The organism is Stenotrophomonas sp. ISL-67, from assembly GCF_018612915.1.
Lineage (GTDB): Bacteria > Pseudomonadota > Gammaproteobacteria > Xanthomonadales > Xanthomonadaceae > Stenotrophomonas.
The window spans coordinates 1-114,010 of sequence record NZ_JAGGRL010000007.1; the positions used below are offsets into that span (position 1 = coordinate 1).

Genomic DNA, 114,010 nt, shown 5'->3' on the forward strand with positions numbered 1-114,010 from the left:
CGGAACCCTGGGCGATTCAACTTGGTAGTTGGGCGCCACTACAGCTATGACTGATCTTTGGGGTGCCATTTCGGCAACCGATTGGCATGCCACACCCTGCATGGTCGGCCGCGCAGCGGCCGAGGCTGATGTTGCGGCCGGCTCGGCCATCTTCTATGTACAGGGTGGGTCCACTCCAGCTCCAATGTGCCTTCCATGCTACGCAGTTCAGATACTGGACGATGGCTCTGAGCAGCCTATCGTCATTGTCCAGGCAGAGCTCGCGCAGCAGGGCACCATCTTGGGTGTACGGCCACTATCAGGGGGTAATGGCATCTGCATGCCTACGGACGTTCGGTTGCTTTCTGCCGGCTTCGGATCGCAGGCTGGCGCCTAACAGTTCAGTCAAGCCGAGCTTGCTTCTTGAGTTGGACTAATTCCAGAGTTGAACGTCCGCTTTTGGCCGAAAGCGGACTTTGAGCGCTGATCGCGCAACGAAGGTTGCCTTACGTGCCTCCCCGCTGGACTCGATCTTAGGCCGAAAGGGGATACCAAGCCGATGGGGTGCGCGCGTATGCGATCAAGCGTCATTAGGTGCAGCACACTTGGACCTGGCGATAAGCTGACCAATAGGCACCACCATCACTTGGAACCCTTCGGGCGCAGTTGTCGCCTAGCCGATACTCAGAGACTTCAGCACAAGTTGGCCGCAGCCGGCAAAATTGACTTTTACGGTCCATAAGTCGTTGAATCGTCTAGGGCCGCCAGCTTCGAGAGGCCTCAAACCGGCCAACTTGTGCTTTACGCTTTAGTATAAGTTGGCCGAAACGGCCAACTTATGCTTCCGCCCACACAGAGGCCTAAGCACCTGTTTTTTATGGTGGGCCCACCAGGATTCGAACCTGGAACCAAAGGATTATGAGTCCTCTGCTCTAACCGTTGAGCTATAGGCCCTGCGCGGTTGCACAGTGTAGTGGAGGCGAAGCGCGGCTTGCTACTGGGGCTGAGCGGAACACCGACCTTTCAACAACATGTGCGCTGCAGCAGCGCACCCCCCGAGGGCGATGGAGGCGCCAAGTACGGTTGTCAACGCTCCCTCAGCGACCCAGATCATGGCGGCTGATCTGGACGCAACCTCGAGCATGCAACACGCTGGGGCCATCAAACAAGGATTGTTACGAGGAAGCTGAACGCCCCTATCGCCCTGGTCCTGTGACTTCCGAAGAAGCCGCGAGGCAGAATTCTGTAGGCCTTCCGCGAGTCACCGCCCGCCTTAGCGTACTTTCATCGGCACTTGGGACAGGACCAGCTCTCCACCTCCCGATGTAGGGGTGGCGGCGTTCCAAGCTAGGGCATGTGGATTCCATCCCAGTAGACGCAGATCCCCTTGCATCTACAAAACCATTGATTCGTAGATGAAAAGATTCTTGCCTATAGATCTTGGACACATGCAGAAGGACGCCAAATGTTCGTGGAATAGTGCTGACGCAGCCGGCTTGGCAGCTTGAGAAGAGCGGCTGCGAAACGCGACACTCCAAGTAATCTTCGGTTGAGGTCATGCGTTACCGTGCCGTTGGGCGACGTCGGCGGTCGTTTGGGAATCGACCCTACCCCGTGTTCGGTTCCCGAGTCATGTTCCATGCCACGGCGCGCGGCCGTATCGAGGCAAAAGCGCCATAAAAAAACCCCGCCGAAGCGGGGTTTTTCAATCAACGCACCAGCGCTGGAATCAATCGATATCCAGGAAGCTGCGCAGCTGCTCCGAGCGGCTCGGGTGACGCAGCTTGCGCAGCGCCTTGGCTTCGATCTGGCGGATGCGCTCGCGGGTGACGTCGAACTGCTTGCCCACTTCCTCGAGGGTGTGGTCGGTGTTCATGTCGATGCCGAAGCGCATGCGCAGCACCTTGGCTTCCCTCGGGGTGAGGCCGGCCAGCACGTCGCGCACGGTTTCAGACAGGTTGATGTTGGTGGTGTTCTCGATCGGCGACTCCACGTTGGTGTCCTCGATGAAGTCGCCCAGATGGGAATCCTCGTCGTCGCCGATCGGGGTTTCCATCGAGATCGGCTCCTTGGCGATCTTCATCACCTTGCGGATCTTGTCTTCCGGCATGTCCATTTCCTTGGCCAGCTCCTCCGGCGTGGCCTCGCGACCGTACTGCTGGAGCATCTGGCGGGAAATGCGGTTCAACTTGTTGATCGTTTCGATCATGTGCACCGGAATACGGATGGTGCGCGCCTGGTCGGCGATCGAACGGGTGATGGCCTGGCGGATCCACCAGGTCGCATACGTGGAGAACTTGTAACCACGGCGGTATTCGAACTTGTCCACGGCCTTCATCAGGCCGATGTTGCCTTCCTGGATCAGGTCGAGGAACTGCAGGCCGCGGTTGGTGTACTTCTTGGCAATGGAGATCACCAGGCGCAGGTTGGCTTCGACCATTTCCTTCTTGGCCTTGCGCGCCTTGGCTTCGCCGTAAGCCATGGCCCGGCTGATTTCCTTCAGCTCATCCAGCTCCAGCGAGGTGGTCTTCTCGATGTCGATGGTGGACTGCTGTTCGGCAATGATCTGGTCCTTGACGTCACGCAGCGCCGACGACCACTTCTGCTTGCGCTTGAGTGCGTCTTCCACCCATTCCAGGTTGGTCTGGTTGCCTTCCCACGAACGGATGAAATCCTTGCGCGGCATGCGGGCGGTGACGGTGGCCAGGTTCAGCACGCGGCGCTCGTGGCCCTTGATGTCGGCCATCACGTCGCGCAGCTGCTTGACCAGCACGTCGGTCAGCGGCAACGGCAGCTTCAGGGTGACGAACACGGCAGCCATGTCGTCGCGCAGCTTGGTCAGCGGCTTGCGGTCGGCCTTGGTGGCCGCCTTCTTGAAGGCAGCGTAGGCAGCCGCCAGCTCGCCCATGCGGCGCGCGACCTCTTCCGGGTCCGGACCGGTCGGGCCGGCTTCTTCTTCGTCGCCGTCGTCTTCGTCTTCGTCGGCGTCGTCGGCGTCGTCGGCATCGTCGCTGGTGTCTTCAGCCACGACCGGGGCCGGGACTTCTTCCACCAGGTCGTTGAAACCGACGATCACTTCGGCCAGGCGCTTCTTGCCTTCCTTGTGCGCTTCGTAATCGGACAGCAGCGATTCGACCGACACCGGGAAGGTGCCGAGTGCGGCTTGGACCTGGCCCAGGCCTTCTTCGATACGCTTGGCGATGGCGATTTCGCCTTCGCGGGTCAACAGCTCGACGGTACCCATTTCGCGCATGTACATGCGCACCGGGTCGGTGGTTCGACCACCTTCGGTGTCGAGCGCGCTCAGCGCGGCGGCAGCTTCTTCGGCCGCGGTGTCATCGACTTCGCGGTTACCGGTGTTGCCGTCGTTGAGCAGCAGGGTTTCGGCATCGGGCGCCACTTCATGGACATCAATGCCCATGCCGTTGATCATGCCGATGATGTCTTCGATCTGCTCCGGGTCGACAATGTCGTCGGGCAGGTGGTCATTGACTTCGGCGTAGGTCAGGTAGCCCTGTTCCAGGCCCTTGCTGATCAGAAGCTTGATGTCGTTTTGCTGGGCAGGACGTTCGTTGGCCATGTAGTGCTCGCGCCACCGGCAGGGATGAGGAATAGAACCTAGCATTATACCAGCCCAGCGACCTTCGGGCCCGGGCGGTGGTCCCGGGGTCAGGGTCTGAGCAGGAAGGTCACCGGACCATCGTTGATCAGGTTGACAACCATATGGGCGCCAAACCGCCCGGTTTCCACCCCTGAAACGTGTTTTTGACGACAGATCTCCACCAATCTGTTGAATCCACGTTCAGCCTCGTGAGGCGGCGCTGCGGTACTGAAACCCGGGCGCATCCCGCTGGCCGTGTCTGCCGCGAGGGTGAACTGGCTCACCAGCAGCAGACCGCCCCCCGTCTCCCCCAGGGATCGGTTCATTTTTCCGCTCTCATCTGCAAACACACGGTAACCCAGCAGGCGATCGGCCATCCGCCGGATGTGGGCTTCGGTATCGCCCGGCTCCATGCCCACCAGGGCCAGCAGGCCCGGGCCGATCTGGCCGACCACGACCTCGTCCACGCTGACGCTGGCCTGGGTGACGCGCTGGATGAGAACGAGCATGGCGGGGCATTCCGGGATGAACAAGCGCCTACCTTAGGGGTTGGGTGCGCGCACCGGCTAGACTTTGCCCCGATGAAACCGCAAACCACCGCCCGCCTGGCCTACCGCGCCGCTGCCTTGTTCACCCGCCTGCCGTGGTCCTGGCTGCGCGCCTTCGCCCATGCCCTGGCCTGGCTGTGGGTGGCCGTGAACGCCCGCGAGAGCCGGGTCACCCGGCGCAACCTGGAGCTGGCCTACCCGGCGCTGTCGGCCGAGGCCCGCGCCCGCCTGCACCGGGAGGTGCTGCGCTCGACCGCCCTGCAGGCGGTGGAAACCCTGCGCTTGTGGACACGCCCGCGCGACCAGAACCTTGCCCTGCTCATCGATCGCCATGGTGAGGCGCTGTACGACGCGGCACTGGCCAACGGCAAGGGCGTGATCGTGGCCGCCCCGCATTACGGCAACTGGGAACTGCTCAACCAATGGCTGGCCTCGCGCGGGCCGATCGCCATTGTCTACAAGGCACCCGACGAAGCGGTGGGCGACGAATTCCTGCAGCTGGTCCGCGGCGGCGACAACGTACAACAGGTCCGGGCCGAAGGGCCGGCGGTGCGCCAGCTGTTCAAGGTGCTCAAGGACGGGGGTGCCACCGGCATCCTGCCGGACCAGCAGCCCAAGGCCGGCGATGGTGTGTTCGCCCCGTTCTTCGGGGTGGAAGCGCTGACCATGACCCTGGTCAACCGGCTGGCCGAGCGCACCGGGGCCACGGTGCTGTACGGTTGGTGCGAACGCACCGGGCCGGGCATGCGGTTCGCCCTGCACATCACGCCGGCCGACGCCGCCGTGGCCGATCCTGACCCGCGCACGGCCGCCAGTGCGCTCAACGCCGGAATCGAGGCGATCGCCCGCCGCGATCCGGCCCAGTACCAGTGGACCTACAAGCGCTACACGCTGCGCCCGCCGCACAGCGACGAAGTGGATCCATACGCCACCAAGGAACATCCTCACTAAGCGCCGCCGCACCGAGTGCGACGCTGCGTCGCACCGGCCACGATTGAATCGGCGCCTTCCGACCCCACTGTGAAACCACGATGTCCCCCACGGCCCCAGCCATGTCCCCAGTTGCTTCTTCCCCGTTCGGCGATCCGGCCGCGATCCGCTGCGAGCGCGCGGTAGCCGAGCTGCGCGCCGGCCGCCCGGTGGTGATAGATGACGGCCACGGCCAGCGCCTGGCCTTCATCGCCCTGGACAGCAGCACGCGCAGCAGCTACACCGCCTTTGCCGAGGCGGCCGCCGGGCAGCATTACCTGTTCCTGACCGCCACCCGCGCGCGGGTGCTGGGCGTGGCCGCCGAAGACGGTGCGCGCCTACCGCTGGCCGGCGTCGATTTCGATGCCCTGCCCTCGCTGAGCTACCTGCGCGATGCCGAGCCGATGCCGGCCGGCTGGACCGCCGGGCAGGCGCTGGATGAGGGCGCAGTGGAAATCGCGCGACTGGGCCTGCTGCTGCCGGCCATGGTCGGCGTGCTGCTGGTGCCGGGCGATGCCCGCTTCGACAGCTGCGCGCAGGTGTCGCTGTGCGACCTGGCCCAGGGCGCCGAGCAGGCCGCCCATGCCTACGAGCTGGTGGCCCGTTCGCCGGTGCCGCTGCGCGAGGTGGGCATGACCGAATTTGCCGTGTTCCGCGGCGGCGTGGCCCAGCGCGACCAGGTGGCGATCATCGTGGGCAACCCGGATCTTGCCGGGGTGGTGCCGGTACGCGTGCACTCCTCGTGCCTGACCGGTGACCTGTTCGGCTCGCTCAAGTGCGACTGCGGCGACCAGCTGCGGCGTGGCCTGCGCAAGCTCAAGGAACTGGGCGGCGGCGTGCTGCTGTACCTCGACCAGGAAGGCCGCGGCACCGGCATTGCAGCGAAGATGCGCGCCTACGGCTACCAGCACGATGGACTGGACACGATCGATGCCGATGCGCAGCTGGGCTTCGGCGCCGACGAGCGCCGCTATGGCAGCGCAGCGGCAATGCTGCAAGGCCTGGGCGTGCAGCGGGTGCAGCTGCTGAGCAACAACCCGACCAAGGCACAGCGCCTGCGCCATGCCGGGATCGAGGTGGTGGACTGCGTGCCGGTGACCGGTGACATCACGGCCGAGAACGAGTACTACCTGCGCACCAAGGCCGAACGCGCCGGCCACCTGCTGGACGTGGATGCCCTGATCCAGGCCGCGCAATAGCGCGTGCCAACCTGCTACCGTCTTCGCGACGGGCGCAGCCGACCTGATGCGGACGCCCTGCACGTTTCCTCCTGCCGAGCGCCTGCCTTGTCCGACCCGTCTCCTACCCCCTTGCCGACCCCGCCACCCCTGCCCGACCAGGGCCAGTGGCAGCCGCTGCCGCTGCGCGCGGCCACCATTGCCGGCGTGGCCGGTGCCATCACCGGCGCGATCCTGATCGGTGGCGTACTGGGCACGTTGTGGGTGGTGTTGGAGATGCCGATGCGCTGGCTCGGCGCGGTGGCGATGCTGCTGCCCGGGGCGCTGATCGGCGGCTTCTTCGGGTTCCGCCGGCAGCGCCGTACCTGGTGGCGGCTGGATGCACAGGGACTGGGCGTACGTCGCGACCTCATGTGGCAGCTGGAAACCCGGGTGCCGCTCTCGCGCGTGCAGCACCTGGACCTGCGCCGTGGCCCGATCGAGCGCACCGCACACTTGTCCACGCTGGTGGTGCACACCGCCGGCAGCCGCTTCAGTGCGGTGTCACTGGCTGGGCTGGACCAGGCCGATGCCGAGCGTCTGCGCGATACGCTGGGCCGCCAGCTGGACCAGGACGACGACGCCCTGTGAGCACGCCCCTGGCCGATGACGCGACCGACCAGCGCCTGCATCCCTGGTCGTGGCTGTTCGTGCTGCTGGCACAGCTGCGCCAGTTCCTGCTGCCGCTGGTGGCACTGGTGGTGTTCGGCGGTCGTGGCGACAGCGACAGCGAGGAGATGTGGTCCAACCTGGCCGCGCTGGTGGTGATCGTGGTGCTGGTGGCCGTGTCGATCCTGCAGTACCTCACCTTCCACTATCAGATCGGCCGCGATGCGATCAGCGTTCGCAGCGGGGTGATTTCGCGCAACCGCCGCGAGATCCCGTTCGCACGCATCCACAACGTGGTGGTCCACCAGAACCCGTTGCACCGGCTGTTCGGCGTGGCCGAGCTGCGCCTGGAATCGGCCGGGGGCAATCGGCCCGAGGCGGAAATGCGCGTGCTGCGGCTGGACCAGGCATTGGCGTTGGAGCAACTGGTGCGCCAGCGCGGGCAACAGACCGCGGCAGGGGGAGCGACCGACGCTCACGCCACGCCGGCCAATGCCGCTGTCAGCACCGGGGCCGCCATACCGACCGATGAAGTACTCCTGCAACTGGGCACCGCCGATGTGGTGCGCATCGGGCTGCTGTCCAATCGCGGCTGGGTGGTGGTACTGGCCGCGATCGGTGCGGCATACCAGCTGTTCCCGCGCGGTGCGGTCGACGACGCCATTGAACACGGCGGCCGCCAGGCCTTCGGCTACGCCAGCAACCTGCACCCGGCCACCTGGGTCTGGGTGCTGGCCGCGCTGGTGATGGTGGCGGGCTTCTGGGTGCTGCTGCGGGTGTTGTCGGTGATGATGGCGCTGCTGCGTTACCACGACTTCCGGCTGACCGAACACGAGCGCCGCCTCACCGTGGCCAGCGGGCTGCTCACGCGCATGCGCACCAGCGTGGCGCGGCGGCGGATCCAGGCCTGGACGTTGCGCGAAACCGCGGTGCAGCGCTGGTTCCGGCGCCGTCATCTGCGCATCGATATCGCCGCCGGGGTTTCAACCGATGGCGAGCGTCGCGACCTGCGGGAGCTGGCGCCGCTGGCAACGCCCGACGCGTGCGACGCATTGGTGCAGCACCTGCTGCCGCAGCTGCAGTGGCCCCCGGCCCAGTGGCGCGCGGTGCCGCAGCGCGGCTGGTGGCGGCTGTGCCTGTGGGGGTTGGTGGTCGTGCCGCTGCTCGCCGTGGGTGCGGTCTGGGAGGTGGGGCCGTGGGGCGCGCTGGTGCTGGCGTGGTTGCCGTGGTCGGCATTCCACGCGTACCGCACGATGGCGCGCATGGGTTACCACCTGGATGCGCGGTACGTGGCCGTGCGCGGCGGCTGGTGGCAGCGCTGGTGGCGGTTTGCCGAGCTGGACAAGCTGCAGGCCCTGCGCCTGGGCCGCTCGCCGCTGGACCGGTGGCTGGGAACCGCCAGCGTGTGGCTGGATACGGCCGGGGCCAGCGGCAGCATTGCGTTGTGCCTTCGGTACCTGCCGGAGGCCGAGGCACGGGCGGTGTTTGAGCGGTTGAATGGTGCATTGGCGGTGCGCGGGCTTCGGTGAGGTTCCGTGGGACACGCATGGCTCGTTTACGTGCACAGGATCATGGCTTTGACACGCATGGCGGTTTACGTACGCAGGATCATGGCTTTGACACGCATGGCGGTTTACGTGCACAGGATCATGGCTTTGACACGCATGGCGTGTCACTACGATCCTTGGTCGCTCGGTTCTGTAGCGACACGCCGTGCGTGTCCCACGCGGTGCCGGTAACCCATCAGCGCCGCGACGGGCCCCAATACCCCAGGTCCCTGCGGATCTGCACGCCGCGCGTCCACGCGCCGAATGGCTTGCGCTTCAGCGTGCCCATCTCCCCGGCCAGGAAATCCTCGGTCGCGGTGATCACCCGCTCGCTGGAACGCCCATCGCGCCACGGGTGGATGTCATCGGCATAGCGGCAGATCCCGGCCATCAACGCCGCCTCGGGATGCAGCGCGCGCGCCAGCATCGCCGGCAGCTGGGCCGCATCGTCGAAGTCGATCATGTGCGGCTGCGGCACGCGGTTGCGGAAGGTCACCACCGGTTTGTGCTGCACCACGAACTCGGACACGATCGAAGACGTATCGGACACCAGCACATCGGCGGCACGCTGCGCCGCCATCACCTGCTCCGGCTCGATGAAGGCGGCATTCGCCCCGGCCAGCGCGCGGTACCGCGCGAACAGCTCCGGCGGGCACTTGGGGTGCAGGGTCAGCAGCCAGTAGTGCCCGCCCCGGGCGATGTCGGCGGCGATCTGCTCGACCAGGTGCGGGGCCGCGCTCAGGCGCTCGGTGAAGGTGGAACCGAACAGGATCACCGGCCGCCCCCGTGCCGGCGCGCGCAGCGCCGCGCTGGCGCCGCCGTCGTCGAGGAACAGCGGGTCCAGCTTGGGCCAGCCGGTTTCGGCCACGGCGAAATGGCCCTCGCGCGCGGCCAGCTCACGGAACGGGGTGGTGGTGGCCGGACCCTGCGTGCAGTACAGGTCGAACAGCCCACGCACGCGGAAATGGCCGCGGGCGCTGTCGCGCTTCTGCACGTTGAAGCCATGGAAGACCTGCACCTTGGCCCCGGCGATGAACGGCGGCACCCAGTTGGCCGCGCTGAACACCGCGCGCGGACGCAGCGCCAGCGCCTGCTGCAGGCCTACGTTGGGCACGCCTGGCAGGCTGGCCCCAGCCGCTCCGTCGGCGAACCACGCCGACACCGTTTGACCGGACGCGTGCAACGCCTGGGCCAAGGGGGCGAGAATAGGCAGCGCATAACGCTCCGTCGCAAACAGCAGGTACTCGGCCATCATGTCCTCCACGACCGCTCCCGTTGAACGGCCTCGCATCTCGGCCTGCATTATCGCGTTCAATGAAGCCGACCGCATCGGCGACTGCCTGGCCTCCCTGGCCTTCTGCGATGACGTGATCGTCGTGGACTCGTACTCCACCGATGCCACGGTAGCGATCGCCACGGCGGCCGGGGCGCGGGTACTGCAGCGGTCGTTCGATGGCTTCCGCAGCCAGAAGGCGTTCTGCGTGGAGCAGGCCGCGCACCACTGGGTCCTGTGCCTGGATGCCGATGAGCGGATCAGTGATGACCTGCGCGCGGCAATCCTGGCGGCCCAGGCCGGCGGCTTCGCCGATCACCACGGCTACCGCTTCGCCAGGCTGTCGGAATACTTCGGCAAGTTCCTGCGCCATGGCAATGCGTATCCGGACCGGGTGCTGCGGCTGTTCGACCGCCGCCACGGCGGCTGGCGGGGCCAACGCGAGATCCACGAGGCGGCCAGCGTCGAGGGCAGCGTGGGCACCCTGCGCGGCGATCTCATCCATTACCCCTACCGCTCGCTCGAGCAGCAGCTGGCCAAGACCCAGCGCTATGCGCGGATGATGGCCGAGCACGAGTTCGCGCGCGGCAAGCGCGCCACGCTGGCCAAGCTGGTGCTGGCCCCGGCGTGGCGGTTCTGGCGGGGGCTGCTGCTGCGCGGTGGCTTCCGCGACGGCTGGCACGGGCTGGTGTATGCCTACGTGCGCGCCAACTACGTGCGCCAGAAGACCATCATGCTGTGGATGCTGCAGCACGGGCAGCCGGTCAGCGACCCGCCACGGCGCGGCGACGCCCCCTGACTTTCACCGAAGGCCACCATGAAGATCCTCTACACCAACTTCCACGCCGGTGACGGCGGCGGTCACACCACTTACCTGGCCTCGCTGGCCCGTGCGCTGAGCCCGCGCCACCAGCTGTTCATGGCCGCCCCGGCCGGCAGCCGGGTGCTGCGGGTGATGCGCCAGGAGCGCATCGCCGAACCAGTGGAGATCGCCTTCAGCAGCAGCCTGGCCACGCTCGGGCGGCAATGGGCGGACCTGCGCACCCTGCGCGGCCTGATCCGCGAGCACGCCATCGACATCGTGCACGCCAACGGCGCGCGCGATCACCGCGTGGCGATGGAGGCCGTGGCCGGACTGCCGAAGCGGCCCAAGCTGGTGTTCACCAAGCACAACAGCAAGTCCAGCAACACGTTCGGCAATACAGTACGCGCGCGCTGGGGCACCGACCGGGTGATCGCCGTGTCCGAGCACACCCGGCAGATGTTGCTGGACAGCCCCTACCGGCGATGCCCGATCGATGTGGTGCGCAACGGCGTGGACCTGCAGCGGTTCGCGCCGGTTGCGGCAGCCGAAGGCGCGGCGCTGCGCGCGCGCTGGACACTCGATCCGGAGGCACTGGTGCTGGTGAGCAACGCCGGCACCGATGGCCACAAGGGCTGGATCGACCTGGCCCGCGCCATCGCCACCCTGCCCGAGCCGCTGCGCGGCAAGGTGCACATGGCCGTGGCCGGGCGCGAGCCGGACCCGCGCCTGGTGGCCGAAGTGAGTCAGCTTGGGATGGCCGGGCAGGTGCATTTTGCCGGGCTGCTGGAAGACATCCGCCCGTTGGTGGCCAGTGGCGATGCGGGTTTCGTGTTGTCCTACGATGTGGAAACCATTTCGTTTGCCTGCCGCGAAATGATGGCAATGGGCAAGCCAGTGATGGTGAGTGATTACGCTGGTTTGCCTGAGAACATCACGCACGGGCGCAACGGGTGGATCGTGCCGGTGCGGGATGTGGCGGCCATTGCGGCGCAAGTGGTGGCGCTGTATGAACAACGCGGCGATCTGGCGCGGATCGGGCTGGCTGCGCGTGAGCACGCCGTTGAGGCGTTTGGGTTGGAGACCTTCAGTGGGTTGACTGAGGCTTCCTATGAAGCGGTGTTGCGTGGAACTGAAGGTTCCCTGCGAAAGGCAGCGGACTGACCGTCCGCTCTACCGTCCGTTCTACCGTGCACGGTACCGCCTGCCCTAGCGTTCTTCGGTGCGCAGGCGCAGGGGGTCGGAGAGGGCCAGGAAGAAGGCGATCCAGGTGGCGTAGAACGAGGCGGTGCGCATGTCGCGGAACATCATTTCGGTCAGGCCGAATACCGCGAAGCCCACGCAGATCATCAGGCCCGCGCCGGCGAACAGGCGCATGGGCCGGTCGGTCACGCCCAGCCGCAGGCGCTTTGCGAATACCCAGCCCGGCGCGATGTACAGCAGTACCAGGCCCAGGCCGCCCAGCACTCCGTAGGTAGCCAGGAAGTACAACAGGTCGTTGTGGGTTTCACCGAAATCGCGCGCCACGGTCGGGGTGACCTGCTTGGCCTCGGCCAGTTGCGCCAGCTCCTCGCGGAAACGGTCGCCACCGCCCACGCCGAACATCGGCTCGCTGCGGATCATGTGGCCGGCGGCGCTCCACAGCTGCAGGCGGATGCACACCGAGGTATCGGACAGATGCGCCACCTGGCACTGGTCGAACTCGCTCACCCCCAGGTGGATGCGCTGGCGCATCGAGGCGTCGCTGGCCACGATGATGCCGGCCACGCCCAGCAGCAGGGCAGCGGCCAGCACCTTGAAACGGTTCATGCGCCGCCCCTGGACCAGCAGGGCGATGAACAGGAAGAAGGGAATGGCCAGCAACCCGCCGCGGGTCTGGGTGGCCAGGAAGGCACCAATACCGGCGATGCCGGTGACCAGCTTTAGCGCGAACTCGGTGCGGCGGAAACGGGTGATCCGCAGGCCCAGCAGCAGGAAGGCAATGACCGAGAACAGCAGGGTCAGGTCGCCATAGGTGACGGCATTGAACTGCCGGGTCTGCGGCCGCGCGCCGGTGCTCAGTACCAGCCAGGCCACGTTGATCACCGCATACCAGATGCCGCCCAGCAGGCCGAACGCGGCATGGGCCAGGATACGGCGCGGCATGCGCAGCGCGGCGGCCAGGATCAGGCCCACGGTCAGCAGGCGCACGGCCTTCTCGACCTCGGATCCTTTCCAGATGCCGTGCACGACCAGGCTGGTCAGCACCCCCACCAGCATCACCGCCATCCCCAGCACCAGCCACAGGTACTCGCGGCGGTTGTCGCACCAGGTCGTACCGACCGGCGGGCGCCGCACCCAGGCCAGCGTGATGAAGCTGAGCAGTACCAATCCGTAATAGCCCGCGCTGCCGCCATCCATCGTCGACATCAACAGCACCGGCGAAAGACCAAGCGCCACCGTGAACATCCACGCCAGGACAGGGTTGACGCCGGCAGGACGGGAAAGCGTGTTGTTCACATTCAATGCGGTTCGGGCGGAGCGGTCGGCATTGTCGCTGATCGGCCAGGAATGATCCATGAGCGTACGGCTAGTCCTCGCCGTCTTCCTTGCCCTGCTCCCGGCGGATCCGGGCCAGGTCCACCGCGCTGGGCTGGCAGGGTCCGATGAAGGCGCGCGCGGGCACCAGCCACCAGCCGCGCCGGTTGGCCACGCCTACCCGTTCGGCCTGTGAGCGGTCCACGCAGGCCAGCAGCGCATCCTGCTGCACCAGCAGCCAGCGCCGCTCCGGCGCGTGCGCCTGCCATGCCCTGCCATCCTGCAGTTGCAGGTACCAGCGACGCTTGAAGCCAAAGGTGCGCACCGGCCGGTCGGACATGAGCAGGTTCTGCTCTTTCCAGCCCACCAGGCCCAGCTCGGCATCGGCGCCGATACGCTCACCCGCCTGGTGCATCAGCCCGCGCGCGGAACTGGAATCATTGAACAGCCGATAGCCGACCAACCCGTAGGCCACCCACGCCATGGCCAGGATCGACACCACCGCCAGGTGGAAACGGCGCCGCCCGCTGAAGGCCAGGCTGACCACGCCCCAGCCGCCCAGCGCGATGCCGATCCAGCCCAGCGCGGCGGTCACCGAGGAATCGATCCCGCGTTCGAGGATCAGCCTGCGTTCGAATCCGGGCTCGCCCCCCAGCATCGCCACGCCTGCCCCCAGCAGCGCCACGGTCAGCAGCGCGGCGAATCCGCCCAGCACCCATTGCACGTCACGCCGGCGCAGCAGGCCCGGCAGCAGCGGTGCCAGCGCCAGGCAGAACATCGGCAGCGCCGGCAGGATGTAGACGTCGCGTTTGCCATGCGGAATGGAGAAGAACAGCACGATCAGCAGCCACCAGCCGAGCAGCAGCAGGTAGCGCGGGTCGCGTCGGCGCAGGCGCCGCCACCAGGCCGGAATGGCCCAGGGCACCAGCAGGAAGGCCGGGATCCACATCGAGGGCATGGTGGCCAGGAAGTACCACCACGGTTGGTGGTGATCCCAGGACTGCGCGTAACGCTTGGCGGTCTGCCGGAACAGGATGTCGTTCATGTAGGCGCGGTACTCGGCCGAGCCGCTGCCGGTGGCGGCCAGCACCATCGGCACCAGCCACATGGCAATGGCCAGCACGAAGGCCAACGGGCCGGCCCAGAGCCGCCAGTCGCGCAGGTCAAGGCGCACGCGCGGCCAGCCCATGGCCACGGCAGCCAGCGCAGGCAGCAGCATCAGCAGCGCCAGTACGCCCACGCCTTTGGTGATCACCCCCAGGCCAGCGGCAAACCAGCCCAACCACCACCAGCGCCAGGCCGGCCCGCACAGCAGGTGGCGCAGCAGGCCGTAGTTGGCCAAGGTGATGAAAAACACGACCAACGGGTCGATCTGGGCCTTCTTGGCCTGGAAGGTGAAGTGCACGGCGAACAGCAGCGCCCAGGCGGCATACAGGCCCACCTTGCGCGTCCACAGCCGGCGGCCCAGGTCGTACACGCAGGCCAGCGTGCCCAGCGCCGCCAGCAGGGTGGGCAGCAGGAACGCCACCCGCCAATCGCGCAGCAGCGTGTACAGCGCGGCCTGCAGCCACATCAGCATCGGTGGCTTGTCCGAGTAGAGCTCGGTGCCCCGGTGCGGGAACAACCAGTCACCGCTCAGCACCATCTGCTTGGCCACCAGCGCAAAGCGCGGCTCATCCGACGGCCACGGGTCGCGCATGCCCAACCCGGCCCCCAATACCAGCAGGGCCATCAGCGCAAGCAACCAGAATTCCCGGGATTCGCGTGTTTTCAGCATGGGCGCGATTCTAGCGGTGCCGTGTTACCCCTTCTTTAGCAGACGCGCATAGAAGAAACCGTCAGCACCGTGTTCGCCGGGCAGGCGCTGGCGGCCGGCCCAGGAATCATGACCGTATGCGTCACCCAGTGGCAGGAACCCCGCGCGTGGCGTGCGTTGCAGGAAGGCTTCGACCTGGAACTGGTTTTCTTCGCGAAGGATCGAGCATGTCGCATACAGCAGCGTGCCGCCGGGGGCGAGCATGCCGAAGCAGGCATCCAGCAGGCGCGCCTGCAGGGCCACCAACGCCGTGATGTCGGTGCTGCGGCGGTGCAGCAGCACGTCCGGCTGGCGGCGGATGATGCCGGTGGCAGAACACGGGGCGTCGAGCAGGATCACATCGAACGGCTGCCCGTCCCACCAGCTGGCCGGCTCGGTGGCATCGGCCGCACGCACCTGGGCGTGTTCGCCCACGCCGGTGCGCGCGAAGGTTTCACTGATGCGCTTGAGCCGGCGCGCATCGATGTCCAGCGCCAGCAGGCGCAGGCTGGGGTCGCGTTCGAGCAGGTGCGCGGACTTTCCCCCCGGGGCGGCGCAGGCATCCAATACCCGCGCGCCCGTGGGCACGGCCAGCGCATCGGCAACCTGCTGCGCCGACAGGTCCTGCACCGACAACGCGCCGTCGGCGAAACCGGGCAGCGTGGACACCGCCACCGGTACCGACAGGCAGATCGCGTCGCTGCCCAGCGCGGACGCCTCGGCGGCGATGCCGGCCGCGTCCAGCTTTTCCAGCATGGCCTCGCGGCTGCCGTGCTGGCGGTTGACCCGCAGCCACAACGGCGCCGGCTGCAGGCTGGCGCTGAAGATGGCGTCGGCCTGGTCGGGCCAGTCCTGTTCGATCTGTTCGGCCATCCACTGCGGGAACGCGTCACGCGCCGGCAGCGGCGGAATGCCGTCACGCTGGGCGCGGCGCAGCAGCGCGTTGACCATGCCGGCCTGGCGCTCGCGACCCATTGCGCGTGCGGCTTCGACCGTGGCCGAGAGTGCGGCATGCGCCGGCAGGTCCAGCGCGTCGAGCTGGGCGAAGCCCACCAGCAGCAGCGCGCGCAGTTCGTCCTCGCGCACACTCAGCGGGCGCTGCATCCACTGGGCCAGCGCGGCGTCGTAGGCGGTACGCCGGCGCAGCACGGCAAAGCACAGGGCTTCAAGCAGGGCGCGGTCACGGCTGTCGTCCAGGCTGGGCAACGCGGTGGCCAGTTCGGCCTTGAGCGAGCGGCCACGACCGATCACCTGGGCCAGTACCCGCGCGGCGAGCACGCGGGTGGGTACGCCCGGCGCCATGGCGGAAAGGGAGTGGGACGGCTTGGTCTGGCGGGGCTGGGCCATCTCAGTTGCCCACGACCAGGTCGCGGCGGGCATTGAGATAGTCCGCCGCGGTGATCGCCTTGCCGCCCTCGCGCTGCAGCACGCGCAGGCGCAGGGCGCCCTGGCCGCAGGCAATGTCGATGCCGTCGCGGCCAGCGGCCAGCAGGGTGCCCGGGGACCTGCCCTGGTTGTCGGCAAGCGCCACGGCCCCGTGGATGCGCACGCGCTCCCCGGCCAGCTGGGCTTCGGCGATCGGCCACGGGTTGAAGGCGCGCACGGTGCGCTCCAGCACCTGCGCATCCTGCGACCAGTCCAGCCGGGCTTCGGCCTTGTCCAGCTTGTGTGCGTAGGTCACGCCCTGCTCCGGCTGCGGCTGGGCGATCGGCTTGAGACCGGCGCGCAGCAGGCCCAGGCCATCGGACAGCACCTGCGCGCCCAGCTCGGCCAGGCGGTCGTGCAGCGAGCCGCCCAGCTCACCCGCCTGGATCGGGGTGTGCTGGCGCAGCAGCACCGGGCCGGTGTCCAGCCCGGCTTCCATCTGCATCAGGCACACGCCGGTTTCGCCATCGCCCGCCTGGATGGCGCGCTGGATCGGCGCGGCACCCCGCCAGCGCGGCAGCAGCGAGGCATGCACGTTCCAGCAGCCGTGGGTGGGGATGGCCAGCACCGCCTTGGGCAGGATCAGCCCGTAAGCCACCACCACCATCAGGTCCGGCTGCAGGTCGCGCAGCTGCTGCTGGGCCTCGGCAGTCTTCAGCGACTCGGGCTGGAACACCGGAATGCCACGGGCGATCGCCTCCAGCTTCACCGGCGAGGGCATCAGCCCACGGCCACGGCCGGCCGGGCGGTCCGGCTGGGTGTACACGCCCACCACCTCATGGTGGCGCGCGGCGGCGCGCAGCGAGGCGACGGCGAACTCAGGCGTACCGGCAAAGACAATCTTCATGGCGCTCCCACTTGCAGAAAGAAAAACGGCGCCGGGGCACGGCGCCGAACAACCGGTCGCGGGGCGCGGGCTGGCCGCGCGCCACGTCCGTGGCCAGGTCAGGCAACGTGCTTGCGCTGCTTGGCCAGTTTCTTGCGGACCATCTCGCGCTTGAGCGGGGAGAGGTAATCGATGAACAGCTTGCCGTCCAGGTGGTCCATCTCATGCTGCACGCAGACCGCCAGCAGGCCGTCGGTGGTCAGTTCCTGGGCCGCGCCCTGGCGGTCCAGGAAGCGCACGGTGATGGTGTCGGCACGGGTGACGTCGGCAAAGATGCCCGGCACCGACAGGCAGCCTTCCTGGTAGACCTGGCCACCTTCGCTGGTGACGATCTCCGGGTTGATGAACACCTGCGGGGTGTCCTTGGCTTCGCTGACGTCGATGACCATGAAGCGCTTGTGGACGTCGACCTGGGACGCGGCCAGCCCGATCCCGGGGGCCTCGTACATCGTCTGGAACATGTTGTCGATCAGTTCCTGGAAAGCCGGGGTGGTCACTTCGGCGGCCTCGACCAGCGCCGCCTTGGTGCGCAGGCGCGGGTCCGGGAACTCGAGAATGGGCAGGATAGCCATGGCAAATACCGTTTGGGGGCGCCCTTATAGCGGCGTACGTCGCAATTCTATCGCCAACGCTTGCCTTGCGCCCCGGTTTCTGGACTATAGTGATCGAACCTGTTGGGGAATCAGGCACCACACCTATGTTTGAAAGAACTCGTACGGTCGTCGCCGTCGCGATGCTGACCGTCGCTACCTATGCTACTGCCGTTGAAGTGAATGGCGGGCACCCGGAAACCTACGTCGTCCAGAAGGGCGATACCTTGTGGGATATTTCCGCGCGCTTCCTTGAAAAGCCATGGCTGTGGCCGGAAATCTGGCAGGCCAATCCACAGGTCAAGAACCCGCACCTGATCTACCCGGGTGATGTGTTGAGCCTGGCCTACCTGGACCGCGTCGTGGCCCAGCCCGGCCCGCGCCAGGAAGCGCCGATCAACGCGATCCCGCTCAGCCAGGTCGAACCCTTCCTGAAGCAGCTCAGCGTGGTGGACGAGATCGACTCGCTGCCCTACGTGGTTGCCCTGGAAGACAACCGCCTGCGCGCCACCACCGGCCAGACCGCCTACGTGCGCGGGCTGGAGGGGGCTGCGGTAGGCCAGCGCTGGGCCGTGGTCCGACCGACCGTGCGCTACTCGCTGCCCAAGCCGACCGAGGATCTGACCGCCAACGGGGATGTCACCCCGGGCAGCGGCAACCTCTGGAAGAACTTCGTGGCCGCGCCGAGCAAGCGCAACGAGATGCTGGGCTACGAGCTGGCCCAGCTGAACGTGGGCACGGTGGTGAAGGTGCAGGACGGCACGTCCGAGGTCACGTCCATCGCGCTGCAGGGCCGTACCGACGGGCGTGAAGTCCGTGCCGGCGACCGTCTGGTGCCGGTGGAAGCCACCCCGTACGACCTGCAGTTCTTCCCGCACGCACCCGCTGCCCAGACCGAAGGCCTGGACATCCGCGTGCTGGCCGTGACGGACATGTACCTGGCCGGCGGCCCGCGCGATGTCATCGCGATCTCGGCCGGCAGCGCCAACGGCATCGACAACGGGACCGTGGTCTCGCTGTGGCGCCAGGGGCGGCATGTGGCGCATCGCATGAAGTACCCGAACTCCTCGCGCATGGACGACTCGCTCACCCCCGGTGCCGGCCGCGTCTCCCTGCCCGATGAGTACGCTGCCCACGCGATGGTGTTCCGCACCTTTGACAAGGTCAGCTATGCGCTGGTGATGCAGGGCGTGAAGCCGGTTCTGGTCGGCTATTCGGCCAAGCACCCCGACGCGCAATAAGCGCACGGGGCGGCAACGCCGGCCCCGCACGCGGTTTGTACCGACCGTTGGCCGGTACAAACCCCGACCCAACACCACGACGGCGCCCTAGGGCGCCGTCGTTGCATGCGGGCTAGCCTGACCCGATGCCCGATGACCTGCCCTGCTCCACCGAGGCGCTGTTGCGCCTGGTCCTGGCCGGTGGCGCGGCCGGTCCGCGCCGCACCCTGCTGGCGCGTTTCAGCGACCCGGCCCAGGCCCTGCGCGCCGGCCCGGCCGCATGGCGCGCAGCCGGCTGCAGTCCGGAACAACGGGCCCTACTGGCGCTGCCTGACCGCGATGCGCTCGGTCGCGGGCTGCAGTGGTTGTCGCAGCCCGACCGGCACCTGCTGTCGGTCGAAGCCGATGATTACCCCACCCTGCTGCACCCGCTGGACCCGGCGCCGCTGGCGCTGTTCGTGCACGGCGACCCGGCCGCGCTCTGGCACCCCGGGGTGGCCGTGGTCGGCAGCCGCACCCCTTCACCCACGGGTGCCGAGCTGGCCGCCGAGTTTGCAGGCGCCCTGGCCCGCAGTGGCCTGGGCGTGGTCAGCGGGCTGGCCGCCGGGGTCGATGCGCGGGCCCACCAGGCTGCACTGGCGGTACCCGGCGGGCGCACCGTGGCGGTGGTGGCCACCGGCCTGGACCTCACCTACCCGCCCCGGCACGAGGCGCTGCAGGCGCGCATCGCCGAGCAGGGCGCAGTGGTCAGCGAGTACCCGCCCGGCACTGCGGCGCGCCCGGGCCAGTTCCCGGCCCGCAACCGGATCGTGGCCGGCCTGACCCTGGGCACGCTGGTGATCGAGGCGGCGGCCCGCTCCGGGGCCTTGATCACGGCCCGGTTGGCAGCGGAAATCGGGCGTGAGGTGTTCGCGCTGCCGGGCTCGGTGCGCAATCCGCGCGCACGCGGCTGCCACCGGCTGATCCGCGACGGCGCCCAGCTGGTGGAAACGCCGGCCGAAGTTGTCGCCGGGCTGACCGGGGCGGCGGCCAGCCTGGGCCAGGCCTTGCGTTGGCGCCTGGACGCCCCCACTGAACAGGCACGGTCAGCGCCCGGCGGCGCCCCACCCTTCCCCCTTCCCGACTACCAGCGCTTGTGGAACGTGCTGGACGAAAACCCAACGGGTATGGATTCCTTGATCCAGCGCAGCGGATTGACGGCGGACCAGCTGTCGGCCATGCTGCTGATCATGGAACTGGATGGAAAGGTGGTCGCCAACCATGGCCGCTACTGTCGAAAACCCTAGTTTCTTCACCTCCACAGCGTCGTTGACGCAGGCCGAGGGGCAATGAAAGAGAGCATTCTGGATGTCCTGCTGTACCTGTTCGAACACTATTTCAGCGAAGACGCGGATATCGTCCGCGACCGCGACTCACTCCAGAACGGCCTGATACAGGCTGGCTTCAGCCCCACCGAAATCAATAAAGCCTTCGATTGGCTGGACGCCCTGGCCGAACAGCGCCCGGCCGTGACCCTGGCCCGCGTCGATGGCCCCGTCCGCATTTTCCATGGCCCGGAGCTGGACAAGCTTGATGTGGAAGGGCGTGGCTTCCTGATGTTCCTGGAACAGCACGGCATTCTGGATGCCAACCAACGCGAGCTGGTGCTGGACCGTGCCATGGCGCTGGACCAGGACGAACTGGACCTGGACGACCTCAAGTGGGTAGTGCTGATGGTGCTGTTCAACCAGCCCGGCGCCGAGGCTGCCTACGCCTGGATGGAAACCCAGATGTTCGTGGACGAACCGGAACCCCTTCACTGACCGTACACTGGGTGTCGTGCGCATTCAGGGGGAATGGAAGTGAACCAGTGGTTCTATGCAGAAGGAAACCGTCAGCAGCGCGGGCCGCTGGCGTCTGAGGAGTTGATCGCGCTGTACCAGTCCAGCCGCATTGCGCTGGATACACTGGTCTGGCGCGACGGCCTGGCGCAGTGGCAACCGCTGCACAGCCTGGCCGATGAGATCGGGTTGGTGGTCGCACCGCCGCCGGCATCCGATGCGGGCCAGGCGGCAGCCCAGGTCACCGGGCCGGTCGCCCCCACCCCGCCGCGCATCCCGGGATTCGACACCCCCGCGCCGCGCCCGTCGGCCGCGCCACCGTCCTACAGCCCCTCCGTCCCGCAGCCGAAGAAGACCTCCGGCTGCCTGGTGATCGGCCTGGTCGTGGGGGTGGTCATGCTGGGTATCGTGGCCATCCTGGCGGCGATTGCGATCCCCGCCTACCAGGACTACGTCACGCGAGCCAAGCTCGCCAACGCAGTGGGCATCCTGTCGCCGTTGAAATCAAACGTGGCCGCGTTTGCCCAGGACAACCATCGTTGCCCGGTCAACGGTGACGACGGCTTCCCTGCCCCCGGTGCCTACGCCACCGAAGGCGTGGGTGCGGTGCGCATCGGCCGCTTCGGCGAGGGCAAATGCGGCGTGGAAATCGAATTCTCGATGCCCGGCAAGCGTGCCGTGGACGGCAGGATGCTGTGGTACGAGTACGACACTGCGAACCAGGAATGGAGCTGCAGCAGCGATGCCGACAGCAAGTACGTGCCGGCACAGTGCCGCAGTTGAGCAGCACTTCAATTTACGGATGAAAAGAGGAAGCAAGCAATGACCGAGTGGTATTACGCCGACGGCCAGGACCGCCAGGGTCCGTTTCTGGTCGAAGAGCTGCGCCAGCGTTTCCAGCGCGGGGAAATCAGCCTGACCACCCTGGTCTGGCGCGAAGGCTACCCGCAGTGGAAGCCGGTCTCCGAAGCGGTGGAGGAACTGCAGCTGCAGAAGCTGACCAGCGCCACGGAAAACCTGGGCAGCGGCTTCGACCTGCGCGGGGATTACACGGCCATCGACAACGGCACCGCGCCGCTGCCCGGTACCGGTGGCGGCACCTATTCGCCGTACACCGCGTCCACGGCCGCCGGCAGCTACGGCTCGGCGGTGGTCGGCGGTGGCGAGGTCGTCTACGCCGGGTTCTGGAAGCGCTATGCGGCGTACTTCCTCGACTCGATCGTGGTGGCCATCATCAACGTCCCGGTCAGCCTGGTGTTCAACCTGATCGGCGCGGCCAGCGGCAACGAAAGCCTGGCCGTGGCGTTGAGCCTGGTGGCGATGCTGGGCAGCCTCATCATCGGCATCGGCTACTACGCCGGCTTCCATGCCTCGCGCGGCGGCGCCACGCTGGGCAAGATGGCCGTGGGCATCAAGGTGGTGCGTAGCAATGGCGAGCGGATCACCTTCCTGCGTGGCGTTGGCCGCTACTTCGGCTTCATCCTGAGCAGCCTGACCCTGCTGATCGGCTTCATCATGGCCGCCTTCACCGAGCGCAAGCAGGCGTTGCACGACATGCTGTGCGACACCCTGGTGGTGGACAAGTGGGCCTTCACCGAGAATGCGCAGTTCCAGGAGCATGGACTGGGCACGGTCACCATCGTGATCCTGGTCATCAGCGGCATCCTGACCGTGGCCATGATCGGCCTGGCAATCGCCATGTTCGGGGTCATCGCCGCGTCCATGTCCTGACCGGCCCTCACACCGGGCCGCTTGACACAGGCGGCTCCGGCGTGATTCCTCTAGCAGGCGCGAAACCTGAACGCCCGGCGCATACCCGGGCGTTCAGCATATGGAAATCGACGGCTGCCCTTCACTAATGCGGCCATTTGCTCCACCCTAGCGCCCTCCCCCGGGCTGCTGCCCACAGAAATCAACGACATGCCCAAGCACCTGCTCATCGTCGAATCGCCCGCCAAGGCCAAGACGATCAACAAATACCTCGGCAAGGACTACACCGTCCTGGCCTCGTATGGGCATGTGCGCGACCTGGTTCCCAAGGAAGGTGCGGTCGACCCCGACAACAACTTCGCGATGCGCTACGACCTGATCGAGAAGAACGAGAAGCACGTCGATGCCATCGCCAAGGCTGCCAAGGGCGCCGACGACATCTTCCTGGCGACCGATCCGGATCGCGAGGGTGAAGCGATCAGCTGGCACATCGCCGAAATCCTGAAGGAGCGTGGGCTGGTCAAGGACAAGCCGATGCAGCGGGTGGTCTTCACCGAGATCACCCCGCGCGCGATCAAGGAGGCCATGAGCCAGCCGCGCGCCATCGCCAGCGACCTGGTCGACGCCCAGCAGGCGCGCCGTGCGCTGGATTACCTGGTCGGCTTCAACCTGTCCCCGGTGCTGTGGCGCAAGGTCCAGCGTGGCCTGTCCGCCGGCCGCGTGCAGAGCCCGGCGCTGCGCATGATCGTCGAGCGCGAGGAGGAGATCGAAGCCTTCATCGCCCGCGAATACTGGAGCATCGATGCCGCCTGCGCGCATCCCTCGCAGCCGTTCAATGCCCGCCTGATCAAGCTGGACGGGCAGAAGTTCGAACAGTTCACCGTGACCGACGGCGACACCGCCGAGGCTGCGCGCCTGCGCATCCAGCAGGCCGCGCAGGGCAACCTGCATGTCACCGACGTGGCCAGCAAGGAGCGCAAGCGCCGCCCGGCCGCGCCGTTCACCACCTCCACGCTGCAGCAGGAGGCCTCGCGCAAGCTCGGTTTCACCACGCGCAAGACCATGCAGGTGGCGCAGAAGCTGTATGAAGGCGTGGCGATCGGCGACGAAGGCACGGTCGGCCTGATCTCGTACATGCGTACCGACTCGGTGAACCTGTCCCAGGACGCGCTGGCCGAGATCCGCGACGTGATCGCCCGCGATTACGGCATTGCCGCGCTGCCGGACAAGCCCAACACCTACCAGACCAAGTCCAAGAACGCCCAGGAAGCGCATGAAGCGGTGCGCCCCACTGCAGCGCTGCGCACCCCGGCGTCGGTTGCGCGCTACCTCACCGATGACGAGCGCAAGCTGTACGAGCTGATCTGGAAGCGTGCCGTGGCCAGCCAGATGATTCCGGCCACGCTCAACACCGTCAGCGTGGACCTGTCGGCCGGCAGCGAGCACGTGTTCCGCGCCAGCGGCACCACCGTGGTGGTGCCCGGCTTCCTGGCCGTGTACGAGGAAGGCAAGGACAACAAGAGCGCCGAGGATGACGACGAAGGCCGCAAGCTGCCGGCGATGAAGCCGGGCGACCGCGTGCCGCTGGACCGCATCGTGGCCGAACAGCACTTCACCCAGCCGCCGCCGCGCTTCACTGAAGCGGCGCTGGTGAAGGCGCTGGAAGAATATGGCATCGGCCGTCCGTCGACCTATTCGTCGATCATCCAGACCCTGCTGTTCCGCAAGTACGTGGAAATGGAAGGCCGCAGCTTCCGCCCCTCCGACGTGGGCCGTGCGGTGTCCAAGTTCCTGTCCAGCCACTTCACCCAGTACGTGGACTACGACTTCACCGCCAAGCTCGAAGACGAGCTTGATGCGGTGTCGCGTGGCGAAGAAGACTGGATTCCGTTGATGGCCCGTTTCTGGGAACCGTTCAACAAGCTGGTGGAAGAAAAGAAGGAATCGGTCGACCGCGCCGAGGCCAGTGGCGCGCGCGAGCTCGGCACCGACCCCAAGACCGGCAAGCCGGTCAGCGTGCGGCTGGGCCGCTTCGGGCCGTATGCCGCCATCGGCAGCACCGCCGAGGACGCCGAGGACAAGCCGAAGTTCGCCTCGCTGCGCCCCGGCCAGTCGATGCACACCATCCGCCTGGAAGACGCGCTGGAGCTGTTCCTGATGCCGCGCGCGCTGGGTGAGGACAAGGGTGAGGATGTCAGCGTGGGCATCGGCCGTTTCGGTCCGTTCGCCAAGCGCGGCAGCACTTATGCCTCGCTGAAGAAGGAAGACGACCCCTACACCATCGATCTGGCCCGTGCGGTGTTCCTGATCGAGGAAAAGGAAGAGATCGCCCGCAACCGCATCATCAAGGAATTCGACGGCAGCGAGATCCAGGTACTGAACGGCCGCTTCGGCCCGTACCTGAGCGACGGCAAGATGAACGGCAAGATCCCGAAGGACCGTGAGCCGGCCTCGCTGACCCTGGCCGAAGTGCAGCAGTTGATGGAAGAAACCGGCAAGCCGGTGCGCAAGGGCTTCGGCAAGAAGGCCGCCAAGAAGGTCGTGGCCAAAAAGGCCCCGGCAAAAAAGGCGGCGGTGAAGAAGGAGCCGGCGGTCAAAAAGGCGGCCGTCAAAAAGGCGGCTGCGAAAAAGGCACCCGCAAAAAAGGCGGCGGCAAAAAAAGCCGCCACCAAAAAGACAGCCGCAAAGAAAGCCGTCAAGAAGGCCTGAGGCCGGTAGCGCCCGACCGTTGGTCGGGCGGGAACACGACGCAATGGAACGTTCGTCACCATGAATGAACTCACCGTCGACTCCGCCTCCCCTGCGCTTCGCTCCGGCGGCGTGATCGCCTATCCCACCGAAGCGGTCTGGGGCCTGGGCTGCGATCCTGCGAACGAGTCGGCGGTGTTGAAGCTGCTGCGGCTCAAGCAGCGTCCGGTCGAGAAGGGCATGATCCTGGTCGCTGCCGACCTGGCCCAGCTGGAAGGCTGGGTGTGTGTGGACGCGCTGCCCCCGGCGCGCAAGGCCGAGGTGTTGGCCAGCTGGCCGGGCGCGCATACCTGGATCCTGCCGGCCGGCCCCCGTGCGCCGCGCTGGATCACCGGGGAACACACCGGCATTGCCGTGCGGATCAGCGCCCACCCGCTGGTGGCGGCGCTGTGCCGCGCCTGGGGTGGGCCGCTGGTGTCCACCAGCGCCAACCTGGCGGGGCAGCCGCCGGCGCGCAGCCGCGCCGAACTGGACCCGGACCTGCTGCGCCACCTGGATGGGCTGGTCGAGGGCGCCACCGGCGGCCTGGAGCAGCCCACCCCGATCCGCGATGCCCTTACCGGCAAGGTCCTGCGTACCTGACGCGCCTTCGTGCTTTTGCGTGCGTGCCGGCAAAGCCGCACACTGCTCCCATGCGCCGACCCCCTGCCCCGTGGCTGTTCCTGTTGCTGCTGAGTGGCAGCGCCCCGCTCGCCGCCCAGGACACCGGCAGCGTGCGTGTCTATCGCTGCGTGGGCAGCAATGGTGCGGTTTCCCTGCAGGATGCGCCGTGCCGCGACGGTCGCCAGGAAGTGCGAGAGATGCAGCGTCCGCGCGATCCGGCACCGCGCGTGGTACGCAGCGACCGCGACCCGGTAACGCCCGTGCCGACAGCCCCAGACCGCGAGGTGCGCTACGTACACGTGCAGCCGCCGCAACCGATGTACGAATGCATCCGCGACGACGGCAGCCGCTACACCAGCGAAACCAGCGAGGGCAATCCGCGCTGGGTGCCGGTGTGGAGCAGCGCCTGGTTCCCCGGCCGCAGGCCCGGCGGCGTCCATCCGGGGCCGGGGCCACACCCACTGCCCCCCATCGCGCCGATGGGCAGCGGTTCGGTCACGTCCAGTGGCGGTTCGCTGGCCGTCTCCGGCGGGGGTTCGCGGGTCGGCGGCAGCCTCTCCGTCGGTAGCGGCAGTACCCGGTGGCACAGCGAAGGGACGGCGTATCCGGGCACCTATCGCGATGTGGTTGTTCCGGCCGGCAACGTGCTGGTGCGCGACCAGTGCCACCCGCTGCCGGCCGGCGAGGTGTGTTCGATCCTGCGCGACCGCCGCTGGGAGCTGGTGCGGCGCTACAACAGTGCGCTGCAGGGCGAGCGCGATGCGATCAGCCGCGAGCAGCGCGGGGTGGACGCGCGCCTTGACCGGGATTGCAGGTAGGGCACGGCTACCGACGCGTTGTATCCTGCGCCGATGAAACGGTATTGGCTCCTGTTGCTGTGCGTGGCCTCGTCGGCGATGGCCGATGAGCCGATCGTGTTCCGCTGTACCGACGCGGACGACAACGTGACCGTACAGGGCAAGCCCTGCCCGGCCGGCAGCCACCAGGTGATCCAGCGCATGAATGCCGCACCCTCGCGGGCGGAGGTGTCTGTGTCGACGCAGGCCACGCCTGCATCGCCGGCCGCGCCGGTGCCTGACCAGCCGGCGCCACCCGCTGCGATGCCGCCGCAGGTACCCGGCCAGGCGCAGCCAATGGAGCGCATGATTTCCGAGGCGTATGAGGTGCCAAGGGGCACGGCGATCCTCGACAGCGCCAACCTGCCCAAGCCCGGCGACGAAGTGCCAGGGGATGGCCCGGCAAAACCACCGCTGCCACCGATCTACCAGTGCCAGGGCCAGGACGGTGGCCGCTACCTGCACGAGCTTGAACCAGCGCCACCCACGTGCGTGCTGCTGTCGGTGACCGCGCTGGGCGGCATGACGCCGGTCAACGCCGCCAGTTGCGAGGTGATCCGCGACACCTGCGAGCTGTTGCCGGAGGAACAGCGCTGCAATGCCTGGCAGCAACGCTTCCGCAATGCACGAGGGCGGGAGCGTTTCGCTTCGCCCGACACCCTTGCCGAAGCCGCCGCCGAGCGCACCCGTCTGCAGGGCGTGCTGGCCGAAAGCAGTTGCGCAGTGCCCCGGTAGGTACTTGCCTTTTCCTGGCGGGCCTCAGAACCCGTAGCGCAGGAAGCCCCCATCCACGGCGATGCATTCGCCGGTGACGTAGCTGGCGGCGGGCAGGCACAGGAAGCCGACGGCGGCCGCTACTTCTTCGGGCTCGCCAATCCGGCGCATCGGTGTGCGGTCGATCACCTGCTCGTAGTAGTCCGGATCCGCCAGTGGACCTGACGTGCGGCGGGTACGGATGTACCACGGGGCGACCGCATTGACGCGGATGCCATCTTCGGCCCACTCCACCGCCAGGTTGCGGGTCATCTGGTGCATGGCCGCCTTGGTCATGCCGTAGACCGCACCGCTGCGCACGTGGGTGAGGCCCGAGACGCTGCCGACGTTGACGATGGCAGAAGCGGCATGGCGTGCCAGCAACGGGTGCGCATAACGCGACAGTTCGAACGCCGAAAACAGGTTCGTCTCGAAGATGCCGCGCCACTCGTCTTCGGTGTACTCGGTGGCCGGCTTGGTGATGTTGCCGCCGGCATTGTTGATCAGCAGGTGCAGCCCATCGCTGTGGTCTTCCACCCAGTCCAGGATCTCACGGCGATCTTCGTCATCGGAGACGTCAGCGGACAGGCCGTGGATCTCACGGTCGGGATAGGCATCGGCCAGCTCATCGCGGGCCACCTCCAGCGCGTCGGCATCACGCCCGACCAACAGCAGGTCGGCGCCGAATCCCAGCAGTTCGCGTGCGATCGCCAGGCCGATACCGGCACTGGCACCGGTGATCAATGCGGTCTGTCCGTCCAGTCGCCAACGATGCGCGCTCACCTGCTTCTCCTGCCTTGGGGCACTGCAGGATAGCCCGCATGCCGGTGCAGCGCACCCCATCACACACGGGCTGGCGAAGCGGTGCCACACTGCGCTTCCCTGGGTTTGCGCGCGAGGTTGCCATGTTGATCCGTATCGCCCTTCCGCTGGCCGGCCTGCTCGCCCTGAGCGGCTGCAACCGCCCGGTGGCACCGGACCCGGACAAGCGACCGGAGCCCCAGGCCACCGCCCTGCGCGACGCCATGCAGCAACCGCTGGACAAGGCCAAGGCCGCACGTGAAACGCTGGAAAAGGCGCCGGATACCAGCGCTGCGGACGAGGCCGAAACCGGCCGGTAAAGAACAAGAAACCCGGCCATGGCCGGGTTTTTCATTGAAGCGCGTCACCACCAACGGTGGTGACCTACCAAGGCCGGTAGATCACGACCGTTGGTCGTGATGCCACCATCAGAAACCGCAGAAGCAGTACGCCAGCGCCTTCACCGGGGCGCTGCCGCGCGGGTCGCGGGCGGCGTCTTCGACGAAGCGCAGCTGCGTATCCACTTCCGGCATCGCACGGGCCAGCATCATCCGCGCCATACCCGATTCGCCCAGCATCCAGGCACCGGCATGGCTGTCGGCGAAGCCGCTGAGGAACTGTGCGAACGGGGTGGCGGGCTTTTCGATGTAACGCACGCGCACCTTGTCCGGACCGCCGAGCTTGGCGCGGTTGGAGGCATCGGCGATGGCGGCCTTCAGGCCACCAAAGGCGTCGACCAGGCCGCGTTCCTTGGCCTGTGCACCGCTCCACACGCGGCCGCGGGCGACTTCATCCACCGCTTCTACCGGCTTGTTGCGTGCATCGGCCACCTTGCCGGTGAAATCGGCATACCCCTTGTTGATCACCGACTGGATCACCTGGCCCACGGCCGGGTCCATCGGGCGGGTGATGTCGAACGCACCGGCGAAGCGGGTGGTGCCCACGCCATCGGTGTGCACGCCGATCTTGTCCAGCGAACGCGACAGGTTCGGGATCATGCCGAAGATGCCGATCGAACCGGTGATCGTCGACGGGTCGGCGTAGATGCGGTCGGCGTTCATGCTGATCCAATAGCCACCCGATGCCGCCAGGTCACCCATCGACACCACCACCGGCTTGCCGGCAGCCTTCAGCGCCACCACTTCGCGGCGGATCTGCTCGGAGGCAAACACTTCACCGCCGGGCGAATCCACGCGCAGCACCACCGCCTTGACGTTATCGTCGTCGCGCGCCTCACGCAGCAGCGCCGAGGTCGACTCGCCGCCAACGCGACCGGCCGGCAGATCGCCGCCGGCAATTTCACCCGACGCCACCACCACCGCTACCTGCGGACGCGAATCCACCGGCGAACGACGGGTATCCAGCTGGGCCAGGTAATCATCGAGGTTGATGCTGCGGAAGCCGCCGTCTGCATCTTCATCGGCCACGCCACGGTCGGCGAGCAGGTCCTGGACTTCTTCGCGGGTCTTCAGGCCGTCCACCAGCTTCTGCTGCAGGGCAAACTTGGCCAGGTCGCCGCCGGCGGCAGCAATGCCCTCGGGCATGGTGTCGATGCCGGCGGCCAGCTGCGCGGCGTCGAGCTTGCGCGCCGTGGCGATATCGCCCAGGTAGCGCTGCCACACGTCGTTCATCCAGAACAGGTCGGCTTCCTTGGCCTGCGGCGAGGCGGCGTCGAGCACGTACGGTTCGGCGGCGGACTTGTATTCGCCCACCTTGAACAGGTGCACGTCCACGCCCAGCTTGTCCTGCAGGCCGGTGCGGAAGTACTGGCGGTAACGACCAAGGCCTTCCAGCACAACGCCACCCATCGGGTCGAGGTAGATCTCCTTGGCCTGCGCGGCCAGCAGGTACTGCCACTGGCTCATGTTGTCGCTGTAAGCCACGATGTCCTTGCCCGACGCGCGCAGCTCCTGCAGCGCGGCAGCCACTTCACGCATGGAAGCGAAACCGCTCGGCTGCAGCTTGTCCAGCTGCAGCACCACGCGTTCGATCTTCTTGTCTTCACGCGCGGCGTCCAGCGCGCGGACCAGATCGCGCAGCTGCACTTCCTCGGCGCTGTTGTCGCCAATGGCCTTCGCGAGCGCACGGCTGACCGGATCGGCGCTGAACTGTTCGACCAGACGGCCTTCCGGCGCGATCACCAGCGTGGTGCGGTCCTGAAGGACCCGACTGCTGCTGGCGCCCTTGCCCATCGCGAAGACGAACAGGACCAGGACCAGCAACAACATGCCGAAGAACAGCAGGTTGAGGATCAGCCTGCGGGTAAAGTTCATCACATCCCACAGCCCGATGAAGAAGCTGGCCACGGGATTGCGACGCACGGGTTGGTTCATGGGGGAAACTCCAGTTGGCTTCTTGCCGTGGTATCAGCATAGCCCGTGCCGGACAGGCCGGCATCGGACACAAGTAAGGGGCCCCATCAGGCCGACAGGTTCAGGTCATTCCCGACACGCCGGCTGCTCACTCGCAGCCGCCACGCCATCAGGATCGCTGCGGCGGTCAGGCCCAGGATCAGGCCCAGCCACATGCCCTGCGGGCCCATGCCCAGGCCCAGGCCAAGCCCGGCGCCGAGCGGCATGCCCAGCCCCCAGTAGGAGAACATGGCGATGAACATCGGCACGCGGGTGTCCTTCAGGCCGCGCAGCGCGCCGGCCGACAGCACCTGGATGCCGTCGGGGAACTGGAACGCGGCCGCATACAGCAGCAGGGTGGAGGCCAGCGCGGCCACGCCCATGTCGGCGGTGTAGACCCCGACGATGGCGTCGTGGCCGAGCAGCAGCACCAGCGCCGACATCGTCTGCGTGCCCAGGATGATGAGCAGGCCGGCAATGGCCGCGCGGCGCACGCCCGGCCCGTTGCCGCGGCCCACCGCGTGGCCTACGCGCACGGTGGTGGCTTCGGCCACGCCCATCGGGATCATGAAGCAGAGCTGGGCCACATTGATGGCGATCTGGTGCGAGGCCGCCTCCGTCGCGCCCAGGCGGCCGATCAACAGCGCGGTCACGATGAACAGGCCTCCTTCCATCAACACCGTGATGCCGATCGGCAGGCCAGTGCGGAGCAGGTCCCAGATCGCCGACCAGCGCGGCAGCTCCAGGTGCGAAAACAGTTCCAGGTGGGCGAACCGCTGGGTCTTCCAGAGGTAACCGGCGAAGCACAGTGCCTGGATCCACATCATGATGGCCGAGGCGATGCCCAGCCCTTCGGCGCCCATTTCAGGGAAACCGAGCTTGCCGTAGCACAGCACGTAGCCCAGTGGCGCCAGCACCAGCAGGCCGCCGAACCCGAGCAGCATGGTCGGCAGCGTCCAGTGCATGCCCTCGCTGAGATAGCGCATGCAGAAGTACAGCGTCAGCGCCGGGCCACCCCAACGCACCGCATGCAGGAATGCGGTTGCGCCGGGCACGATGTCCGGCGCGATGCCGAACGCCGGCAGCAGCGGCGGCACCACCGTGAGGAAGGTGAACATGATCAGGCCCAGGCCGAGCGCCAGCCACAGTGCCTGGCGGAACAACGGGCCGATCTCGCGCTCGCGGCCGGCGCCATGCAGCTGCGACACCGAGGCGGTCAGCGAGATCAGCGTGCCGATCGGAATCAGCATCGGCAGCCACAGCAATGCCGTGCCGATGGTGACGGCCGCCAGGGTCTGGGTACCGTGGTGCCCGGCAATGACGTTGTCGACGAAGGAAATCAGGCCAGTGGAGACGTGGCCAAGGACCAGCGGCAGCGCAAGCAGGCCGGTGGCGCGCACTTCCCGGGAAAGGCGCGGCGTGGAGGTAGCGATGGACATGGGATCACAGACGGCAACTACGGCAGCGCGCGAAGGGCACAGGCACCGGGTTGCGGTCGGCCATCTTACGCTCAACGCACCAGGTTTTCCTTCAACCAGGAATCACGCGCGGCCGGGGCAAGCCCAATGAACTGGTCGCGCACCCGGTCACGCTCCTGCGGCGGGGTGCGTTGGGCGATCAGCGTGAGTTGCGCCAGCTGGCCCTCGTTGAGCTGCCGTAGCGCGGCCAGGGCAGGTTCCCGCTGGTCGGCCGGCAGGTAGCCGAACAGGCCCTGCAGCTTGGGAAACTGCTGGCCCAGCTGCGGGCCCAGCAGCCAGCCTTCGCGGAACCGCTGGTCCTGCTCGCCGAAGCGCACACGCAGCGTCTGTTGTTGTGCGGCCGGAAGCGCGGCGACACGGCGGGCGGCGTCGCGGATGCGGGCGCGCTCGGATTCCGGCAAGGCCTGCCATTGCGCATAGCGGCTGCGCAGCTCGCGCAGCTGGGCCGGATCGAGCGCGGCCGGCGTGCTGGGAATGGCCGGCGTGGTGGTCGGCACCGGTGTCGCCGCCGGCGAGGGCAATGGCAGCGGCTGCGGTGCGGCATGTGCCCCGACCGCCAGGCACAGGGCGAGCATCACAATCGTCTTATTCATCGGCGGCGGCCGTCTCCAGTCCGGCGGTGGCAGGTTCAGGGCGGCTGGGCTGTGGCTGCGACTCATCCACCGGCACCGGGCCGCCGGCAGCGACCCAGGCGTAAAGGTCGGCGTCGCGGGCAAGCATCAGGTCCGGGTCGGCCAGCATCGCCGTGTCGCTGGCAGCGTGGGCCGGGTCGGCCGGAGCCGTCACCGGCAGGTCCTCGGACGGCAACGGCTCGACCCGGACCGGGTCGGTGGTCGACACGGCGCCGTCGGGCACGCTGGCCTCCGGGGCCAGCGCCGGGCTGCGGTGCTTCCACCACGCCGCGCCACCCAGCACTACACCCGCCGTGACCAGCAGGATCAGCAGGCCACGCCACAGCGGCTGGCGGTTGTGGCGGCGGGTGGCCGTGCGTCGGGGCGCCGCATCGGTCGGCACCGGCGCCCGCCAGGAGGCAGGCCCCTTCCCCGGCGCCGGTGCCGCCGCGGGCTGGTGCAGCTGTTGCAGGCGGCTGGCGGGCAGCTCGCGCAGGCGCTGCTGCACCGCTTCGGCCAGGGCGCGCCAGCCCGCCGCATCGGGATGGCCCTGCGCATCGCGCGGGCAGGCTTCGGCCAACGCCTGCTGGTAATCGGCGACCGGCATGTCCAGTATCTGCGCGGCGGCCGCTTCGTCCAGCCCGCCGCCCACGCGCAGCAGCAGCGCCAGCCGCGCCGGCGGAGCCAGCTGGGGCAGGTGGGCCAGCTCCGGCGCCCACTGCCCGCCCGCAGCCGGCACGCGGATCGGGGTACGGTGGGCCAGCAGGACCCAGAACCGGTCTGGCCACTGCGCCATCGGCACATCGCTGGCAATGCCGGCGAAGGCACGCATCACCGCCACCAGGGCCTGCTCGGCCACGGTGGGGTCACCGCACTGCAGTTCGGCAACCACCAGGGCACGGCGTTCAACGCCTCGCAGGAATGCGGACAGCGCACCCGCTGCAGTAGAGGAAACAGGGGCGTTCACAGCCGTCATAGCAACTCCATCAAGTGCCGAAATGATAGCGAGTGCGCCCGCGCAGGGGGATGCCGATGCAGGCCCTCTGTGACGACCCCGACAGTGCAGGACGCTTGACAGCGGTGCAGGTTGTGCACAGCACCAACAAATTCGGCATAAAACCAGTACGTGAAGCCGAGGTCACCCGTGTGTCAGCTTTGTTTCACAGGTATCCAATTGATTTATATTGATTTTATTATGTGGCTATTTTTTGACCAACCTGAGCCTCACTGCGGAACTCCCTGACAAACAGCTCGGAGTTCTACACTCGCACACAGACTTATCCACAGAAGATGTGGATAAGAACCGAATCTCCCACCGCCACGGATATTTAGCTCCTATTTAGGTTCCACGGCGCCAACCACCGACGGACTTCCTGCGCTGAACAGGGCGGGCCGTGGCCGCTACACTGGCGCGATGCTGCCCCCCGATCCAGCCCCCCTGCTCACCCTGGAAAGTGCCCCCGCGCCACAACCGGATGCCCCCTCCCTGCAGGTGGCCCTGCCGCTGCCGTTGCCGCAGTGGTTCGACTACGCGCCACCCCCGGGCGAGACGCCCCATCCCGGCATGGTCGGGCGCCGCCTGCGGGTGCCGTTCGGCTCGCGCGAGCTGGTCGGTGTCGTGGCCGGGATCGGCAGGGTCGCCGATGGCAACACGTTGCGGGCCGCCGTGGAATGGCTGGACCCGGCGCCGCTGCTGGGCGGCGAGCTGTGGACGTCGCTGCAGTGGTTGGCGCGCTACACCCACGCGCCGCTGGGCGAGGTGGTCAGTACTGCCCTGCCCGCGCCGCTGCGCCGCGGCGAACCGGTACCCGACACCCACCGCTGGGGCTGGCAGCTCACGCCGGCCGGGCATGAACACCGGGCGCGCCTGCGCGCCGGCACCCGCCCGCACGGCCTGGCCGGGCAGCTGGCCGGCGGCAGCCTGGACGAGGAAAAGCTGGACGAGGAGATGGGCGACTGGCGCAGCGCGGCGCGATCGCTGGCCAAGCGTGGCCTGGTCGAGCGCATCGCGCTGGAGCACGGCCTGGGGGTGCCGGTCATTCGACCGGGGCCCACCCCCAATGCGGAGCAGAGCAACGCCATCGCCGCGATCACCGCCCACGCGCGGTTCGGCGCGTTCCTGCTCGATGGCGTGACCGGCAGCGGCAAGACCGAGGTATACCTGCAGGCAATCGTGGCCTGCCTGGCCCGTGGTCGCCAGGCCCTGGTACTGGTGCCTGAGATCGGGCTGACCCCGCAGACGCTGGCACGCTTCCGCAGCCGCCTCGGCATTGCGGTGCATGTCCTGCATTCGGGCTTGAACGACAACGAACGCGCGCGGGTCTGGGCGGCCGCCACCCGCGGCGAGGCGCAGGTCATCGTGGGCACGCGTTCGGCCGTGTTCACCCCGTTGCCCAACGCCGGGCTGATCGTGGTCGATGAAGAGCACGACGGCAGCTACAAGCAGCAGGATGGCATCCGCTACCACGCGCGCGATTTCGCGCTGGTGCGGGCCAAGGCGCTGGATGTGCCGGTGGTGCTGGGCAGCGCCACCCCCTCGCTGGAATCGCTGCACAACGCACATGCCGGTCGCTACACCCACCTGCGCCTGAAGCAGCGCGCCGGCGAGGCGCGTCCACCGCGGGTGCGGGTGCTGGATGTGCGCAAGCGCCCCCTCAAGGACGGTTTGTCGGCCGAGGTCATGGAGGGCATCGGCCAGCACCTGGCCGCCGGCCACCAGGTGCTGGTGTTCAAGAACCGCCGCGGCTACGCGCCGGTGCTGCTCTGCCACGACTGCGGCTGGACCGCGCCGTGCAAGCGCTGCGACGCGCCGATGACCGTGCACGCCGGCGGGCGCCGCCTGCAATGCCACCACTGTGGCGCACGCCAGCCTGCACCGCTGGCCTGCCCCGACTGCGCCAGCCTCGCGCTGCAACCGCAGGGCATCGGCACCGAACGCCTGGAAGAACACCTGGTGGAAGCATTCGCCGATGTCCCGGTGATCCGCATCGACCGTGGCACCACCCACCGCCGCGACGCGCTGGAAACCCAGCTGGCCACGCTGGGCGACCGCGCCGGCATCCTGGTCGGCACCCAGATCCTGGCCAAGGGCCACGATCTTCCCAAGCTGACCCTGGTGGTGGTGGTGGGCATTGACGAGGGTCTGTTCTCAGCCGATTTCCGCGCCAGCGAAAAGCTGGCCCAGCAGCTGATCCAGGTGGCCGGCCGGGCCGGCCGCGCGACCGACGCCGGCGAGGTCTGGCTGCAGACCCATCATCCCGGCCACCCGTTGCTGGAGACGCTGGTCAATGGAGGCTACCACGCGTTCGCCGATGCAGAACTGCAACAACGCGAAGCCGCTGGTTTCCCGCCGTTCGCGCACCTGGCGCTGATGCGCGCCGAAGCGCAGCAGGTGGAACATGCCAACGCGATGCTGATGGCGGTGCGCGAGCTGATCGCGCACGAGTGCCCGGTGGAGCGTTTCGGCCCGATGCCGGCGCCGATGCCGCGCCGCGCCGGTTACCAGCGCGCCCAGCTGCTGCTGTCCGCACCATCGCGGCGGCCGCTGCATGCGCTGCTGGACCAGATCATGCCGCAGGTATACGGACTGCCGCAGGCGCGCAAGGTGCGCTGGTCATTGGATGTCGATCCGACCGACCTGTATTGAGATCGGGAGGGCCGGCCAACGGCCGGCGCTACCGATGACGATTACGCACACCGGACATGCGCCGCCGATCACGATCACGATCACGCACATCCGGTAGCGCCGGCCGTTGGCCGGCCCACCGGATCGCACATCAACCGGTCAGGTCAACGGGGTCATGACGGCTTCAACGTAGGCCGGGCGCTGCTGCAGGCGCTGGTACCACGCCTCCAGGTGCGGCAGCGACGGGCGCTGGATCGGCAGCTCGAACCATGCGTACACCAGCGCACCCAGCGGGATGTCGCCCATCGCGAACTGCCCGCCGGACAACCAGGGCTGCTGCGCCAGAGTGCGGTCGGCCATGCCCAGCAGTTCACCGGCACGGGTGATCGCGGCATTGATGCGGGCCTCGTCGCGGTCGGCGGGGGCGGTGCGCATGATGCCCCAGATCAGATCGGTGTACAGCGGCGCCATGCGCGAGGTGCTCCAGTCCATCCACTTCTCGGCCTGGGCGCGTGCCATCGCATCTTCCGGGTACAGCGTGCCCAGTGCGTAGCGTGCGCTCAGATAACGCACGATGGTGTTGGATTCCCATAGCGGCAGGCCGTGATCCTCGATCACCGGGACCAGGCCGTTGGGATTCATTCCCACGTATTCCGGTGACTGGGTGCCACCGAACGGGCCGCCCACTTCGATGGACTGGTACGGCAGGCCGATTTCCTCCGCGCACCACAGCACCTTGCGCACGTTGCTGGAATTCTTCCGGCCCCAGATCTTCAGCATGTTGGTCGTTCCTGATGGTTGATTCGCGCCGATACGATACGCCGATCAACCTGTTGGTGTTACCGCGCCTTCCTGGGAAGCGCGCGCACGTAGGTGGACTTGCCGTCCTTCTTCATCTCGAACAGGCCGGTGGCGGCCAGCAACTCACTCAGCTTGTTGTAGCCGTAATTGCGTGAATCGAAGGATGCCTGGTTGCCGATCTGGCTGCCGACCGGGCCCAGGTGCGACCAGCCGTCTTCGGCTTCGGCCGAGGTGACCGCGCGGCGCAGCATCTGCACGAGCCGGGTATCGCTGCGCAGCTCGGGGCCGGTCTTGCGCGGGCGGCTTTCTTCCGCACCCTGCTCGATTTCCGCATCCACCGCGTGGCTCTGCCCCAGCGCTTCCAGGTAGGTGAACTTGGAGCACGCATTGACGAAGGGCTCCGGCGTTTTCTTTTCGCCGAATCCATACACCTTGACCCCGTCGGTGAGCAGGCGCATCACCAGGGGCGTGAAGTCGGCATCGCTGGAGACGATGGCGAAGCCGTCCAGGTTGCGTGCGTACAGCATGTCCATCGCGTCGATCACCATCGCCATGTCCGAGGCGTTCTTGCCACGGCTGTAGGCAAACTGCTGGATGGGCCGGATCGCGTATTCGTGCAGCACGCCTTCCCAGCCTTTCAGCCGCGGGCTCTTCCAGTTGCCGTAGGCGCGGCGCACGTTGGCCACGCCATAGCGCGCCACCTCGGCCAGCACCACATCGATCTTCGAAGAGGGCGCGTTGTCGGCATCGATCAACAGGGCGATGCGCTTTTCCGGTTCGGTCATCACAACCTCCAGGGCAGGAACGGATCGGCCGCCAGGCAGACGCGACGGCTGCTGAACCCAGTATCTGTCATCCACGTGAAGATCGCGCGTTACGTGCGAGCATGGGTAGATCCGCTTCGACCCCCGCCAAGGAGTCCTTGCATGACCCGCGATACCCTGCCCCACCTGGCCATCATCGGTGGTGGCTTCGCCGGCCTCTGGGCCACCCGTGCGCTGGCCAGCGCGCGCATCCGCATCACCCTGGTGGACCGTCGCAACCACCATCTGTTCCAGCCGCTGCTGTACCAGGTCGCCACGGCCGGGCTGTCCGCGCCCGACATCGCCGCGCCCCTGCGTCATATCCTCGGCGACCAGCGCAACGTCGAAGTACGCCTGGGCGAAGTCACCACGATCGACAAGCATGCCCGCCAGATCACCCTGGCCGACGGCAGCCAGCTCGGTTACGACACCCTGATGCTGTGCACCGGTGCCACCCACGCCTATTTCGGGCACGACGAATGGGCAGCCGATGCGCCTGGCCTCAAGACCCTGGACGATGCCATCGCGCTGCGTCGCAAGCTGCTGCTGGCGTTCGAGCGCGCTGAAGCGGAGCCTGATCCTGCGCGTAAAGCGGCGTGGCTGAGCTTCGCGGTGGTTGGCGGCGGTCCCACCGGGGTGGAGTTGGCCGGCACCTTGGCCGAAATCGCCCGCCACACGCTGCGCAATGAGTTCCGCCACATCGACCCGGCCAGCGCCAAGGTGCGGCTGGTCGAGGCCGGCCCACGCGTGCTGTCCAGTTTTCCCGAGGTGCTGTCGCTGAAAGCGCGCCGCCAGTTGGAGAAGCTGGGCGTTGAAGTGCTGACCGGCACTGCGGTGAGCGATATCAATGGCGACGGCTTCCAGCTGGGCGAGCAGTTCATCGCTGCGCGTACCGTGGTGTGGGCCGCCGGTGTGGCCGCCTCGCCGTTGGCGCGCACGCTGGAGGTGCCACTGGACCGCGCTGGCCGCGTGCCGGTGCAACCCGATCTCACCCTGGCCGAGCACCCCGAGATCTTCGTGGCCGGCGACCTGGCCGCCCTCAACCAGGCCGACGGCAAGCCGGTACCCGGGGTTGCCCCGGCCGCCAAGCAGATGGGCAAGCACGTGGCCGCGATCATCCGCGCGCGGCTGGACGGCAAGCCCGCACCCGGGCCGTTCAAGTACCAGGACTTCGGCAACCTGGCCACGATCGGGCGCATGGCCGCCATCGTCCACCTGGGCAGGCTGCAGCTGTCAGGCGTGTTGGCCTGGTGGTTCTGGCTGGCCGCGCACGTGTTCTTCCTGATCGGCTTCCGCAACCGGATCGTGGTGCTGCTCAATTGGGCCGTGGCCTATTGGAGCTACCAGCGCAGCGCGCGGATCATCTTTGGTGATGACCAGGAGGATCAGCGCCCAAGGTCTCCTGGGCGCTGACGGAGGCAGCGACGCAGGGCGTCGCTCTACCGGGTCAGGGGTCGTTGCCGCGGGCCAGGTGCACGTCCCAGGTGCACAGGTAGTCCGGGTCGCTGATGGTCAACCCCATCGAGCGCAGCGTGTAGTCGCCGGGCGCCGCAGGCGTGTAGTGGTCCAGCGTGGGCGGCAGGAATACATCCTGGCCGTCCAGCGCGCTGGCCAGCACCACGCCCTCCTCGGCATTGATGCGCAGCACCTCACCGGCCAGCTGCCGGTGTTCCAGCGCATTGCCGTCGGCGTCGAGATAGGTGATGCCAGCGAGCACGGTCTTGCCGATCATCGCGTGTGCCTTGGCAGGGTCGATATCGGTCATGGGATGGGCCGCAGAAGGAACCCACACGATACCGGTTGCCGGGCAGAGCCCGGCACTACGGTTGCTGCAGCCAGGCCAGCTTGCGTGCACGCGGCTGGCGTTTGAGCTCGCATTCGGCCCTGGATGCCGCCGAACGGTCGGGATACGCGCGCATGGCCAGCAGCTTCACCGGCGGATTGGCGCGGGTGTAGCGCGCGCCCTTGCCGCACAGATGGGCCTGGAAGCGGGCGTCCACGTCGTTGCTGATGCCGGCGTAGTAACTGCCGTTGCGGCATTCCAGCAGGTATACGTACCAAGGGGTGGGTTCAGCGGGCATACCGGGATTATCCACCGGTACGGTGGCGCTGGCTGCTAGAATTGGCCCCGGATGCAGGAGAGAGGCGCCGCGCTGGCGCCCGCCGAAGGCGCAGGCTCCCATAATCGCTCAGGCCGGTGGCTCGACACGCCACCAACCATGCATCCAACACGCCGATCTGGAGAGAGGTCTTCAATGACCCGCCGAAGGGGCACGTGGCCTGGCCACTGAACTCTCAGGCAAAAGGACAGCGGGAGCGGCAACGGAACCCACCCCACGACAGTGCTGCGGCGCTGCCGCGGTGCGTGTGCGTTTCCGCCCCTGCCTGCCCCACCCGGAGCCGCCGCATGCTGCTGTCCCTGATCTACCTCATCGCCATTTCCGCCGAAGCCATGACCGGCGCGCTGTCCGCAGGACGGCGGCGGATGGACCTGTTCGGCGTGGTCATCATTGCGTGTGTCACCGCCCTTGGCGGCGGGTCGCTGCGCGATATCGTGCTGGGCCATTACCCGCTGGGCTGGGTGAAGCACCCCGAGTACCTTGGCTTCACCATCTGCGCGGCGCTGATCGCTACCTGGGTGGCGCGCTGGATGCACCACTTCCGGCGCACGTTCCTGGTCCTGGATGGACTGGGGCTGATCTGCTTCACCCTGATCGGCTGCGCGGTGGCGCGCGACGGTGGCCATGCGGTGCCGATCGTGCTGATCGCCGGCATGCTGACCGGCGCGTTCGGTGGCGTGCTGCGTGATGTGCTGTGCAACGAGGTGCCGCTGATCTTCCAGAAGGAGCTGTACGCGGTGATCACCCTGCTCACCGGCGCGGCATGGCTGGGGCTGCTGGAACTGGGCGTGTCGCTCAATGCGGCCACGTTGTGGTGCCTGGGGGGTGGCTTCGCGCTCCGCCTGCTGGCGATCCACTTCAAGTGGGAAATGCCCAAGTTCGTGTACCGCGACGAGGTGCATTGAGCAGCAATGCGCCTCGGCGCGGTGCACGGGTTGGCACGCCACACCACGCCCGCGATCTAACTGGCATTGTCACGGCTGAGCGGCAGCATCACTGTGAGCGGATGGATGGGGGACGACATGAAACCGTGCTTGAGATAGAACGCCTTGGCGGGCTCATCGATGGCATGGCAGAGCAAGGCGCGGGCCCCCAGCTGGGTGCAGGCCTGCAGGGCGCGCAGCACGGCATCCTTCAACAAGCCCTGCCCGATGCCTTGCCCGGCCCAGTCGACATGCACCGCCAGCCTGCCCAGCACGATGACCGGGATCGGATCAGGCATGTTGCGGCGAATTCGGCCGGGAACCGCTTCATGCGCTATCGCCCCGGCAGAGAGTGCGTAATAGCCGGCGACGCGCTGCTGCTCATCGCAGGTGACGAAGCATCGTGAAGCGCCGGAAGCCTGGTTCCGATGAGCACGCTCATGCAGCCATTTTCCGAGCGCAGGGGCGCTGCAGCGGAAGCCATCAATCACGTGCTCCGCGTGCAGCGGCACGGGAGCGGAGAGCCGCAAGGGCTCACCGTTCCCAGGGCGCTGGCGTGCTCAACAGGCGACGCAGTGCCGGGTTGTCTTGCAGCGGCGCATCCAGCAGCGCATTGAAGCGCTGAAGCTGCGCACCGCTCAAGGCGAACTGTGTCTGGTCGGCGAGCACTTCGCGAGCCCGGTCACAGGCCGCATCCAAAATGAACTCCGTGCGATTCATGCCGCTTATCTCGACGGCACGATCAATCAGATCCTGCTTGTCGGCGGGTGCGCGGAAATTGATGACTTTGCTGGCAGTCCCCATGGGAAGCACTCGCACATTGGTGGTTTGTGCATACATTGTACATACACCCCGTCGACGGCTCAAGTGAGGATCGCAGTCTGCTCCTGGTGCCCGGGGGTATCCAATTGATTGTCTTGAACAAAACCACCATGTCGGTAGACGAGGATAATTCGTAGGGCCGACCAGCGGCCGGCCCTGCCGGGGCTCAGGCCGCTTCGGCCAGGCGGCGCGCACGCCGTGCACGCACGGCCTCAGCCAGCGACTCCAGGACCTCCAACGAGGTGTCCCATCCGATGCAGCCGTCGGTAATGCTCTGGCCGTAGACCAGCGGCTGGCCGTCGACCAACTCCTGCCGACCTGCCACCAGGTGGCTTTCCACCATGACGCCCACGATGCGCTCTTCGCCAGCGGCCAGCTGCGCGTTGATGTCGGCGATCACCTTGGGCTGGTTTTCGGGATTCTTGCTGCTGTTGGCATGGCTGGCATCGATCATCAGCCGCGCCGGCAGGTGGGCCTTGGCCAGGGTCTGGCTGGCCGCATCCACGCTCGCGGCATCGAAGTTGGGCACCTTGCCGCCGCGCAGGATCACATGGCAATCCGGGTTGCCGGCGGTGGCTACGATGGCGGTGTCGCCCTGCTTGGTCACCGACAGGAAGTGGTGCGGGTTGGACGCCGCCCCCACTGCATCGGCGGCGATCCTGATGTTGCCGTCGGTGCCGTTCTTGAACCCGACCGGGCACGACAACCCGGAGGCCAGCTCGCGGTGCACCTGGCTTTCGGTGGTGCGTGCACCAATCGCGCCCCAGGCCACCAGGTCGGCGATGTACTGCGGCGAGATGACGTCGAGGAATTCAACGCCCGCCGGCAGGCCCAGCTTGTTGATGTCGCGCAGCAGGCCGCGTGCAATGCGCAGGCCCTTGTTGATCTGGAAGCTGCCATCCAGGTCCGGGTCGTTGATCAGGCCCTTCCAGCCCACGGTGGTGCGCGGCTTTTCGAAGTACACGCGCATGACGATTTCCAGCTCGCCGGCATGGGCATCGCGCAGCGGCTTGAGGCGCTGGGCGTATTCGATGGCGGCGACCGGGTCGTGAATCGAGCACGGGCCGATCACCACGGCGAGGCGGTCGTCACGGCCATGCAGTATCTCGTGCAGGGCGGCGCGCGACGCACTGACCGTGTCGGAAGCTTCGTCGTCGCAGGGCAGCATGGCGATCAGCTGCGCCGGCGGGGTCAACGGTTCGAGTTTTCGGATGCGCAGGTCGTCGGTATGCGGGGGCATGGGGTATCTCCTGGAAGGTAGGGGTCCCCAGCGCGGCGGCAACAAAAAAGCCGCCAGGTGCGCTGGCGGCTTTCGGGTATGCGTCTGAAGGTTTCTTCAGGGTGAGCGCATGCCTTCCTCCGCCGGTGGCTTCGGAAAGTAATACCAAAAGTAGGAATTGGCGTGGCGTGCGTTCATTGGGGCTATTGATATCACAGGGGTTTGCGGCTGCCAACTGTTTCATTCGCAACTGCGGTGACGCGGTCAGGCCACCTCGAAGAACATCAGGTACACCAGCCGCCCGTTTTCCATGCGATCACCAAAGGCCGGGCCCGCGGTATGCCACAGCCACGGCCGCAGCAACACCAGGCGGTTGAAACGCATCGGAACCCGCATGGTCATTTCCCACTGCGCCTCGTCGGCGCTGTCGCGTTCGATGATGTCACGGTGCATCGACGCGCGGTCGGCGTAGCCATGGCGGGCAAGCTCGGCACCATCGAGCGCCAGACGTTCGGTGCCGGTGCGGCGGTGGCGGAAGAACTCCGTGCCGCCCTGGCAGTCTTCATCCGCGCTCAGGTAAAGGATGCCCGACCAGTGGGAGCGGTCGACGTGCACCCCGGCGCGCCCCACGTCACTGGCCAGGGTGATGCGGAACTTGCCATGCGAATGCAGCGGCGATATCGGGCGCAGAGGTTCGTTGACCAGCCGCGAGGCTGCCTCGGAAAGCCCGTCGATCTCCAGGCGTTCGACCGAGTTGCGCCCGGGAAATGCGCCCTCCTGTTCCGGGTACGTCAACCGCAACGCGGCATTGCGCAGGCCGAGCGCATCGGCAGGTGCAAGGAAGTCGTCTACGACGATCAGGGAGGTAGGCATGCGCTGAGCCTAGCGGCAGGCAGTCCACCGGGCAACAAAAAACCCCGCCTCGCGGCGGGGTTCTTTGGAAGCGTACCGACCAACGGTCGGCACCTACCGGGTAGCGTCGGTAGGTATCGACCGTTGGTCGATACCTACCAGAGTCGCCACGGACCTTAGAAGTCCATGCCGCCCATGCCACCCATGCCGCCCATGCCACCGCCGCCGCCCATCGCCGGCTCGTCCTTCTTCGGCGCTTCAGCCACCATTGCTTCGGTGGTGATCATCAGGCCGGCGATCGACGCTGCGTTCTGCAGGGCCGAACGGGTCACCTTGGTCGGGTCCAGGATGCCGAAGGCCAGCATGTCGCCGAACTCGCCATTGGCGGCGTTGTAGCCGTAGCTGCCGGTGCCTTCCTTGACCTTGTTGACGATCACGGACGGCTCTTCGCCGGCATTGGCCACGATTTCACGCAGCGGGGCTTCCATCGCGCGCAGGGCGATCTGGATGCCGTGGTTCTGGTCTTCGTTGGCACCCTTCAGGCCAGCCAGCGCGGTGACCGCACGGACCAGGGCAACACCGCCGCCCGGCACCACGCCTTCTTCAACCGCTGCACGGGTAGCGTGCAGGGCGTCGTCGACGCGGTCCTTCTTTTCCTTCATTTCGATTTCGGTCGAAGCGCCGACCTTGATCACGGCAACGCCGCCGGCCAGCTTTGCCACGCGTTCCTGCAGCTTCTCACGGTCGTAATCCGACGAGGTGTCTTCGATCTGGGTCTTGATGCGGGCCACGCGCGATTCCACGGCAGCCTTGTCACCCTGGCCGTCGATGATCGTGGTGTTTTCCTTGGAAACCTGCACCTTCTTGGCGCGGCCCAGGTCGGCGATGGTCGCCTTCTCCAGCGACAGACCGATCTCTTCGGAGATCACGGTGCCGCCGGTCAGCACGGCCATGTCTTCCAGCATCGCCTTGCGGCGGTCGCCGAAGCCCGGTGCCTTGACGGCCACGACCTTGACGATGCCACGGATGGTGTTGACCACCAGGGTGGCCAGCGCTTCGCCTTCGACTTCTTCGGCCACGATCAGCAGCGGCTTGCCGGCCTTGGCGACGCCTTCCAGCACCGGCAGCAGGTCACGCACGTTGGAGATCTTCTTGTCGTGCAGCAGGATGAAGGGGTCGTCCAGATCGGCGGTCTGCGCCTGCTGGTTGTTGATGAAGTACGGGGACAGGTAGCCGCGGTCGAACTGCATGCCCTTGACCACGTCCAGCTCGTTTTCCAGGCCCGAGCCTTCTTCAACGGTGATCACGCCTTCCTTGCCGACTTCACGCATCGCTTCGGCGATGATGTTGCCGATCGACTCGTCCGAGTTGGCCGAGATCGTACCGACCTGGGCAATGGCCTTGTCGTCAGCGGTGGGCTTGGAGATGTTCTTCAGCTCGGCGACAGCGGCCACGACGGCCTTGTCGATACCGCGCTTGAGGTCCATCGGGTTCATGCCGGCAGCCACGGCCTTGGCGCCTTCGCGGATCAGGGCCTGGGCCAGCACGGTGGCGGTGGTGGTGCCGTCGCCGGCATCGTCGTTGGTACGCGAAGCGACTTCCTTCACCATCTGCGCGCCCATGTTCTCGAACTTGTCAGCCAGTTCGATTTCCTTGGCGACGGACACGCCGTCCTTGGTGATGGTCGGGGCGCCGAAGCTCTTCTCGAGCACGACGTTGCGGCCCTTCGGGCCCAGGGTGGCCTTGACGGCATTGGCGAGAATGTTGACGCCGCGCACCATGCGCGAACGTGCGTCTTCACCGAAACGAATTTCCTTGGCAGCCATTGCGATTACCTTTTTGTGTGATGGCCGGGGCTTGCCCGGCGACATTGATCTGGGCAGCGGGGCAGAGCCCCGCTCTACGGGTCAGCAGCGGGGCAACGCCCCGCGAGGCGGAATCAGCCGATGACGGCGAGGATGTCGTCTTCGCGCAGGACCTTGTATTCCACGCCTTCGGCCTTGTAGCTGCTGCCGGCGTACTGGCCGTAGATGACCTTGTCGCCGACCTTGACCGACGGCGCGCGCACGCTGCCGTTGTCCAGCGGCTTGCCCTGGCCCACGGCCACGACTTCACCCTTGGTCGACTTTTCCTTGGCCGAGTCCGGGATCACGATGCCGCCGGCGGAAATTTCGTCGGCTTCGATCGGCTTGACCACAACGCGGTCGTGAAGCGGCTTGATGCTCATGTTGGACCTCTTAAGTTATTGATTGGTCTGAAAAAGTCCGGCGATGTTAGCACTCACCCAAGGTGACTGCCAGCGCCGCTCGTGAAAAAACCCGCCAGTGCGGGACAGGGCAGAGATGGTGCTGTCCGGGGCCCTTTCAAGGGGGCGCCCGTGAATTTCCCCAGGTCGCCATTTTCTTGATCCACGTCCCAATGCGGAGTGCCGATCACGACATATCGATAGATGTGTCATATGGATTGGATAGATTCGGTCGGCGAAACCCAATCACAAGGAGCCGTAGATGAGGTTGCTCACACCGCTGTCCCTGGGGTGCCTGTTGGCGCTGGCCGCCGGTTCCGCCCAGGCGGACGTATTCATCAACGAACTGCACTACGACGACAGCACCCTGGCCGGGGATGTCGGCGAAGCCATCGAGGTGGTTGCCACCGGCGGCGAGGACCTCGGCAGCTACCGGCTCTACCTGTACAACGGCAGCACCCCGTCGGCGGCTACGGTCTATGCCGACAACCCGGTGCCAGCCGGCACGGCCGCCGGCTGCGGCAACGCCAGCATCGCCACCGTCACCTACCCCACCAACGGCCTGCAGAACGGCGCCAACGACGGCATCGCGCTGGTGGATGGCAGCGGCAAGGTGGTCCAGTTCATCAGTTACGAAGGCACCATCACCGCTTCGGGCGGCCCGGCCGCCGGGCTGACCAGCCAGAACATCCCGGTCAGCGAGAGCAACGGCACCGCCCCGGGTACCTCCCTGCAGCTCACCGGCAGCGGCAGTCAGTACGCCCACTTCACCTGGGCCGGATCGGCCGCGCAGACCTTCGGTGCCTGCAACACCGGCCAGACCTTCAGCGGCGGCGGCGGCACCGGCCCCAACACCCCGCCGTCGGTCAGCACCACCACCCCGGAACAGGGCGCCACCCGCTTCCCGGCCGCCGCCGACCTGGCGGTGACCTTCAGTGAAAGCGTCACCGTTACCGCCGGTGCGTTCACCCTCAACTGCGGTCAGTCCGGCACGGTGCCGCTCACCCACACCAGCAGCGGGACGCGCTTCACCCTGTCCACCAACACCGCGCTGGTGGCCGGCGAGGCCTGCCGCTTCGACATCCGCGCCGCCCGCATCAAGGATGCGCAGGGCGCTCGCCCGGCCGCCGACACCCGCATCGCCTTCACCGTGGCCAGCAGCGGCACCGATCCGGGCCCGGATCCGGACCCGGGCAGCTACTACTCGAAGGTCAATACCTCCAGCCCCAGCCAGCTGCGCTGCTCGCTGCACGCCACCATCAAGGGCCACACCTCCTACCCGTACAGCGGCTCGGGCACCAGCACCTGGACCGTCCTGGAAATCGCCGATGAGGACCCCAACAACAGTGGCCGGATCCTGGACGCGTACCGCAACCGCAGCTACGCCAAGGTCAGCGACCGGGCCGGCACCGGCAGCGGCCTGACCTACAACCGCGAGCACACCTGGCCCAATTCGCTGGGCTTTGCCAGCACCACCGGCGACAAGGGCCTGCCGTACGCGCCCTACACCGATACCCACATGCTGTACCTGACCGACGCGCAGTGGAACGCGGACCGCGGCAACAAGCCATTCGCCACATGCGACAGCAACTGCGGCGAGCGCGCCACCGAAGCCAACAACGGCACCGGTGGTGGCAGCGGCGGCTACCCGGGCAACTCCAACTGGGTGCGCACCCCGGACGGCAACGCCGGCACCTTCGAGGTATGGGGCCACCGCAAGGGCGACATGGCGCGAGCGGTGATGTACATGGCCATCCGTTATGAGGGCGGCAAGGACGCGGCCACCGGGCAGTCCGAACCGGACCTGGAGCTGACCGACGACCGCAGCAGGATCGTCAAGACGTCCGCCTCGCCGGCCTACATGGGCCTGCTCTCGACCCTGATCGACTGGCACCTGTCCGACCCGCCGGATGCCGCCGAACGCGCCCGCAATGAAGTGATCTACAGCTTCCAGGGCAACCGGAACCCGTTCATCGACCACCCGGAATGGGGCACCCCAGCCCTGTTCACGTCGGCCAAGCCGGCGACCTGCGAGCTGGCGAACTAAGGTAGACCGGGGTACCGGCCAGCGCCGGCGCCCCGGGTTCCCGGAGGTCCGGCCAACGGCCGGGGCTACCGGGATGGTGCGATGCCGGTCGGCATCGGCATTACAATCGGGGGTCATGTCGACCCCCGATTCCGTATTCATTCTTCTGACCACCTGCCCCGATGCGGCCACTGCCGCGCGGCTGGCACATGCGCTGGTGGAAGAACGCCTGGCCGCCTGCGTCACCCGGCTGGACGGGGCGCACTCGACCTACCGCTGGCACGGCGAGGTCACCGAGGACCATGAGGTCCAACTGCTGATCAAGACCACCGGCAGCCGCCTGGATGCGGCCATCGCGCGCGTGCAGGTGCTGCACCCGTATGAACTCCCCGAGTGCATCGCGGTCGAAACCCGCGCTGGCCTGCCGGCGTACCTGGATTGGATTCGGGCACAGACCCGAGAGGAAACTGATTGATGATGCTGTTTCGTCGTATTGCCGCGCTGTGTGCGCTGTTCGTGGTGTCCCTGCCGGCGCTGGCCGTCAGCGAAAAGGACCTGCTGCCGGTGGATGAAGCCTTCGGGCTGAACGCACAGGCGCGCGACCGCGACCGCATCGAGGTGAGCTGGAAGATCGCACCCGGCTACTACCTCTACCGCCACCGCACCACGGTCAAGAGCGACGCCGGCTTCAGTGCCGAGGCGCTGCAGATGCCGGCCGGCAAGAAGCACCACGACGACTTCTTCGGCGAAGTGGAAACCTACCGCGAGCGGCTCACCGCCGTGCTGCCGGGCAAGGCCGCCGACGGTACCGATACGGTCACGCTGGAAGTGCGTTACCAGGGCTGCGCCGATGCCGGCGTCTGCTACCCGCCGCAGAAGCGCAGCGTGCAGGTCAAGCTGCCGGGCGGCAGCGCCCGCGCCGACAGCGCCGTGGCGCCGGCCTTCGGCGGCACCGCCACTTCGCCGTTCAACAACCCGCTGGCCGGCGGTGATGCCGGCGGCGGCCTGCGCCTGCCCGGCGCAACCAACACCCCGCCGCTGCCGCTGCCGTCCGAACGCGCGTTCGGCTTCGAAGCCATCGCCGGCGATGGCAACACCGTGCTGCTGCGCTTCAGCCCTGCGCCGGGCTACTACCTGTATCGCGACCGCACGTCGCTGAAGCTGGAAGGTGCCCCCGGCATCCGCGCGGACAAACCGCTGTGGCCGGCCGCCAAGTCGCACCGTGACGAACACTTCGGCGACGTATCGGTGTATTTCGACCAGGTCGATGTGAAGCTGCCACTGCGCCGCAGCGTTGCCGATGCGGCCGAGGCCACCCTGGTGATCACCTTCCAGGGTTGCCAGACCGATGGCATCTGCTACCCGCCGATGACCCGGCGGGTGACGCTGGCGCTGCCGGCCGGCAAGGTCAACGCCAGTGCCGATGAAGAAGCGCGCCGCAGCGAGGTGATCGCGCCGCTGGTGTCGCGCGAGAAGCGCGCACAGGCGCGCGACGCCACCGGCATTGCCACCCAGCCGATGCTGATCCGCCCGAACGAACCGGCATTGGACCTGCCCGCCGACGGTACGCCCGATGCCAGCGCCGACAACGCCCAGCGCACCCGTCCGCCGGGCAGCACCGGCAGTGCCACGCCGATCACCTTGATCTCTGCATTGCTGCTGGCCCTGGCCGGCGGCTTGATCCTCAACCTGATGCCGTGCGTGCTGCCGATCCTGTCGCTGAAGGTGCTCGGCGTGGCGCAGAGCGGCGAAAGCCGCCAGCGCGCGCGCAGCCATGCGCTCTGGTACACGGCCGGCGTGCTGGTGGCATTCGCCGCGATCGGCGCGCTGGTGCTGGCACTGCGTGCCGCCGGCCAGGCCGCAGGCTGGGGCTTCCAGCTGCAGCACCCGTGGTTCATCGCCGCGCTGGTGTACCTGATGTTCACCGTGGGCCTGAGCCTGTCCGGGGTGTTCACCCTGGGCGGCAGCCTAGGCGGCATGGGTCAGTCGCTGGCGTCGCGCAGCGGTCCCATGGGCGATTTCTTCACCGGCGTGCTGGCCTGCGTGGTGGCCAGCCCGTGCGTGGCACCGTTCATGGGCGCGCCGCTGGCCTATGCCTTCACCGCACCGGCAGTGCCGGCGATGCTGGTGTTCCTGATGCTGGGCCTGGGCCTTGCGCTGCCGTTCCTGTTGATCGGCTTCGTGCCCTCATTGGCCAAGCGCCTGCCGCGCCCGGGCGCGTGGATGGAAACCCTGAAGCAGGTGCTGGCGTTCCCGATGTATGCCACCGCGCTATGGCTGCTGTGGGTGCTGGGCAAGCAGCGTGGCGTGGATGCGATGGCGCTGGTGCTGGCCGGGCTGGTGGTACTGGGGCTGGCGCTGTGGTGGTTCGAACGCAGCCGCTGGCGCAGCCACCGCGTGGGTGCGGTGCTGGCGCTGGTGCTGCTGCTGGGCGCACTGCTGCCGGTGTGGGGCGTGACCCGCATCGACCCGCCGGCCAAGGCCGCGCTGGCCGCCGCCGACAACGTGGTGGCCTATTCGCCGCAGATGCTCGACCGCCTGCGCCAGGACAACCGCGTGGTGTTCGTCAACATGACCGCCGACTGGTGCGTGACCTGCAAGGCCAACGAGCGCGCGGTGCTGGGCACCCATGCGTTCGAAGAGACCCTGCGCCGCACCAACGCGGTGTACATGCGTGGCGATTACACCAACGTGGACGAGCAGATCACGGCGTTCCTGGAGGAGCACAAGGCAGTGGGCGTGCCGCTGTACGTGGTGTACGGCCCGGGCGCACCGCCGACCGTGCTGCCCACCGTGCTGACCCAGGCATTGGTGGAAGAGGCATTGCTGCGGACGGCACGATGAACGCACCGCCGCGGGCCTCGTTGAGGCGGGTCGCGGCGGTCGCCGCCGCGCTGGGACTGGGTACCGGCATCTACTACTTCACGCGCGCGCCGCAGCAAACGCAGGTTCCCGCCATGGAGCGGCCGGCGGCGGTAGCGGCCAGGCCGGGCGATGCGATGCCGGCGATCACCCTGCCGGACGTGGATGGCACGGCGGTGGAGTTCGCCAGCTTCCATGGCCGACCGTTGTTGATCAACGTATGGGCCAGCTGGTGCGGACCCTGCGTGGAAGAGATGCCGATGCTGGCGGCGTTCGCTGACGCCCAGCCCCGCGATGGCGTGCAGGTGGTCGGTTTGGCCATCGATACCCCTGACGGTGTGTGCGACTTCCTGGAACGCGTGCCGGTGAAGTACCCCATCGTCATTGAACAGCCCGCACCCGATGACGCCAGCGTGCGCCTGGGCAATGCGCAGGGGCTGTTGCCGTACACGGTGCTGGTGGATGCAGGCGGAACGATCGTCAAGCAGAAGCTGGGGCCGTTCGCCCATGGCGAAATCGAGCGGTGGATCGGAAGTACCGACCAACGGCCGGTACCTACCCGGTAGGTGCCTGCCGTTGGTAGGCACGGATGCCCGATCAGGCGAAGAACCGCCGCAGGTACCCCGCCGTTTTGCCCGCCTTCGAACGACCGACCTGGGCCGGCGTCCCCGCCGCCACGATCTGCCCGCCCTGCTCGCCCGCGCCCGGACCCACGTCGATCACCCAGTCGGCATCGGCCACCACGCGCAGGTCATGCTCGACCACCACCACCGTGTTGCCCGCGTCCACCAACCCATGCAGCTGCGCCATCAACTTGTCCACGTCGGCCGGGTGCAGGCCGGTAGTGGGCTCATCCAGCACATACAGGCTGTTGCCGTGCTGGCTGCGCTGGAGTTCGGTGGCCAGCTTGATGCGCTGCGCCTCGCCGCCGGACAGCTCGGTGGCCGGCTGGCCAAGCCGCAGGTAGCCCAGCCCGATATCGCGCAGCAGCTGCAGCGGGCGCTGCACCACCGCTTCATCGGCAAAGAAGTCCAGCGCCTCTTCCACCGTCATTGCCAGTACCTGCGCGATGCTGCGGCCGTTCCACTCCACCTCCAGTGTCTTGGCGTTGTAGCGCTGCCCATGGCAGGTCGGGCATGGCGCGTACACGCTGGGCATGAACAGCAGCTCCACGTGCACGAAGCCTTCGCCCTCGCAGGTTTCGCAACGGCCCTGGGCCACGTTGAACGAAAACCGACTGGCGTTGTAACGCCGCGCCTTGGCCATGCGCGTGCCGGCGAACAGCTTGCGCACGTGGTCGAACAGGCCGGTGTAGGTAGCCAGGTTCGAGCGCGGGGTGCGCCCGATCGGCTTCTGGTCCACGTTCACCAGCCGCTTGATCGCGGTGTGGCCTGCGTGCAGGCGGCCGCGGGTGCGCTCGATCCGGCTGGGCTGCGGCAGTTCATCGTCGGTCTCCGCGGCCACCGGTTCATGCCCCAGGTACTCGCCGACCAGCTCCACCAGCGACTGGCTGACCAGGCTGGACTTGCCCGAGCCGGATACACCGGTGACCGCGCAGAACGTGCCCAGGGGGAAGCGCGCATCCAGACCGTGCAGGTTGTTGCGGTGGATGCCGCGCAGCTCCAGCCAGCCTGTGGCCGTGCGCGGGTTGCGGGTGGCACGGTCGTGGTCGCCGAACAGGTACGGTGCAGTGGCCGAGGCCGCGACCCCACGCAGACCCTGCGGTTCGCCGCTGTACAGGACCTGCCCACCGTGCTGGCCTGCACCGGGGCCCACGTCCACCAGCCAATCGGCCCGACGCAGCATCTCGAGGTCGTGCTCCACCACGAACAGCGTGTTGCCTCCCGCCTTGAGCTGGTCCAGCGCGCGGTACAGCGCTTCGCCATCGGCCGGATGCAGGCCGGCGGTGGGCTCATCCAGCACGTAGACCACGCCGAACAGGCTGGAGCGAATCTGGGTGGCCAGGCGCAGCCGCTGCAGTTCACCCGGCGACAGCGTAGGCGTGGCGCGGTCCATCGACAGGTAGCCCAGCCCAAGCGCTTCGAGCGTTCCGATGCGTTCCACCAGATCCTGCGCGATGCGCTGGGCGGCAATGCGCTTTTCCTCGGAAAGATCCGGGGTGCGACGCACGTCGCTGCTGCCGCTGTGCAGCAGGCCGCCCTCGGCCACGCGCTGCTGCTCGGCCCTGCGACCGGCGGCGCGGCTGCGCGTTGCACGCCTGGCCGGTGCGTCGAAGCGGCCTTCAGCAGCGGGACGCAGCGCGTTGGCCATGGCAGCCAGTGAGAGCTGCGACAGCGCACCGATGTCCATGCCCGCGAAGGTCACCGACAACGAGGCGCGCTTGAGCCGCTTGCCGTCGCATACCGGGCATACCGTGCCGACCATGTAGCGCGCCACGCGCTTTTTCATCATGGCGCTCTGGGTGGTGGCGAACGTGTGCAGCACGTAGCGGCGTGCGCCACTGAAGGTACCCATGTACGCCGGCTCCTGTTTGCGGCGCACGGCGGCACGGGTTTCGGCCGGGGTGAACCCGGGATACACCGGTGCCACCGGTTGCTCTTCGGTGAACAGGATCCAGTCGCGCTGTTTCTTCGGCAGGTCGCGCCACGGAATGTCCACGTCGTAGCCCAGGGTGACCAGGATGTCGCGCTGGTTCTGCCCGTGCCAGGCCGGCGGCCAGGCCGCGATGGCGCGTTCGCGGATGCTCAGCGACGGGTCGGGCACCATCGACTGTTCGGTGACCTCATACACATGGCCAAGGCCGTGGCAGTTCGGGCACGCGCCCTGCGGCGTGTTCGGCGAGAAGTCTTCCGCGTACAGCATGGGCTGCTTCGCCGGGTACGTCCCGGCACGCGAATACAGCATGCGCAGCAGGCTGGACAGCGTGGTCACGCTGCCCACGCTGGAACGCACGCTGGCGGTACCGCGCTGCTGCTGCAACGCCACTGCCGGCGGCAGGCCCTCGATGGCGTCCACGTCGGGCACCCCGACCTGGTCGATCAGGCGCCTTGCATACGGTGACAACGATTCCAGGTAACGCCGTTGCGCTTCGGCATACAGCGTGCCGAACGCCAGCGAGGACTTGCCGGAACCGGATATGCCGGAGAACACCACCAGCGCATCGCGCGGGATGTCCACGTCGACGTTCTTCAGGTTGTGCTCACGCGCGCCACGCACGCGGACAAAGGCATCAGCGGTAGCGGTTGACGACGGACGTTTTCGACGTGTGCTCATCCCGGAAGGATAAACATCGCCCCCGCATGCAGGTAGTGACGGCCCACGGCCGTCAGCGCGCGAGCCCCGGAACGTGCAGCGGATCGGGCAGATGCACCTGCAGCAGGCGGCCGGGCACGTGGCTGGCCAGCCAGTCGGCAAAGCGGGTCGTGCCCAGCAGCGCGCCGGGCTCAGGGGTCAGCGTGGTGTCTTTCAGGAGCGCACCGTAGTAACGCGCATCCGGATCCGCCACCACCGGCCGGTCGTCCTGGTTGAAGTACATCACCCACTCCACCAGCTCGAACAGGCGGTGGCACTCGGGGCCGGCGATCTGCACCCTGCGACGGCCCGGAACGGCCGCGGCCACCTGCGCGACCAGGCCCGCCAGATCGTCAGCGGCCACCGGCTGGACCTTGGCCGGCGACAGGTGCAGCGCCTGGCGGACCGCCAGTGGCGCGACCAGCTGGGCCATGAACTCGTGGCACTGTGTCGCGCGGACCAGCGTGGAGCGCAGCCCCGATTGGCGTATCAGCCCTTCCTGCACCGCCTTGGCGCGGAAGTAGGCGCTGTCCTGCAGGTAGGGCGTGCCAACGATGGACAGGGCCACCAGGTGCTGCACCCCTGCGCGTTCGCAGGCGGCCAGCAGCTGGGTGGTGGCGCGCTGGAAGAAATCACCGACCTGCGGGTCTTCGAAGATTGGCGCGTTGGATGCGTCCACCACCACCTGCGCACCCACCAGCACCGCGGCCAGGCCGTGGCCGGTCAGCACATCCACGCCACTGCGCCGCGACGCGGCCACTGCTTCATGCCCCTGCGCAGCGAGGTGCTCCACCACCCGGCTGCCGATCAGCCCGTGGCCGCCAATGACGACGATCTTCATATGCATGCTCCTTGAGGGTTACATCACGATCGGGCTGGCAGGTTCCTGCTGCTCGGGAACGTGGCGCTCGTCCAGCAACTGGCGCAGTTCGCGTTCCACCGCGCTGCACAACTGCGAGATCGGGATATCGTTGGCGCCGCCCTCGAACGGGTTGGCGCTACTTTCGCCGACCTGGTCCAGCGCGGCATACATCCACGACACCAGCACGCTGAGCGGGATGGCGAGCCACACCATCTGTCCTGCCATGACGCCCGCCACGCTGTCATTCATCGGCGTAAGCAGGTCGATCATGCCCAGCGGCAACAGCAGGCAGAGGATGCGCACGAAGATCACATTGATCACCGCGTACTGGCGCGGGTACGGGTAGTTCTTGATCCGCTCGCTGCGCGCCTGCTGGTCGTGCAGGTCGCGCAGCACGCGCTGCAGTTCGGCGAAGCTGGCCTGTGGGATCTTTCCCTCATCAAGCAGCTGGCGCAGCGACGCGCCCTGCAGCGACAGCACTTCAGTGGCCTTGCCGCCCGCACCCAGGATGCGCGAGCGCTCTTCAGGGGTGACGTACTTGATCAACTCGGTGTCCAGGGTGCGCACCTTTTCAGGCACGTCATAGCGCTTGCGGTACTCGAGGTTGGGCGCAAGCTGCACCGTCTCCCACGGCTTGGCTTCGCGCATCTGGTAACGCAGCGCGGTCAACCAGGCCAGGTGCCGGTACACCAGCCTGCGGGTGTCATCGGGATGGCCGACGTAATCGCGGCTCATCGTGCCCCACAGGCGGCTGGCGGCGGTGATGGAAGCCCATACCTGCTGCGCCTCCCACAGCCGGTTGTAGGTCTGCGTGTTCTTGAACCCGGCGATCAGCGCCACGCTGGTGCCCAGCATGAAGATCACATTCCATGGCACGGCCAGCCAATGCAGGCCGCCGAGCTGGTACAGCGCCACCAGCGTGACATCCAGCAGGATCAACACATACAGCGGACGGCGCGTCCACAGCAGGAATTCGGTAAACGTGTATGAGCGACCGGCGTGCATGATCGTTGCCTCCAGCAGTGGGGGGAATGCGGCTAAGGGGCCGCGCTGGGCACCACGCAGACCACGTGGGTGATGCCATTGCGGAACATCTTTGCGTAGGGGCAGACACGTTCGGTGTTGCGCACCAGCTCGGCGGCCACGCCTGGCTCCAGGCCGGGCAGGTACGCTTCCACTTCGGCCGACAGCAGGTACAGACCATCGATGGGATCACGCGAGAACGTCACGGCAACCTCGATGCAGGCATCCGTCACTACCAGCCCGGCGCGGTTGGCGAGCAGTGTCATGGCGCCGTGGAAGCAGGCGGCGTAGCCGGCGGCCAGCAGTTGCTCCGGGTTGCTGCCGCCGCCCGGCCCGCCCAGCTCGGGCGGCAGCCGCAGGTCCAGCGACAACGCGCCATCGTCGGACCGGGCCACCCCTGACGCGCGGCCATGGCCGGTTTCGCCACCGCTCACCCGCACCCGCCCGGTGTAGAGCGGGCGCACCTCATCGCCACGGTACTTGTCGAGAACGGTGGGCGAAGGCGGCTTCAGGTCAGACATGGGGTATCCACGCAGTACAGGCGAGCGGGTATCAGGGAGTGCGGGCCAGCCCGGACTGCTGCAGCCAGCCATCGAAGCCCTGGCGGCCCAGCCACGCCTGGCCCACCGGCACCAGCGTGTCTTCCTGCAGCGGTGCGCCGAAGTACGGTGCCTGTGCATCGCCGACCACCCGGCGCGGATCCTGCGTGCGGTCCAGGAAGCGCTGGGCCAGCTCGGCCATCGATGCCCGTTCCGGCCCGGCGATTTCGACCACGCCGTTGACGGGCGGCTGCACGGCCACGCCGGCCACCGCGTCGGCCACGTCGTCTGCGGAGATCGGCTGCACCAGGGCGGTCGGTAGCCGCAACGATTCGCCGGCGGACTGGATGATGCCCGGCAGGAACTCGAAGAACTGGGTGGAGTGGATGATCGTGTAGGCCACGCCCGACTCGCGGATCAGCGCTTCCTGCGCGATCTTGCCGCGGAAGTAGCCGCTGGCGGCCAGCTTGTCGGTGCCCACCACCGACAGGGCCGCGTGATGCGCCACGCCGGCCCGTGCTTCCGCAGCCAGGATGTTGCGGCCGGCGGTCTGGAAGAAAGCCAGCACGGCCGCGTCTTCGAACGACGGCGAGTTGGCCAGGTCGATGACCACATCGGTACCGGCCATGGCCGCATCCAGGCCATCGCCACTGATGATGTCGATGCCGGTGGAGGGCGCGGCGATGACGATGTCATGGCCGGCCGCGCGCAGGCGCTCGACCACCTTGCTGCCGATGCGGCCGGTGCCGCCTATTACCAGGATCTTCATGGTGATGCTCCGTAGCTGGGGGGAGTGAACCCGGCACGGTGGCCAGGGCATGCAACGATGCTAGGCAGGCCACCGCGGCGGCAGTAGGTCCGCGCGCGGACCCGCACTGTTGCCTGTAATGCAGCAATCCGGTTCAGCGCCACGCACCGGGGTCGATGTCCCGCGCGGGGGCAGCGGGCATCTGCACGCTTTCCCAGTGGGTCACCACATCCAGGTCCAGTGCACGCACCTCACTGGTGATGAAGTCGATGAACGCGCGGATGCGCTTGGGCAGCTGGCGCCGGCTCAGGTAGCACAGGTAGTGGCCGCGGTCGTCGGCCGCGTACTGGTCCAGGCAGCTCACCGCCAGCCCGGCATCCAGTGCCGCGCGTGCCTGGTAGTTGGGCAGCTGCGCCAGGCCCTGCCCCTGCAGCACCGCCTGCAGCGCCAGGTCGGCGTCGTTGAACACCAGCGCCGAGGCGGGCTCCACGCTCCGGGGCCGGCCATCGATGCGGAATTCCCATGGCTGCAGCCGCCCATTGGGCTGCCGCTGGCTGATGCAGGCATGCCCGGCCAGCTCGGCCACGTTGCCGGGAAGACCGTGCCTGCGCACATAGTCCGGGGCGGCGCAGACCAGCAACTGCATCGGAATCAGGTGCTTGGCGATGACCTCGCTGTCTTCCAGCACCCCATCACGGAACGCCACGTCGATACGGTCGGCGGCCAGATCCAGCGTGCGTTCTTCCAGCTGCAGCTCCAGCGTCACCTCGGGAAAGAGCGCGCGGAAGCGGGACAGCAGCGGCGCGATCACCCTGCGGCCGAACCCGTAGGTGGCGCTGACCCGCAGGTGCCCGCGCGGCGGGCCATCGCGCAGGTCGCGCATTTCCTCCAGCGCCTGCAGGATGCGGTCAACGCCCGGGCGGCACCCCTCATGGAACAGCTCGCCTTCGCGGGTAAGCGACGTCGACCGCGTGGTGCGCAGGAACAGGCGCACGCCCAGCTGGCCTTCCAGCTTCTGCACGCTGCGGCTGACCGCCGAACGACCTATGCCAAGCCGGTCGGCCGCACGCGAAAAGCTGCCCTCGTGGGCCACGGCGATGAATGCCATCACCCCGGCATAGCTTGCCGAAAAGCCGGTGGTGAGCGGGTCGACACCGTCGTCGGCGGTAGCCGGTTCAGTCAGGGACATGCGGGCGGCGCTCCAAGGTGGCGCGCATGCGCGCGCAGGCAGGCATGGGCCGCTTCCAGCCGTTGCCTGCATTCAGCAGCAGGCAACCCCAGCAACGGCATGAGCTCCTCGATCGGCGCACCGGCCACGTCATGCAGCAACAGCAGCAGGCGCACATCGGCAGGCAGCGCTTCCAGCGCGGACAGGAACGTGGTCCACACCTGTTCGGCGGGGCGCGGCGGGCCTGCGGGATCGGGACGGGATGGGGGGCTCATGCAAGTCAGACGGGCCAGCGCGATGCGCTGTGACACCCCCGCCCCACGGGATTGGTGCGTGCCGCTCAACACCGTGCGTCCGCGCTGCCGGCTACCGCCAGGGCCGCCGGCCGCCTAACCTCTTTCATGCACTGCTTGCCGCCGTCACCGTGCCCCCACCGGTGGCCGGCACTGTCCACGCGACCCCCGCTCATGTTGAATGCCCCCATGGACACGTCCCTTGACCGATTCACCCCGTTGCGTCCGCGCGTGCTCGGCGTGGCCTACCGCATGCTGGGCTCGATGGCCGAAGCAGAAGACGTGGCGCAGGAAGTATGGCTGCGCTGGAACGGTACCGACCGCGACGCGATCGAGAACGCCGAGGCGTGGCTGGTGGCCACCACCACGCGCCTGGCCATCGATGAGCTGCGCATGGCCCGCCGCAGCCGCGAGCATTATGTCGGCATCTGGCTGCCCGAGCCGGTGCTGACCGACGATGCCAGTACCCCCGAGCACCTGCATGAGGCCGCCAGCGATCTCTCCGTTGCGTTCCTCGCGGTCCTGGAACGCTTGGCACCGGAAGCGCGCGCCGCGTTCCTGCTGCACGATGTGTTCGACCGCGACTACCCCGAAATTGCCCGCATCCTGGACAAGAGCGAGGCCGCCTGCCGGCAGGTCGTGCATCGCGCGCGCGCCCGGCTGCGCGAAGAGCGTCCGCTGCATCCCGTGCCGCACCGCACCCACCAGCACCTGCTGCAGGCCTTCACCGATGCGCTGGACAAGGGTGACCTGAAATCGATGATCGCGCTGATGGATACCTCGGCCCAGTTGATGGGCGACGGCGGTGGCATCGTCACCAGCTTCCCCAAGCCCATGCTGGGCGGTGCCCGCATCGCGCAGCTGCTGTTCGCGCCCACCCTGCGGCGCCGCGCGGAGCTGCGCATGGTGCCGGCGTTCTTCAACGGTCGCATGGGGCTGCTGCGCTATTTCGGCGACCACCTGGAGTCGGCGATGTCCTTCGATACCGACGGCGCGCGCATCACCCAGGTGCTGGTGCAGCGCAACCCCAACAAGCTGGAGCGGATCGTCGCACAGCAGTGGCTGGCGCTGCGCTGATGCCCCTCCCTCCTTCACGCTGGCGCACGTTGCCGCGCAGCTTCTACCATCGACACCCCACCGAGGTCGCGCCCGAGCTGCTCAACAAGCTGCTGGTGCGCGATGACGGTCGTGCCGGGCGCATTGTTGAAGTGGAAGCCTACGCTGGCGACCAGGATCCGGCCGCGCACTCGTTCCGTGGCATGACCGCGCGCACGGCCAGCATGTTCGGCGAGTGCGGCCACCTGTATGTGTACTTCACCTATGGCATGCACTGGGGCAGCAATGCGGTCTGCGGCGAGGTCGGCCAAGGCTGGGGCGTGCTGCTGCGGGCGCTGGAGCCGGTGCAGGGGGTGGACCTGATCCGGCAGGCGCGCCCGGCGATCCGCCGCGAGCGCGACCTGGCCAGTGGGCCCGGGCGCCTGTCACAGGCAATGGGCATCACCAAGGCGTTGGACGGCGCGGACCTGGTGAAGAACGACCGTGGCATCCGCATCGTGTCCGACGGCATGCCACCGCCGGATGACCCGGTTGCCGGACCCCGCGTGGGTATCCGGCGCGCGGTGGAGTTTCCGTGGCGCTGGCATGTGCGTGGACATGCGCATGTGTCTGGCCCGGTGGCGAGGCGGGGCTGAACGGCGCAACCCGCAACGGCCATTACCTACCGCGCGGGTAGTACGCCACCGTTGGTCGCGCGGTGCGCGCGCAGCAGCGGCAACGGGTCATAGGCGCCGTCGCCACCGTAGATACCCCAGTGCAGGTGCGGCGGGGTTCCCGCCGCATTGCCACTGTCGCCCACATAGCCCAGCACCGTGCCTTCACTGACCACCTCGCCTTCCGCCAGGCCTTCGCGCCAGCCTTCAAGATGCGCGTAGTAATAGCGCTCGCGCGCGGGCCCCACCACCCAGACCTGGCGTCCTCCCAGCCCGCTGTCGCGCATCGCCACCACCACACCCGCCGCCGCGCTGCGCACCGGCGTGCCACGCCTGGCGAATATGTCCACACCGGCGTGGGCACGGTCACGTCCGCGCGGGGCACCGAAGGTATCGGCGATGCGCGGCGCCGCCACGCCTTCCACCGGCACCGGCAGCGAGGTCGGCGCCGGCATGCGTGACAGCTCCCACAGCGCGCGCGGCACCTTGAGCCATTCGCTGTTCCACAGGGCCAGCGCTGCAACGACCAGCAGTGCCGGTATCACTATCCACAACGTCCAACGGCACAGTGCGAAGGCCGACGAGCGCGGCTGCGCACTCGCAGCGGTGTTGGTGTCCCGGTCGGGGTGCAGGGGTGCATTCATGCGCCCAGCATCGCAGACTCAGCGTACAAGCCGCATGTTGACCCGGCCGCCACGCAAGAGGATGCGCAGGTCGTCGATGCAGGTGAACAGCACCGGCACCACCAGCAGACTGAGTACTGTCGACGTCGCCAACCCGCCAATGACGGTGATGGCCAGCGGCTGTCGGAAGCTGGCGTCGGCCCCCAGCCCTGCTGCAATGGGCAGCATGCCGGCCACCATTGCCAGCGATGTCATCACGATGGGCCTGGCGCGGTGGCTGCAGGCTTCCACCAGGGCCGCACCGCGTTCCATGCCGTGCTGGTGCATAGCCTGTACAGCATGATCCACCAGCAGGATCGAGTTCTTGGTCACGATGCCCATCAGCATCACCAGCCCGATCATCGCCGGCACGTCCAGCGCGTTGCCGGTCGCCAGCAGCGCCAGCAATGCGCCGCCCAGCGAGAGCGGCACGGCTGAAAGAATGGTCAGCGGCTGGAAGGCGTCCTTGAACAGCAGCACCAGGATGCAGAACATACAGAACAGGCCGGCGCCGATGGCCACCAGGAACCCGCCCGCCAGCTCACCGGCCAGCTCGGAGTCGCCGGCTTCGATCGGGCGTACCCCGTCCGGCATGGCCTGGCTGATCGGCAGGGCCGCCACCGCCGCTTCGGCATCGCCCAGCGGAATTCCCGCCAGACCCGCGCTCATCGTAACGAAGCGCTGCCGGTCGTAACGGTCGATCTGGCTTGGTCCACTCTCCATGCCAAGCGTAGCGATGCTGTGCAAGGGCACCGCGCCATCGCGCCCCGGCACGCGCAGGCGGCCGATGGCGTCCAGGTCGGTACGGACGGACGCTGCGGCCTGCACGCGGATCAGCACTTGGCGGGTGTCGAGGTTTAGCCGTGGCAGGTCGGTATCGACGTCTCCGCCCAACGCAATGCGCGCCGTCTCCGCAATCGCTGCCGTGGTGACTCCGCGTTCTGCCGCTCGGTTCGGGTCGGGGCGCACGGTCAGCTCGGGCTGTTCAAGACTGGCGGTGGAGCTGACGTTGGCCAGGCCCGGGATGCCCCGCATCTGCTGTTTGAGGGTCTGCGCAGTGCTGCGCAGCAGGCGCGCGTCATCGCTGGCCAGGATCAGGGTCATGGCGCTACCCAGGTTGCCCCCGCCGACGCTGAAGCGCATTCCCGGAAGTGCTGCCAGCCGCTGGCGCACCTCCGATTCAATGTCCTGCTGTGATGTCCGCGCCGCACGTGGCCCCAGGGTAAGGGTCAGCAATGCACGGCGAACATCCGGACTGGCGCCACCGTCCCCGTCGCCCGGCTCGCCCACCCGGGCGAATACCTGTTCGACCCCCGGCACACCCTGCAGCGCGCGACGCACACGCTCGGCGGCGTGCAGCGAATCGGCGAGTGCCACACCGGGAGGCAATTCCACTCCGACCTGCACATGGCCCTGGTCGGCCGCCGGCATGAAGCCTGTCGGCAGCAACGGAAGCAAGGCAAAAGAACCGGCCAGGAACGCGAGCGCAGCGCCCAGTGTCATCCGCCGGTGGGTCATGGCCCAGTTCACTGCAGCCAGGTAGCGTCGCATCACCCGCCCCTCCCGGTGCATCTGCGCGGGCGACGGTCGCAACCAATGTACGGCCAGCAGCGGCGTCAGCAGCCGCGCCACCAGCAGGGATGCAAGTACCGCAATGACCGTGGTCCAGCCGAACTGCGCGAACAGCAGCCCGGCAATGCCCGGCATCAGCGCGGTTGGCAGGAACACCACCACCAGGGTGAGCGTCGTGGCCATTACGGCCAGCGCGATCTCGCTGACTGCATCTGCCGTTGCCTGTTCAATGGATTTTCCACGGCGGCGATGGGTTTCGATGTTCTCGATTTCCACGATCGCATCGTCCACCAGGATGCCCGCCACCACCGCAAGCGCCAGCAGGGTCAGGGTGTTGAGCGAAAACCCCAGCCAGGGCATCAGCGCAAAGGTGGGCAGTATCGAGAGCGGCAACGCCATCGCGGCCACGGCGGTGGCGCGCCAGTCACGCAGGAACCACCACACGACCAGGATGGCCAGCAGCGCCCCTTCCAGCAGCATCTGCATCGAGCCCCGATACTGCTCCCGCGTATGGTCCACGCGGTTCGCCACCGGTGTTACGACCAGGCCCCGATGTACCTGCTGAAGCGCCTCCAGCGCGCAGGCAACCTCGGTTGCCGTTGCCACTTCGTTGCTGCCCCGCGTGCGGTAGACGTGGACACCCACCACCGGGGTGCCGTCGAGCAGCGCGGCTTGGTCGCGGTCGCGATGACCATCAATGACGCTGGCCACCTGGTCCAGGCGCACCCAGCGCCCATCGCCCAGCGGCAGCGCCACGGCAGCCAACTCCGTTGCTGTCGCGACCGTGGCCAAGGTGCGAATCGCCTGTTCTCCGCCCCCCAGTCGCACGCCACCTGCCGAGGATTCCATCTGCACGGCACCCAGCGCACGGGATACGTCCGTGGTGGTGACGCCCAGTGCCACCAGCCGGACTGGATCCAACTCCACCCTCACCTCGCGCTGTACGCCACCCAGACGTTCCACCTGCCCCACGCCGGGTACTGCGCGCAGCGCCTTGGCCAGCACGTTGTCGACGAACCAGGACAGCTGTTCCTCGTCAAGCGTTGCCGATTCCACGGCATAGGTCAGGATCGGGCTGCTGCCGACCACGTCGGCGCTGACGGCTGGTAGCAGAACGTCATCGGGAAGTACCGCGCGCGTCCGGTCGAGGGCCGCCTTGACATCATCCAATGCCTCGGACAACGGCCTGCCGATCTCGAACTCGGCCGAGATGTGCACCACGCCATTGGTTACCTGGCTGCGCAGGTGTCGCAGGCCGACCACGCCCGCCAGTGCATCTTCCACCGGCCGCGCTACCGCCGTTTCCAGTTGTGCCGGCGCCACGCCGGGCTGGGCAAGCACGACGTTGACGGTTGGCAGCTCGATATCGGGCAGGTTCTGGATCGGCAGGCGGGCAAATCCTACGGCACCAGCCACCGCCAGCAGCACGAACAGCAGGATGACCGGGGTTGGATTACGGATGGACCACGTCGCAAAATTCATGTCACATCCGGCGTGCGCGGGACAATCTGTACACGATCGCCGTCGGTCAGGAAGCCGGCACCTTCTTCGACGATCCATTCCCCCTGTTCCAGCCCCGATGCGATTTCAACCTGCCCCTCCCGGCGGCGCGCCACCACCACCTCACGCGCACTTGCATGGCCGTATCCCGCACCGGCATGGAGGGTAAACACGCGGCTGTGCCCATCGCGGATCACCACGGACGCGGCCGGCACCACCAATGCGGGCGTGCGCGCCTGGCCCAGGCTGCCTTCGACGTACATCCCGGCGCGCGCCGTGCTGCCCTGCTCGATGTCCGCATGCACCAGTCCCAGGCGCGTGGCCTGCGCCAGGCCCGGGGCGAGCTGCCTCACCCGCGCCTGCGCGGTGCTGCCGTCGGGCAACTGCAACTGCACGTGCTGACCCGCGGTCACGCGCGCCAACTGCGCGGCATCCAACTCGCCCCGCCACTCCAGACGTTGCTGGCGGATCAGCCTGAACAGTGCTTCACCACGTTCGGGCACCGCGCCGAGGGTGGCGACGCGTTCACTGATCACCCCATCATCGGCAGCGCGCAGGAGGGTATAGCCAATCTCCACATGCTTGGCGTTGAGTGCCGCCCGCGCTGCGCGCACTGCCGCCGCTGCGGACTCGGCATCGGTCAGCGCCTGCAGGAGGGACTGCTCGCTCAACGCCCCGCTCGGACGCAGCTGTTCGGCTCGCCGTGCATCGCGACTGGCCTGTGCGGCAGCGGCGTCGGCCTGGGCGACCACAGCGGCCAGTCGGTTGGCGTCGGCCTGCAGCAGCGCATCATCGAAGCGCGCCAATACCTGGCCCTTGCGTACCACATCGCCGACGTCGGCTTCCACGCTGGCCAGCCGCAGGCCAGCCATTGGCGCCCCCACCACGGATTCCTGCCAGGGCACGATCGCACCGGTCGCGGTAGCCGGGTCGGTCCACATCTTCCGCTCGACGCGTACGGTGCTTACCGTCATCGCAGCGGGCATTTCGACAGGGTTGCTTTGCGCGGCCCCTGCGTGGCCGGCCGGGCGCAGCAGCGCCACGGTTGCGAGGATCGCCACGATGAGCGCCAGCGCGGCCAACAATACCTTGAAGCCCGGGGTGCTGCGGCCGCTCATGCGGACCGGTATCGGCGGCAACGATGCGGCCCAGTGGCGGCGGCTGGGGAAATGCGGGCGGGGATCGGCCATGTTCGGGCTCGGGAAGAAGGCGGCGGCGAGTCTGGAACCGGCTGGGTTACCGGGTTCTTACTGACTGGCAGGCAACGCCGGCGTGTGCGGTAAGTTGCGTGTAAGTCCACGGTGGCAAGACTCGCTCCGCCCTCCCTCGGAAGTACCACCCCATGTTCAGGTACCTGCTGTCTGTTCCGCTCCTGTTCCCCACCCTCGCGCTGGCACAAAGCACCACCAGCACGGGCGACCTGCTCGCGAAAACCAACGACGATCGCTGGTCGATCGGCGTGGCCGCCTCGGTGCGCCAGAGCCCATACGCAGGTGAAGGCACCCGCGTACGCCCGGTGCCATTGCTCACCTATGAAGGCAACCGCTTGTTCTGGCGCGGCCTGGGCGGCGGCGTGCACCTGGTAGAGGGCGAGACCTTCTCCCTGGATGGGGTGCTGAGCGGTCGCTTCGACGGCGTTGACATCAAGGACCTGGGCCGCCGCGAGCTGCGGGCCAACGGCGTGGATCCCGCCCTGCTGGACGACCGCGACGACGGCCTGGATGCCGGCGTCACCGCAAGCTGGAGCAGCCGCGTCGGCGAGTTCAAACTGAGCGCGCTGGCCGATGTCACCGATGCCAGTGGCGGCTACGAGATCGGCGCCGACTACGCCTATGCGCTGAAATGGGGCCGTACTACCGTCATTCCGAGCATCGGGGTACGCTGGATGTCCGATGATCTGGTCAACTACTACCACGGTACGCTGGATGCGGAAGTCGCGCGCGGCGTGGCCCGTTACCAACCCGGTTCGGCCGTGGTGCCGCAGGTGAGCATCGCCTTTTCCCGTCCGCTGGGTGAGAAGTGGCGCGTGATGGGCGGGGTGGACTACCGGTTCCTGCCAGATGAAATCAGCGAAAGCCCACTGAGCGAGCCGGACATGGACGGTTCTACCGGCCTGCGGATCGGCATCACCCGCAGCTTCTGATCGCCACCTTCACTATTCTGGCCCCATGTCCCAGCCATTGCCCACCTCCCTGCCCAACCGGATCGCCTTGGTCGAAGACCACGTGCGCCTGTCGGGCCTGGTCGAGCGCGGGCTGGGTGCGGCGGGCATCGCAGTCGATGCATTCGCAAGCATGGAGACCGCGTGGCACGCCATCGGCCAGCATGCCTATGCGATGGCGGTGATCGACCGCGGCCTGCCCGACGGCGATGGGCTGGACCTGGTGCGGCGCATGCGTGCGGCCGGCAACCGCATGCCCTGCCTGATGCTGACCGCGCGCGATGCGTTGCATGACCGCGTGGACGGGCTGGATGCCGGGGCCGATGACTACCTGCCCAAACCCTTCGCCATCGAGGAGCTGGCCGCGCGGGTGCGCGCGTTGATGCGCCGCCCTGCGGAACTGCGTGACCTGCAGCTGGTGCACCACGACCTGCAGGTGATCGCTGGGGAAAGCTGCATGCGCTGTCGGGACGAACAGGTAAGTCTTGCTTCGGCCGAACTGCAGATCATCATTTCGCTTGTGCGTTCTGCCGGCCAGGTGGTCCGGCGTGGTGCCCTGGAAAGTGCGGCATGGGGCGTAACCGAAGCGGTCACCCCGAACGCTCTGGATGTCGCCCTGCATCGGCTGCGCCGCAAGCTGGGTGCCATTGATTCGTCCTTGACCGTAGTGAATGTTCGCAACTTGGGCTTCGCCCTGCGGCCCGCCGATGCTGCCGCGTAGCCTCAGCGTGCGGCTGATGCTGGCCACGCTGGTGGCGCTCCTCGCAGCGGCTGCAACCGCAGCTGCGGTCATGCTGCTGCTCCGCACCAGCTCCATGGAAGACATGGTGCGCGAGGAGCTCGCCGAGGAGGCGGTCGAGCTCCAGCAAGGCTTGCGCATCGACGCCAACGGTGCGGTCACCTTCGACCTGTCACCGGAAGTGGGCAACGTCTATGCCGCCATGCGCAATGACGCCGCCTACCGGCTGACCGACGGCGGCGGACGCAACGTCGCCAGCAGTCAGGACGGACCTGCCCTGCAGGCGCTGCTCGCCCTGCCGCCGGATGCAGCCGAGGTGACCGTCACCGCACCGGATGGCGACGTCCACCTTCGGGTCGCGGACGCGACGCTGGAGCACGCCGGCCATACCTACCACGCGCGCATTGCCCGCAGCGACCGTCTGGTGGCCACGCTGAAGGACCATGCATCCAAACTCTACCTTCGCGCCGGCTCGGTGGTGGTGGTGTTGGCGCTGCTCACCTTCAGCGCCGTGATCTACGTCATCGTCAATCGCATGGTTCGACCGCTGCGCCAGGCCTCGCGCGTAGCGGCCCGAGTCGGCCCGCGCAATCTGGGGGCACGCCTGCGGACCGAAGGCCTGCCCTCCGAAGTCGTGCCGCTGATCGAAGCCTTCAATGCCGCGCTGGAGCGGCTGGAGCAGGGCTTCCGGGTCCAGCAGGAATTCCTGGCCTCCGCTGCACACGAACTGAAGACGCCGCTGGCGCTGCTTCAGGCGGAGATCGAGCTCAGCGGCGCACCCAATACCGATCTACTGCTACGTGACACCGCCCAGATGGCACGCCAGGTGCACCAGTTGCTGCACCTGGCAGAGGTCAGCGAGGGGCACAACTACAGTTTTGCACCCGTGCTGGTGGCCAACGTCATCGACGACGCGGTGGAGTACCTGTCACGACTGGCCGATCAGCGCGGAGTAGATGTGTTGGTTACCCGCGAGGGCACCTCGCACCCACCCGTCGACGCCGACGCGGGCGCACTGTTCGTGCTGGTGAAGAACCTGCTGGAGAACGCCGTGCACCATGCGCCACCGGGCAGCATGGTGCGGATCGTCGCAACGCCGGACCGCTTCCATGTGCGCGATGCCGGCCCTGGCGTACACGACGCCGAGCGTGCCCTGCTGTTCAGGCGCTTCTGGCGTGGTAACGCCAGGGAAAGCAACGGCGCTGGCCTGGGCCTGGCGATCTGCATGGAGATCTGCCTCTCGCATGGCTGGTCCATTACGCTGGCGCCCGCCGACGGCACGCCGGGCGCCTGCTTCATTGTCGCCACGGGCGGCTCCCCCCAGGGCACCTGCCGCTAACCGGACCTTGTCACTGCACCGCCACCGCCTCGGGGAACGTCCAGCGTCCGTCCAGCACCTCGGCACGCGGCCGGTACAGCCGCACCATGTAGTTCCAGCCGGCCACGGTGGGCAGACAGTTGGCGACCTGGCCATCGCAGCCGCCGAACTGGATGTCGACCGAGCCGTCGTCGTTCTTCTTCGCGGTGAGGTTGTTGAGGGTGTAGGCGTTCTGCGGGTTCTTCTCGTAGTAGCCCCTGGCGTTGTACAGGCTCACCGACCAGAACCCATCTACCGGCACGTCCGTTACATGCAGGCGGTAGACAGTTCTTCCGTCGTTCTGCGTCGGGGTCACGTTGAGGTAGACCGCATCTTTGTCAGGGGTGCCGCCCCAGGCCGAGGCTGCCCCGATCACGCGCCGCACCGGGTCCACGCTGTCGCGGGTGCCGAACATGCGGTGGGTATCAGGCAGGGTGGCGGCCAGCGTCAGCAAGGCATCGCGTACCTTGTCCTGGCTCACCGTGTCCCACTTGGGAACGTCGAAGCTGCCCGGCGCGGCCTGCTGGACCTTGATGGCATCCTGCAGCGCGTGCGCCTTGTCCACGTCCTCCGGGTTGGAGGGATCCACCAGCGTGCGCACGCCAACGACCACGTAGCGGGTGCCGTCCTTGCCACGGCTCAGCGTGTAGGCGCCCGGCGTGTAGTTCACCTGCGTGGTGTACTGGTCCTCATCGATGACCTGCATGGACATGAAGCGATCACCGGCATCGGGCAGGGTGATGGTGACCGGACCGGCATCGAGGTCGAACACCGCACTGGAATACAGGGTGTCGCGGTTCAACCGCACCACGGTCTGGCCGTCGATCGATGCCGGTTCGCGGTGGTGGAACAGCTTGCCCAGGCCACCCTTCCTCGCGAGGGCCGCGAAGTGCCGGTCGGATTCGGCGCGCACGAAGGTGTCGGCGGTGACGGGCACGCTGCCCGGTTCCGGCACATCGGCGGCCGGGGGCGGCACCGGCGTCGGCGCAACCGGAGCGGGCGCGGCGGCCGGGGTTTCCGCAGCGACGGGTGACGCTGCTTCGGGCTCACGTCGGCAAGCGGACAGGAGCACGGTTACGGCCAGGGCAGCCACGGCCAGGGCAAGCCGGTTGTGTCGCAGGATGGCATTGCTCACGGCGGGATCTCCAACCACGGGGGCTGAAGCGTAGCAATGGCCGCACGGGCTAAAAACAGTACTTTTACTGCGCGTAATGGTTCCCGGGGCGATGCGCCACGGCAAGGCCGCTCACGGTGCAACGCCCGCCGCCAGGCGGACGTTCTGGAGCTTCTTGCGCATGACGGCGCAGGTCGAAGGACAAAGACTGGAGAACTGCTTCGTCTCGCGAATGGGAGCAGGAACATCGCCTCGAAGAACGTGGACAAAGCCACAGCGCTCGAACAGTGCGCTGGAAGAGATCGTCAGCAGATAGAGTTCATCAATTCCCGCCTGGCATGCCAGATCTTCGGCCTTGCTGACCAATACCCGGCCAAGGCCACGCCCGCGAAAAGACGGGGTCACGGCAAGTGACCTCAGCAGCCCAACACAGCCGTACGACTCAACTGCGACCACCCCGCACAGCTGATCGTCTTCCCACATTCCGCAGAACGTCGCCGGCCCTTGTGCGCAAAGGTCGTCGGTAGGCAACCCGACGCGCTGGAGCATTGCAATGAGTCCGGCATCTACCGCCATCGGCTTGAAGATTGCCATGCCTGCTACTCCATCAGTGGGCGCGCCTTCCGTCCTGATCGATCACCACCTCTCCATCTTCCTTGGTGAACGGTGCACTGACCGGGGGAAGAATCTCCAGGACCACCTCGGAGGGGCGGCTCAGGCGCGTTCCCAGATCTGTCTCCACAAACGGCCGCTGGATCAGGATGGGATTGGCCAGCATGGCATCCAGCAGTGCTTCGTCGCCCAGCGCCTCATCATCCAGCCCCAGCTCCAGGTACTGTTTCTCCTTCTCGCGAATGGCGCCGCGCACGGTCAAACCCGCGGCGCCGATCAGCTCGCCCAGACGCGCACGACTGGGTGGGTTGAGAAGGTACTCGATCACCTCCGGTTCAACGCCCGCATGCCGGAGCAATGCCAAGGTGTTGCGGGAGGTTCCGCACTTCGGGTTGTGATAGATGACGGCTTTCATGCACGCTCCTCATTCGATACGGATTCAACAGCGCCAGCAGCTGCGGCCAGCGCCGCGGCCTCGGCTGCGCCCTTGCGCTCACTGTAACGGTCCACAAGGTAGTCACTGCGGCCGCGCACCAGCAGGGTAAATTTGACCAGTTCTTCCATCACATCAACGACGCGATCGTAATAGGCAGATGCCTTCATTCGCCCGTCCTCGTCAAACTCCTGCCAGGCCTTGGCTACCGAAGACTGATTGGGAATCGTCACCATCCGCATCCAGCGGCCCAGCACGCGCAGCGCGTTGACCACGTTGAACGACTGCGAGCCGCCGCAGACCTGCATCACCGCAAGCGTGCGTCCCTGGGTTGGCCGCACGCTGCCCTCCTCCAGCGGCAACCAGTCGATCTGGTTCTTGAATACGGCCGTCAATGTTCCATGACGTTCGGAACTGACCCAGACATGGCCTTCAGACCATAGCGAGGCACGGCGCAGTTCCTGGACTTTGGGATGCGTGGCCGGCACGGAGTCGAGCATCGGCAGCGCATGCGGATCGAACAGCCGGGTTTCCGCACCAAGGTGTTCAAGCAGCCTTTGCGCTTCCAGCGCCAGCTTGCGGCTGAAGGACTGGGGCCGCAGCGACCCGTACAGGATCAGGATGCGCGGAGGGTGCGCGGGCGCTGGACCTGCCTCCAGCGCGCTGGCTGAAGGGATGCCCAAGGCACCCCGGACCAGGTTGGGAACATTGTGCACGGGTTGTCCTGTCGAATTGTTTCCATTATTCTAGAAATATGGAACATAGTCATGCAACCGACGCCCTGGCAGCCTTGAGCCACGCCACCCGTCTCTCCATCTATCGCCTGCTGGTGCAGGCCGGCACCGGCGGCAAGCTGGCCGGCGACATTGCCCAGGCGCTTTCGCTGCCAGGCGCCACGCTGTCCTTTCACCTGAAGGCGCTGACAGCGGCCAAGCTGATCACCGCCGAGCAACGCGGCCGGGCCATCTGCTACCGCGCCAACTTCCAGGCCATGAATGCCCTGGTGGGTTACCTCACCGAGAATTGCTGCGCCGACGATCAGGCATGCGATCGGCCCGGCTGCTGACCAGAACGTTGGACGCACACCATGACCGCTGAACCCTCCCGCCTTTCATTTCTCGACCGGTATCTCACCCTGTGGATATTTGCGGCGATGGCGCTGGGCGTTGGCCTTGGCGCAATGTTCGATGGTCTTCCATCAGCCCTCAACGGCCTGTCCGTAGGTTCGACCAATGTACCGATCGCCATCGGCCTGATCCTGATGATGTATCCGCCGTTGGCCAAGGTGAAGTACGAAGCGCTGCCGCAGGTGTTCGCCGATAAACGCGTGCTGGCCTTGTCGCTGCTGCAGAACTGGATTGTCGGGCCGTTCCTGATGTTTGGCCTTGCCGTACTGTTCCTGCGCGACTCCCCCGAATACATGACCGGCCTCATCCTGATCGGGCTGGCGCGCTGCATCGCCATGGTGCTGGTGTGGAACCAGCTGGCGCGCGGCGACAGTCAGTACGTGGCAGGGCTGGTGGCCTTCAATTCGATCTTCCAGATCGCCCTGTTCAGCGTGTACGCTTGGTTCTTCCTGTCCTGGTTGCCGCCACGGTTCGGCCTGCAGGGCAGCGTCATTGACGTGAGCATGTGGACCATCGCGGAGGCGGTGCTGATCTACCTCGGCATGCCATTCCTGGCCGGCTATTTCACCCGCCGCTGGTTGAAGGCGGCCAAGGGCGCGCGCTGGTATGAGGAACGATTCCTGCCGACGATCAGCCCCATCACGCTGATCGCGCTGCTGTTCACCATCGTGGCGATGTTCAGCCTGAAAGGCGGCGATGTGCTGCGTCTCCCACTTGACGCGGTACGCATCGCCGTCCCGCTGACCCTTTACTTCATCATCCAGTTCGTCATCAGCTTCTTCATGGGTAAGTTCATCGCCAAGGACTACCCGCGTACCACGGCAATTGCCTTCACCGCAGCCGGGAACAATTTCGAGCTGGCCATTGCGGTGGCCATCGCGGCCTTCGGGCTGGCCTCCCCGGTCGCCTTTGCCGCGGTGATCGGGCCGCTGGTGGAAGTGCCGGTGCTAGTACTGCTGGTCCATGTAGCACTGCGGCTGCGCCGCCGCCATTTCCCAACGGATGGCCACGGCGGCTTGACCACCTCCAGCGAATCACAGGCTAGACCGGCGGCGCCTGCTCAAAACAGGCGATGAGCAGTTCGGTCAGCGCCCGCACCTTCAACGACGGATGCTGCCCCGGCGGCCGGATCACATAGATGCCGGCCGGTGGTGGCGGATGGCGCGGCATCACATGAACCAGCGCACCGGAATCCAGGTACTGCTGGGTGATTCCATCCGGCAACCAGGCAATGCCCAGCCCGGAGAGCGCCGCCGCCAGCAGCGCCGTGCCGTTGTCGGCCTTGAAGCGCCCGCGCGGATGCACCGTGACCACCGCGTCGCCATCCATGAACTGCCAAGGCTCGGTGCCCTGCATCAATGCCTCGTGCGCGGCCAGCTCATCCGGCGCTTCCGGCGAACCGTGTGTATCGACATACCCTGGACTGGCGACCAGCCGGCCAAACAGCGGCCCCACACAGCGCGCGACCAGATTCGAATCCGGCAGGTAGCCCACGCGAACCGCGCAGTCGAAGCCCTCTGCCACCATGTCCACGAAGCGGTCGCTGTAGGCCGCATGCACATGCAGCTGCGGGTGGCGCCGCGCCATTTCCGCGAACACCGGAGCGAAGTGGGTGGGCCCGAAGGTCAGCGGCGCGGCAATGCGAAGCCGGCCACGCAGGTCACCGTCGGGCAGGATGGCTTCCCTGGCGGCATCCATTTCCGCACACGCACGCGCGGCGTGCTCGCGGAAGGTGGCGCCGGCTTCGGTGAGCGCCGCCCCGCGCGTGGTGCGGGCGAGCAACTGCACGCCCAGCTCCGCCTCCAACCGGGCAAGCCGGCGGCTGACGATGGACTTGGCCACGCCCAGCCGACGTGCGGCAGGCGACACGCCGCCGGCATCGGCCACGTCGACGAATGTACGCAGATCTTCGATATCCACCGTGCCCTCCCTGCTACGGCGTACAGCCTGACACAACGCGGCCGCATTCAGCGTTCCCGTTTCTGCGACACAGCTGGGCACGCAGCGCTGCTACCGCCCTGCAGAGTGCGATGACAAGGTGGGTACTCGCTTCGCTTCCACCCACACAGGATGAACCCATGACGTTCCGTAACGGCCTTGACTCGCTGCTCCGCCCCGAAGATTCCGTACTCGTGCTCATCGACCACCAACCCTACCAGCTGTCCAACCTCAACAGCCACGACCCGCATCTGGCCGTGAACGCGGCGATCGCGCTGGCGAAATCGGCCAAGGCGTTCAACGTACCCACCATCCTCACCAGTGTGATCGCTGACCGCGGCGGCCTGCTGTTCCCGCAGATCACCGATGTATTCCCCGGCCAGGAGGTCATCGACCGCACCTGGATCAACACCTGGGAAGACCAGAAGGTGGTGGACGCGGTGAAGGCCACGGGCCGCAAACAGCTGATCATTGCCGGCCTGTGGACCGAAGTGTGCGTGGCCATGCCCACCATCCAGGCGCTGGGTGAGGGCTGGGATGTAACTGTGGTCACCGACGCGTGCGGTGGCGTTTCGGTGGAATCGCATGCCGTGGCGATCCAGCGCATGATCGCCGCCGGCGCCAACATGATGACCTGGATGGCGGTTGCCTCCGAGTGGCAACGCGACTGGGCGCGCACCGAGCATGCCGCCGAGCTGACCGAAATCCTGAAGCAGCATGCGGCTGGCAGCGGCATCGCCTACCTGTGGGAGCAGCAGTTGCTCAATACGCCGGTCCCCGTGACCGCGTCCTGATCCAGCACGTGGCACGCCCGTGGTCGCGCATGCGGCTGCGGGCGCGGGCCCGGATGCAATTGCCACGTGGTCGATGCCAGAATGGCCCCCACCTCGCCCGCTGCCCGGGCGGCGTTACGTCGCTGTGTGGTTTCCTGACGAAGGGCCAAGTGTTTCGATGGATCGACCATGCTGAGCCAGCACCTGCTGTTCTTCTTTGCCATGCTCGGTGCCTTCAATGGCATCGGGCTGGCTTCGTTCCTGTGGTGGCGGGCCAAGGGCGCGGCGCCGCTGCGCTGGCTGTCGCTGCTGATCCTGGCGGTGGGCGTGCGTACCGGCAAATCTGTGGCGTTCTATTTCTGGCCGGACATTCCGCGCATCGTGCTGCAGTTCGGCCTGACCGCCTGCTTCATGATCGGCCCCTGCCTGTTCTTCCTGGTGCGGGCGTGCCAGCGGGACACGCCCGGCCTGGCGCGCAGCGACCGCTGGCATATCGCCGCGCTGCTGGTCCTCGCCATCGGGGTGAACCTGTTCCTGCCCTATACCCGCCATCCGGAGCTGTGGCGGCATGTGATCACCCCTGGCATCAACTACGCCTGGCTGGGCTACCTGCTGTTGACCACGGTCCAGCTGTACCGCCATCGCACCCGGCTGGCGGGCGCCCCTACCGGCCGGCTGCTGCTCGGTGCGCTTGTGGGGGTATGGATCATCTGGGCCGCGTACTACACCGCCGGCTATACCTCCTACATCGTGGGCGCGCTGTCCTTCACTTTCATGCTGGCGCTCAGCGTAGTGGTGTACCTGCGCCAGCGCGCCGGCCAGGCCACGGTGGAGCCCTACCAGGACCGCCGCATCCCAGAGACCGAGGCTGCGGCCCAGCTTCGCGCGCTGGCCGAGCTGATGGACAAGGAGCGGCTGCACCTGGACCCCAGCCTGACCCTGCCCCGGCTGGCCCGGCGCTTGGGTATGCCGCAGACGCGGCTGTCGCAGCTGCTCAACGACAACAACCAGACCTCGTTCAAGCAGTACCTGGCGCAACTGCGCGTACTCGAGGCCAAGGCGCTGCTGCGCCAACAGCCGGCCAAACCGCTGGAGCTGGTCGCCGAACAGGCCGGGTTCCAGTCGATGTCCACGTTCCACAGCGCCTTCAAGAAGCACGAAGGCATCACCCCGGCGGCATTCCGGGCCGTCGCAACCGTCTCCTAGAATCGATTCCAGCACTCCGGGAAGGGTTTTCAAGATATTGATCTGGAAGCGATTGGCTAGCGTAGCGGCTCCTCCTGCGAGCCAGCGCCCATGCCCACTTCCCGCTACCTGCTGTCCCTGCTCCTGCTGCTGATCTGCAACCTCACCGGCGGGGTCTGCCTGGCCGACGCGGCCGCCGAGCCCGGCGCTGCCGCCCAGCAGCGCGTTCTTTTCATCGTATCCAGCAGCAAGGTCCACGGGTCTTCCACCCTGCCCGCCAGCGTGAGCTTCGGCGAGGTCGTGCATGCCTGGGATACCTTCAACGCCGCCGGCTATGCGGTGGACTTCGTCTCGCCCGACGGCGGTGACGTACCGATCCTGGACGCCTATGTAGGCGACGAGGTGGAAGCACGCCTGAAGGACGCGCGCATCATGGCCGGCCTGCGCAACACTGCCACGCCGGCCCAGATCGATCCCGCCCGTTACCGCGCCGTGTACTACGTTGGCGGCAGCAATGCCATGCACGGCGTGCCGGAGAACGCCGCCCTGCAGCGCATCGCCCTGCACGTGTATGAGCGCAATGGCGGGGTGGTGTCGGCGGTGTGCCACGGCACGGCCGGCACCGTGAACCTCACGTTGGCCGGCGGCCAGAACCTGCTGGCCGGCAAGCGCATCACCGGTTTCCCGGAACAGCACGAGCAGCAGGACGCGGCCTACTTCCAGCAGTTCCCGTTCCTGATGGGCGAGACCATCAAAGCGCGCGGCGGCCTGTTCAGTGCCATCGACAGCGAAGCGCCCTACATCCAGGTCGACGGCCGCGTGGTCACGGGCCAGAACTACGCCTCCGCCAAGCCCGTGGCCGAAGCCGTGGTCGAGCTGCTTCGCATGCAGGCCGCACCGCCGCAGAAGCCGGTCGCGGCAACCAACTGATCGCCGAGTGCGATTGCCGAAATTCACCACCAACATCCAGGAAATTCATGAACACGATGCTCCGATCCCTCTGCCTGTCCGCTGCCCTCGTCCTGACCCCCACCACCGTGATGGCGCAGACCTCAGACCGTGAGGCGGTGGACCAGGTCATGCAGACCATGATGCGCGGCTTCGAAGCCGGCGACCCGACGTTGATCCTGCAGGTGCTGAACAAAGACGGCGTGGTGGTGGGCTACTCACCCGTCACCAAGGCCCTGTCCCAGGTAAGCGCCGAAGAGTGGGCCAAGGGCTTCCCTGGCAAGCCCGCCGACGACGAAGAAAAGCGTCACCGCCGCTACGAGATCCTGGACGTGACCGAGACCGGCGCGCAGGTGAAGGTGATCCTCGACTACCCGCGCTGGGATGGCGTGGACTACCTCGCGCTGGCGAAGATCGACGGCAAGTGGATGATCATCAGCAAGTCATGGAGCGGCAAGAGCAAGCCTGCGGCACCGTAGGGCATTGAAGGCGCCGCCAAACGGCGCCTTCATCCTATTGCGCGCCACTCGCCCCGCATCTTGGCCTGTTCGTACCAGTCGATCATGCCAAGGTCATCGCAGCCGTCGAGCAAGGGAAGCAGCTTCAATGCCGCGTCAGTGTCTTGAATAGCTCCCCGGCGGTTTCGGCAGCCATCTTTCCACGCGCGCCACGATCTGCACCGTCGGAGGCACCTTGGTCACAACGGCTTGTGCCACACGTGCGAAGGTGTGTTCGTCCAGCGGTCGGCACACGGCAGGATGACCGCCCTGGGCCAGCACATACTCCTCCATCAGCAGCCTCAGGACCCGTGCGGGGCGTACATGCGCGCGTGCTGCAGCCAAACGGAAGCCGGAGCGCAGCGCCTCGTCCACCTTCGCCCGAACCAGTACAGGCTTGGTCATGACCATTCCTCCTGGCGGCGCTGCTTGAGCAACGCGAGCCGTGCGTCCACAACGCCCTCTCTCTGTCGTGGGGCTTTGCGTATCTTTGGCTCCGCAGGCGTGGTTCGTTCTTCAAAGCGCGATGTTGATCTGGCCTTCGCTGGCACCGATCACTACCTTGGTGCCTACGGCAAAGCCCATATCGCGCAGCCAACTGCCACGCAGGACGAGACATGGCAAAGGCTCGCCAGCATCGTGCGCCTGGCGTAGATGGACCGGCAGGCGGGAAGCGGGCATCTCCAGCGGCGTGGAATCACACCTGCCCTTCCGGCGCTCGATGTGGGGCGTGTCAGCCCAGTACATAGTCATGACGGACCTCCAATGGGAATCTCCCTCGCCGGGATCACGAGGGAGCCGGCATGAAGAGTTCCTACACTCCAGACGCCACCATGAAGGAGGATGTGGACGCAGGGAAATCGTTTGTTCCTCTCGATTTCGGCACTTCATTTGATGCAGCCTTTCGACGTCGCGTTCAACCCGAAACACTATATAAGCGCTGCTCATCGCCGCGCGCATAGCGCGCAGGCGACACGCCCGCGTGCCTGGCGAATGCCACACCAAACGTCACCGCGCTCGCGTAGCCCACGCGTTCGGCCACCTGTTGAAGAGCCAACTCACGATCACGCAACAGCCGCTTCGCCAGCGCCATGCGCCAGGTCAACAGGTATTCCATCGGCGCGATTCCCACCACTTTGGTGAAACGTGCCGAGAACGCCGAGCGCGAGAGCGCTGCCTCTGCAGCCAGCGTCGCCACGCTCCAAGTGTGCGCCGGGCGCGCGTGCAGCGCGCGCAGTGCGGCGGCAAGTCGCTCATCGGCAAGTCCGCGCACCAGGCCAGCGCCTTCGGCAGGGCTTGGGCGGCTGCGCAGCGCTTCAATCAGCAGCACCTCCAGCAGGCGTTCCAGCACCACCTCGCGTGCCGGCCGACGTGCACGCGCTTCCTCGCCAACCATCTGCACCAGCGCTGCCAACCGCGCCTCGCCTCGCACATGCACCACCCGGGGTAACAGGGAAACAAGCAGCGCAGCGTCGGGCGAAGCGAAACTGCAATGGCCAAGCTGCGCGCGCAGGTTCATCGGACCATCCGGGCTGCCGATACGGAAATGGTCTTCGCCAATGCGCGCAGGAAGGCTGGGCTGGGTGTCTGCTGGCGCACCTGCACTGGTGTTTTCCAACATCTGCATGGCGGGTATCAGGACGAAATCCCCCGCTCGCAGGGTGAGCGGCGGCCGCCCATCAATCGACAGCTGGCACTGGCCTTCCAACACCGCTGCGTAGAAGGGATCGCCCTGTCCTTCGCGGCGGATGCGCCAATCGCCCGCGCCTTCCACCAGCTTCGAGAACCGGGCAGTGGGCTGCAGCAGGGAGACAATCTCGGAAAGCGGATCGGCCACGACAGGACGCTCAGTGAGGAAATATAGACGTTCTAGTGTAGCGCGTCCTGCACCGTGGCCCGACCATGGACCTTCGTTCTCTGTTGAAGGTGTAGCGATGTCGACTGTAATGATTACCGGCTGTTCTTCCGGCTTCGGGCTGGAAACGGCCCAACTGTTCCTGGCGCGCGGCTGGACGGTAGTGGCCACCATGCGTACGCCGCAGGCCGATGTGCTGCCCCCCTCGGACCACCTGCGCGTGCTGGCGCTGGATATCACTGATCCGGACAGCATCGCCGCCGCGGTTGCCCACGCCGGCCCCATCGACGCGCTGGTGAACAACGCCGGCTTCGGTGCCCCGGTACCGGTCGAGCTGACGCCCATGGAGACCGCCCGTGCGTTGTTCGAGACCAACACGCTTGGCACGCTGGCCATGACCCAGGCGGTGTTGCCGCAGCTCCGCCAGCGCGGCGCTGGCGTGATCGTCAACGTGACGTCCACGGTGACCCTCAAAGCGCTGCCGCTGGTGGGCGTTTACACCGCCAGCAAGGCAGCAGTGAATGCGTTCACCGAATCGCTCGCCATCGAGGTCGCACCTTTCGGCGTGCGTGTGCGGCTGGTGCTGCCCGGGCGCTCACCCACCACCCGCTTCGGCGCGAATGCAGGCATCCACCTGGGTGGTATGGATCACGCGGCCTATGGCCCGTTGGTGACCAGCGTCATCGCCAGCTTCCGTGAAAGCAGCGGGCCGGTCACCCACGCATCGGACGTTGCCGACGCGGTGTGGCGCGCAGTCACCGACCCGGCTGCGCCGATGCGCATTGCCGCCGGCGCCGATGCGGAAGCGTGGATGGCGGCGCTGGGTCCCGCCGCGCGATCTGGCGCAGGCTGAGCCTGAAGCAGTGAACCGACCGTCAGTAGATGGTCGTGTTGTGCAGCGTCACCTTCTCGCCCTCGCGCTCCAACGCTTCCTGCGCGAACTGTTCCGCATCCAGGGCGACGATCCGGCAGCTTCCAGGTCCGGCTTGAGGTTCACCACGCCCCCGCTCAGCTGAAGAAACGTCGGCAGGCGGGCGGCGCGGGCGTTCTTGGCATAGAAATCGGCGTCATGGCCGGCGTGGGCTGCACCGGAAGTCAGTGCAGTTCTGCGAGAAATTCATCAATAGATCAGCCTTCTTCTAACGCACAGACCCAAAACGCCTTCGAGACGACTTAATGTGATCCAGCAAGTTGATACAGGCGGCGGGGCAACATGCGTGCAGACTGCCGGAATCCTGTACTTCCGCTTGTTGAGGGGAAGACTCGCCTGGCGGGCTTCGTTCGAGATCAATACAGCCCCATGGCATCTACTTGAGGCAATGATCAAAAGGTCATTCTCATCAACTCCGTCGGGGTGATACTGATCGTCCGTCACACCAAGCGCGGCCATGATTGAACTGGCGTCGGAAAGAACATCATTGGTCACGGGCAGGACTGTTATCCCGACCTCCTGAAGCCACCGCGCGCACTCCGACGATACGTAGCCAACCTCGTCTTTTGCAGGCTGCGGAATGCACAGCCTCCCTGCCTTGCAGTCATCTTCGAGCCATTCCCAGAAAGGCGGAAACTGCTCGATCGGATAGTTATCCCATGCATGGACGATGGCGGAAGCGTCAATGACCTGCACAATAGCTCTCCAGCTTGTGAAGATCGTTCAATTTCAGGCCATCCAGAAACCGGCTCGCCCTGGTTAGCGATATGCGCTTCTGGTTCAACGCCGTCAACACGGTACGAACGTAGCCATCCCCAAAAATGTGCTTCGGTTCGCGATAGCGATACATACGTGTGCCGCCATCGCTCTCGTCAAGCGACTGCCCACTTTGCCATGCCTTGTAGTCGTCATAAGCGTCACGACTTATACGCCCCAACGCCAACAAGCGAAGGAGGTGCACCTCCGAGCTCGCGCCCGTGACTTTTCGCCACGGAGCCAGCCAAGCGTCGAATTCCGAAGCCTCTGTCGGCATCTCGCGCACATTGATATTTGCAGCGAGTGCGTCTGGAACGAGGAGCTGAGCGGCGAATTGATTTGCCTCGCGCTCCCGACCCTCGCTTTGGCGCTCAGAGAGATCCGCATCTTCATCAATCACGCTGTCCTTATGGAGAAGGATGTGCGCAAGTTCGTGAATAAGCGTGAACGTCTGACGGCTTTCGAATCGGGCCTTCCTGACAACAATCAGCGGGAATGCCTCATGATATATGGCAAGACCCAACACGGAACTGGACTTGGGAACCTGCCACTTACCTTGGTAGCCATTGGTACGGAACACAAGTATTCCCTTCCGCTCAATGGCCTGGCGGTACCCTTCAAAGGTGCTGACGCCATCCAACCCAAGCCAGTCGCGGACACCTGCCACCGCACGTTGCGGCCCCATCCCGGTCAGCGTCGGCGGATCAAAATCCTCCACGGCATCATCTCCGATGTCCGCTCGCAGCGAGAGGTATGCCTCACGTTGCCACTCTGCGCGCTCGATGATGCGCTTGAGGGCACTCTCCATGTCCACTTTCTGGTTGGCCAGCGTACGGAAGCCGTTGGTAAATACCTTCTCTGGATTTACGGGTCCGTGCTCAAGGAAGAACAGAACACCTCTACCGAAGTAGCTGGCCATCCTTCGGAGCTGGTTATAGGTAAGGGCAGCTTCTCCACGCTCTAGAGCCGCGAAGAGCGAATGGCTGACATCGATGGCAGCGGCAAGCTCCTCCGTTGTGATGTGCCTCTCGGCACAACACCACTGGATTCGATGCCAATTTATGTTCGCTATGCGCTCTACCATGTCAGTCCCAGCTCTTGCCGGCCGGGGCCCGTCGAATGGGCCGCTCCCTGTCGCGCAATACTAGTGGCTCCTCGTTTGGACCTCCAGCAAGCGCGTCGCAAATCACACGGCCCGGCATACCTTCAGGCCAGATTGCCATGATCGATCCGCGCCAGCTCGTGCTCTACATCCCGGGCTCCGGCAACTGTCACCAGCAGGTCCATAGGTTTCGCCCCCAGGATCCCGTTGGCCGCTGACAGCCAACGCGTGGCTTTTTCGTCACTTCCAAACACCCGCGCGGCCTCCCGGGTCACCCGCGTGACGCGCAGCGCTCCATCCACCTCGGCTTTCATTTGGTTCATGGTCAGATCTCCGGCCATATTGCGTTCATTGTGCATCGCCCGGCATCACCCAGCAGGCCGAGCAATGAAAAGGCAGGCTGCGCCCAGTTCCGGTGAAAGGCGGATGCGTCTTATGCCCAGACCCAGCATTGAATTAAAACAAACGCTTGAAACGCGCGTAACTTCGCCGAACTGGACACGATCCACCGCTTCCGCCAGACTTCGCCCTTTCCTGTTCCGTGGCACCCATGGCGAAACTGCTGGTCCTGCATGGCCCCAACCTCAACCTGCTCGGCACGCGCGAGCCGGGGGTGTATGGGCATACCACGCTGGCGCAGATCGACCAGGCCCTGCTGGCCCAGGCGCAGGGCGCCGGGCACGCGGTGGAAAGCCTGCAGTCCAACGCCGAGCACGTGCTGGTGGACCGGGTGCAGGCCGCCCGCACCGACGGTACCACGTTCATTCTGATCAACCCGGCCGCGTTCACCCACACCTCGGTAGCCCTGCGCGATGCGCTGGCGGCGGTGGGTGTGCCGTTCATTGAAATCCACCTGTCCAACCCGCATGCCCGCGAACCGTTCCGCCAGCACAGCTATTTCAGCGACAAGGCGGTCGGCGTGATCTGCGGCTTTGGCGCCGACAGCTACCGCTACGCGATGGACGCGGCGCTGGTGCGGCTGGCCGCCGCCTGACACCCATTGACCCGAGCGCTCCACGCTTCCCACCACACTGACATCAAACACCAGAGGCCCCTATGGATCTCCGCAAAATCAAGAAGCTGATCGACCTGTTGGAAGAGTCGAACCTTGCCGAAATCGAAATCAAGGAAGGCGAGGAATCCGTCCGCCTGTCGCGCGCCCCGGTGTCGGGCTACGGCATGATGCAGGCCCCGCCGCAGATGATGATGGCCCCGGCCCAGCCGGCCGCCCAGGCGATGCCGATGCAGTCGCCGACCGAAGCCTCCACCGGTGGCACCGCCAAGCCGGGCCCGGCGCTGCCGGACGGCCACGTGCTGCGTTCGCCGATGGTCGGCACCTTCTACACCTCGTCCGCACCGGACAAGCCGGCGTTCGTCAGCATCGGCCAGCAGGTCAAGGCCGGCGAAACGCTGGCGATCATCGAAGCGATGAAGATGTTCAACCCGATCGAAGCCGATGCTTCCGGCACCATCGTGGCCATCCTGGGTGAAAACGGCCAGCCGGTCGAATTCGACCAGCCGCTGTTCGTGATCGGTTAAGGATCCGTCCATGCTCGACAAAGTCGTTATTGCCAACCGAGGGGAGATCGCGCTGCGCATCCTGCGCGCGTGCCACACCCTCGGCATCCGCACGGTGGCCGTGCATTCCACGGTCGACCGCAACCTCAAGCACGTGGCCATGGCCGACGAGTCGGTCTGCATTGGTCCGGCGCCGTCGCCGGAAAGCTACCTCAACATCCCGGCGCTGATCGCGGCGGCGGAAGTGACCGATGCCCAGGCCATCCACCCGGGTTACGGCTTCCTGTCGGAAAACGCCGATTTCGCCGAGCGCGTGGAAGAATCCGGTTTCATCTTCATCGGCCCCAAGGCCGACACCATCCGCATGATGGGCGACAAGGTGGAAGCGATCCGCGCGATGAAGGCCGCCGGCGTGCCGTGCGTGCCCGGTTCGGGCGGACCGCTGGGCGAGGACATCGTGGCCAACACCAAGATCGCCCGTGAGATCGGCTACCCGGTCATCATCAAGGCGGCGGGTGGCGGCGGCGGGCGCGGCATGCGCGTGGTGCATGCCGAGGCATCGCTGAAGACCTCCATCGAAACCACCAAGAGCGAGGCCAAGGCCGCGTTCGGCAATGGTGAGGTGTACATGGAGAAGTTCCTGGAGAATCCGCGCCACGTGGAGATCCAGGTGCTGGCCGACGGCCAGGGCAACGCCATCCACCTGGGTGAGCGCGACTGCTCCATGCAGCGCCGCCACCAGAAGGTGGTGGAAGAAGCGCCGGCACCGGGCATCAGCGCCGAACAGCGCGAAGAGATCGGCAAGGTCTGCACCGAAGCGTGCGTGCGTATCGGCTACCGTGGCGCGGGTACCTTTGAGTTCCTCTATGAAGACGGCCGCTTCTACTTCATCGAAATGAACACCCGTATCCAGGTGGAGCACCCGGTAACCGAAATGGTGACCGGTATCGACCTGGTGGTGGAGCAGCTGCGCATCGCTGCCGGCCACAAGCTGAGCATCAAGCAGAGCGATGTGGTGCTGACCGGCCATGCGATCGAATGCCGCATCAACGCCGAAGATGCCGAAACCTTCGTGCCGAGCCCGGGCCAGATCACCGCGTTCCACCCGCCGGGTGGTCCAGGTGTGCGCGTGGATACGCACATCTACGCCGGCTACCGCGTGCCGTCGAACTACGACTCGATGATCGGCAAGCTGATCGTGCACGGGCCGGATCGTGAAACCGCCATCGCGCGCATGCGCGTTGCGCTGAGCGAGATGGTGGTGGACGGGATCAAGACCAACGTGGCGCTGCAGCAGCGCATCATGCGCGACAAGGGCTTCCAGGCGGGTGGGCAGAACATCCACTATCTGGAGAAGCGCCTGGCCGAGCGCAAGAACAAGTCGATTGCGTTGACGTGATCTGCTGGGTGGCTGGTTGAACAGGGAGGCGGGCATTGCCCGCCTTTCTGCTTTTTGGGGGTGCAGGCAGCCCGCTGGTGTTGCGTGGATGTTGCTCTGCGTGGGCCGACCAACGGTCGGCGCTACCGGGAGCGGGCACCCGTTTGTGGCACAGAAGTGCCGTCAGTCCCGCAGGGGGACGGCCAGAAGGGGTTGGGCGCCGAGGGGGCCCATTGCCTGTCTTGCTGCGCCCAGTTCTTCCAGGTGCAGTTCGCCCTGGGCCTGGGCGGTGACCTTGAACAGCACGTTGTTGCCGATCATCACCTGCGCTTCGTCCTGCAGTGAGAGCAGGCCGGTGGGATGGGCGTGGTGGTGCGCCAGCAGGGTTACCACGGTGGGCACGCCCCGCGGACTGTTACCCGCTGCGGCCACCGCGCGGCCACGGTCGCCGCTGGCGACCAGGAAGCTGCGGCTGTAGATCGTCTGGCCCACCTTCAGGTCGGCCAGCTGAGCGGCGTCCACGGCCAGCGCGGTGTGCACGCGGCCGGCGTGCGGGGGAATGCGCGCCAACCCTCGGTTGATGCGGGCCACGGCCTGGCCCGAATCGCGGAACACCGGCTGCAGGCTGCCGTACTGCAGGAAATCGTCCATTGAGCGGCGCCGCCAGGTGAGGTAACTGCGGATGGCGGCGCGTTGCAGCTGGCTCAGCCGCAGGCGGTCGTTCTGTGCCACCGCGCTTTCATACACCTGCGCTGCCTCCAGGCTGGGCATGCCTCGATATTCCACGTTGAATTCGGCCTGGGTCATGAAGCGGTGCTCCTGCGCGGGAATCGCCTGGCGGATGTCGGCGATGCGGTGCGCGGGCTGGCCTCGGGGGGGCAGGCGACCGGCACCGGTGCCGCGCGGCAGGTACACCGAGATGCGTTGGGTATGTTCGTCCACCTGGCGCAGGCGCACGCGGAAGTAACGGTCGTTGAAGCGCAGGTAGTGCCGCAGCCGGTTGCCCTTGCGGCTCATGTACCAACCTGGCCTGCTGACGTCGGGCACGACGCCGCGGCGGCGCGCCTGGTATTGGGTGAGGGCCTGCCCGTGATGGGTCTGCAGCGTGCTGGACAGGTCCGCCGAAAACTCGGGCGCCGACGTGGCACAAGCCTCGCCGGGTGCCCGCCGACAGCGCAGGGTTCGCACCGGTGTCGGCGCGGCTTCGCGCACCTGGTAGATGCCGTCGCGCTTGACCAGTTCCAGCGCGCCGATGCGCAGGCCCAAACCATCGGTCAAGGTGGCGGCGTAGTACCGGCCATCCACGCAGACGGCGTTGCCTGAAAGGTCGGCCTCCGGAGGGTTGTAGTACAGGATGCCGTCGGGGCCAAACAGGTCCAGGCGCAGCCGGGCATGGTCCAGCGGCACCTGACGATGCACCTGCTCGGCCACATGGTCGAAGAGCGGAATGGAGCTGCCCGGGCGGGTCACGCCGGCAGCCACCGGCCGTGTGGCCGGTGCGCGCTTCCATTGCCAATCGCCGGTGTCGAAGATCACATTGATCGTGCCGTCGTCGGTCAGCACCTGCAGCCGGCCTTCGCTGATGGTGAGGTCACGCTCGGCACCTTCATACCGCACCTGGACGCGACCGTCGTGCAGTTCGGCGGTCGTCTGGCGGATGACCATGCCGGGACGTCGCGGCGCACCGCGTGGGTTGGCGGGTGCACCAGGTTCCAGTCCATGCATGCCCCCCAGCGCCATCACGGCGTTGGTCAGTTCGGTCCGACCCAGTGGACGATCCTCCAGGACATCGGCGCCGGCATCGAGTACAACGGCCGCCTCCTGCATGCCAAGCACGCTGCGTCCGCCGAGCACGGCACCTTCGGCAAGGGTGGTGATCGCATCCCCCACCTGCAGCAGCGCGCGCATGCCCGAGCCCAGCGGCGGCGTGCAGCGCACCCCCTCATACCGTAGCCACGCGTTGCGGGCGTCGCTGAACAGCTCGGTCACTGGGCTGCGAAGCAACCCCGCTACGCCATGCAGCACCCCGGGCATGCTCGGCGAGACGGCCACAGGAATGCAGTTTGTCGTCATTGGCCCGACGACGCGTCCCGCCGGTGGCGGCGGAGTCGCTATCGGCACTCTGGCCGCGTTGGTCACCGTCAACACCGCTGCCAACGCCTGCATCGGCGTCTCCACCCGACGGATGACGGAGGTGTCCAACGGACGGGGGAAAGCGGGTCTTACTGGGCCGCGGGCTGGGAAGCGACCAGTGGCGTGCCGGTGGTCGGCTGCGGTAGTGGGCATGGGCAACTCACGGGGAAGGCGTGCCCGATGAAATCGAAGCACCGCGCCTCTGTCCAAGAGAAGCTAACTAAACGAATCGCAAAACCGATAGGCGCCGCATATATCCACGACGCAAGCGTCAAGGGCGGCGCAACCCAGCGGGCCCGGCAATGGGTTGCCGGGCGCATGCATCAACGGCTGGCGTCAGCCGCCGTGATCTGGGTGTCCTTGACCGGGGCCACGCCGAGTGACGACGTCGGGTCGACGATCACCATGGTTTCGGTGGAGCCATCCGGCCAGACCACCTGGAAGGTGCTGCCCGCCGGCAGCGCGGCGAACGGCATGCCGCTCTGCGCGCGGTACACCGCGGCCACCTGGCTGGCACCGGCGCGGCGCACGTCTTCCTGCGCCTTCACCGAGGTCAGGGTCACCTTCGACAATTGCCGGTAGCGGTCATCGTAGGTATCGATCATGACCAGGCCGACGGCACCGGCCGAATAGGCCACAAACAGCGCCACCCAGAACCAGAACTTGGCACCATGCAGGAATCGACGGTAATTCATGACCGGTTACTCCGCTTGATCAACTGCTCAACCAACGTTTTCATTTTCCCCGCACCTTGCCGCGATACCGCGGCGTCATACACGAAAGTGGCGAAGTCCTGCCCACCGTCCTGCGAACAGATCCCTCCGTTCGCGCAGAAATTGTTCATCAACACACTGTCCGGCCCACAGGCCATGCCCAGCTCGCACGCGGCCAGCCGCCAGGCCAGTTCGCTGAACTGGTCGCCGGCCACCAGCCCCTGCAGCGCGCCATCGCCACTGGCGCGCTGGCCCATGGCGGTGGAAATGGCCATGTAGGCTTCCGGGTCGCGCGAACCCATCACCCGCTCCACCAGGTCGCGGCGGTAATCGGGGCTGTCCTTGAGCGGCTGCCCGTCGGCGAACAACGCCGCTTCGGCGGCCAGGTTGCCGGCGCGGGCGGCCAGCACGCGCTGGGTAAGAATCAACGAACGGCCAAGACCGTCGCTGGAAACGAAACCCGCGCAGCGGCGCGCCACGCGCTCGCGCGCCAGCACCATCGGCGAGGATGCGCTCATGCCCAACCCCGTGAGTACGTTGTTGTCGAGCTGGTAGCCGCCCGGGTCCATCGCATAGATGGCGCAGTAGTCGTACACGCGGCTGACCATCCAGCCGGCTTCTGCATTGCCATCGGCGGCCTGCAGGCGCAGTCGCCGGGCGTAGGCGAACAGGTCGGTGTCGCCTTCGATGTCGGCACGGATGTCCAGCGGCAATCCCGACGGCACGGCGGTGCTGCGCTCACTGGTCAGCAACTGGCGCGCCAACTGCTGGGCCTGCGTGGGCGCCGTCGAACCCGTCCCCACCTGCAGTTCACTGACCGCGCCCGGCGCATGGTCCGCCTGCAGCGCACGGCCACCCGCGCGATAGCCCACCACCCCAAGCAACGCCAGGGCCGGTACCACCAGCAGCCAGGTTTTGAGGGTGGGCGCGAGGGCCATTGAGCAGGACCGGTCCGATGGATTCAGACAGCAGGATGCGGAGTTTAGCAATGGCGTAACCTGTTGTCTGAACACCTCGTCGCGTCGCTTCTCACCGACCCTTGAGACACGCCTCGCCGCGACCGCCCGCAATCGTCTAGCATTCACCGTTTTCCGCAGGTCCTTACCGCCCATGCCGTTCCTGGAACTCACCCTCCATTGCACCGAAGCCACCCAGCCCCGCTATGAGAATGCGCTGGACGACGTGGGCGCGCTGGCGGTGACCCTGCTCGACGCCGATGCCGACACCAGCAACGAGCGCGCCATCCTGGAACCGGGCGTGGGCGAAACCCCGCTGTGGAACGACCTGGTGCTGAGCGCCCTGTTCCCGGCCGATACCAACGCGCTGGCGCTCCTGGCCGCATTGGAAGCGTTCGACCCGGGCCTGGAATGGAGCAACGCGAGTTTCCGCGCGGTGCAGGATGAGGATTGGGAACGTGCCTGGCTGGACCAGTTCCAGCCAATGGCCTTTGGTAACCGTACCTGGATCGTGCCGTGGAACCATGCGTTGCCCGAGGCCGCGCAGGCCGCCGATGCGGCCGTGGTGCGGCTTGATCCTGGCCTGGCGTTTGGTTCGGGCACCCACCCGACCACGGCGCTGTGCCTGCGCTGGCTGGACGGGCTGGCCGCCGAGGGCGTGCTGGCCGGGCAGACGGTGCTGGATTTCGGCTGCGGCTCGGGCATCCTGGCACTGGCCGCGCTCAAGCTCGGCGCAGCCAGGGCGGTGGGCGTGGACAACGACCCGCAGGCGGTGCTCGCCACGGGCGACAACGCCGAGCGCAATGCACTGCAGGACCGCATGCAGGTCCATCTTCCGGCCGACGAACCGCAGGCCACCTACCCGGTGGTGGTGGCCAACATCCTGGCCTCGGCGCTGGATGCGCTGGCCGAGGTGCTGGCCGCCCGCGTGGCACCGGGCGGGCGCATCGCGCTGTCGGGCATCCTGCACGGGCAGGAAGACGAACTGCTGGTGCGTTACGCGCCGTGGTTTGAACAGCTTGAAGTCGCACGCGACGACGACTGGATGCGCATCACCGGTGTGCGCCGTGCTTGAATGACCCGATGACCGAGCCGACACCGCCACCGCGACGTCCACTGGCCACGTTCCTGCGTGCGTCAACCGAGCCCACGCCCGAGGCGGTCGACGCGATCGCGTCGCCTCCCGGCGCGGACCACAACCAGGACAACCCGGTTGCCGTCGAGGCTGAAGCGGACATCAGCCACGCCCCGGACGCGGACGAGGGCGACGCTGCGTTCAAGCGCCTGGCCGAAGACACCGGCGCCTACGTTACCGCCACTCCCGCGCCCAGCTTCATGCGCGCACCGGAAGCAGCACCGCCCACCCCGCGCTGGCAGTGGGGACTGGTCGCCGGGCTTGTGGTGCTGCTGTCGCTGCAGATCGCGGTGGCCGACCGCGCGCGCCTGGCCGCCGATGCCGGCAGCCGGCCGTGGATTGCCGGGCTGTGCGGCGTGCTGCACTGCCGCCTGCCGGCATGGCAGGAACCGGCCGCTTTCAGCATGATAAGCCGCGATGTGCGACCGGTGCCCGGGCAGCCCGGCGCGCTGCAGGTGCAGGCCAGCTTCCGCAACGATGCACGTTGGGAGCAGGCCTGGCCGTCGCTGCGGCTGTCGCTGTCCGATCCCGATGGCCGCGTGATCGGCACCCGCGTGTTCGCATCGCGCGACTACCTGGACCCTACGGTCGATGCCGCATCGGTACTGGAACCGGGCCAGAGCGCGCAGATTGCGTTCCGGGTCCGCGAGCCTGCCGCGTCCACCGTCGCATTCACCTTCGAGTTCCTGTAACCCGGCGTCCTGCCAGCGAGCGTGGCGGGCCAGCCACGCACGCGCTAGACTGGCCGCTCCAAAATTTTCCACCAGGGTTGTAGTTCGCCCTGGCTTCGCACCGGGATCCTTCTTGAACGCTGTCCTTTCTCGTCCTGACAATAGTCGTGGCGCGCCCAAGCCACCGCTGCGCGAACACGTGGCCCAGTCGGTCCGGCGCTACCTGCGGGACCTGGATGGCTGCGATGCGGATGACGTGTACGAGATCGTCCTGCGCGAGATGGAAATTCCGCTGTTCGTGGAGGTGCTCAACCACTGCGAAGGCAACCAGAGCCGCGCGGCGTCGATGCTGGGCATCCACCGCGCCACCCTGCGCAAGAAGCTGAAGGAATACGGCATCGCCACGTGATGCCCAGGCGTACCGACCAACGGTCGGTACCTACCGCAGCGGGCGTTGAGGCGGGGCATTTACCCGGTAGGTACCGACCGTTGGTCGGTACGGCCTACAATATGGGCCCGTTCCGCTTCGATCTCCTGCCCCCATGAGTTCCGATCTGCTGCCCGTGCGCCGGGCCCTGCTTTCCGTTTCCGACAAGACCGGCCTGGTCGACCTGGCCCGTGCCCTGGCCGCACGCAACGTCGAGCTGCTCTCCACCGGCGGCACCGCCAAGGCACTCCGCGACGCGGGCCTGCCGGTCAAGGACGTGGCCGATGTCACCGGCTTCCCGGAAATGATGGATGGGCGGGTCAAGACACTGCACCCGCTGGTGCATGGCGGCCTGCTGGGCCGTGCCGGCCAGGACGAGGCGGTGATGGCCGAACATGGCATCGCGCCGATCGACCTGCTGGTGCTGAACCTGTACCCGTTCGAGCGCGTCACCGCCAACGCAGACTGCACGTTGGCCGATGCGGTGGAGAACATCGATATCGGCGGCCCGGCGATGCTGCGCTCGGCTGCCAAGAACTTCGCCCGCGTCGCGGTGGCCACCGATCCGTCCCAGTACACCGAACTGCTGGCCGAGCTGGATGCCAACGATGGCAAGCTCTCGGCGGCCAAGCGCTTCGCGCTGTCGGTAGCGGCGTTCAACCGCGTTGCACAGTACGACGCGGCGATCAGCAACTATCTTTCGGCCGTGACCGCCACCGATGAAGCCGTGCCGCTGCGCACCGAATTCCCGGCGCAGATGAATTCCAGCTTCGTGAAAATGATGGACCTGCGCTACGGCGAGAACCCGCACCAGGCCGGCGCGTTCTACCGCGACCTGTACCCGGTGCCGGGCACGCTGGCCACGTTCCAGCAGCTGCAGGGCAAGGAGCTGAGCTACAACAACCTGGCCGACGCCGATTCCGCATGGGAATGCGTGCGTCAGTTCGACGCACCGGCCTGCGTGATCGTCAAGCATGCCAACCCGTGCGGCGTGGCCGTCGGTGCCGGCAACGGCGACGCCTATGAACTGGCCTATGCCACGGACCCGACCAGCGCCTTTGGCGGCATCATCGCCTTCAACACGCCGCTGGACGCCGCCACCGCCAAGGTGATCCTGGACCGCCAGTTCGTCGAAGTGCTGATCGCCCCGGACTACGAGCCAGCGGCGCTGGAGTACGCGCAGAAGAAGGCCAACGTGCGCGTGCTGCGCATTCCGCACGGCGAGGGTCGCAACAACTACGACACCAAGCGCATTGGTTCGGGCCTGCTGGTGCAGAGCGCGGACAACCGTGGCATGGGCCGCGATGAGCTGACAGTGGTGAGCAGACTGGCACCGACCGAAAAGCAGTTCACCGACCTGTTGTTCGCCTGGAGCGTGGCCAAGTTCGTGAAGTCCAACGCGATCGTCTATGCCAAGGACAACCGCACGATCGGTGTTGGCGCCGGGCAGATGAGCCGCGTGTACTCGGCGCGCATCGCCGGCATCAAGGCCGCCGACGCCAACCTGGTGGTGGAAGGTTCGGTGATGGCCTCCGACGCGTTCTTCCCGTTCCGCGACGGCATCGACGCAGCTGCTGCTGCCGGCATCAAGGCGGTGATCCAGCCGGGTGGTTCGATGCGCGACGCCGAGGTGATCGCCGCGGCCGACGAACACGGCCTGGCGATGGTGTTTACCGGCGTGCGTCACTTCCGGCATTGATTGTTCGGCGTAAGGTGGGGGCCGACCAGGCGTCGGCGCCCGCCGGCAGATTTGGACTGGAGCTGGAGGTGATCGCATGACCGACAACCATGGCGAGCTGATTCTGTACCGCACCGATGACGGTCGGACGGAGGTTCATCTGCGCGCTGAAGAAGGCACGGTTTGGCTTACCCAGCATGAGTTGGCAGAGCTCTTCGATACCACCAAGCAGAACGTCAGCCTTCACATACGGAACATTCTGGAGGACGGGGAGCTGCCAGCTGAAGCAACTGTCAAGGATTACTTGACAGTTCAACTCGAAGGTAAGCGCAGGGTCAATCGATCGGTTCAGCTATACAGGCTGGAGATGATCCTGGCTGTCGGGTTTCGCGTCCGGTCGCCACGGGGAAGCCAGTTCCGTCGTTGGGCCGGCAGCGCGCTCTCCGACTATCTGGTGAAAGGATTCCTGCTCAACGATGAGCGGCTCAAGGACGCCGAGCGCGCGGATTACTTCAACGAGCTGCTGCGCCGCATCCGCGACATTCGCAGTTCGGAGAAGCGCTTCTACCAGACGCTGCGTGACCTGTTCAAAGCCAGCAGCAGCGATTACGACGGCACGGCAGCGACCGCCAAGACGTTCTTTGCCACCATCCAGAACAAGCTGGTCTACGCCATTACCGGCCGCACCGCTGCGCAGCTGATTGTCGAGCGTGCCGATCCAGATGCTGCCCACATGGGTCTGACGAACTGGTCTGGAAACAAGCCCCGCAAGTCTGACGCGGTCGTCTCAAAGAACTACCTTGCGCAGCCGGAACTCGAGCAGCTCAATCGGCTGGTCACCATGTTCCTCGACTTCGCTGAAGATCGCGCCGAACGCCGCATGGAAACCCGGATGGAAGACTGGATCAGGCAGACCGACCGCTTCCTCGACTTCAATGAACGCGCCATCCTCGATGGTCCCGGACGCGTCTCCAACAAACATATGGAGGCCATCATCGCAGAGCGATATGCGGCCTTCGATGCTTCGCGCCGCGCGCAGGAGAAGGTTGCTGCCGATGTGGAGGCCGAGCTGGATATGCAGCAGCTGCACGCCGAAACAAAGCGCCTGGCTTCCCGTGAGAAGTCGGTCTAACCCGGTTCCGCATCACTTTTTCCTACCGTTACCCAGGATCGTCCTCAATGAAACTTCTCGTCATCGGCTCCGGCGGTCGTGAACACGCGCTGGCCTGGAAGCTGGCTCAGTCACCCCGTGTCAGCGAAGTACTGGTTGCACCGGGCAACGCGGGCACCGCCACCGAGGCGCGTTGCCGCAACGTGCCGGTCAAGGTCACCGACCTGGATGGCCTGCTGGCGCTGGTGCAGGCCGAGGGTGTCGAGCTGACCGTGGTCGGCCCGGAAGTGCCGCTGGTGGCAGGCGTGGTCGACCGCTTCCGCGCTGCCGGGCACCGCATCTTCGGGCCGACGGCTGCTGCCGCGCAGCTGGAAGGCAGCAAGGCCTATGCGAAAGACTTCCTGGCCCGCCACAACATTCCCACCGCGTTCTATGCAGTGCACACCGAGGTGGACGCGGCGCTGGCCTACATCCGCGACAAGGGCGCGCCGATCGTGGTCAAGGCCGACGGCCTGGCCGCCGGCAAGGGCGTGATCGTGGCGATGACGCTTGCCGAAGCCGAGGACGCGGTGCGCGACATGCTGTCGGGCAACGCGTTCGGTGATGCCGGTGCACGCGTGGTGATCGAGGAATTCCTCGACGGCGAAGAGGCCAGCTTCATCTCGATGGTCGACGGCACCACCGCCTTGCCGATGGCCACTTCGCAGGACCACAAACGCGTGGGCGATGGCGATACCGGCCCGAATACCGGCGGCATGGGGGCCTATTCGCCCGCGCCGGTGGTCACCGATGAAGTACATGCGCGGGTCATGCGCGAGGTGGTGAACCCTACCGTGCAGGGCATGATCGCCGATGGCATTCCGTTCACCGGCTTTCTTTATGCCGGTTTGATGATCGATGCCAGCGGCGCACCGAAGGTGATCGAATTCAACGTGCGCTTCGGCGACCCCGAAACCCAGCCGGTGATGCTGCGCCTGCAGTCGGACCTGGTGGACCTGGTGGAAGCGGCCATCGATGCATGCCTGGACACGGTGCAGGCGCAATGGGACCCGCGCCCGTCGCTGGGCGTGGTGATGGCCGCTTCGCCGTACCCGGAAGCGCCGATCACCGGCGATGTGATCCAAGGGCTGGACGAGGTGCCTGCCACGGCCAAGGTGTTCCATGCCGGCACCACGCTGGATGCGCAGGGCCAGGTGCTCAGCGCCGGCGGCCGCGTGCTGTGCGTGGCCGCACTGGGCGACAGCGTGGGCGACGCGCAGGCCAATGCGTATGCGGGCGTGGCAAAGGTGTCGTGGGAACACGAATTCCACCGCAACGACATCGGCTGGCGCGCGATCGCACGCGAGAAGGCGTAGCCGCGTCGCCCGACCAACGGTCGGGCGCTACCGGTTCGCCGGTAGGTACCCACCGTTGGTGGGTACGCTTCCGAAACAACAAAAAACCCGGCGCTGCCGGGTTTTTGTCTGCTGCGTTGAGCGCCGCGTCAGGCGGTAAACAACGCCTTCATCTTCTTCAGCGCGTTCGCTTCCACCTGGCGGATGCGTTCGGCGGACACGCCGTACTCATCGGCCAGTTCCTGCAGCGTGACCTTGCTGTCGGCATCCAGCCAGCGGCGACGGATGATGTCGCGCGAGCGGGCGTCGAGCTCGGCAAGACCTTCGCGCAGCAGCTGCAGCTGGTTGTCTTCGCTGTCGGCACGCTCGTAGGCCATCGACGGGTCTTCGTCGTTGGCCACCAGGAACGCAGCCGGCGACGGCGGCGCATGCTCGTTGTCGTCATCGCTGGGCGCATCGAAACCGATATCGCGGCCTGACAGGCGCGATTCCATCTCAAGCACTTCACGCTCGGACACGTTCAGGTCCTTGGCAACGGCCGTGACTTCAGCCGCGTTCAACCAGCCCAGGCGGGTCTTGGACTTGCGCAGGTTGAAGAACAACTTGCGCTGCGCCTTGGTCGTGGCGACCTTGACGATGCGCCAGTTCTTCAGAATGAACTCGTGCATTTCGGCACGGATCCAGTGCACCGCGAACGACACCAGGCGAACGCCCATGTCCGGGTCGAAGCGCTTCACGGCCTTCATCAGGCCGATGTTGCCTTCCTGGATCAGGTCGCCCAGCTGCAGGCCGTAGCCGTTGTAGCCACGGGCCACGTGCACCACGAAGCGCAGGTGGGAATGGACCAGCTCGCGCGCGGCGTCCAGGTCCTGCTCGTCGCGGAAGCGGCGGGCCAGGTCCTGCTCGTCATCGACCGTCAATACCGGTATCTGGTGCACGGCGCCGATGTAGGCGTCCAGCGAACCGAGCGCACTGGGAATCGGGAGATTGTTTGCCACAAGGGCAGTAGACATGTTCTGGCTCATAGAGGTCATCTTATCAGTCCCGGTTTTGGACTGCTGACGGTTCAAAAAGTTCCAGCGTTCCGTGAGTGAAACGCTGACGGAGATCAGGTGCCTAACGTACCGCGAAATGGTGGCAGTGGCGAGCGGCCCGGGAAGGTATCTTATTTCTTTATAAATCAAATGGATACGATCAAAAACGTCAGGTCTTCGTAGTTTTGGGCAGGACAATCCCACCCGGAGCGACCCATTCAGGGAAAAAGGGTTGCCAGGCATTCAGCCTACCCGCGCGCCGGTAGTGGTGGGTTACACCGAAAGGTCGAGCGCAGCTCGCTCGGGCAACGACCAGTCGATGCGGCCCAGGCCACGCCGGTCCAGGTACTGGTTGGCCGACGAGAAATGCCGGCAGCCCAGGAAACCGCGATGCGCCGACAGCGGCGACGGATGCGGTGCCTTGAGCACGCGGTGGCGGCTGGTATCGATCACCTTGCCCTTCTGCTGGGCATAGCTGCCCCACAGCAGGAACACCAGGCCGTCGCGTTCACGGTTGAGGGTGTCCACCACGTGGTCGGTGAACCCTTCCCAGCCGCGCTTCTGGTGCGAACCGGCCTGCCCTTCCTCCACGGTCAGCACCGCGTTGAGCAGCAGCACGCCACGGCGCGCCCATGGCAGCAGGCAGCCATGGTCCGGGCGCGGCAGGCCGAGATCGGCTTCCAGTTCCTTGTACATGTTCAACAGCGACGGCGGCACCGGCACGCCGGGCATCACCGAAAAGCTCAGGCCATGGGCCTGGCCCGCGCCGTGGTACGGATCCTGGCCAAGGATGACCACCTTGACCTGGTCGAACGGGGTGGCGTCGAACGCGGCGAAGATCTGCGGCCCCGGTGGGAACACGTGGGCACCGGCGGCTTTGCGCTGGCGCAGGAACGCGGCCAGTTCGCGCATTTCGGGGCGCAGCAGGTAATCGCCAATGCGCGCCTTCCAGCTCGGTTCAAGCTGGATGGCCGGTTGTACGTCGTCGTTCATCGCACCACGGGTTTGTCGTTGAGTCGCGACAGGCGCAACTGGAACAGCACCTTGGTGACCAGCAGCCGTTCTTCGATCGGCTTCTGCACCAGGTCGTTGGCACCGGCCTGCAGCAGCCCGGACTGGTTGAGCGGGTTGCCATCGCCGGTCATCACCAGCACCGGCAGGCGCCGTTTGCCGTAGCCGAAGTCCACGCGGACGCGCTCGACCACATCCAGCCCGCTGAGCTCGCCCTTCAGGGTGACGTCGGTCAGCACCAGGTCGATGCGGTGGCTGCTGCGGCCCAACGATTCGGCGGTGAGCAGTGCGAACGCTTCTTCGGCGGTCATCACGTGCAGCACGTTGAGGCTCTGCCGCTCGAGCATGCGCTTGGTCGCTTCGGCAACCACGCGGCTGTCCTCCACGTACAGGATGGTGGCGCCGGGAATGGTTTCCGGCTGCACATAGCCACGGATGAAGGTCGCCAGGGCTTCATGGCCCAGCGCCTTGTCGAAATAGTCGGTGACGTAGTCGGTGAAGCGACGCTGCTCCAGGTGCTGCTGGGCATCACCGGAGACCACGATCACCGGCACGTACGCCTGCCCGGCGGTTTCGCGCACCAGCCGGGCCAGGTCCAGGCCGTCGCCATCGCTGAGCGTCAGCGAGGTGGTGACCAGGTTGACCGGGCCGGCCTCCAGCGCCATGCGGGCGTCTTCGATGCAGGCGCAGCCCACCACCTCGACCGCCGGCAGCTCGCGCTGCAGCACGTCGGCGATGAGCTTGCGGACCAGCTTGGAACCATCGACCACCATGACGCGTGGCGCGTCATCGACGAGGTGCTTCAGTACTTGCGGACGCATGCAGGGCAGGCCTCAGGTTTCGGTCGGACGGGTCTGGCGCAGGAAATGCCCCGTCACCAGCCACGCGCCCAGCCAGCCCAGCACGACAGTGCCGACCAGCACAAGCGATGAATGCAACAGGTCCAGCCCATGCAGCACGAACGGGCTGGCATAGCTTTGCGACAGCGCGGCCAGCGGCGGGCGCAGCGCAAGCCCTGCCCCGCCGACCAGCGCCAGGGCCAACGCACCGGCGCCCAGCCCGTACCACGCGCCCAGGTACAGGAACGGGCGACGGATGAAACCGTCGCTGGCGCCCAGCAGCTGCAGCACGCCGATCTCATCACGCCGGGCCTGGATGTCCAGCCGCACCGTATTGCCGACCACCAGCGCCGCGCCCAGCCCCAACAGCACCGACAGCACCTGCACCAGCCGCGTGCCGAAGCCCAGCCAGGCATCCAGGCGCTTGCGCCACAACGCGTCGTGCTGGACCAGGTCGGCCTGCGGCAGGCCCTCCAGCGACTGTGCCAGGCGCGCGTCGTCGGTGCCGTTGGCCGGGGTGATGATCAACAGCGACGGCAGCGGGTTGTCGTGCAGCGCATCGATGGCCTCGCCCAGTCCGGCACTGTCGCGCAGTTCGGCCAGGCCTTCATCCGGCGAACGCAGGGTCACCCCGGCCACGTCGGCGCGACCGCGCAGGGTGTCGGCCACCTGTTTGGCCGCTGCCGCATCGACATCGGTCTTCAGGAACAGGTTGATGTCACGCGACTGCTGCACGCTGCCGGCGAAATGGGTGAGGTTGTCCAGCGCGATCGACAGGCCCAGCGGCAGGGCCAGGGCGAGCGCCATCACCATCACCGTAAGCAGGGTGGCCCACGGCTTGCGCCAGGCACGGCCCAGGCTGAACACCACGCTGTGGCCGTGGTGGTGCAGCCACACGCCCAGGCGCGACGGTGCGGCGGCTCCCTTGTTGGTGGCGGTGCTCATTCGGCCAGGTCCTGCGGCGAGATGTCGTCGATCAGCTTGCCGTGGTCGAGGATCAGCACGCGCTTGCGCATGGCGCGCAGCAGCGCCAGGTCGTGGCTGACCACCAGCACGCTGGTGCCGCGCTCGGGCAGTTCGGCGAACAGCGCCATGATTTCGGCGGCCAGCGTCGGGTCCAGGTTGCCGGTGGGTTCGTCGGCGACCAGCAGCTTGGGCTCGCCGACGATCGCACGGGCGATGCCGACGCGTTGCTGCTCACCGGCCGACAGCTGCGACGGCAGCGCCTTCTCGCGATGGCCCAGGCCCATGCGCTCGAGCACCGAACGCACGCGCTTGCCAATATCGCCGCGCCGGGTGCCGCGCAGGATCAGCGGCAGGGCCACGTTTTCGGCAATGCTGCGGTCCATCAGCAGGCGGTGGTCCTGGTAGACCGCACCGACCGCGCGACGATGATGCGGGATATCGCCACCGCGCACCTTGAGCAGGTTGCGCGCGTCGAACACCACCGCGCCACGGCTGGGCCGTTCGTCGAGGTGGATCAACTTGAGCAGGGTGCTCTTGCCGGCGCCGGAGTGCCCGGTGACGAACAGCATTTCGCCGGGCGCGACATCGAAGCTGACGTCCACCAGAGCCTGGTGGCCGCCCGCATAGTGTTTGCTGACATTGTCAAAACGCAGGACGCTCATTCCTCCGATTATGCAGGAGGAGGGCGGCGGCGGGGGAATGGCGTGCCGCCCGACCAACGGTCGGGCGCTACCGTTGATCGGAGATCAACCGCCCGACAGCATCCGGCGGATCTTGCGGCCGATGCGGGTCAGGAAGCCTGCGCCCGGGTCGGCGGCCGGCGCGATGTTGCGCATCGGCTTGGCGGTGACCTGCACCGGGGTGACCGACTGTGCGGCACCTTCGGCACCTTCCACCGGACGACCGTGGCGACGACGGCGACGCTTGCGCGGTGCGCGCTCGCCCTCGGCCGCACCTTCCGGCGCCCCTTCGGCGCGCGGCGGACGCGGCGCCTGGGGAGCCTTTGCAGCCTCCACCGGCGCGGCGCCTTCCACGGCAACAGCGGGCTGCTCGCCTTCCACGCGCGGCTTGCGCGGGCCACGCGGACGGCGTTCGCCGCTGCGCTCACCACTACGCTCGCCACGGCCACCACCGGAGCGGCTGCCGCTGGACGAACGACCACCACCGCGGCGCTCTTCTTCGGCGGCACGCGCTTCGCGCGCTTCGCGGAAGATCTGGCCGACGCTTTCGTTCTCGTCGCCTTCCTCGCCCGCCGGCGCCACGGCGCGTTCCGGGCGCGGCAACGCGGTCAGGATCTCGCTGGTGACTGCTTCCACCGGAATCTTCTGCTCGATGTAGGCCTCGATATCCGGCAGGCCCATCGCATAGCGTTCGCAGGCGAAGCTGATCGCATCACCTTCCTCGCCCAGGCGGGCGGTACGGCCGATGCGGTGCACGTAGTCTTCGGCGTCGAACGGCAGGTCGTAGTTGTAGACGTACTTGATGCCGTCGATGTGCAGGCCGCGCGCGGCCACGTCGGTGGCCACCAGGATTTCCAGCTGGCCCTTCTGGAAGCGGTTGAGCAGGCTCTCGCGCTTCTTCTGCGGCACGTCGCCGGACAGCACGCCGACGCGGTAGCCGGCCTTTTCCAGCGAGCGCGCCACGCGTTCCACGAACACCTTGGTGTTGACGAACACCATGGTGCGCGCGCCTTCGCTGCGCGAGAGCAGCCCCAGCAGCAGCGGGATCTTCTCTTCGTCGGCCGGGAAGTAGATGCGCTGGCGCACGCGCGCGGCGGTGATCGATTCGCTTTCCACCACCAGCTTCTGCGGCTCGTTCATGTGTTCATAGGCCAGCTCCAGCACGCGGTGGCTGAGCGTGGCGCTGAACAGCAGGGTCTGGCGCGTGGTGCGCTCGGGCATGCGGCGCAGCAGGAAGCGGATGTCCTTGATGAAGCCCAGGTCGAACATGCGGTCGGCTTCGTCGAGCACGCAGATTTCACAGGCATGCAGCGACACCACCTTGTGCTGCTTGACGTAATCGATCAGGCGGCCGGGGGTGGCGATGATCACGTCCACGCCCTGCTGCAGCAATTCGCGCTGCTTGTCGTAATCGACGCCGCCGTAGACCAGCGCAAAGCGCAGGCCCAGGTCCGAGCCGAACTTCACCGCGTCCTTGTGGATCTGGATGGCCAGTTCGCGGGTGGGCGCCAGGATCAGCGCGCGCGGGTCTTCCGGCTTGCGGTCGGCCAGCGCCGGGCGGGTCAGCAGGCGGTTCACCACCGCGACCAGGAAGGCCAGCGTCTTGCCGGTACCGGTCTGGGCCTGGCCCGCCACATCGCCGCCGGGCAATGCCACCGGCAGGGTCAATGCCTGGATCGGGGTGCAGCGGGTGAAACCAGCGCCTTCAAGGCCAGCCTGCAGGGCCGGATGGAGATCGAAGGAGGAGAAGGTCAAATCGGTCAGCGGTTTGTCGCTCATGAGTCCGTCTTGGTAAGGCCAGCCGACAGAGATGCGGGTGGCTTGCAATCTTGGGGGCACCGTCGCCATTGCGGGCCCTGCGCCTGGGAAGGCGGAGGCCGGACCGAACCGGTCCCGGGGCGCCGCACAGTGAGCCAGTTTAACGCAAAGCGGCCGGCAAACCGGGGGAGGGCGTCGCACACCCCCATGCGACGGCCCAGCCGGACGTAGAGCCACGCCCTGCGTGGCTGCCTTTCACGCCCCCAACCCCCAGTTGAACGCCGTGGCTCGAGGGGCTGGAACCGCCACCACCCCACCCGCATATCGTTCCAGCCAACCCCGGCAAAGCGCGATGACGGTCACAGGACGATTCTTTCCAACCGGTGTCTGTTGCCTCGCGACGATAGGGGTACACTGCCGGCCGTGAGCGTCCAGGCATCCATCGGACGCACCGCTGGCTGCACACGCGGCCACGAGGCAGCAGACGCGGGCCAGGCCTCCAGCCTTGTCCAGGTTCAACCCCTCCGGCCCTGCCGGGTGCACTCCAAAACGAGAGACCAAGATGAGCGACAAGGTTGTACATGTCGGCGATGCCGACTTCGATAGCACCGTGCTGAATTCCAAGGAACCGGTCCTGGTCGACTTCTGGGCCGAGTGGTGTGGTCCCTGCAAGATGATCGCCCCGGCGCTGGAAGAACTGGCCGATGCCTACCAGGGCCGCGCGAAGATCGTGAAGGTCAACGTGGACAACAACCGCGCTCTGGCGTCCACGTACCACGTCCGCTCGATTCCGTATCTGGTGGTGTTCAAGGACGGCGCGAAGGTCGGCGAGCAAATCGGTGCGGTGGGCAAGGCCCAACTGGCCCAGCTGCTCGACAAGGCGCTTTGACCTGATGTCCCCGGCAGCCGGTCACCCGGCTGCCCCGCGGGCCCGACGCCCGCATGAATGACCCTGCCCCACCCGGCTTGCGCACCGCCGCGAGCCGGTGTTAGTGTCGGCATATCCGGCCGCATTCGCGCGCCGCATCTTCTGGACGACGTCTCTTTCCAGAATCCCTTCCCAACGTTCGCCGCCCCTGCCGGGCGCTCGCACCTTCCAGCGAGGAATTCAGCACTTGTCCGATATCACTACTTCCGAACCCGGGAGCGCCGACGCGCCCGCCGAGAAGCGCGTGCGCAAGCCGCGCGTCGCCAAGGCCGCTGCCAGCAGCGCCGACACCGGGTCTTCCCCCGAACAGAACGCCCTGCCCCTGGCTGCCGCGCCGGCGCCGGCTGCACCCGCAGCGCCGCAGCAGACACCCCAGGCACCGGCCACCTCCAGCGGCGATGCTCCGGCCCCGCAGGGCGGTGGCCAGGACGCCGGCGACGGCGGCCAGCGCACCAACAACCCGCAGGGCGGGCAGAACCCGTACCAGCAGGGTCAGAATCAGGCCCAGGGCCAGAACCAGGGCCAAGGCAACCGCCGCGACCGATTCCGTAATCGCCGCGACCGCGACCGCAATCGTGGTGGTGGTGGTGGCGGCTTCCGCGACGACGGCATGCCGCAGGACAATGGCGAGCAGCAGCCGTTCGTGCGCAGCCAGCAGGCCAACGTGCCCGAGGGCTTCCCGGTCTATTCGCTGAGCGACCTCAAGCGCATGCCGGCACAGAAGCTGCTGGAGATCGCCGAGCAGCTGCAGATTTCCGAAGGCGTGGCGCGTGCCCGCAAGCAGGACGTCATCTTCGCCCTGCTCAAGGTACTCACCCGCCATGGCGACGGCGTGGCCGCCGACGGCGTGCTGGAAATCCTGCCGGACGGCTTCGGCTTCCTGCGCGCGGCCGAAGCCAGCTACCTGGCCGGCCCGGACGACACCTACATTTCGCCCAGCCAGATCCGCCGCTTCAACCTGCGCACCGGCGACCACCTGTCCGGCCGCATCCGCTTCCCGAAGGATGGCGAGCGCTACTTCGCGCTGTCGATCGTGGACACCATCAACGGTGAGCCGCTGGAAGCGTCCAAGAACAAGGTGCTGTTCGAGAACCTCACCCCGCTGTTCCCGCGCAAGCGCTTCACCCTGGAACGCGGCAACGGTTCGTCCGAAGACATCACCGGCCGCATCATGGATCTGATGGCACCGCAGGGCAAAGGTCAGCGTGCGCTGATCGTCTCCCCGCCCAAGGCCGGCAAGACGATGCTGATGCAGCAGGTGGCCACGGCGATCACCACCAACCATCCGGACGTGCACATGATCGTGCTGCTCATCGACGAGCGTCCGGAAGAAGTGACCGAAATGCAGCGCACCGTGCGCGGCGAAGTCATCAGCTCCACCTTCGACGAACCGGCCGCGCGCCACGTGCAGGTTGCCGAAATGGTGATCGAGCGGGCCAAGCGCCTGGTCGAACACAAGAAGGATGTGGTGATCCTGCTCGACTCGATCACCCGCCTGGCCCGTGCCTACAACAACGTGGTGCCCAGCTCCGGCAAGGTGCTCACCGGTGGTGTGGACGCCAACGCCCTGCACCGCCCGAAGCGCTTCTTCGGTGCCGCGCGCAACGTTGAAGAAGGCGGCAGCCTGACCATCATCGCCACCGCGCTGGTCGACACCGGCAGCAAGATGGACGAAGTGATCTACGAAGAGTTCAAGGGCACCGGCAACAGCGAAGTGCACCTGAACCGTCGTATCGCCGAAAAGCGCGTGTACCCGGCCATCGACATCAACCGTTCCGGCACCCGCCGCGAAGACCTGCTGATCGAACCGGAGCTGCTGCAGAAGATCTGGATCCTGCGCAAGCTGCTGCACCCGATGGACGAAATCGCCGCGATGGAATTCCTGCTCGACAAGATGAAGAACACCAAGTCCAACGACGAGTTCTTCGGTTCGATGAAGCGCTGACCGGCGCCGACATCGAAACAGAAAAGGCCCCGCATTGCGGGGCCTTTTTTTTGTTTCGCGGCGCCTTGCCTGCCCGGTAGGTATCGACCGTTGGTCGGTACACCTCAGGGACGCATGCGATCCAGCAGCGGGCCAAAGTGCAACGGCCCCAACGTTGCCACCGGCTCCGCAACGTCCACTGCATCGGCCGCTGCCCCCTCTTCCGGCCCGGCCGGCCCATCCCCGTGCTCAAACCCGATCCCTGCCCTCACCATCGTCGACACCGCAACAAGGATGAGCAGCGACAGCCCACCCAGGACATGCATCAGCGTCACATCGATCTCCCCGCGACTACGTAGCCCACACGCTACCGGCCACGCAGCGAGGATCCTCTGCAACAACTCCCATTTTCATGGTGCACGCGACACATCCTGACGCGGTAGCGCCGGCCGTTGGCCGGCCCATGCATCATTCACCGACGCCGGTTCAATGCATCACTTGCACTCCACCACCCCCTCGGCCTTGTCCGCCTTCGCCGCCACCCGTACCTGGGTGAACGCCGCCGCGAACGGCTTGTCCGCGCTGACCACGAACGGCGCTTCCACCGCCCCCAGGTCCACGCCCTTGCTGGCGAAGCAGGACAGCGGAATGGTCACCGTGCGCTTCTGGCCGGGGCTGAGCGTTGCCAGCGCCGGGGCGATATCCACCCCGCCCTCGCAACCAGTGCCGCACTGCATGGTTACCTTTACCGGCGAGGCGGGTGGGTGCTGCACCATCACGTCGAACTGCAGCGCGCCGTTGCTGCGCGCCAGTGCGCCCAGGTTGCGCCGCGAGGTGCTGCGCGCGATCAGCTCCGCTGGCGCCAGCCAGGTCACTTCGCGGGCGTCCTGCTGGGTGTTGATCTGCACCGTGCGCACCTCGGCCACTGGCGTGGCGGTGGGCCAGCGCAGGCTGGCGTTGAGGTCGTTGCCGAGCGGCTGGGTGGCGCCGTCGGCGGCGATGTGCAGCGAGAACGGCGCAGTGTCCACCCGGTTGAAGATCGGCAGCGTGGTGACTTCACCGCAATGGTCAGGGTTGGCTTCGGGCAGGCGTGCAACCTGCGCCGGCGCTGCGTAGCTCAGCCCATAGCCGAGCTTGAACAGGTCCGGGCGCTTCGGGTCCGGGCGGTCGATCGGTGCCGGGCACGGCACGCCCGGCCACGGGAAACTGAGGCGGCCGTGGAAGTCATGCGCGGGCTTGCCGTCCTTGCCGGCCACCAGCACATCGGTGATGCCCTTGCCTTCGGTACCCGGCAGCCACGCCGCAACAAAGGCCTGCGACAGGTTGAGCAGGTCGTTGGCGTACATCGGGCGGCCCGAGAAATACACGGTGACCAGTGGCTTGCCGGTAGCGGCGACGGCCTTGAGCACGGCCAGGTCCTGCGGCTGCGCGCGGCTGTGGCTGACCGTGTCAGAAGCGAGGATGTCGCCATTGGTTTCGGCGTACGGCGTTTCGCCGATCACCGCGACCACGACATCGAAGCTCGAGGCGTCGATGCCCGTGGCGTCCGCACTGTAGGTCACCTGCTGAGCGCCCAGTTCGGCGCGCAGCGCACCCAACACCGAATCGGCATGGGGGAAATCGGCATTGGTGTTCTCGGTGCCCTGCCAGGTGAGCGACCAGCCACCGGCCTGGTCGGACAGGCTGTCCGCGCTCTTGCCCACCACCAGTACGCGCGCGTCGCGCTTGAGCGGCAGCACCTTGTCCTGGTTCTTCAGCAGCACCAGCGATTCGCGTACCGCTTCACGCGCCAGTTCGCGGTGCTGCACGGCATTGGCGTCGCCTGCGTAGCGGCTGTCGGACGGTTTGTGCTCGAACAGACCCGCGCGCAGCTTCACGCGCAGGATGCGAGTCACCGCATCGTCGATGCGTGCCATCGGGATCTCGCCGCTCTCCACCTGGGCGATGGTGTTGGCAATGAAGGCCTTCCAGTCATCGGGCACCATCACCATGTCGATGCCGGCGTTGATCGCCTGCGCGCAGCTGTCATTGCGGCAGCCGGGTACCTGGGCGATGCCGTTCCAGTCGGACACCACGAAGCCGTCGAAGCCCATCTTGTCCTTCAGTGCGCCAGTGAGCAGCGCCTCACTGCCGTGCATCTTGCCGTAGTCGACGCCCCCTGCCTTGTCGTTCCAGCTGTTGAACGAGGCCATCACGGTCTGCACGCCTTCGCCCAGCGCGCCAAAGTAGCCCTGGCCGTGTACGTTGATCATGGTGGCCTTGTCCACCGTGGCCTCGCCCTGGTCGCGGCCGTTGTCGGTGGCCCCATCGCCGATGTAGTGCTTGGCGGTGGCCACTACGTTGCCGTCGTTGGTGAAGCGGCCCTGCGCGCCCTTGACGTAGGCCTGCGCGTATTCGCGCACGATGCCGGGGTCGGACGAGAAGCTTTCGTAGGTCCGGCCCCAGCGCGGGTCATGCGCGACCGCCAGGGTGGGTGCGAACACCCAGCCGATGCCGGTGGCGCGGGTGGCGCTGCCGGTGGCGGCGCCAATGCGCTCGATCAGTGCCGCATCGCGGGTGGCGCCCAGGCCGATGTTGTGCGGGAACAGGGTGGCACCATACACGTTGCTGTGGCCGTGCACCGCGTCGGTGCCCCAGATCACCGGCACCGGGGTGCGCGCGTCGGTGGCCAGCGACGCAGCATGGTAGGCATCGGCCAGTTTGACCCAGTCCGCCACGCTGGCGTGCTTGTCCATGCCCGGCCACGAGCCACCGCCGTTGAGCACCGAACCGATGTAGTACGTGCGCACCTGTTCCGGCGTGATCTGCTTGATCTCGGGCTGGGTCATCTGCCCGACCTTCTGGGCCAGGGTCATCTGCGCAAGAATGCTGCGCACGCGGCTTTCGATGGCCGGGTCGGCGGCAATCGCACTGGTCACGCGTGGCCAGTCCTGCAGGCGCTCGGCGGCGGGCGCGGCATGCGCCTGGGCGGTCAATGCCGTCAGTACACAGACGGTGAGAAGAGTCTTCCGGGCGCGGCTCACGGGCATCTACCTTCAAGGGAATGTGCGGATGTTGGACCGGACGCAGGCCGTTTCGGCGCATCCGGTGACAGCGCTGTCATATAAGCCGGGCGGGGCGCTGTCAACCATCGGGCGAGATGCTTGTCCTTGCATCCCCGTGGTTGCTGGCCCGGCCGTTTTCGAACGTGGTGCGAATGCGCGGTTGCTGTTGCAACGCCGCATGGAATTTCAGGTCGTGCACGAACGCCCTGCGTCGTGGCACCATCCGCCTGCTTCGGTAACCCCGAAACGACACGGGCGCACTACCATCGGCAGCGGCCGGCCGGCTCTCCAGGAGGATCCATCGCACCATGCGTAGTCGTATCGAGGATGTCGCCGCCATTGCGGGCGTTTCGATCAAGACCGTATCGCGCGTGCTCAACAATGAGCCGAACGTGCGCACGGAAACGCGCGATCGCGTGCTCGCCGCGGTCACCCGGCTGGGGTACAGACCGAACCTGTCGGCGCGCAGCCTGGCGGGGCAGCGCTCGTATGCATTGGCGCTGGTCTACAACAACCCCTCGCGCAACTACCTGATGGAAATCCAGAACGGCATGCTGGAGGCCTGTCACGCGAACCATTACAACCTGATCCTGGGACCGGTCGGCATCGGTCGGCGCACCCTGCCCGACCTCGCCGCGCTGTTCGAGAACTCGCGGCCGGATGGCGTGGTGTTGATCCCGCCACTGACCGATGATGCGGTGGTGCTGGCGTACCTGGAAGACAACGAGATTCCGTTCTCCTGCATCGCGCCGCGCCATCCCGACGGCCGGATCGGCGTGCGCATGGACGAGACCACGGCCGTGGTGGAGCTGATCGGGCACCTGGTGGCACAGGGTCACCGCCGCATCGCGCACATCAAAGGCCCGCGCGCGCATGGCGCCTGCCAGTGGCGCCTGGCCGGGTACCGCCAGGCCTTGCGCGAAGCGGGGATCGACTACGACCCCGCGCTGGTGGTGAACGGCCAGTTTTCGTTCGAATCCGGTATCGAGGCGGCCAACGCGCTGCTGGACCTGCCCGAGCCGCCGACCGCGATCTTCGCGGCCAACGATGACATGGCCGCCGCGGTGTTCCGGGTGGCCGGCCAACGCGGCCTGCGCGTGCCGCGCGACCTCTCGGTGTGCGGCTTCGATGACACGCCGATCGCCGGGCACATCTACCCGGCGCTGACCACCGTGCGCCAGCCCACCGACACCATGGGTCGGCTGGCCACCGAGCAGCTGATCGAACGCATCCGCTCGCCCCAGGCCGGCCGCATGGTCACGGTGGAACACGCCGTGCTGGTGCGTGAATCCACCCACGCACCGCGACGGCGCTGAACATTCAGGTGCAACGGCGCGAACCGCGCCACGCGTAGAACACAATGAACAGGTAGCACAGCATCGGCAGCAGGAAGGACGCCTGCAGCCCGTAGTGGTCGGCCAGCCAACCGACCGCCAGGGGAATCACCGCGCCACCCACGATCGCCATCACCAGCAGGCTGGAGCCCTGCCCGGTGAGCGGCCCCAGGCCGCCGATGGCCAGCGCGAAGATGGTCGGGAACATGATCGAATTGAACAGGCCCACGCTGACCACGCTCCACTTGGCCAGCTCCCCGGTGCCGAGCATGGTCACCGCCAGCAGGCCCATCACCGCCAGCGCGAACAACCCAAGCAGGCGACGCGGATCGAAGCGCGCCAGCAGGAACGTACCGACCAGGCGGCCCACCAGCGCACCGCCCCAGTACAGCGATACATAGCGAGTGGCTTCCTGCTCGGTAAGCCCTTCGCCGATACCCGGCATGGACAGGAAGTTGACCAGCACGCTACCGATCGATACTTCAGCGCCCACATAGAAGAAGATTGCCAGCACGCCGAAGGCCAGGTGCTTGTGGCGCAACGCCGCACCCAGGGTGCCGTGTTCCTTGCTGTCTTCCACACCGGCAATGCTGGGCAGGCGGAACATCCAGATCGCTGCGGCCAGCACGAACAACGCGATGGCCAGGCCGAAGTACGGCACCTGCACCGATTGCGCTTCGGCGGCACGGTAAGCCAGCGCTTCGGCCTGCGGCAGCAGCGCCAGCTGTTCGGCGCTGCGGGGCTCGGCCGCCAGGATCAGCAGCCCACCGAACAGCGGGGCAATGGTGGTGCCCAGCGCGTTCATCGACTGGGCCAGGGTAAGCCGGCTGGAGCTGGTCTGCTCCGGGCCCAGCAGCGCCACGTAAGGATTCGCTGCTACCTGCAGCACGGTGATGCCCGTGGCCAGCACGAACAGCGCGCCCAGGAACAGGCCGTACACATGCAGTGCGGCCGCCGGCCAGAACAACAGCGCGCCAACACCGGCGATGGCCAGCCCGGCCACGATGCCGCGCTTGTAGCCCACGGCGGCAACCAGTCGCCCCGCCGGCAGCGACATCAGGAAGTACGCACCGAAGAAGGTGAACTGGATGAGCATGGCCTGCACCCAGGTCAGCGAGAACGCGGCCTTGAGGTGCGGAATCAGGATGTCGTTGAGGCAGGTGATGAAGCCCCACATGAAGAAGATCGCCGTCACCACGGCCAGCGCCATGCGTGTGCTCTGTACGTGTTGCCCGCGAACCACGGTGGATGTGTCCATTGCCTGTCCTTCTGATGGGAATTGCCAGCCATGCGGCGGCCAGACATGGAACCCGCTCGGAGTGCCGTTGTCCAGCGCTGTCAGACAACCGGTCCGCCGGCGCGACATCAGCCAACGGCGACCCGAAATCCCATCCTGCGCAGTTTCGTTCTGCACTGCACAACGACGCGCCCTGACTGAATCGGGCGCGCCACGTCACGGTAAAACCGGGTGAAAAGGCCTGCGTTGCAGCGTTTAGCGGCTGTACAGCACCCTGCTTCAGGACATGAAGAGACACCTGTGGGTACACAACCAAACAGGCGCCATATGGCACTTTGTTGACAACGCTGTCAGGCGTGGGCCCAATCCGGCCACATCGTTGTTGAATCGCGCCAGACACCGTAGAACTGCCATTACCGATTTTCCCTGGGGAGGGAGCTTCCATGAAGACGTACAAGGCCGTACCCCGCAAGGCAATGCTCACTTCCGCCCTGCTCGCCGTGTTGGCCGGGCCGGCATGGGCGCAGGACACCACCCGCGACGGCGCCGCGTCGTCGTCCGAAGGTCTCGACCCGACTACGCTCGATACGGTGCAGGTCACCGGTATCCGTGGCAGCCTCACCTCGTCGATGAACCTCAAGCGCGACAGCCAGGGCGTGGTCGATGGCATCGTGGCCGAGGACATCGGCAAGTTCCCCGATACCAACCTTGCCGAATCGCTGCAGCGCATCAGCGGCGTGTCGATCGACCGCACCGCCAGCGGTGAAGGCTCCAAGGTGACCGTGCGCGGCATCGGCCCGGACTTCAACCTGGTGCTGCTCAACGGCCGCCAGATGCCCGCGTCCAACCTGGGCAACGGCGGCGCCGGTCTGTCCAGCTCGCGCTCGTTCGACTTCGCCAACATCGCATCGGAATCGATCTCGGCTGTCGAAGTGTTCAAGACCACCCGCGCCGACAACCCGACCGGTGGCATCGGTGCCACGATCAACGTCAAGACCCTGCGCCCGCTGGAATCGGAGCCCGTGGTCAGCGTCGGCCTGAAGGCGGTCAGCGACACCTCCAACGACAACCTGCCGCGCACCCTCCAGGGCTCGAAGTACACCGGTGAAATCTCGGGCATCTTCAGCGACAAGACCGACGATGGGCGCTTCGGTTACATGCTCAGCGGCAGCTACCAGGAGCGCGATTCCGGCTTCAACCAGGCCACGGTTGCCGAGGGCTGGGCCACGCTCGAGGGCGACAACACCACCGACTGGCGCGCGCTGCCGCAGCCAGGCCAGGGCTATGCCGACCGCATCCAGAATCGTCCGGGGCCCAACGATGTGTACGGGCGCCCGCAGAACACCGCCTACAACGTCAACGGCGTGCAGCGCCAGCGCACCAACGCCCAGGCCACCCTGCAGTGGAAGCCGGTCGACAACGTGACCACCACGTTGGACTACACCTATGTCGAGAACAAGGTGCAGCAGCAGCGCAGCGAGCTTTCGGTATGGTTCAACTACGGCCCCGGCGACAGCATCTGGACCAACGGCCCGGTCGCTGCGCCGATCATCTACAGCGAGGACATGACCAACTCGGACGTGTCGATGGGCGGCGCACGGCTGGCCACCAAGAACGAGATGGACTCGCTGGGCTTCAACGTGGAATGGGAAGTCAACGATGCATTGACCCTGTCCTTCGACGCGCATAATTCCAGCGCCGAATCCCAGCCGGACAGCAAGTACGGTTCGGCCGGCGTGCTCGGCGTGGCCGCCTTCGTGCGTGGCAAGACCACCGTGGACTACAGCGGCGACCTGCCGATCATCAACATCGCCCTGCCGCCGGGTGGCGTGCAGGCCGCCGATGCCCTGGTTACCGGCTCAGTGTTCCAGAACAGCTATAACAAGTCCGAGGTGGACCAGTACCGGGGCCGCGGCACGTTCAAGTTCGCCGACTATTCCGCGCTGGACTTCGGCGTGGGCTATACCGACGTGAAGAACCGTTCGGCCTCGGCGATCATGCAGCGCGACAGCTGGGGCGGCGTGGGCACGCCCGCCGATTACGATGACAGCATCTGGTACGCCGACGACATGGCCAAGTACTTCGATGCCTTCTCCGGGCACAACGATCCGCGCATGACCGGCCAGTTCCTGGTGTTCGACTACGACCGTCTGATCGCGCGCGCGGCCCAGGTCGGCAGTGCCGGCAGCCCGGCCTGCCCAACCTGCTACTTCGCGCCCACCGAGTACTCCGAAGACATCCGCACCAACGAAAAGTCCAAGAGCGCCTTCCTGCAGTACCGCACCACGTTCGACTGGTCGATGCCGCTGAACGTGGCGGTAGGCGTGCGCTATGAACAGACCGACGTGGATTCCACCGCGATGGTGCGGATGCCCAACGGCATCAGCTGGAGCTCGGCCAACGAACTCAACATCGATTACGCCAGCGAGAGCGGTTTCATCAACGATAGCGGCAAGTACGATTATGTGCTGCCCAACCTGGACCTGAAACTGGACCTCAGCGATACGCTGGCACTGCGCGGCAGCTACAGCCGCAGCCTGGGCCGCCCGGGCTGGACCCAGATCCAGAGCGGGCAGACCCTGGCGGGCATCGTGCGCACGCAGGGCGGCACGGGTTCGCGCGGCAACCCGGCGCTGGAACCGCTGCTGTCGGACAACTTCGATCTGTCGCTGGAGTGGTACTACGGCGAATCCAGCTACGCCTCGGTCGGCTTCTTCCGCAAGAACATCAAAAACTTCATCAGCGACACCATCGTGCGCGAGAACACCGGCAACCTGCACACCCCAGTGGGCGGCGCGTACTGGAATGCGGCGCTGGCGGACGGCTGCGGGGTGAGCGACATGCCCTGCATCCGCGATTACATCTTCACCAACTTCAACGGCCAGCCCGGCGTGACCGCCACCGGCACCAACTCGGCCGGGCAGCTCACCGGCACCATCGTCGGCCAGCCCGGCGACCCGGTGGCCGGGTTCGACATCACCCTGCCGGCCAACCAGCGTTCGGACCATCTTGATGGCTGGGAAATCGCGGTGCAGCACCTGTTCGGGCAATCCGGCTTCGGTCTGGCCGCCAACTACACCAAGGTGAAGTCGGGGCTGACCTTCGATGACCTGAGCCTGGGCGACCAGTACCCGATGGTGGGACTGAGCGACTCGGCCAACCTGGTGGCGTTCTACGACAAGCACAACTGGCAGATCCGTGCGGCCTACAACTGGCGCGAGAAGTTCCTCAACGGCATCGGCGGCCAGGGCCCCAACCCCAACTACACCGATGATTACGGGCAGCTCGACCTCAACATCAGCTATGCGGTCAGCGAGCAGCTGTCGCTGAGCCTGGAGGCGATCAACCTCACCGACGAGACCATGCGCACGTACTCGCGCCATACCAACATGCTGCGTTACGCCACCCAGACCGGCCCGCGCTACATGTTCGGCGTTCGCTACAAGTTCTGAGCAGCAGCGGTGTGGCGGGTCTACACTCGCCACACCGCCACCGCCCGCAAGCGACCCTGCCATGCCTGCAACGCCCGGTCCGATCGACGAAGTGCGCGACCTCGACTGCCACCGGCTGGCGCAGGTCCTGCCGACCTGGACCACGCCCAAGGTGATCCGCGGGCTGGTGGCGGACTGGCCGATGGTCAGCGCTGCGCGCGACTCGGCCGACGCCGCGGTCGCCCATCTCAAGCAGTACGACCACGGCACCTTGCCCGTCACCGCCACGACCGCGCCGCCTGAAGCGAAGGGCCGGATCTTCTACAACGCGGACATGAGCGGCTTCAATTTCCGCCGCGAGCAGATTGCGCTGAAGGTGGTGCTGGATACGCTGCTCAAGTACCGCAGTACGCCTGCTCCGCCCACCATCTACGTAGCCTCGACCACCCTGGACAGCTTCCTGCCCGGCTTCCGCCAGGACAACCCGCTGGCGCTGGGCGTGGACGAACCGCTGGCCAGCATCTGGATCGGCAACCGCTCGCGCATCGCCGCCCATCACGACGTGCCGGACAACCTGGCCTGCGTGGCCGCCGGACGCCGCCGGGTCACCCTGTTTCCGCCGGATCAGATCGGCAATCTTTATGTCGGTCCGCTGGACTTCACCCCGGCCGGCCAGGCGGTGAGCCTGGTGGACTTCGCCGCGCCGGACCTGGATCGCTTCCCGCGCTTTGCCCGCGCCATGGCCAGCGCCCAAGTGGCCGAGCTGGGGCCGGGCGATGCGGTATTCATTCCCTCGTTGTGGTGGCACCACATGGAAGGGCTGGATGATTTCAACGTGCTGGTGAACTACTGGTGGCGCCCGGTGCCGGCCTGGATGGACCCGCCGATGAACGCGCTGATGCTCTCGCTGCTGGCGCTGCGGGGGTT

At 66.7% G+C, this 114,010-nt stretch carries 105 protein-coding genes, 1 tRNA gene and 2 riboswitches (1 of these 108 cut by a window edge); of the genes, 49 read left to right on the forward strand and 57 right to left on the reverse strand.

From position 1 onward, the window contains the following. Positions 1-857: 857 nt before the first annotated feature. The 3 genes from J7J08_RS08840 to dtd all read right to left on the reverse strand — a co-directional run bounded on the left by J7J08_RS08840 (position 858) and on the right by dtd (position 4,089). Positions 858-933 (reverse strand) — tRNA-Ile (locus J7J08_RS08840). Positions 934-1,708: 775 nt separating this feature from the next. Then, positions 1,709-3,559 carry an RNA polymerase sigma factor RpoD gene (gene rpoD / locus J7J08_RS08845; protein ID WP_214904149.1) on the reverse strand — a complete coding sequence of 617 codons (1,851 nt, stop codon included), beginning with the start codon at positions 3,557-3,559 and terminating at the stop codon, positions 1,709-1,711. Positions 3,560-3,648: 89 nt separating this feature from the next. Beyond that, the gene (gene dtd, locus J7J08_RS08850) at positions 3,649-4,089 is read right to left on the reverse strand and encodes a D-aminoacyl-tRNA deacylase (protein WP_214904152.1); all 441 of its coding nucleotides are present in this window, start codon (positions 4,087-4,089) and stop codon (positions 3,649-3,651) included. A gap of 72 nt (positions 4,090-4,161) precedes the next feature. Here dtd and J7J08_RS08855 point away from each other — a divergent pair, with 72 nt between their 5' ends. The 4 genes from J7J08_RS08855 (at position 4,162) to J7J08_RS08870 (ending at position 8,452) form a co-directional block, all read left to right on the forward strand. Further along, positions 4,162-5,079 (forward strand): lauroyl acyltransferase, encoded by a 918-nt coding sequence (locus tag J7J08_RS08855; RefSeq protein ID WP_214904155.1) that lies wholly within the window; start codon positions 4,162-4,164, stop codon positions 5,077-5,079. 80 nt (positions 5,080-5,159) lie between these two features. Beyond that, positions 5,160-6,296: a GTP cyclohydrolase II RibA gene (gene ribA / locus J7J08_RS08860; RefSeq protein ID WP_214904158.1), complete on the forward strand. Its 1,137-nt coding sequence runs from the start codon at positions 5,160-5,162 to the stop codon at positions 6,294-6,296. Positions 6,297-6,383: 87 nt separating this feature from the next. Then, positions 6,384-6,905 carry a PH domain-containing protein gene (locus J7J08_RS08865; protein ID WP_214904161.1) on the forward strand — a complete coding sequence of 174 codons (522 nt, stop codon included), beginning with the start codon at positions 6,384-6,386 and terminating at the stop codon, positions 6,903-6,905. Beyond that, positions 6,902-8,452 carry a PH domain-containing protein gene (locus tag J7J08_RS08870; protein ID WP_214904164.1) on the forward strand — a complete coding sequence of 517 codons (1,551 nt, stop codon included), beginning with the start codon at positions 6,902-6,904 and terminating at the stop codon, positions 8,450-8,452. Before J7J08_RS08865 ends, J7J08_RS08870 begins: the two co-directional genes overlap by 4 nt. A 214-nt stretch (positions 8,453-8,666) precedes the next feature. On the opposite strand, the gene J7J08_RS08875 is transcribed toward J7J08_RS08870, so the two are convergent. Continuing rightward, positions 8,667-9,725 carry a CDP-glycerol glycerophosphotransferase family protein gene (locus tag J7J08_RS08875; RefSeq protein WP_214904613.1) on the reverse strand — a complete coding sequence of 353 codons (1,059 nt, stop codon included), beginning with the start codon at positions 9,723-9,725 and terminating at the stop codon, positions 8,667-8,669. Between J7J08_RS08875 and J7J08_RS08880 the strand changes: the two genes are divergently transcribed. Together J7J08_RS08880 and J7J08_RS08885 are read left to right on the forward strand one after the other, a co-directional pair. Further along, positions 9,724-10,542: a glycosyltransferase family 2 protein gene (locus tag J7J08_RS08880; RefSeq protein WP_214904167.1), complete on the forward strand. Its 819-nt coding sequence runs from the start codon at positions 9,724-9,726 to the stop codon at positions 10,540-10,542. The genes J7J08_RS08875 and J7J08_RS08880 overlap by 2 nt on opposite strands. Positions 10,543-10,560: 18 nt before the next feature. Then, complete coding sequence (locus J7J08_RS08885; RefSeq protein ID WP_214904170.1) at positions 10,561-11,709, forward strand: glycosyltransferase; 1,149 nt, start codon at positions 10,561-10,563, stop codon at positions 11,707-11,709. Positions 11,710-11,754: 45 nt separating this feature from the next. Here the strand turns inward: J7J08_RS08885 and J7J08_RS08890 are convergent, their stop codons facing one another. The 5 genes from J7J08_RS08890 to def all read right to left on the reverse strand — a co-directional run bounded on the left by J7J08_RS08890 (position 11,755) and on the right by def (position 17,740). Beyond that, a complete protein-coding gene (locus tag J7J08_RS08890; protein WP_214904173.1) occupies positions 11,755-13,104 on the reverse strand; it encodes an O-antigen ligase family protein in 1,350 nt (449 codons plus the stop codon). 10 nt (positions 13,105-13,114) lie between these two features. Further along, positions 13,115-14,839, reverse strand: coding sequence for a glycosyltransferase family 39 protein (locus tag J7J08_RS08895; protein ID WP_214904176.1), 1,725 nt, complete (start codon positions 14,837-14,839; stop codon positions 13,115-13,117). A gap of 24 nt (positions 14,840-14,863) precedes the next feature. Continuing rightward, the gene (gene rsmB / locus J7J08_RS08900) at positions 14,864-16,204 is read right to left on the reverse strand and encodes a 16S rRNA (cytosine(967)-C(5))-methyltransferase RsmB (RefSeq protein WP_214904179.1); all 1,341 of its coding nucleotides are present in this window, start codon (positions 16,202-16,204) and stop codon (positions 14,864-14,866) included. A 1-nt stretch (position 16,205) separates the two neighbouring features. Continuing rightward, positions 16,206-17,129, reverse strand: a complete 924-nt coding sequence (gene fmt, locus J7J08_RS08905; protein ID WP_214904183.1) for a methionyl-tRNA formyltransferase — start codon at positions 17,127-17,129, stop codon at positions 16,206-16,208. 98 nt (positions 17,130-17,227) lie between these two features. Beyond that, entirely contained in the window at positions 17,228-17,740 is a 513-nt protein-coding gene (gene def, locus J7J08_RS08910) for a peptide deformylase (RefSeq protein WP_214904186.1), read from the reverse strand. 125 nt (positions 17,741-17,865) lie between these two features. Between def and J7J08_RS08915 the strand changes: the two genes are divergently transcribed. The 9 genes from J7J08_RS08915 (at position 17,866) to J7J08_RS08955 (ending at position 27,430) form a co-directional block, all read left to right on the forward strand. Further along, positions 17,866-18,999, forward strand: coding sequence for a LysM peptidoglycan-binding domain-containing protein (locus tag J7J08_RS08915; protein ID WP_214904189.1), 1,134 nt, complete (start codon positions 17,866-17,868; stop codon positions 18,997-18,999). A 125-nt stretch (positions 19,000-19,124) separates the two neighbouring features. Beyond that, a complete protein-coding gene (gene dprA, locus J7J08_RS08920; RefSeq protein ID WP_214904191.1) occupies positions 19,125-20,264 on the forward strand; it encodes a DNA-processing protein DprA in 1,140 nt (379 codons plus the stop codon). A gap of 42 nt (positions 20,265-20,306) precedes the next feature. Further along, positions 20,307-20,780, forward strand: coding sequence for a DUF494 family protein (locus J7J08_RS08925; protein WP_214904193.1), 474 nt, complete (start codon positions 20,307-20,309; stop codon positions 20,778-20,780). 39 nt (positions 20,781-20,819) lie between these two features. Further along, positions 20,820-21,581 (forward strand): pilin, encoded by a 762-nt coding sequence (locus tag J7J08_RS08930; protein WP_214904195.1) that lies wholly within the window; start codon positions 20,820-20,822, stop codon positions 21,579-21,581. A gap of 39 nt (positions 21,582-21,620) precedes the next feature. Further along, positions 21,621-22,529, forward strand: coding sequence for an RDD family protein (locus J7J08_RS08935; protein ID WP_214904197.1), 909 nt, complete (start codon positions 21,621-21,623; stop codon positions 22,527-22,529). A gap of 189 nt (positions 22,530-22,718) precedes the next feature. Next, entirely contained in the window at positions 22,719-25,217 is a 2,499-nt protein-coding gene (locus tag J7J08_RS08940) for a DNA topoisomerase I (protein ID WP_214904199.1), read from the forward strand. Between the two features lie 60 nt (positions 25,218-25,277). Beyond that, complete coding sequence (locus tag J7J08_RS08945; protein WP_214904201.1) at positions 25,278-25,838, forward strand: Sua5/YciO/YrdC/YwlC family protein; 561 nt, start codon at positions 25,278-25,280, stop codon at positions 25,836-25,838. 50 nt (positions 25,839-25,888) lie between these two features. Then, on the forward strand, positions 25,889-26,677 hold the full coding sequence (locus tag J7J08_RS08950) for a DUF4124 domain-containing protein (protein ID WP_214904205.1): 789 nt from the start codon (positions 25,889-25,891) through the stop codon (positions 26,675-26,677). 33 nt (positions 26,678-26,710) lie between these two features. After that, entirely contained in the window at positions 26,711-27,430 is a 720-nt protein-coding gene (locus J7J08_RS08955; protein ID WP_214904208.1) for a DUF4124 domain-containing protein, read from the forward strand. Between the two features lie 24 nt (positions 27,431-27,454). Here the strand turns inward: J7J08_RS08955 and J7J08_RS08960 are convergent, their stop codons facing one another. Continuing rightward, the gene (locus J7J08_RS08960) at positions 27,455-28,231 is read right to left on the reverse strand and encodes an SDR family oxidoreductase (protein WP_214904211.1); all 777 of its coding nucleotides are present in this window, start codon (positions 28,229-28,231) and stop codon (positions 27,455-27,457) included. 122 nt (positions 28,232-28,353) lie between these two features. Here J7J08_RS08960 and J7J08_RS08965 point away from each other — a divergent pair, with 122 nt between their 5' ends. Continuing rightward, positions 28,354-28,569 (forward strand): hypothetical protein, encoded by a 216-nt coding sequence (locus J7J08_RS08965; protein WP_214904216.1) that lies wholly within the window; start codon positions 28,354-28,356, stop codon positions 28,567-28,569. Positions 28,570-28,677: 108 nt separating this feature from the next. Here J7J08_RS08965 and sppA read toward each other — a convergent pair whose 3' ends face one another. The 4 genes from sppA to J7J08_RS08985 all read right to left on the reverse strand — a co-directional run bounded on the left by sppA (position 28,678) and on the right by J7J08_RS08985 (position 33,665). Next, positions 28,678-30,582: a signal peptide peptidase SppA gene (gene sppA / locus J7J08_RS08970; protein ID WP_214904219.1), complete on the reverse strand. Its 1,905-nt coding sequence runs from the start codon at positions 30,580-30,582 to the stop codon at positions 28,678-28,680. Between the two features lie 86 nt (positions 30,583-30,668). Continuing rightward, positions 30,669-32,039: an MATE family efflux transporter gene (locus tag J7J08_RS08975; protein ID WP_214904222.1), complete on the reverse strand. Its 1,371-nt coding sequence runs from the start codon at positions 32,037-32,039 to the stop codon at positions 30,669-30,671. Between the two features lie 71 nt (positions 32,040-32,110). After that, complete coding sequence (locus J7J08_RS08980; protein ID WP_214904225.1) at positions 32,111-32,671, reverse strand: DUF3106 domain-containing protein; 561 nt, start codon at positions 32,669-32,671, stop codon at positions 32,111-32,113. Further along, positions 32,664-33,665: a hypothetical protein gene (locus tag J7J08_RS08985; protein ID WP_214904228.1), complete on the reverse strand. Its 1,002-nt coding sequence runs from the start codon at positions 33,663-33,665 to the stop codon at positions 32,664-32,666. Before J7J08_RS08985 ends, J7J08_RS08980 begins: the two co-directional genes overlap by 8 nt. Positions 33,666-34,103: 438 nt before the next feature. On the opposite strand from J7J08_RS08985, the gene J7J08_RS08990 reads away from it, so the two are divergent. Then, on the forward strand, positions 34,104-36,335 hold the full coding sequence (locus J7J08_RS08990; RefSeq protein WP_214904233.1) for a primosomal protein N': 2,232 nt from the start codon (positions 34,104-34,106) through the stop codon (positions 36,333-36,335). Between the two features lie 138 nt (positions 36,336-36,473). On the opposite strand, the gene J7J08_RS08995 is transcribed toward J7J08_RS08990, so the two are convergent. Together J7J08_RS08995 and J7J08_RS09000 are read right to left on the reverse strand one after the other, a co-directional pair. Beyond that, the gene (locus J7J08_RS08995; RefSeq protein ID WP_214904236.1) at positions 36,474-37,094 is read right to left on the reverse strand and encodes a glutathione S-transferase; all 621 of its coding nucleotides are present in this window, start codon (positions 37,092-37,094) and stop codon (positions 36,474-36,476) included. Between the two features lie 59 nt (positions 37,095-37,153). Then, the gene (locus J7J08_RS09000) at positions 37,154-37,900 is read right to left on the reverse strand and encodes an NYN domain-containing protein (protein WP_214904241.1); all 747 of its coding nucleotides are present in this window, start codon (positions 37,898-37,900) and stop codon (positions 37,154-37,156) included. A 141-nt stretch (positions 37,901-38,041) separates the two neighbouring features. On the opposite strand from J7J08_RS09000, the gene J7J08_RS09005 reads away from it, so the two are divergent. Next, positions 38,042-39,331: an NAD(P)/FAD-dependent oxidoreductase gene (locus tag J7J08_RS09005; RefSeq protein ID WP_214904243.1), complete on the forward strand. Its 1,290-nt coding sequence runs from the start codon at positions 38,042-38,044 to the stop codon at positions 39,329-39,331. A gap of 34 nt (positions 39,332-39,365) precedes the next feature. Here J7J08_RS09005 and J7J08_RS09010 read toward each other — a convergent pair whose 3' ends face one another. Together J7J08_RS09010 and J7J08_RS09015 are read right to left on the reverse strand one after the other, a co-directional pair. Further along, positions 39,366-39,683, reverse strand: a complete 318-nt coding sequence (locus tag J7J08_RS09010; RefSeq protein WP_214904246.1) for a hypothetical protein — start codon at positions 39,681-39,683, stop codon at positions 39,366-39,368. 55 nt (positions 39,684-39,738) lie between these two features. Next, positions 39,739-39,999 (reverse strand): GIY-YIG nuclease family protein, encoded by a 261-nt coding sequence (locus J7J08_RS09015; protein WP_214904249.1) that lies wholly within the window; start codon positions 39,997-39,999, stop codon positions 39,739-39,741. A gap of 44 nt (positions 40,000-40,043) precedes the next feature. Then, a riboswitch (glycine riboswitch) is annotated at positions 40,044-40,126 on the forward strand. A 20-nt stretch (positions 40,127-40,146) separates the two neighbouring features. Then, a riboswitch (glycine riboswitch) is annotated at positions 40,147-40,237 on the forward strand. 88 nt (positions 40,238-40,325) lie between these two features. Here J7J08_RS09015 and J7J08_RS09020 point away from each other — a divergent pair. After that, positions 40,326-40,943, forward strand: a complete 618-nt coding sequence (locus tag J7J08_RS09020; RefSeq protein ID WP_214904252.1) for a trimeric intracellular cation channel family protein — start codon at positions 40,326-40,328, stop codon at positions 40,941-40,943. 56 nt (positions 40,944-40,999) lie between these two features. Here the strand turns inward: J7J08_RS09020 and J7J08_RS09025 are convergent, their stop codons facing one another. From J7J08_RS09025 to J7J08_RS09050, 6 genes are all read right to left on the reverse strand, one after another. Further along, positions 41,000-41,491: a GNAT family N-acetyltransferase gene (locus J7J08_RS09025; protein WP_214904255.1), complete on the reverse strand. Its 492-nt coding sequence runs from the start codon at positions 41,489-41,491 to the stop codon at positions 41,000-41,002. A gap of 4 nt (positions 41,492-41,495) precedes the next feature. After that, positions 41,496-41,801, reverse strand: coding sequence for a DUF1778 domain-containing protein (locus J7J08_RS09030; RefSeq protein WP_214904258.1), 306 nt, complete (start codon positions 41,799-41,801; stop codon positions 41,496-41,498). 148 nt (positions 41,802-41,949) lie between these two features. Then, positions 41,950-43,023, reverse strand: a complete 1,074-nt coding sequence (locus tag J7J08_RS09035; protein ID WP_214904261.1) for a 3-deoxy-7-phosphoheptulonate synthase — start codon at positions 43,021-43,023, stop codon at positions 41,950-41,952. Positions 43,024-43,266: 243 nt separating this feature from the next. Continuing rightward, entirely contained in the window at positions 43,267-43,875 is a 609-nt protein-coding gene (locus tag J7J08_RS09040) for a DUF6445 family protein (protein WP_214904263.1), read from the reverse strand. Positions 43,876-44,030: 155 nt separating this feature from the next. Beyond that, entirely contained in the window at positions 44,031-45,680 is a 1,650-nt protein-coding gene (gene groL, locus J7J08_RS09045) for a chaperonin GroEL (RefSeq protein WP_214904264.1), read from the reverse strand. Between the two features lie 113 nt (positions 45,681-45,793). Then, positions 45,794-46,081, reverse strand: coding sequence for a co-chaperone GroES (locus J7J08_RS09050; RefSeq protein WP_214904265.1), 288 nt, complete (start codon positions 46,079-46,081; stop codon positions 45,794-45,796). 280 nt (positions 46,082-46,361) lie between these two features. Here J7J08_RS09050 and J7J08_RS09055 point away from each other — a divergent pair, with 280 nt between their 5' ends. The 4 genes from J7J08_RS09055 to J7J08_RS09070 all read left to right on the forward strand — a co-directional run bounded on the left by J7J08_RS09055 (position 46,362) and on the right by J7J08_RS09070 (position 51,553). Further along, on the forward strand, positions 46,362-48,146 hold the full coding sequence (locus tag J7J08_RS09055) for an endonuclease (protein ID WP_214904266.1): 1,785 nt from the start codon (positions 46,362-46,364) through the stop codon (positions 48,144-48,146). A gap of 115 nt (positions 48,147-48,261) precedes the next feature. Then, positions 48,262-48,600, forward strand: a complete 339-nt coding sequence (gene cutA, locus J7J08_RS09060; RefSeq protein ID WP_214904267.1) for a divalent cation tolerance protein CutA — start codon at positions 48,262-48,264, stop codon at positions 48,598-48,600. Beyond that, positions 48,600-50,969: a protein-disulfide reductase DsbD domain-containing protein gene (locus J7J08_RS09065; protein WP_214904269.1), complete on the forward strand. Its 2,370-nt coding sequence runs from the start codon at positions 48,600-48,602 to the stop codon at positions 50,967-50,969. Before cutA ends, J7J08_RS09065 begins: the two co-directional genes overlap by 1 nt. Next, positions 50,966-51,553, forward strand: a complete 588-nt coding sequence (locus J7J08_RS09070; protein WP_214904272.1) for a TlpA disulfide reductase family protein — start codon at positions 50,966-50,968, stop codon at positions 51,551-51,553. The genes J7J08_RS09065 and J7J08_RS09070 overlap by 4 nt, the downstream gene beginning before the upstream one ends. 31 nt (positions 51,554-51,584) lie before the next feature. Here J7J08_RS09070 and J7J08_RS09075 read toward each other — a convergent pair whose 3' ends face one another. The 7 genes from J7J08_RS09075 to J7J08_RS09105 all read right to left on the reverse strand — a co-directional run bounded on the left by J7J08_RS09075 (position 51,585) and on the right by J7J08_RS09105 (position 58,854). Next, entirely contained in the window at positions 51,585-54,221 is a 2,637-nt protein-coding gene (locus J7J08_RS09075) for an excinuclease ABC subunit UvrA (protein WP_214904275.1), read from the reverse strand. Between the two features lie 52 nt (positions 54,222-54,273). Then, on the reverse strand, positions 54,274-55,080 hold the full coding sequence (locus J7J08_RS09080) for an NAD(P)H-binding protein (RefSeq protein ID WP_214904278.1): 807 nt from the start codon (positions 55,078-55,080) through the stop codon (positions 54,274-54,276). Between the two features lie 18 nt (positions 55,081-55,098). Beyond that, positions 55,099-56,106: a bestrophin family ion channel gene (locus J7J08_RS09085; RefSeq protein ID WP_214904280.1), complete on the reverse strand. Its 1,008-nt coding sequence runs from the start codon at positions 56,104-56,106 to the stop codon at positions 55,099-55,101. Between the two features lie 32 nt (positions 56,107-56,138). Beyond that, on the reverse strand, positions 56,139-56,645 hold the full coding sequence (locus tag J7J08_RS09090; protein ID WP_214904282.1) for an Ohr family peroxiredoxin: 507 nt from the start codon (positions 56,643-56,645) through the stop codon (positions 56,139-56,141). A 31-nt stretch (positions 56,646-56,676) separates the two neighbouring features. Next, entirely contained in the window at positions 56,677-57,432 is a 756-nt protein-coding gene (locus tag J7J08_RS09095; RefSeq protein WP_214904284.1) for an SDR family oxidoreductase, read from the reverse strand. A 133-nt stretch (positions 57,433-57,565) separates the two neighbouring features. After that, positions 57,566-58,600, reverse strand: a complete 1,035-nt coding sequence (locus J7J08_RS09100; protein ID WP_214904286.1) for a LysR family transcriptional regulator — start codon at positions 58,598-58,600, stop codon at positions 57,566-57,568. Beyond that, positions 58,591-58,854, reverse strand: coding sequence for a hypothetical protein (locus J7J08_RS09105; RefSeq protein ID WP_214904288.1), 264 nt, complete (start codon positions 58,852-58,854; stop codon positions 58,591-58,593). The genes J7J08_RS09100 and J7J08_RS09105 overlap by 10 nt, the downstream gene beginning before the upstream one ends. A 207-nt stretch (positions 58,855-59,061) precedes the next feature. Between J7J08_RS09105 and J7J08_RS09110 the strand changes: the two genes are divergently transcribed. Then, a complete protein-coding gene (locus J7J08_RS09110) occupies positions 59,062-59,949 on the forward strand; it encodes an RNA polymerase sigma-70 factor (protein WP_214904290.1) in 888 nt (295 codons plus the stop codon). Then, the gene (locus J7J08_RS09115; protein ID WP_214904293.1) at positions 59,949-60,563 is read left to right on the forward strand and encodes a DNA-3-methyladenine glycosylase; all 615 of its coding nucleotides are present in this window, start codon (positions 59,949-59,951) and stop codon (positions 60,561-60,563) included. The genes J7J08_RS09110 and J7J08_RS09115 overlap by 1 nt, the downstream gene beginning before the upstream one ends. Before the next feature lie 26 nt (positions 60,564-60,589). On the opposite strand, the gene J7J08_RS09120 is transcribed toward J7J08_RS09115, so the two are convergent. The 3 genes from J7J08_RS09120 to J7J08_RS09130 are packed head-to-tail and all read right to left on the reverse strand — an operon-like array spanning position 60,590 to position 65,505. Further along, entirely contained in the window at positions 60,590-61,225 is a 636-nt protein-coding gene (locus J7J08_RS09120; RefSeq protein WP_214904296.1) for a M23 family metallopeptidase, read from the reverse strand. Positions 61,226-61,243: 18 nt separating this feature from the next. Then, positions 61,244-64,297 (reverse strand): efflux RND transporter permease subunit, encoded by a 3,054-nt coding sequence (locus tag J7J08_RS09125; protein ID WP_214904299.1) that lies wholly within the window; start codon positions 64,295-64,297, stop codon positions 61,244-61,246. Then, the gene (locus J7J08_RS09130; protein ID WP_214904301.1) at positions 64,294-65,505 is read right to left on the reverse strand and encodes an efflux RND transporter periplasmic adaptor subunit; all 1,212 of its coding nucleotides are present in this window, start codon (positions 65,503-65,505) and stop codon (positions 64,294-64,296) included. The genes J7J08_RS09125 and J7J08_RS09130 overlap by 4 nt, the downstream gene beginning before the upstream one ends. Positions 65,506-65,657: 152 nt before the next feature. On the opposite strand from J7J08_RS09130, the gene J7J08_RS09135 reads away from it, so the two are divergent. From J7J08_RS09135 to J7J08_RS09145, 3 genes are read left to right on the forward strand one after another with little or no spacing between them, the layout of a single operon-like run. Further along, positions 65,658-66,458 (forward strand): MipA/OmpV family protein, encoded by an 801-nt coding sequence (locus J7J08_RS09135; RefSeq protein WP_214904304.1) that lies wholly within the window; start codon positions 65,658-65,660, stop codon positions 66,456-66,458. Between the two features lie 25 nt (positions 66,459-66,483). Then, the gene (locus tag J7J08_RS09140; RefSeq protein WP_214904307.1) at positions 66,484-67,197 is read left to right on the forward strand and encodes a response regulator transcription factor; all 714 of its coding nucleotides are present in this window, start codon (positions 66,484-66,486) and stop codon (positions 67,195-67,197) included. Then, positions 67,184-68,554, forward strand: a complete 1,371-nt coding sequence (locus tag J7J08_RS09145; RefSeq protein WP_214904310.1) for an ATP-binding protein — start codon at positions 67,184-67,186, stop codon at positions 68,552-68,554. Before J7J08_RS09140 ends, J7J08_RS09145 begins: the two co-directional genes overlap by 14 nt. 10 nt (positions 68,555-68,564) lie before the next feature. Here the strand turns inward: J7J08_RS09145 and J7J08_RS09150 are convergent, their stop codons facing one another. The 4 genes from J7J08_RS09150 to arsH form a co-directional block, all read right to left on the reverse strand. Beyond that, positions 68,565-69,707 (reverse strand): DUF1254 domain-containing protein, encoded by a 1,143-nt coding sequence (locus J7J08_RS09150; RefSeq protein WP_343237721.1) that lies wholly within the window; start codon positions 69,705-69,707, stop codon positions 68,565-68,567. A gap of 111 nt (positions 69,708-69,818) precedes the next feature. Further along, the gene (arsN2, locus tag J7J08_RS09155) at positions 69,819-70,280 is read right to left on the reverse strand and encodes an arsenic resistance N-acetyltransferase ArsN2 (protein WP_214904313.1); all 462 of its coding nucleotides are present in this window, start codon (positions 70,278-70,280) and stop codon (positions 69,819-69,821) included. A 13-nt stretch (positions 70,281-70,293) separates the two neighbouring features. Next, on the reverse strand, positions 70,294-70,713 hold the full coding sequence (arsC, locus tag J7J08_RS09160) for an arsenate reductase (glutaredoxin) (protein ID WP_214904316.1): 420 nt from the start codon (positions 70,711-70,713) through the stop codon (positions 70,294-70,296). Next, on the reverse strand, positions 70,710-71,447 hold the full coding sequence (gene arsH / locus J7J08_RS09165; RefSeq protein ID WP_214904319.1) for an arsenical resistance protein ArsH: 738 nt from the start codon (positions 71,445-71,447) through the stop codon (positions 70,710-70,712). The genes arsC and arsH overlap by 4 nt, the downstream gene beginning before the upstream one ends. A gap of 38 nt (positions 71,448-71,485) precedes the next feature. Here arsH and J7J08_RS09170 point away from each other — a divergent pair, with 38 nt between their 5' ends. Then, positions 71,486-71,797 carry a metalloregulator ArsR/SmtB family transcription factor gene (locus tag J7J08_RS09170; RefSeq protein WP_214904322.1) on the forward strand — a complete coding sequence of 104 codons (312 nt, stop codon included), beginning with the start codon at positions 71,486-71,488 and terminating at the stop codon, positions 71,795-71,797. A gap of 21 nt (positions 71,798-71,818) precedes the next feature. Beyond that, a complete protein-coding gene (gene arsB, locus J7J08_RS09175; protein WP_251006534.1) occupies positions 71,819-72,934 on the forward strand; it encodes an ACR3 family arsenite efflux transporter in 1,116 nt (371 codons plus the stop codon). Here arsB and J7J08_RS09180 read toward each other — a convergent pair. Continuing rightward, positions 72,900-73,778: a LysR family transcriptional regulator gene (locus J7J08_RS09180; protein WP_214904325.1), complete on the reverse strand. Its 879-nt coding sequence runs from the start codon at positions 73,776-73,778 to the stop codon at positions 72,900-72,902. The genes arsB and J7J08_RS09180 overlap by 35 nt on opposite strands. Before the next feature lie 158 nt (positions 73,779-73,936). Between J7J08_RS09180 and J7J08_RS09185 the strand changes: the two genes are divergently transcribed. The 4 genes from J7J08_RS09185 (at position 73,937) to J7J08_RS09200 (ending at position 77,181) form a co-directional block, all read left to right on the forward strand. Continuing rightward, positions 73,937-74,590, forward strand: coding sequence for a hydrolase (locus J7J08_RS09185; protein ID WP_214904327.1), 654 nt, complete (start codon positions 73,937-73,939; stop codon positions 74,588-74,590). A 168-nt stretch (positions 74,591-74,758) separates the two neighbouring features. Then, the gene (locus J7J08_RS09190) at positions 74,759-75,775 is read left to right on the forward strand and encodes a helix-turn-helix domain-containing protein (protein WP_214904330.1); all 1,017 of its coding nucleotides are present in this window, start codon (positions 74,759-74,761) and stop codon (positions 75,773-75,775) included. Between the two features lie 90 nt (positions 75,776-75,865). Further along, complete coding sequence (locus J7J08_RS09195; RefSeq protein ID WP_214904333.1) at positions 75,866-76,684, forward strand: type 1 glutamine amidotransferase domain-containing protein; 819 nt, start codon at positions 75,866-75,868, stop codon at positions 76,682-76,684. Positions 76,685-76,731: 47 nt separating this feature from the next. Then, complete coding sequence (locus J7J08_RS09200) at positions 76,732-77,181, forward strand: nuclear transport factor 2 family protein (protein WP_214904336.1); 450 nt, start codon at positions 76,732-76,734, stop codon at positions 77,179-77,181. A gap of 135 nt (positions 77,182-77,316) precedes the next feature. Here the strand turns inward: J7J08_RS09200 and J7J08_RS09205 are convergent, their stop codons facing one another. The 3 genes from J7J08_RS09205 to J7J08_RS09215 form a co-directional block, all read right to left on the reverse strand. Beyond that, positions 77,317-77,604, reverse strand: a complete 288-nt coding sequence (locus J7J08_RS09205; protein WP_214904339.1) for a hypothetical protein — start codon at positions 77,602-77,604, stop codon at positions 77,317-77,319. A gap of 111 nt (positions 77,605-77,715) precedes the next feature. Next, on the reverse strand, positions 77,716-77,952 hold the full coding sequence (locus J7J08_RS09210; protein ID WP_214904342.1) for a SymE family type I addiction module toxin: 237 nt from the start codon (positions 77,950-77,952) through the stop codon (positions 77,716-77,718). A 163-nt stretch (positions 77,953-78,115) separates the two neighbouring features. Further along, complete coding sequence (locus J7J08_RS09215; protein WP_214904345.1) at positions 78,116-79,036, reverse strand: AraC family transcriptional regulator; 921 nt, start codon at positions 79,034-79,036, stop codon at positions 78,116-78,118. A gap of 97 nt (positions 79,037-79,133) precedes the next feature. Here J7J08_RS09215 and J7J08_RS09220 point away from each other — a divergent pair, with 97 nt between their 5' ends. Then, a complete protein-coding gene (locus tag J7J08_RS09220; protein ID WP_214904348.1) occupies positions 79,134-79,907 on the forward strand; it encodes an SDR family oxidoreductase in 774 nt (257 codons plus the stop codon). A 267-nt stretch (positions 79,908-80,174) separates the two neighbouring features. Here the strand turns inward: J7J08_RS09220 and J7J08_RS09225 are convergent, their stop codons facing one another. The 3 genes from J7J08_RS09225 to J7J08_RS09235 all read right to left on the reverse strand — a co-directional run bounded on the left by J7J08_RS09225 (position 80,175) and on the right by J7J08_RS09235 (position 82,202). Then, on the reverse strand, positions 80,175-80,681 hold the full coding sequence (locus J7J08_RS09225) for a DUF4411 family protein (protein ID WP_214904351.1): 507 nt from the start codon (positions 80,679-80,681) through the stop codon (positions 80,175-80,177). Continuing rightward, complete coding sequence (locus tag J7J08_RS09230) at positions 80,668-81,660, reverse strand: ImmA/IrrE family metallo-endopeptidase (protein WP_251006535.1); 993 nt, start codon at positions 81,658-81,660, stop codon at positions 80,668-80,670. Before J7J08_RS09230 ends, J7J08_RS09225 begins: the two co-directional genes overlap by 14 nt. Before the next feature lie 287 nt (positions 81,661-81,947). Further along, the gene (locus tag J7J08_RS09235; RefSeq protein ID WP_214904355.1) at positions 81,948-82,202 is read right to left on the reverse strand and encodes an MbcA/ParS/Xre antitoxin family protein; all 255 of its coding nucleotides are present in this window, start codon (positions 82,200-82,202) and stop codon (positions 81,948-81,950) included. A 191-nt stretch (positions 82,203-82,393) separates the two neighbouring features. Here J7J08_RS09235 and aroQ point away from each other — a divergent pair, with 191 nt between their 5' ends. The 3 genes from aroQ (at position 82,394) to accC (ending at position 84,760) form a co-directional block, all read left to right on the forward strand. Then, positions 82,394-82,837: a type II 3-dehydroquinate dehydratase gene (gene aroQ / locus J7J08_RS09240; RefSeq protein WP_214904357.1), complete on the forward strand. Its 444-nt coding sequence runs from the start codon at positions 82,394-82,396 to the stop codon at positions 82,835-82,837. Positions 82,838-82,899: 62 nt separating this feature from the next. Next, complete coding sequence (gene accB / locus J7J08_RS09245) at positions 82,900-83,382, forward strand: acetyl-CoA carboxylase biotin carboxyl carrier protein (RefSeq protein WP_214904359.1); 483 nt, start codon at positions 82,900-82,902, stop codon at positions 83,380-83,382. Positions 83,383-83,392: 10 nt separating this feature from the next. Further along, positions 83,393-84,760, forward strand: a complete 1,368-nt coding sequence (accC, locus tag J7J08_RS09250) for an acetyl-CoA carboxylase biotin carboxylase subunit (RefSeq protein ID WP_214904361.1) — start codon at positions 83,393-83,395, stop codon at positions 84,758-84,760. Between the two features lie 162 nt (positions 84,761-84,922). Here the strand turns inward: accC and J7J08_RS09255 are convergent, their stop codons facing one another. The 3 genes from J7J08_RS09255 to J7J08_RS09265 form a co-directional block, all read right to left on the reverse strand. Beyond that, positions 84,923-86,743, reverse strand: a complete 1,821-nt coding sequence (locus J7J08_RS09255; RefSeq protein ID WP_214904363.1) for a hypothetical protein — start codon at positions 86,741-86,743, stop codon at positions 84,923-84,925. A gap of 452 nt (positions 86,744-87,195) precedes the next feature. After that, on the reverse strand, positions 87,196-87,567 hold the full coding sequence (locus tag J7J08_RS09260; RefSeq protein ID WP_214904366.1) for a hypothetical protein: 372 nt from the start codon (positions 87,565-87,567) through the stop codon (positions 87,196-87,198). Beyond that, a complete protein-coding gene (locus J7J08_RS09265) occupies positions 87,564-88,523 on the reverse strand; it encodes a hypothetical protein (RefSeq protein WP_214904369.1) in 960 nt (319 codons plus the stop codon). Before J7J08_RS09265 ends, J7J08_RS09260 begins: the two co-directional genes overlap by 4 nt. Before the next feature lie 172 nt (positions 88,524-88,695). On the opposite strand from J7J08_RS09265, the gene prmA reads away from it, so the two are divergent. The 6 genes from prmA to purD all read left to right on the forward strand — a co-directional run bounded on the left by prmA (position 88,696) and on the right by purD (position 94,918). After that, positions 88,696-89,616: a 50S ribosomal protein L11 methyltransferase gene (gene prmA / locus J7J08_RS09270; RefSeq protein ID WP_214904372.1), complete on the forward strand. Its 921-nt coding sequence runs from the start codon at positions 88,696-88,698 to the stop codon at positions 89,614-89,616. 8 nt (positions 89,617-89,624) lie between these two features. After that, complete coding sequence (locus J7J08_RS09275) at positions 89,625-90,368, forward strand: DUF3426 domain-containing protein (protein WP_214904375.1); 744 nt, start codon at positions 89,625-89,627, stop codon at positions 90,366-90,368. Between the two features lie 112 nt (positions 90,369-90,480). Beyond that, on the forward strand, positions 90,481-90,756 hold the full coding sequence (fis, locus tag J7J08_RS09280; RefSeq protein ID WP_068854228.1) for a DNA-binding transcriptional regulator Fis: 276 nt from the start codon (positions 90,481-90,483) through the stop codon (positions 90,754-90,756). A 133-nt stretch (positions 90,757-90,889) separates the two neighbouring features. Then, positions 90,890-92,473, forward strand: coding sequence for a bifunctional phosphoribosylaminoimidazolecarboxamide formyltransferase/IMP cyclohydrolase (purH, locus tag J7J08_RS09285; protein ID WP_214904378.1), 1,584 nt, complete (start codon positions 90,890-90,892; stop codon positions 92,471-92,473). Positions 92,474-92,549: 76 nt separating this feature from the next. After that, the gene (locus tag J7J08_RS09290) at positions 92,550-93,584 is read left to right on the forward strand and encodes a virulence RhuM family protein (RefSeq protein WP_214904381.1); all 1,035 of its coding nucleotides are present in this window, start codon (positions 92,550-92,552) and stop codon (positions 93,582-93,584) included. 47 nt (positions 93,585-93,631) lie between these two features. Continuing rightward, positions 93,632-94,918: a phosphoribosylamine--glycine ligase gene (gene purD, locus J7J08_RS09295; protein ID WP_214904384.1), complete on the forward strand. Its 1,287-nt coding sequence runs from the start codon at positions 93,632-93,634 to the stop codon at positions 94,916-94,918. A gap of 128 nt (positions 94,919-95,046) precedes the next feature. On the opposite strand, the gene rpoH is transcribed toward purD, so the two are convergent. From rpoH to rhlB, 6 genes are all read right to left on the reverse strand, one after another. Then, positions 95,047-95,922, reverse strand: a complete 876-nt coding sequence (gene rpoH / locus J7J08_RS09300) for an RNA polymerase sigma factor RpoH (RefSeq protein WP_068854233.1) — start codon at positions 95,920-95,922, stop codon at positions 95,047-95,049. A gap of 282 nt (positions 95,923-96,204) precedes the next feature. Next, complete coding sequence (ung, locus tag J7J08_RS09305) at positions 96,205-96,924, reverse strand: uracil-DNA glycosylase (protein ID WP_214904387.1); 720 nt, start codon at positions 96,922-96,924, stop codon at positions 96,205-96,207. After that, positions 96,921-97,763 carry a response regulator gene (locus J7J08_RS09310; protein WP_214904389.1) on the reverse strand — a complete coding sequence of 281 codons (843 nt, stop codon included), beginning with the start codon at positions 97,761-97,763 and terminating at the stop codon, positions 96,921-96,923. The genes ung and J7J08_RS09310 overlap by 4 nt, the downstream gene beginning before the upstream one ends. Before the next feature lie 12 nt (positions 97,764-97,775). Continuing rightward, a complete protein-coding gene (ftsX, locus tag J7J08_RS09315; RefSeq protein WP_214904392.1) occupies positions 97,776-98,726 on the reverse strand; it encodes a permease-like cell division protein FtsX in 951 nt (316 codons plus the stop codon). Then, positions 98,723-99,409, reverse strand: a complete 687-nt coding sequence (ftsE, locus tag J7J08_RS09320; RefSeq protein ID WP_214904397.1) for a cell division ATP-binding protein FtsE — start codon at positions 99,407-99,409, stop codon at positions 98,723-98,725. Before ftsE ends, ftsX begins: the two co-directional genes overlap by 4 nt. 84 nt (positions 99,410-99,493) lie before the next feature. After that, positions 99,494-101,206 (reverse strand): ATP-dependent RNA helicase RhlB, encoded by a 1,713-nt coding sequence (gene rhlB / locus J7J08_RS09325; RefSeq protein WP_214904400.1) that lies wholly within the window; start codon positions 101,204-101,206, stop codon positions 99,494-99,496. A 541-nt stretch (positions 101,207-101,747) separates the two neighbouring features. On the opposite strand from rhlB, the gene trxA reads away from it, so the two are divergent. Together trxA and rho are read left to right on the forward strand one after the other, a co-directional pair. Next, positions 101,748-102,074 (forward strand): thioredoxin, encoded by a 327-nt coding sequence (gene trxA / locus J7J08_RS09330; protein WP_214904403.1) that lies wholly within the window; start codon positions 101,748-101,750, stop codon positions 102,072-102,074. A gap of 226 nt (positions 102,075-102,300) precedes the next feature. Further along, entirely contained in the window at positions 102,301-104,058 is a 1,758-nt protein-coding gene (gene rho / locus J7J08_RS09335; RefSeq protein ID WP_214904406.1) for a transcription termination factor Rho, read from the forward strand. A 104-nt stretch (positions 104,059-104,162) separates the two neighbouring features. Here the strand turns inward: rho and J7J08_RS09340 are convergent, their stop codons facing one another. Both J7J08_RS09340 and J7J08_RS09345 read right to left on the reverse strand, forming a co-directional pair. Beyond that, a complete protein-coding gene (locus J7J08_RS09340) occupies positions 104,163-104,372 on the reverse strand; it encodes a hypothetical protein (protein WP_214904409.1) in 210 nt (69 codons plus the stop codon). A 159-nt stretch (positions 104,373-104,531) separates the two neighbouring features. Next, positions 104,532-107,060 (reverse strand): exo 1,3/1,4-beta-D-glucan glucohydrolase, encoded by a 2,529-nt coding sequence (locus J7J08_RS09345; RefSeq protein WP_214904412.1) that lies wholly within the window; start codon positions 107,058-107,060, stop codon positions 104,532-104,534. A gap of 329 nt (positions 107,061-107,389) precedes the next feature. Between J7J08_RS09345 and J7J08_RS09350 the strand changes: the two genes are divergently transcribed. Then, positions 107,390-108,397: a LacI family DNA-binding transcriptional regulator gene (locus J7J08_RS09350; RefSeq protein WP_214904415.1), complete on the forward strand. Its 1,008-nt coding sequence runs from the start codon at positions 107,390-107,392 to the stop codon at positions 108,395-108,397. A 4-nt stretch (positions 108,398-108,401) separates the two neighbouring features. Here J7J08_RS09350 and J7J08_RS09355 read toward each other — a convergent pair whose 3' ends face one another. Beyond that, positions 108,402-109,673 carry a sugar MFS transporter gene (locus J7J08_RS09355; RefSeq protein WP_214904418.1) on the reverse strand — a complete coding sequence of 424 codons (1,272 nt, stop codon included), beginning with the start codon at positions 109,671-109,673 and terminating at the stop codon, positions 108,402-108,404. A 422-nt stretch (positions 109,674-110,095) separates the two neighbouring features. Here J7J08_RS09355 and J7J08_RS09360 point away from each other — a divergent pair, with 422 nt between their 5' ends. Beyond that, positions 110,096-113,104: a TonB-dependent receptor gene (locus J7J08_RS09360; RefSeq protein WP_214904421.1), complete on the forward strand. Its 3,009-nt coding sequence runs from the start codon at positions 110,096-110,098 to the stop codon at positions 113,102-113,104. Between the two features lie 61 nt (positions 113,105-113,165). Next, positions 113,166-114,010, forward strand: partial view of a cupin-like domain-containing protein gene (locus J7J08_RS09365; RefSeq protein ID WP_214904423.1) — the 5' portion only. 172 nt of this gene lie beyond the right edge of the window; the window shows 845 of its 1,017 coding nt (coding positions 1-845); its start codon is at positions 113,166-113,168; its stop codon lies off the right edge, out of view.

Coding starts and splice junctions, on each gene's coding strand:
- arsN2 (WP_214904313.1), bottom strand. CDS start 70,280: ATGGCAATCTTCAAGCCGATGGCGGTAGATGCCGGACTCATTGCAATG.
- J7J08_RS09005 (WP_214904243.1), top strand. CDS start 38,042: ATGACCCGCGATACCCTGCCCCACCTGGCCATCATCGGTGGTGGCTTC.
- J7J08_RS08915 (WP_214904189.1), top strand. CDS start 17,866: ATGTTTGAAAGAACTCGTACGGTCGTCGCCGTCGCGATGCTGACCGTC.
- J7J08_RS09195 (WP_214904333.1), top strand. CDS start 75,866: ATGCCCACTTCCCGCTACCTGCTGTCCCTGCTCCTGCTGCTGATCTGC.
- J7J08_RS09360 (WP_214904421.1), top strand. CDS start 110,096: ATGAAGACGTACAAGGCCGTACCCCGCAAGGCAATGCTCACTTCCGCC.
- groL (WP_214904264.1), bottom strand. CDS start 45,680: ATGGCTGCCAAGGAAATTCGTTTCGGTGAAGACGCACGTTCGCGCATG.
- rhlB (WP_214904400.1), bottom strand. CDS start 101,206: ATGAGCGACAAACCGCTGACCGATTTGACCTTCTCCTCCTTCGATCTC.
- J7J08_RS09000 (WP_214904241.1), bottom strand. CDS start 37,900: ATGACCGAACCGGAAAAGCGCATCGCCCTGTTGATCGATGCCGACAAC.
- J7J08_RS09170 (WP_214904322.1), top strand. CDS start 71,486: ATGGAACATAGTCATGCAACCGACGCCCTGGCAGCCTTGAGCCACGCC.
- J7J08_RS09235 (WP_214904355.1), bottom strand. CDS start 82,202: ATGCACAATGAACGCAATATGGCCGGAGATCTGACCATGAACCAAATG.
- ribA (WP_214904158.1), top strand. CDS start 5,160: ATGTCCCCCACGGCCCCAGCCATGTCCCCAGTTGCTTCTTCCCCGTTC.
- accB (WP_214904359.1), top strand. CDS start 82,900: ATGGATCTCCGCAAAATCAAGAAGCTGATCGACCTGTTGGAAGAGTCG.
- J7J08_RS08885 (WP_214904170.1), top strand. CDS start 10,561: ATGAAGATCCTCTACACCAACTTCCACGCCGGTGACGGCGGCGGTCAC.
- ftsX (WP_214904392.1), bottom strand. CDS start 98,726: ATGAGCACCGCCACCAACAAGGGAGCCGCCGCACCGTCGCGCCTGGGC.
- rsmB (WP_214904179.1), bottom strand. CDS start 16,204: ATGGCCCAGCCCCGCCAGACCAAGCCGTCCCACTCCCTTTCCGCCATG.
- J7J08_RS09070 (WP_214904272.1), top strand. CDS start 50,966: ATGAACGCACCGCCGCGGGCCTCGTTGAGGCGGGTCGCGGCGGTCGCC.
- J7J08_RS09040 (WP_214904263.1), bottom strand. CDS start 43,875: ATGCCTACCTCCCTGATCGTCGTAGACGACTTCCTTGCACCTGCCGAT.
- J7J08_RS09130 (WP_214904301.1), bottom strand. CDS start 65,505: ATGGCCGATCCCCGCCCGCATTTCCCCAGCCGCCGCCACTGGGCCGCA.
- J7J08_RS09185 (WP_214904327.1), top strand. CDS start 73,937: ATGACGTTCCGTAACGGCCTTGACTCGCTGCTCCGCCCCGAAGATTCC.
- J7J08_RS09065 (WP_214904269.1), top strand. CDS start 48,600: ATGATGCTGTTTCGTCGTATTGCCGCGCTGTGTGCGCTGTTCGTGGTG.
- J7J08_RS08895 (WP_214904176.1), bottom strand. CDS start 14,839: ATGCTGAAAACACGCGAATCCCGGGAATTCTGGTTGCTTGCGCTGATG.
- J7J08_RS08935 (WP_214904197.1), top strand. CDS start 21,621: ATGACCGAGTGGTATTACGCCGACGGCCAGGACCGCCAGGGTCCGTTT.
- J7J08_RS09265 (WP_214904369.1), bottom strand. CDS start 88,523: ATGGCCCTCGCGCCCACCCTCAAAACCTGGCTGCTGGTGGTACCGGCC.
- J7J08_RS08985 (WP_214904228.1), bottom strand. CDS start 33,665: ATGACGGCTGTGAACGCCCCTGTTTCCTCTACTGCAGCGGGTGCGCTG.
- J7J08_RS09230 (WP_251006535.1), bottom strand. CDS start 81,660: ATGGCCAGCTACTTCGGTAGAGGTGTTCTGTTCTTCCTTGAGCACGGA.
- dprA (WP_214904191.1), top strand. CDS start 19,125: ATGCCCGATGACCTGCCCTGCTCCACCGAGGCGCTGTTGCGCCTGGTC.
- purD (WP_214904384.1), top strand. CDS start 93,632: ATGAAACTTCTCGTCATCGGCTCCGGCGGTCGTGAACACGCGCTGGCC.
- J7J08_RS09220 (WP_214904348.1), top strand. CDS start 79,134: ATGTCGACTGTAATGATTACCGGCTGTTCTTCCGGCTTCGGGCTGGAA.
- rpoH (WP_068854233.1), bottom strand. CDS start 95,922: ATGAGCCAGAACATGTCTACTGCCCTTGTGGCAAACAATCTCCCGATT.
- J7J08_RS09290 (WP_214904381.1), top strand. CDS start 92,550: ATGACCGACAACCATGGCGAGCTGATTCTGTACCGCACCGATGACGGT.
- J7J08_RS08940 (WP_214904199.1), top strand. CDS start 22,719: ATGCCCAAGCACCTGCTCATCGTCGAATCGCCCGCCAAGGCCAAGACG.
- arsC (WP_214904316.1), bottom strand. CDS start 70,713: ATGAAAGCCGTCATCTATCACAACCCGAAGTGCGGAACCTCCCGCAAC.
- ung (WP_214904387.1), bottom strand. CDS start 96,924: ATGAACGACGACGTACAACCGGCCATCCAGCTTGAACCGAGCTGGAAG.
- J7J08_RS09355 (WP_214904418.1), bottom strand. CDS start 109,673: ATGGACACATCCACCGTGGTTCGCGGGCAACACGTACAGAGCACACGC.
- rpoD (WP_214904149.1), bottom strand. CDS start 3,559: ATGGCCAACGAACGTCCTGCCCAGCAAAACGACATCAAGCTTCTGATC.
- sppA (WP_214904219.1), bottom strand. CDS start 30,582: ATGAACCAACCCGTGCGTCGCAATCCCGTGGCCAGCTTCTTCATCGGG.
- aroQ (WP_214904357.1), top strand. CDS start 82,394: ATGGCGAAACTGCTGGTCCTGCATGGCCCCAACCTCAACCTGCTCGGC.
- J7J08_RS09200 (WP_214904336.1), top strand. CDS start 76,732: ATGAACACGATGCTCCGATCCCTCTGCCTGTCCGCTGCCCTCGTCCTG.
- J7J08_RS09110 (WP_214904290.1), top strand. CDS start 59,062: ATGGACACGTCCCTTGACCGATTCACCCCGTTGCGTCCGCGCGTGCTC.
- J7J08_RS09105 (WP_214904288.1), bottom strand. CDS start 58,854: ATGAGCCCCCCATCCCGTCCCGATCCCGCAGGCCCGCCGCGCCCCGCC.
- dtd (WP_214904152.1), bottom strand. CDS start 4,089: ATGCTCGTTCTCATCCAGCGCGTCACCCAGGCCAGCGTCAGCGTGGAC.
- J7J08_RS09080 (WP_214904278.1), bottom strand. CDS start 55,080: ATGAAGATCGTCGTCATTGGCGGCCACGGGCTGATCGGCAGCCGGGTG.
- J7J08_RS09030 (WP_214904258.1), bottom strand. CDS start 41,801: ATGTATGCACAAACCACCAATGTGCGAGTGCTTCCCATGGGGACTGCC.
- J7J08_RS09055 (WP_214904266.1), top strand. CDS start 46,362: ATGAGGTTGCTCACACCGCTGTCCCTGGGGTGCCTGTTGGCGCTGGCC.
- cutA (WP_214904267.1), top strand. CDS start 48,262: ATGTCGACCCCCGATTCCGTATTCATTCTTCTGACCACCTGCCCCGAT.
- J7J08_RS09120 (WP_214904296.1), bottom strand. CDS start 61,225: ATGAATGCACCCCTGCACCCCGACCGGGACACCAACACCGCTGCGAGT.
- J7J08_RS09205 (WP_214904339.1), bottom strand. CDS start 77,604: ATGACCAAGCCTGTACTGGTTCGGGCGAAGGTGGACGAGGCGCTGCGC.
- prmA (WP_214904372.1), top strand. CDS start 88,696: ATGCCGTTCCTGGAACTCACCCTCCATTGCACCGAAGCCACCCAGCCC.
- J7J08_RS09035 (WP_214904261.1), bottom strand. CDS start 43,023: ATGCCCCCGCATACCGACGACCTGCGCATCCGAAAACTCGAACCGTTG.
- J7J08_RS09020 (WP_214904252.1), top strand. CDS start 40,326: ATGCTGCTGTCCCTGATCTACCTCATCGCCATTTCCGCCGAAGCCATG.
- J7J08_RS09140 (WP_214904307.1), top strand. CDS start 66,484: ATGTCCCAGCCATTGCCCACCTCCCTGCCCAACCGGATCGCCTTGGTC.
- J7J08_RS09015 (WP_214904249.1), bottom strand. CDS start 39,999: ATGCCCGCTGAACCCACCCCTTGGTACGTATACCTGCTGGAATGCCGC.
- J7J08_RS08965 (WP_214904216.1), top strand. CDS start 28,354: ATGTTGATCCGTATCGCCCTTCCGCTGGCCGGCCTGCTCGCCCTGAGC.
- J7J08_RS09190 (WP_214904330.1), top strand. CDS start 74,759: ATGCTGAGCCAGCACCTGCTGTTCTTCTTTGCCATGCTCGGTGCCTTC.
- J7J08_RS09135 (WP_214904304.1), top strand. CDS start 65,658: ATGTTCAGGTACCTGCTGTCTGTTCCGCTCCTGTTCCCCACCCTCGCG.
- J7J08_RS08990 (WP_214904233.1), top strand. CDS start 34,104: ATGCTGCCCCCCGATCCAGCCCCCCTGCTCACCCTGGAAAGTGCCCCC.
- J7J08_RS08880 (WP_214904167.1), top strand. CDS start 9,724: ATGTCCTCCACGACCGCTCCCGTTGAACGGCCTCGCATCTCGGCCTGC.
- accC (WP_214904361.1), top strand. CDS start 83,393: ATGCTCGACAAAGTCGTTATTGCCAACCGAGGGGAGATCGCGCTGCGC.
- J7J08_RS08975 (WP_214904222.1), bottom strand. CDS start 32,039: ATGTCCATCGCTACCTCCACGCCGCGCCTTTCCCGGGAAGTGCGCGCC.
- J7J08_RS08955 (WP_214904208.1), top strand. CDS start 26,711: ATGAAACGGTATTGGCTCCTGTTGCTGTGCGTGGCCTCGTCGGCGATG.
- arsB (WP_251006534.1), top strand. CDS start 71,819: ATGACCGCTGAACCCTCCCGCCTTTCATTTCTCGACCGGTATCTCACC.
- J7J08_RS09090 (WP_214904282.1), bottom strand. CDS start 56,645: ATGTCTGACCTGAAGCCGCCTTCGCCCACCGTTCTCGACAAGTACCGT.
- J7J08_RS09010 (WP_214904246.1), bottom strand. CDS start 39,683: ATGACCGATATCGACCCTGCCAAGGCACACGCGATGATCGGCAAGACC.
- J7J08_RS09115 (WP_214904293.1), top strand. CDS start 59,949: ATGCCCCTCCCTCCTTCACGCTGGCGCACGTTGCCGCGCAGCTTCTAC.
- trxA (WP_214904403.1), top strand. CDS start 101,748: ATGAGCGACAAGGTTGTACATGTCGGCGATGCCGACTTCGATAGCACC.
- J7J08_RS08980 (WP_214904225.1), bottom strand. CDS start 32,671: ATGAATAAGACGATTGTGATGCTCGCCCTGTGCCTGGCGGTCGGGGCA.
- J7J08_RS09085 (WP_214904280.1), bottom strand. CDS start 56,106: ATGCACGCCGGTCGCTCATACACGTTTACCGAATTCCTGCTGTGGACG.
- ftsE (WP_214904397.1), bottom strand. CDS start 99,409: ATGAGCGTCCTGCGTTTTGACAATGTCAGCAAACACTATGCGGGCGGC.
- fmt (WP_214904183.1), bottom strand. CDS start 17,129: ATGAAGATTGTCTTTGCCGGTACGCCTGAGTTCGCCGTCGCCTCGCTG.
- J7J08_RS08925 (WP_214904193.1), top strand. CDS start 20,307: ATGAAAGAGAGCATTCTGGATGTCCTGCTGTACCTGTTCGAACACTAT.
- J7J08_RS09100 (WP_214904286.1), bottom strand. CDS start 58,600: ATGTCCCTGACTGAACCGGCTACCGCCGACGACGGTGTCGACCCGCTC.
- def (WP_214904186.1), bottom strand. CDS start 17,740: ATGGCTATCCTGCCCATTCTCGAGTTCCCGGACCCGCGCCTGCGCACC.
- J7J08_RS09260 (WP_214904366.1), bottom strand. CDS start 87,567: ATGAATTACCGTCGATTCCTGCATGGTGCCAAGTTCTGGTTCTGGGTG.
- J7J08_RS09095 (WP_214904284.1), bottom strand. CDS start 57,432: ATGAAGATCCTGGTAATAGGCGGCACCGGCCGCATCGGCAGCAAGGTG.
- J7J08_RS09210 (WP_214904342.1), bottom strand. CDS start 77,952: ATGACTATGTACTGGGCTGACACGCCCCACATCGAGCGCCGGAAGGGC.
- J7J08_RS09145 (WP_214904310.1), top strand. CDS start 67,184: ATGCTGCCGCGTAGCCTCAGCGTGCGGCTGATGCTGGCCACGCTGGTG.
- J7J08_RS08855 (WP_214904155.1), top strand. CDS start 4,162: ATGAAACCGCAAACCACCGCCCGCCTGGCCTACCGCGCCGCTGCCTTG.
- J7J08_RS08945 (WP_214904201.1), top strand. CDS start 25,278: ATGAATGAACTCACCGTCGACTCCGCCTCCCCTGCGCTTCGCTCCGGC.
- purH (WP_214904378.1), top strand. CDS start 90,890: ATGAGTTCCGATCTGCTGCCCGTGCGCCGGGCCCTGCTTTCCGTTTCC.
- J7J08_RS09350 (WP_214904415.1), top strand. CDS start 107,390: ATGCGTAGTCGTATCGAGGATGTCGCCGCCATTGCGGGCGTTTCGATC.
- J7J08_RS08995 (WP_214904236.1), bottom strand. CDS start 37,094: ATGCTGAAGATCTGGGGCCGGAAGAATTCCAGCAACGTGCGCAAGGTG.
- J7J08_RS08950 (WP_214904205.1), top strand. CDS start 25,889: ATGCGCCGACCCCCTGCCCCGTGGCTGTTCCTGTTGCTGCTGAGTGGC.
- J7J08_RS09050 (WP_214904265.1), bottom strand. CDS start 46,081: ATGAGCATCAAGCCGCTTCACGACCGCGTTGTGGTCAAGCCGATCGAA.
- J7J08_RS08875 (WP_214904613.1), bottom strand. CDS start 9,725: ATGATGGCCGAGTACCTGCTGTTTGCGACGGAGCGTTATGCGCTGCCT.
- J7J08_RS09125 (WP_214904299.1), bottom strand. CDS start 64,297: ATGAATTTTGCGACGTGGTCCATCCGTAATCCAACCCCGGTCATCCTG.
- J7J08_RS09075 (WP_214904275.1), bottom strand. CDS start 54,221: ATGAGCACACGTCGAAAACGTCCGTCGTCAACCGCTACCGCTGATGCC.
- J7J08_RS09275 (WP_214904375.1), top strand. CDS start 89,625: ATGACCGAGCCGACACCGCCACCGCGACGTCCACTGGCCACGTTCCTG.
- J7J08_RS08890 (WP_214904173.1), bottom strand. CDS start 13,104: ATGGATCATTCCTGGCCGATCAGCGACAATGCCGACCGCTCCGCCCGA.
- J7J08_RS09310 (WP_214904389.1), bottom strand. CDS start 97,763: ATGCGTCCGCAAGTACTGAAGCACCTCGTCGATGACGCGCCACGCGTC.